The sequence below is a fragment of the Candidatus Pelagibacter sp. PS_16 genome (assembly GCF_059417965.1).
Genome location: NZ_CM182074.1, coordinates 1,144,315 through 1,259,657, shown reverse-complemented (window position 1 = coordinate 1,259,657; position 115,343 = coordinate 1,144,315). Strand labels below are relative to the sequence as shown.

General features: G+C 30.5%; 125 protein-coding genes and 1 tRNA gene (2 of these 126 only partly in view). 86 read left to right on the top strand and 40 right to left on the bottom strand.

Going from position 1 to position 115,343, the window contains the following annotated elements; translation table 11 throughout:
* Together AC5SL0_RS06660 and AC5SL0_RS06655 are read left to right on the top strand one after the other, a co-directional pair.
* Positions 1–128, top strand: the 3' portion of a protein-coding gene (locus AC5SL0_RS06660; RefSeq protein ID WP_494618179.1) for a Smr/MutS family protein. 391 nt of this gene lie to the left of the window's left edge; the window shows 128 of its 519 coding nt (coding positions 392–519); the start codon falls outside the window, past its left edge; the stop codon is at positions 126–128.
* Positions 129–438: 310 nt separating this feature from the next.
* On the top strand, positions 439–1,293 hold the full coding sequence (locus AC5SL0_RS06655; protein ID WP_494618178.1) for a sulfotransferase domain-containing protein: 855 nt from the start codon (positions 439–441) through the stop codon (positions 1,291–1,293).
* A gap of 3 nt (positions 1,294–1,296) precedes the next feature.
* Here AC5SL0_RS06655 and hslU read toward each other — a convergent pair whose 3' ends face one another.
* On the bottom strand, positions 1,297–2,664 hold the full coding sequence (hslU, locus tag AC5SL0_RS06650; RefSeq protein WP_494618177.1) for an ATP-dependent protease ATPase subunit HslU: 1,368 nt from the start codon (positions 2,662–2,664) through the stop codon (positions 1,297–1,299).
* Positions 2,664–3,179 (bottom strand): ATP-dependent protease subunit HslV, encoded by a 516-nt coding sequence (hslV, locus tag AC5SL0_RS06645; protein ID WP_006997574.1) that lies wholly within the window; start codon positions 3,177–3,179, stop codon positions 2,664–2,666. The genes hslU and hslV overlap by 1 nt, the downstream gene beginning before the upstream one ends.
* 91 nt (positions 3,180–3,270) lie before the next feature.
* Between hslV and hisB the strand changes: the two genes are divergently transcribed.
* From hisB to AC5SL0_RS06610, 7 genes are read left to right on the top strand one after another with little or no spacing between them, the layout of a single operon-like run.
* A complete protein-coding gene (hisB, locus tag AC5SL0_RS06640; RefSeq protein WP_018413686.1) occupies positions 3,271–3,861 on the top strand; it encodes an imidazoleglycerol-phosphate dehydratase HisB in 591 nt (196 codons plus the stop codon).
* A 5-nt stretch (positions 3,862–3,866) separates the two neighbouring features.
* On the top strand, positions 3,867–4,493 hold the full coding sequence (gene hisH, locus AC5SL0_RS06635; RefSeq protein WP_494618175.1) for an imidazole glycerol phosphate synthase subunit HisH: 627 nt from the start codon (positions 3,867–3,869) through the stop codon (positions 4,491–4,493).
* 2 nt (positions 4,494–4,495) lie between these two features.
* Entirely contained in the window at positions 4,496–5,215 is a 720-nt protein-coding gene (hisA, locus tag AC5SL0_RS06630) for a 1-(5-phosphoribosyl)-5-[(5-phosphoribosylamino)methylideneamino]imidazole-4-carboxamide isomerase (protein ID WP_494618173.1), read from the top strand.
* Positions 5,208–5,963, top strand: coding sequence for an imidazole glycerol phosphate synthase subunit HisF (gene hisF / locus AC5SL0_RS06625; protein WP_494618172.1), 756 nt, complete (start codon positions 5,208–5,210; stop codon positions 5,961–5,963). Before hisA ends, hisF begins: the two co-directional genes overlap by 8 nt.
* A gap of 2 nt (positions 5,964–5,965) precedes the next feature.
* Positions 5,966–6,271, top strand: coding sequence for a phosphoribosyl-ATP diphosphatase (gene hisE, locus AC5SL0_RS06620; RefSeq protein WP_018413682.1), 306 nt, complete (start codon positions 5,966–5,968; stop codon positions 6,269–6,271).
* Positions 6,271–6,636 (top strand): HIT domain-containing protein, encoded by a 366-nt coding sequence (locus AC5SL0_RS06615; RefSeq protein WP_494618170.1) that lies wholly within the window; start codon positions 6,271–6,273, stop codon positions 6,634–6,636. The genes hisE and AC5SL0_RS06615 overlap by 1 nt, the downstream gene beginning before the upstream one ends.
* On the top strand, positions 6,633–7,136 hold the full coding sequence (locus AC5SL0_RS06610) for a GNAT family N-acetyltransferase (RefSeq protein WP_494618169.1): 504 nt from the start codon (positions 6,633–6,635) through the stop codon (positions 7,134–7,136). The genes AC5SL0_RS06615 and AC5SL0_RS06610 overlap by 4 nt, the downstream gene beginning before the upstream one ends.
* Here AC5SL0_RS06610 and AC5SL0_RS06605 read toward each other — a convergent pair whose 3' ends face one another.
* Positions 7,137–7,691 carry a LolA family protein gene (locus AC5SL0_RS06605; protein ID WP_494618168.1) on the bottom strand — a complete coding sequence of 185 codons (555 nt, stop codon included), beginning with the start codon at positions 7,689–7,691 and terminating at the stop codon, positions 7,137–7,139.
* Complete coding sequence (locus AC5SL0_RS06600; protein ID WP_494618167.1) at positions 7,691–9,781, bottom strand: FtsK/SpoIIIE family DNA translocase; 2,091 nt, start codon at positions 9,779–9,781, stop codon at positions 7,691–7,693. Before AC5SL0_RS06600 ends, AC5SL0_RS06605 begins: the two co-directional genes overlap by 1 nt.
* A 64-nt stretch (positions 9,782–9,845) precedes the next feature.
* On the opposite strand from AC5SL0_RS06600, the gene AC5SL0_RS06595 reads away from it, so the two are divergent.
* Positions 9,846–10,940 carry an FAD-dependent monooxygenase gene (locus AC5SL0_RS06595; RefSeq protein ID WP_230454316.1) on the top strand — a complete coding sequence of 365 codons (1,095 nt, stop codon included), beginning with the start codon at positions 9,846–9,848 and terminating at the stop codon, positions 10,938–10,940.
* Between the two features lie 2 nt (positions 10,941–10,942).
* On the opposite strand, the gene AC5SL0_RS06590 is transcribed toward AC5SL0_RS06595, so the two are convergent.
* A complete protein-coding gene (locus tag AC5SL0_RS06590; protein ID WP_006997585.1) occupies positions 10,943–11,584 on the bottom strand; it encodes an LON peptidase substrate-binding domain-containing protein in 642 nt (213 codons plus the stop codon).
* A 97-nt stretch (positions 11,585–11,681) separates the two neighbouring features.
* Here AC5SL0_RS06590 and AC5SL0_RS06585 point away from each other — a divergent pair.
* A tRNA-Gly gene (locus tag AC5SL0_RS06585) sits at positions 11,682–11,756 on the top strand.
* 22 nt (positions 11,757–11,778) lie between these two features.
* On the top strand, positions 11,779–12,123 hold the full coding sequence (locus AC5SL0_RS06580) for a 4a-hydroxytetrahydrobiopterin dehydratase (protein WP_006997586.1): 345 nt from the start codon (positions 11,779–11,781) through the stop codon (positions 12,121–12,123).
* Here the strand turns inward: AC5SL0_RS06580 and purH are convergent.
* From purH to AC5SL0_RS06550, 6 genes are all read right to left on the bottom strand, one after another.
* Positions 12,113–13,669, bottom strand: a complete 1,557-nt coding sequence (purH, locus tag AC5SL0_RS06575) for a bifunctional phosphoribosylaminoimidazolecarboxamide formyltransferase/IMP cyclohydrolase (protein WP_494618165.1) — start codon at positions 13,667–13,669, stop codon at positions 12,113–12,115. The two genes, AC5SL0_RS06580 and purH, sit on opposite strands and share 11 nt — an antisense overlap.
* The gene (locus AC5SL0_RS06570; RefSeq protein WP_494618164.1) at positions 13,648–15,258 is read right to left on the bottom strand and encodes a heparinase II/III family protein; all 1,611 of its coding nucleotides are present in this window, start codon (positions 15,256–15,258) and stop codon (positions 13,648–13,650) included. The genes purH and AC5SL0_RS06570 overlap by 22 nt, the downstream gene beginning before the upstream one ends.
* 4 nt (positions 15,259–15,262) lie before the next feature.
* The gene (rpe, locus tag AC5SL0_RS06565; protein WP_018413669.1) at positions 15,263–15,922 is read right to left on the bottom strand and encodes a ribulose-phosphate 3-epimerase; all 660 of its coding nucleotides are present in this window, start codon (positions 15,920–15,922) and stop codon (positions 15,263–15,265) included.
* Positions 15,923–15,950: 28 nt separating this feature from the next.
* On the bottom strand, positions 15,951–16,307 hold the full coding sequence (locus AC5SL0_RS06560; RefSeq protein WP_018413668.1) for a hypothetical protein: 357 nt from the start codon (positions 16,305–16,307) through the stop codon (positions 15,951–15,953).
* A gap of 75 nt (positions 16,308–16,382) precedes the next feature.
* On the bottom strand, positions 16,383–18,191 hold the full coding sequence (locus AC5SL0_RS06555) for a sodium:solute symporter family protein (RefSeq protein ID WP_494618163.1): 1,809 nt from the start codon (positions 18,189–18,191) through the stop codon (positions 16,383–16,385).
* The gene (locus AC5SL0_RS06550; RefSeq protein ID WP_018413666.1) at positions 18,191–18,451 is read right to left on the bottom strand and encodes a DUF4212 domain-containing protein; all 261 of its coding nucleotides are present in this window, start codon (positions 18,449–18,451) and stop codon (positions 18,191–18,193) included. The genes AC5SL0_RS06555 and AC5SL0_RS06550 overlap by 1 nt, the downstream gene beginning before the upstream one ends.
* Positions 18,452–18,586: 135 nt before the next feature.
* Between AC5SL0_RS06550 and AC5SL0_RS06545 the strand changes: the two genes are divergently transcribed.
* Entirely contained in the window at positions 18,587–19,210 is a 624-nt protein-coding gene (locus AC5SL0_RS06545; protein WP_018413665.1) for a hypothetical protein, read from the top strand.
* Here AC5SL0_RS06545 and acs read toward each other — a convergent pair.
* Together acs and AC5SL0_RS06535 are read right to left on the bottom strand one after the other, a co-directional pair.
* Positions 19,207–21,252 (bottom strand): acetate--CoA ligase, encoded by a 2,046-nt coding sequence (gene acs / locus AC5SL0_RS06540; protein WP_494618162.1) that lies wholly within the window; start codon positions 21,250–21,252, stop codon positions 19,207–19,209. The genes AC5SL0_RS06545 and acs overlap by 4 nt on opposite strands.
* 13 nt (positions 21,253–21,265) lie before the next feature.
* Positions 21,266–21,679, bottom strand: a complete 414-nt coding sequence (locus tag AC5SL0_RS06535) for an EVE domain-containing protein (protein ID WP_018413663.1) — start codon at positions 21,677–21,679, stop codon at positions 21,266–21,268.
* Positions 21,680–21,818: 139 nt separating this feature from the next.
* On the opposite strand from AC5SL0_RS06535, the gene AC5SL0_RS06530 reads away from it, so the two are divergent.
* From AC5SL0_RS06530 to AC5SL0_RS06520, 3 genes are all read left to right on the top strand, one after another.
* The gene (locus AC5SL0_RS06530; protein WP_494618161.1) at positions 21,819–23,576 is read left to right on the top strand and encodes a site-specific DNA-methyltransferase; all 1,758 of its coding nucleotides are present in this window, start codon (positions 21,819–21,821) and stop codon (positions 23,574–23,576) included.
* A gap of 1 nt (position 23,577) precedes the next feature.
* Entirely contained in the window at positions 23,578–24,948 is a 1,371-nt protein-coding gene (locus AC5SL0_RS06525) for a DEAD/DEAH box helicase (RefSeq protein ID WP_494618159.1), read from the top strand.
* A gap of 152 nt (positions 24,949–25,100) precedes the next feature.
* On the top strand, positions 25,101–25,790 hold the full coding sequence (locus tag AC5SL0_RS06520; RefSeq protein WP_494618158.1) for a hypothetical protein: 690 nt from the start codon (positions 25,101–25,103) through the stop codon (positions 25,788–25,790).
* Between the two features lie 154 nt (positions 25,791–25,944).
* Here AC5SL0_RS06520 and tsaD read toward each other — a convergent pair whose 3' ends face one another.
* Positions 25,945–27,018 (bottom strand): tRNA (adenosine(37)-N6)-threonylcarbamoyltransferase complex transferase subunit TsaD, encoded by a 1,074-nt coding sequence (tsaD, locus tag AC5SL0_RS06515; protein WP_018413662.1) that lies wholly within the window; start codon positions 27,016–27,018, stop codon positions 25,945–25,947.
* A gap of 59 nt (positions 27,019–27,077) precedes the next feature.
* On the opposite strand from tsaD, the gene hemC reads away from it, so the two are divergent.
* The 6 genes from hemC to AC5SL0_RS06485 all read left to right on the top strand — a co-directional run bounded on the left by hemC (position 27,078) and on the right by AC5SL0_RS06485 (position 31,997).
* Positions 27,078–28,001 (top strand): hydroxymethylbilane synthase, encoded by a 924-nt coding sequence (gene hemC, locus AC5SL0_RS06510; protein WP_020168925.1) that lies wholly within the window; start codon positions 27,078–27,080, stop codon positions 27,999–28,001.
* A 1-nt stretch (position 28,002) separates the two neighbouring features.
* Positions 28,003–28,701 (top strand): uroporphyrinogen-III synthase, encoded by a 699-nt coding sequence (locus AC5SL0_RS06505; protein ID WP_494618157.1) that lies wholly within the window; start codon positions 28,003–28,005, stop codon positions 28,699–28,701.
* Between the two features lie 2 nt (positions 28,702–28,703).
* Positions 28,704–29,789 (top strand): mechanosensitive ion channel family protein, encoded by a 1,086-nt coding sequence (locus AC5SL0_RS06500; RefSeq protein ID WP_006997600.1) that lies wholly within the window; start codon positions 28,704–28,706, stop codon positions 29,787–29,789.
* Positions 29,786–30,076, top strand: a complete 291-nt coding sequence (locus AC5SL0_RS06495; RefSeq protein WP_006997601.1) for a YggT family protein — start codon at positions 29,786–29,788, stop codon at positions 30,074–30,076. Before AC5SL0_RS06500 ends, AC5SL0_RS06495 begins: the two co-directional genes overlap by 4 nt.
* An 8-nt stretch (positions 30,077–30,084) precedes the next feature.
* Positions 30,085–30,930 carry a bifunctional 5,10-methylenetetrahydrofolate dehydrogenase/5,10-methenyltetrahydrofolate cyclohydrolase gene (locus AC5SL0_RS06490; protein WP_011281620.1) on the top strand — a complete coding sequence of 282 codons (846 nt, stop codon included), beginning with the start codon at positions 30,085–30,087 and terminating at the stop codon, positions 30,928–30,930.
* Between the two features lie 74 nt (positions 30,931–31,004).
* Positions 31,005–31,997, top strand: coding sequence for an MBL fold metallo-hydrolase (locus AC5SL0_RS06485; protein ID WP_494618155.1), 993 nt, complete (start codon positions 31,005–31,007; stop codon positions 31,995–31,997).
* Positions 31,998–31,999: 2 nt separating this feature from the next.
* Here AC5SL0_RS06485 and AC5SL0_RS06480 read toward each other — a convergent pair whose 3' ends face one another.
* Complete coding sequence (locus tag AC5SL0_RS06480) at positions 32,000–33,091, bottom strand: PQQ-dependent sugar dehydrogenase (protein ID WP_494618154.1); 1,092 nt, start codon at positions 33,089–33,091, stop codon at positions 32,000–32,002.
* Positions 33,066–33,776 (bottom strand): SDR family NAD(P)-dependent oxidoreductase, encoded by a 711-nt coding sequence (locus AC5SL0_RS06475; RefSeq protein ID WP_011281617.1) that lies wholly within the window; start codon positions 33,774–33,776, stop codon positions 33,066–33,068. Before AC5SL0_RS06475 ends, AC5SL0_RS06480 begins: the two co-directional genes overlap by 26 nt.
* 27 nt (positions 33,777–33,803) lie before the next feature.
* Here AC5SL0_RS06475 and AC5SL0_RS06470 point away from each other — a divergent pair, with 27 nt between their 5' ends.
* From AC5SL0_RS06470 to AC5SL0_RS06445, 6 genes are read left to right on the top strand one after another with little or no spacing between them, the layout of a single operon-like run.
* On the top strand, positions 33,804–35,294 hold the full coding sequence (locus tag AC5SL0_RS06470) for a cryptochrome/photolyase family protein (RefSeq protein ID WP_494618153.1): 1,491 nt from the start codon (positions 33,804–33,806) through the stop codon (positions 35,292–35,294).
* Positions 35,294–35,416, top strand: coding sequence for a DUF2256 domain-containing protein (locus tag AC5SL0_RS06465; protein ID WP_018413654.1), 123 nt, complete (start codon positions 35,294–35,296; stop codon positions 35,414–35,416). The genes AC5SL0_RS06470 and AC5SL0_RS06465 overlap by 1 nt, the downstream gene beginning before the upstream one ends.
* Positions 35,413–35,826, top strand: coding sequence for a YqaA family protein (locus AC5SL0_RS06460; RefSeq protein WP_020168920.1), 414 nt, complete (start codon positions 35,413–35,415; stop codon positions 35,824–35,826). The genes AC5SL0_RS06465 and AC5SL0_RS06460 overlap by 4 nt, the downstream gene beginning before the upstream one ends.
* 41 nt (positions 35,827–35,867) lie before the next feature.
* Positions 35,868–36,476, top strand: a complete 609-nt coding sequence (locus AC5SL0_RS06455; RefSeq protein ID WP_011281614.1) for a MarC family protein — start codon at positions 35,868–35,870, stop codon at positions 36,474–36,476.
* A gap of 43 nt (positions 36,477–36,519) precedes the next feature.
* A complete protein-coding gene (locus AC5SL0_RS06450; protein WP_494618152.1) occupies positions 36,520–37,239 on the top strand; it encodes a type 1 glutamine amidotransferase in 720 nt (239 codons plus the stop codon).
* Positions 37,236–37,457 carry a hypothetical protein gene (locus tag AC5SL0_RS06445; RefSeq protein WP_011281612.1) on the top strand — a complete coding sequence of 74 codons (222 nt, stop codon included), beginning with the start codon at positions 37,236–37,238 and terminating at the stop codon, positions 37,455–37,457. The genes AC5SL0_RS06450 and AC5SL0_RS06445 overlap by 4 nt, the downstream gene beginning before the upstream one ends.
* Here the strand turns inward: AC5SL0_RS06445 and AC5SL0_RS06440 are convergent.
* The 7 genes from AC5SL0_RS06440 to AC5SL0_RS06410 are packed head-to-tail and all read right to left on the bottom strand — an operon-like array spanning position 37,454 to position 42,846.
* On the bottom strand, positions 37,454–38,596 hold the full coding sequence (locus tag AC5SL0_RS06440; protein WP_271616705.1) for an FAD-binding domain-containing protein: 1,143 nt from the start codon (positions 38,594–38,596) through the stop codon (positions 37,454–37,456). The genes AC5SL0_RS06445 and AC5SL0_RS06440 overlap by 4 nt on opposite strands.
* A gap of 6 nt (positions 38,597–38,602) precedes the next feature.
* Entirely contained in the window at positions 38,603–38,983 is a 381-nt protein-coding gene (locus AC5SL0_RS06435; RefSeq protein WP_011281610.1) for a phosphate-starvation-inducible PsiE family protein, read from the bottom strand.
* On the bottom strand, positions 38,983–39,441 hold the full coding sequence (locus tag AC5SL0_RS06430) for a membrane protein (protein WP_011281609.1): 459 nt from the start codon (positions 39,439–39,441) through the stop codon (positions 38,983–38,985). The genes AC5SL0_RS06435 and AC5SL0_RS06430 overlap by 1 nt, the downstream gene beginning before the upstream one ends.
* Before the next feature lie 56 nt (positions 39,442–39,497).
* Positions 39,498–40,115: a DsbA family oxidoreductase gene (locus AC5SL0_RS06425; RefSeq protein WP_271623086.1), complete on the bottom strand. Its 618-nt coding sequence runs from the start codon at positions 40,113–40,115 to the stop codon at positions 39,498–39,500.
* A 4-nt stretch (positions 40,116–40,119) separates the two neighbouring features.
* Positions 40,120–41,307, bottom strand: a complete 1,188-nt coding sequence (locus AC5SL0_RS06420; RefSeq protein WP_018413648.1) for an argininosuccinate synthase — start codon at positions 41,305–41,307, stop codon at positions 40,120–40,122.
* Between the two features lie 4 nt (positions 41,308–41,311).
* The gene (locus tag AC5SL0_RS06415) at positions 41,312–41,818 is read right to left on the bottom strand and encodes an invasion associated locus B family protein (RefSeq protein ID WP_011281606.1); all 507 of its coding nucleotides are present in this window, start codon (positions 41,816–41,818) and stop codon (positions 41,312–41,314) included.
* Positions 41,809–42,846, bottom strand: a complete 1,038-nt coding sequence (locus AC5SL0_RS06410; protein WP_011281605.1) for an aldo/keto reductase — start codon at positions 42,844–42,846, stop codon at positions 41,809–41,811. Before AC5SL0_RS06410 ends, AC5SL0_RS06415 begins: the two co-directional genes overlap by 10 nt.
* Before the next feature lie 60 nt (positions 42,847–42,906).
* Between AC5SL0_RS06410 and AC5SL0_RS06405 the strand changes: the two genes are divergently transcribed.
* On the top strand, positions 42,907–43,668 hold the full coding sequence (locus AC5SL0_RS06405) for a Bax inhibitor-1/YccA family protein (RefSeq protein ID WP_018413646.1): 762 nt from the start codon (positions 42,907–42,909) through the stop codon (positions 43,666–43,668).
* Positions 43,669–43,673: 5 nt separating this feature from the next.
* On the opposite strand, the gene AC5SL0_RS06400 is transcribed toward AC5SL0_RS06405, so the two are convergent.
* The gene (locus tag AC5SL0_RS06400; RefSeq protein ID WP_011281603.1) at positions 43,674–44,018 is read right to left on the bottom strand and encodes a DUF2794 domain-containing protein; all 345 of its coding nucleotides are present in this window, start codon (positions 44,016–44,018) and stop codon (positions 43,674–43,676) included.
* Entirely contained in the window at positions 44,011–44,562 is a 552-nt protein-coding gene (locus tag AC5SL0_RS06395) for a septation protein A (RefSeq protein ID WP_020168912.1), read from the bottom strand. The genes AC5SL0_RS06400 and AC5SL0_RS06395 overlap by 8 nt, the downstream gene beginning before the upstream one ends.
* 78 nt (positions 44,563–44,640) lie before the next feature.
* Here AC5SL0_RS06395 and hspQ point away from each other — a divergent pair, with 78 nt between their 5' ends.
* The 15 genes from hspQ to AC5SL0_RS06320 all read left to right on the top strand — a co-directional run bounded on the left by hspQ (position 44,641) and on the right by AC5SL0_RS06320 (position 58,412).
* Positions 44,641–44,961 (top strand): heat shock protein HspQ, encoded by a 321-nt coding sequence (hspQ, locus tag AC5SL0_RS06390; RefSeq protein ID WP_006997624.1) that lies wholly within the window; start codon positions 44,641–44,643, stop codon positions 44,959–44,961.
* Positions 44,962–45,143: 182 nt separating this feature from the next.
* Positions 45,144–45,854: a heme ABC transporter permease CcmC gene (gene ccmC / locus AC5SL0_RS06385; RefSeq protein WP_271626513.1), complete on the top strand. Its 711-nt coding sequence runs from the start codon at positions 45,144–45,146 to the stop codon at positions 45,852–45,854.
* On the top strand, positions 45,851–46,078 hold the full coding sequence (locus tag AC5SL0_RS06380) for a heme exporter protein CcmD (protein ID WP_011281601.1): 228 nt from the start codon (positions 45,851–45,853) through the stop codon (positions 46,076–46,078). Before ccmC ends, AC5SL0_RS06380 begins: the two co-directional genes overlap by 4 nt.
* A gap of 10 nt (positions 46,079–46,088) precedes the next feature.
* Complete coding sequence (ccmE, locus tag AC5SL0_RS06375; protein ID WP_011281600.1) at positions 46,089–46,508, top strand: cytochrome c maturation protein CcmE; 420 nt, start codon at positions 46,089–46,091, stop codon at positions 46,506–46,508.
* A 1-nt stretch (position 46,509) separates the two neighbouring features.
* Positions 46,510–48,387, top strand: a complete 1,878-nt coding sequence (locus AC5SL0_RS06370) for a heme lyase CcmF/NrfE family subunit (protein WP_494618151.1) — start codon at positions 46,510–46,512, stop codon at positions 48,385–48,387.
* Positions 48,384–48,905 carry a DsbE family thiol:disulfide interchange protein gene (locus tag AC5SL0_RS06365; RefSeq protein ID WP_494587289.1) on the top strand — a complete coding sequence of 174 codons (522 nt, stop codon included), beginning with the start codon at positions 48,384–48,386 and terminating at the stop codon, positions 48,903–48,905. The genes AC5SL0_RS06370 and AC5SL0_RS06365 overlap by 4 nt, the downstream gene beginning before the upstream one ends.
* Entirely contained in the window at positions 48,902–49,264 is a 363-nt protein-coding gene (locus AC5SL0_RS06360) for a cytochrome c-type biogenesis protein (RefSeq protein WP_494618150.1), read from the top strand. Before AC5SL0_RS06365 ends, AC5SL0_RS06360 begins: the two co-directional genes overlap by 4 nt.
* Positions 49,265–49,280: 16 nt before the next feature.
* Complete coding sequence (locus AC5SL0_RS06355; RefSeq protein ID WP_494618149.1) at positions 49,281–49,790, top strand: acyloxyacyl hydrolase; 510 nt, start codon at positions 49,281–49,283, stop codon at positions 49,788–49,790.
* Between the two features lie 8 nt (positions 49,791–49,798).
* Positions 49,799–50,950, top strand: a complete 1,152-nt coding sequence (locus tag AC5SL0_RS06350) for an alpha-hydroxy acid oxidase (protein ID WP_494618148.1) — start codon at positions 49,799–49,801, stop codon at positions 50,948–50,950.
* Positions 50,951–51,023: 73 nt separating this feature from the next.
* Positions 51,024–52,187 (top strand): pyridoxal phosphate-dependent aminotransferase, encoded by a 1,164-nt coding sequence (locus tag AC5SL0_RS06345; RefSeq protein ID WP_494618147.1) that lies wholly within the window; start codon positions 51,024–51,026, stop codon positions 52,185–52,187.
* A 5-nt stretch (positions 52,188–52,192) separates the two neighbouring features.
* Positions 52,193–53,689, top strand: coding sequence for an FAD-linked oxidase C-terminal domain-containing protein (locus AC5SL0_RS06340; protein ID WP_494618146.1), 1,497 nt, complete (start codon positions 52,193–52,195; stop codon positions 53,687–53,689).
* Positions 53,655–54,923, top strand: a complete 1,269-nt coding sequence (locus AC5SL0_RS06335) for an FAD-binding protein (RefSeq protein ID WP_494618145.1) — start codon at positions 53,655–53,657, stop codon at positions 54,921–54,923. The genes AC5SL0_RS06340 and AC5SL0_RS06335 overlap by 35 nt, the downstream gene beginning before the upstream one ends.
* A complete protein-coding gene (gene glcF / locus AC5SL0_RS06330; RefSeq protein WP_494618144.1) occupies positions 54,923–56,218 on the top strand; it encodes a glycolate oxidase subunit GlcF in 1,296 nt (431 codons plus the stop codon). Before AC5SL0_RS06335 ends, glcF begins: the two co-directional genes overlap by 1 nt.
* A 2-nt stretch (positions 56,219–56,220) precedes the next feature.
* Entirely contained in the window at positions 56,221–57,174 is a 954-nt protein-coding gene (locus AC5SL0_RS06325; protein ID WP_271564564.1) for a 2-hydroxyacid dehydrogenase, read from the top strand.
* Positions 57,175–57,194: 20 nt separating this feature from the next.
* On the top strand, positions 57,195–58,412 hold the full coding sequence (locus AC5SL0_RS06320; protein ID WP_494618142.1) for an MFS transporter: 1,218 nt from the start codon (positions 57,195–57,197) through the stop codon (positions 58,410–58,412).
* Here AC5SL0_RS06320 and AC5SL0_RS06315 read toward each other — a convergent pair.
* Entirely contained in the window at positions 58,409–59,512 is a 1,104-nt protein-coding gene (locus AC5SL0_RS06315; protein WP_494618141.1) for a GAF domain-containing protein, read from the bottom strand. The two genes, AC5SL0_RS06320 and AC5SL0_RS06315, sit on opposite strands and share 4 nt — an antisense overlap.
* 157 nt (positions 59,513–59,669) lie before the next feature.
* Here AC5SL0_RS06315 and AC5SL0_RS06310 point away from each other — a divergent pair, with 157 nt between their 5' ends.
* From AC5SL0_RS06310 to AC5SL0_RS06250, 13 genes are all read left to right on the top strand, one after another.
* Positions 59,670–60,731 (top strand): NAD(P)-dependent alcohol dehydrogenase, encoded by a 1,062-nt coding sequence (locus tag AC5SL0_RS06310; RefSeq protein WP_494618140.1) that lies wholly within the window; start codon positions 59,670–59,672, stop codon positions 60,729–60,731.
* Positions 60,732–60,752: 21 nt separating this feature from the next.
* Positions 60,753–62,288 (top strand): type 2 periplasmic-binding domain-containing protein, encoded by a 1,536-nt coding sequence (locus AC5SL0_RS06305; RefSeq protein WP_271520219.1) that lies wholly within the window; start codon positions 60,753–60,755, stop codon positions 62,286–62,288.
* A 74-nt stretch (positions 62,289–62,362) separates the two neighbouring features.
* Positions 62,363–63,223, top strand: a complete 861-nt coding sequence (locus AC5SL0_RS06300; protein ID WP_494618139.1) for a carbohydrate ABC transporter permease — start codon at positions 62,363–62,365, stop codon at positions 63,221–63,223.
* Positions 63,224–63,225: 2 nt separating this feature from the next.
* Entirely contained in the window at positions 63,226–64,074 is an 849-nt protein-coding gene (locus tag AC5SL0_RS06295; RefSeq protein ID WP_168606993.1) for a carbohydrate ABC transporter permease, read from the top strand.
* Positions 64,074–65,153 carry an ABC transporter ATP-binding protein gene (locus AC5SL0_RS06290; protein WP_494577967.1) on the top strand — a complete coding sequence of 360 codons (1,080 nt, stop codon included), beginning with the start codon at positions 64,074–64,076 and terminating at the stop codon, positions 65,151–65,153. Before AC5SL0_RS06295 ends, AC5SL0_RS06290 begins: the two co-directional genes overlap by 1 nt.
* Positions 65,146–66,219, top strand: coding sequence for an ABC transporter ATP-binding protein (locus AC5SL0_RS06285; protein ID WP_494577965.1), 1,074 nt, complete (start codon positions 65,146–65,148; stop codon positions 66,217–66,219). The genes AC5SL0_RS06290 and AC5SL0_RS06285 overlap by 8 nt, the downstream gene beginning before the upstream one ends.
* Positions 66,220–66,346: 127 nt before the next feature.
* Entirely contained in the window at positions 66,347–67,504 is a 1,158-nt protein-coding gene (locus AC5SL0_RS06280) for a TRAP transporter substrate-binding protein (RefSeq protein ID WP_494576746.1), read from the top strand.
* Between the two features lie 92 nt (positions 67,505–67,596).
* A complete protein-coding gene (locus tag AC5SL0_RS06275) occupies positions 67,597–68,181 on the top strand; it encodes a TRAP transporter small permease subunit (RefSeq protein WP_494578795.1) in 585 nt (194 codons plus the stop codon).
* Positions 68,171–69,532 carry a TRAP transporter large permease gene (locus AC5SL0_RS06270; protein WP_027306877.1) on the top strand — a complete coding sequence of 454 codons (1,362 nt, stop codon included), beginning with the start codon at positions 68,171–68,173 and terminating at the stop codon, positions 69,530–69,532. Before AC5SL0_RS06275 ends, AC5SL0_RS06270 begins: the two co-directional genes overlap by 11 nt.
* Positions 69,533–69,542: 10 nt before the next feature.
* Positions 69,543–70,880: an amidase gene (locus tag AC5SL0_RS06265; protein ID WP_494617085.1), complete on the top strand. Its 1,338-nt coding sequence runs from the start codon at positions 69,543–69,545 to the stop codon at positions 70,878–70,880.
* Complete coding sequence (locus AC5SL0_RS06260) at positions 70,870–71,049, top strand: hypothetical protein (RefSeq protein WP_011281579.1); 180 nt, start codon at positions 70,870–70,872, stop codon at positions 71,047–71,049. Before AC5SL0_RS06265 ends, AC5SL0_RS06260 begins: the two co-directional genes overlap by 11 nt.
* A 12-nt stretch (positions 71,050–71,061) precedes the next feature.
* The gene (locus AC5SL0_RS06255; protein ID WP_011281578.1) at positions 71,062–71,955 is read left to right on the top strand and encodes a DMT family transporter; all 894 of its coding nucleotides are present in this window, start codon (positions 71,062–71,064) and stop codon (positions 71,953–71,955) included.
* Between the two features lie 58 nt (positions 71,956–72,013).
* On the top strand, positions 72,014–72,577 hold the full coding sequence (locus tag AC5SL0_RS06250) for a hypothetical protein (protein ID WP_006997650.1): 564 nt from the start codon (positions 72,014–72,016) through the stop codon (positions 72,575–72,577).
* Here AC5SL0_RS06250 and ftsY read toward each other — a convergent pair.
* Positions 72,570–73,487 carry a signal recognition particle-docking protein FtsY gene (gene ftsY, locus AC5SL0_RS06245; RefSeq protein ID WP_271616582.1) on the bottom strand — a complete coding sequence of 306 codons (918 nt, stop codon included), beginning with the start codon at positions 73,485–73,487 and terminating at the stop codon, positions 72,570–72,572. The two genes, AC5SL0_RS06250 and ftsY, sit on opposite strands and share 8 nt — an antisense overlap.
* On the bottom strand, positions 73,487–74,311 hold the full coding sequence (dapF, locus tag AC5SL0_RS06240) for a diaminopimelate epimerase (RefSeq protein ID WP_494618138.1): 825 nt from the start codon (positions 74,309–74,311) through the stop codon (positions 73,487–73,489). The genes ftsY and dapF overlap by 1 nt, the downstream gene beginning before the upstream one ends.
* Positions 74,312–74,470: 159 nt before the next feature.
* Here dapF and ffh point away from each other — a divergent pair, with 159 nt between their 5' ends.
* From ffh to atpC, 29 genes are all read left to right on the top strand, one after another.
* Positions 74,471–75,829 (top strand): signal recognition particle protein, encoded by a 1,359-nt coding sequence (gene ffh / locus AC5SL0_RS06235; protein WP_018413628.1) that lies wholly within the window; start codon positions 74,471–74,473, stop codon positions 75,827–75,829.
* 14 nt (positions 75,830–75,843) lie between these two features.
* A complete protein-coding gene (gene rpsP / locus AC5SL0_RS06230; protein WP_271580143.1) occupies positions 75,844–76,329 on the top strand; it encodes a 30S ribosomal protein S16 in 486 nt (161 codons plus the stop codon).
* 8 nt (positions 76,330–76,337) lie between these two features.
* Positions 76,338–77,024 carry a tRNA (guanosine(37)-N1)-methyltransferase TrmD gene (trmD, locus tag AC5SL0_RS06225; RefSeq protein ID WP_011281574.1) on the top strand — a complete coding sequence of 229 codons (687 nt, stop codon included), beginning with the start codon at positions 76,338–76,340 and terminating at the stop codon, positions 77,022–77,024.
* 16 nt (positions 77,025–77,040) lie between these two features.
* A complete protein-coding gene (gene rplS / locus AC5SL0_RS06220) occupies positions 77,041–77,565 on the top strand; it encodes a 50S ribosomal protein L19 (protein WP_494618137.1) in 525 nt (174 codons plus the stop codon).
* Between the two features lie 11 nt (positions 77,566–77,576).
* Positions 77,577–78,980, top strand: a complete 1,404-nt coding sequence (gene leuC, locus AC5SL0_RS06215) for a 3-isopropylmalate dehydratase large subunit (RefSeq protein ID WP_271626824.1) — start codon at positions 77,577–77,579, stop codon at positions 78,978–78,980.
* A gap of 1 nt (position 78,981) precedes the next feature.
* Positions 78,982–79,593: a 3-isopropylmalate dehydratase small subunit gene (gene leuD / locus AC5SL0_RS06210; RefSeq protein WP_011281572.1), complete on the top strand. Its 612-nt coding sequence runs from the start codon at positions 78,982–78,984 to the stop codon at positions 79,591–79,593.
* On the top strand, positions 79,580–80,686 hold the full coding sequence (leuB, locus tag AC5SL0_RS06205; protein ID WP_006997659.1) for a 3-isopropylmalate dehydrogenase: 1,107 nt from the start codon (positions 79,580–79,582) through the stop codon (positions 80,684–80,686). Before leuD ends, leuB begins: the two co-directional genes overlap by 14 nt.
* Before the next feature lie 26 nt (positions 80,687–80,712).
* Positions 80,713–82,476, top strand: a complete 1,764-nt coding sequence (locus AC5SL0_RS06200; RefSeq protein WP_018413623.1) for an acyl-CoA dehydrogenase C-terminal domain-containing protein — start codon at positions 80,713–80,715, stop codon at positions 82,474–82,476.
* A gap of 1 nt (position 82,477) precedes the next feature.
* Positions 82,478–84,106, top strand: coding sequence for an acyl-CoA synthetase (locus tag AC5SL0_RS06195; protein ID WP_271499539.1), 1,629 nt, complete (start codon positions 82,478–82,480; stop codon positions 84,104–84,106).
* Positions 84,103–84,879, top strand: coding sequence for an alpha/beta fold hydrolase (locus AC5SL0_RS06190; protein WP_494573985.1), 777 nt, complete (start codon positions 84,103–84,105; stop codon positions 84,877–84,879). The genes AC5SL0_RS06195 and AC5SL0_RS06190 overlap by 4 nt, the downstream gene beginning before the upstream one ends.
* The gene (locus AC5SL0_RS06185) at positions 84,876–85,985 is read left to right on the top strand and encodes a dimethylsulfoniopropionate demethylase (protein ID WP_494618136.1); all 1,110 of its coding nucleotides are present in this window, start codon (positions 84,876–84,878) and stop codon (positions 85,983–85,985) included. The genes AC5SL0_RS06190 and AC5SL0_RS06185 overlap by 4 nt, the downstream gene beginning before the upstream one ends.
* Positions 85,986–86,005: 20 nt before the next feature.
* Complete coding sequence (locus AC5SL0_RS06180) at positions 86,006–87,007, top strand: aspartate-semialdehyde dehydrogenase (protein ID WP_018413621.1); 1,002 nt, start codon at positions 86,006–86,008, stop codon at positions 87,005–87,007.
* Positions 87,000–87,383: a succinate dehydrogenase, cytochrome b556 subunit gene (gene sdhC, locus AC5SL0_RS06175; protein WP_011281568.1), complete on the top strand. Its 384-nt coding sequence runs from the start codon at positions 87,000–87,002 to the stop codon at positions 87,381–87,383. Before AC5SL0_RS06180 ends, sdhC begins: the two co-directional genes overlap by 8 nt.
* 1 nt (position 87,384) lies before the next feature.
* Positions 87,385–87,711 carry a succinate dehydrogenase, hydrophobic membrane anchor protein gene (sdhD, locus tag AC5SL0_RS06170; RefSeq protein ID WP_018413620.1) on the top strand — a complete coding sequence of 109 codons (327 nt, stop codon included), beginning with the start codon at positions 87,385–87,387 and terminating at the stop codon, positions 87,709–87,711.
* Positions 87,711–89,483, top strand: a complete 1,773-nt coding sequence (gene sdhA, locus AC5SL0_RS06165; RefSeq protein WP_494576722.1) for a succinate dehydrogenase flavoprotein subunit — start codon at positions 87,711–87,713, stop codon at positions 89,481–89,483. Before sdhD ends, sdhA begins: the two co-directional genes overlap by 1 nt.
* On the top strand, positions 89,483–90,256 hold the full coding sequence (locus AC5SL0_RS06160) for a succinate dehydrogenase iron-sulfur subunit (protein WP_011281565.1): 774 nt from the start codon (positions 89,483–89,485) through the stop codon (positions 90,254–90,256). Before sdhA ends, AC5SL0_RS06160 begins: the two co-directional genes overlap by 1 nt.
* Before the next feature lie 24 nt (positions 90,257–90,280).
* Positions 90,281–91,774, top strand: coding sequence for a CoA-acylating methylmalonate-semialdehyde dehydrogenase (locus AC5SL0_RS06155; RefSeq protein WP_011281564.1), 1,494 nt, complete (start codon positions 90,281–90,283; stop codon positions 91,772–91,774).
* 8 nt (positions 91,775–91,782) lie between these two features.
* Positions 91,783–92,745 (top strand): malate dehydrogenase, encoded by a 963-nt coding sequence (gene mdh, locus AC5SL0_RS06150; RefSeq protein WP_494618135.1) that lies wholly within the window; start codon positions 91,783–91,785, stop codon positions 92,743–92,745.
* A complete protein-coding gene (sucC, locus tag AC5SL0_RS06145) occupies positions 92,745–93,905 on the top strand; it encodes an ADP-forming succinate--CoA ligase subunit beta (protein ID WP_494618134.1) in 1,161 nt (386 codons plus the stop codon). Before mdh ends, sucC begins: the two co-directional genes overlap by 1 nt.
* A 1-nt stretch (position 93,906) precedes the next feature.
* Positions 93,907–94,782 (top strand): succinate--CoA ligase subunit alpha, encoded by an 876-nt coding sequence (sucD, locus tag AC5SL0_RS06140; RefSeq protein WP_494618133.1) that lies wholly within the window; start codon positions 93,907–93,909, stop codon positions 94,780–94,782.
* Between the two features lie 34 nt (positions 94,783–94,816).
* A complete protein-coding gene (locus AC5SL0_RS06135) occupies positions 94,817–97,720 on the top strand; it encodes a 2-oxoglutarate dehydrogenase E1 component (protein ID WP_494618132.1) in 2,904 nt (967 codons plus the stop codon).
* 2 nt (positions 97,721–97,722) lie between these two features.
* Entirely contained in the window at positions 97,723–99,000 is a 1,278-nt protein-coding gene (odhB, locus tag AC5SL0_RS06130) for a 2-oxoglutarate dehydrogenase complex dihydrolipoyllysine-residue succinyltransferase (protein WP_011281559.1), read from the top strand.
* Positions 99,001–100,401, top strand: a complete 1,401-nt coding sequence (lpdA, locus tag AC5SL0_RS06125) for a dihydrolipoyl dehydrogenase (RefSeq protein ID WP_494618131.1) — start codon at positions 99,001–99,003, stop codon at positions 100,399–100,401. It abuts the gene before it with no gap.
* A gap of 22 nt (positions 100,402–100,423) precedes the next feature.
* Positions 100,424–102,379 carry a replication restart helicase PriA gene (priA, locus tag AC5SL0_RS06120; protein WP_494618130.1) on the top strand — a complete coding sequence of 652 codons (1,956 nt, stop codon included), beginning with the start codon at positions 100,424–100,426 and terminating at the stop codon, positions 102,377–102,379.
* A 110-nt stretch (positions 102,380–102,489) separates the two neighbouring features.
* Positions 102,490–103,047 carry an ATP synthase F1 subunit delta gene (atpH, locus tag AC5SL0_RS06115; RefSeq protein WP_011281556.1) on the top strand — a complete coding sequence of 186 codons (558 nt, stop codon included), beginning with the start codon at positions 102,490–102,492 and terminating at the stop codon, positions 103,045–103,047.
* The gene (atpA, locus tag AC5SL0_RS06110) at positions 103,048–104,583 is read left to right on the top strand and encodes a F0F1 ATP synthase subunit alpha (protein ID WP_494618129.1); all 1,536 of its coding nucleotides are present in this window, start codon (positions 103,048–103,050) and stop codon (positions 104,581–104,583) included.
* Positions 104,584–104,586: 3 nt separating this feature from the next.
* Positions 104,587–105,462: a F0F1 ATP synthase subunit gamma gene (locus AC5SL0_RS06105; protein ID WP_271579986.1), complete on the top strand. Its 876-nt coding sequence runs from the start codon at positions 104,587–104,589 to the stop codon at positions 105,460–105,462.
* 2 nt (positions 105,463–105,464) lie between these two features.
* Positions 105,465–106,883, top strand: a complete 1,419-nt coding sequence (gene atpD / locus AC5SL0_RS06100; RefSeq protein ID WP_006997680.1) for a F0F1 ATP synthase subunit beta — start codon at positions 105,465–105,467, stop codon at positions 106,881–106,883.
* Positions 106,883–107,275: an ATP synthase F1 subunit epsilon gene (gene atpC / locus AC5SL0_RS06095; protein ID WP_018413613.1), complete on the top strand. Its 393-nt coding sequence runs from the start codon at positions 106,883–106,885 to the stop codon at positions 107,273–107,275. The genes atpD and atpC overlap by 1 nt, the downstream gene beginning before the upstream one ends.
* Here atpC and AC5SL0_RS06090 read toward each other — a convergent pair.
* The 12 genes from AC5SL0_RS06090 to metX all read right to left on the bottom strand — a co-directional run.
* Positions 107,268–107,744, bottom strand: a complete 477-nt coding sequence (locus AC5SL0_RS06090; protein ID WP_020168880.1) for an RNA pyrophosphohydrolase — start codon at positions 107,742–107,744, stop codon at positions 107,268–107,270. The genes atpC and AC5SL0_RS06090 overlap by 8 nt on opposite strands.
* On the bottom strand, positions 107,745–108,884 hold the full coding sequence (locus AC5SL0_RS06085) for a S41 family peptidase (protein ID WP_271579987.1): 1,140 nt from the start codon (positions 108,882–108,884) through the stop codon (positions 107,745–107,747).
* Entirely contained in the window at positions 108,881–109,231 is a 351-nt protein-coding gene (gene rsfS / locus AC5SL0_RS06080) for a ribosome silencing factor (protein ID WP_006997684.1), read from the bottom strand. Before rsfS ends, AC5SL0_RS06085 begins: the two co-directional genes overlap by 4 nt.
* A 17-nt stretch (positions 109,232–109,248) precedes the next feature.
* Complete coding sequence (gene nadD, locus AC5SL0_RS06075) at positions 109,249–109,791, bottom strand: nicotinate (nicotinamide) nucleotide adenylyltransferase (protein ID WP_494573976.1); 543 nt, start codon at positions 109,789–109,791, stop codon at positions 109,249–109,251.
* On the bottom strand, positions 109,772–111,022 hold the full coding sequence (locus AC5SL0_RS06070) for a glutamate-5-semialdehyde dehydrogenase (protein ID WP_494618127.1): 1,251 nt from the start codon (positions 111,020–111,022) through the stop codon (positions 109,772–109,774). Before AC5SL0_RS06070 ends, nadD begins: the two co-directional genes overlap by 20 nt.
* A 1-nt stretch (position 111,023) precedes the next feature.
* Positions 111,024–112,130, bottom strand: coding sequence for a glutamate 5-kinase (gene proB / locus AC5SL0_RS06065; RefSeq protein WP_271626392.1), 1,107 nt, complete (start codon positions 112,128–112,130; stop codon positions 111,024–111,026).
* The gene (cgtA, locus tag AC5SL0_RS06060) at positions 112,120–113,103 is read right to left on the bottom strand and encodes an Obg family GTPase CgtA (protein WP_027306898.1); all 984 of its coding nucleotides are present in this window, start codon (positions 113,101–113,103) and stop codon (positions 112,120–112,122) included. Before cgtA ends, proB begins: the two co-directional genes overlap by 11 nt.
* A gap of 30 nt (positions 113,104–113,133) precedes the next feature.
* Complete coding sequence (gene rpmA / locus AC5SL0_RS06055) at positions 113,134–113,388, bottom strand: 50S ribosomal protein L27 (RefSeq protein ID WP_006997689.1); 255 nt, start codon at positions 113,386–113,388, stop codon at positions 113,134–113,136.
* Between the two features lie 12 nt (positions 113,389–113,400).
* A complete protein-coding gene (rplU, locus tag AC5SL0_RS06050; RefSeq protein ID WP_006997690.1) occupies positions 113,401–113,805 on the bottom strand; it encodes a 50S ribosomal protein L21 in 405 nt (134 codons plus the stop codon).
* 65 nt (positions 113,806–113,870) lie between these two features.
* Positions 113,871–114,590 (bottom strand): hydroxyacylglutathione hydrolase, encoded by a 720-nt coding sequence (gene gloB, locus AC5SL0_RS06045; protein WP_018413607.1) that lies wholly within the window; start codon positions 114,588–114,590, stop codon positions 113,871–113,873.
* Positions 114,591–115,187, bottom strand: a complete 597-nt coding sequence (metW, locus tag AC5SL0_RS06040; RefSeq protein ID WP_018413606.1) for a methionine biosynthesis protein MetW — start codon at positions 115,185–115,187, stop codon at positions 114,591–114,593.
* 2 nt (positions 115,188–115,189) lie between these two features.
* A protein-coding gene (metX, locus tag AC5SL0_RS06035; RefSeq protein WP_018413605.1) for a homoserine O-acetyltransferase MetX crosses the window boundary here: on the bottom strand, positions 115,190–115,343 show its 3' portion. 965 nt of this gene lie beyond the right edge of the window; 154 of the gene's 1,119 nt are visible here — the last part of the coding sequence; its start codon lies beyond the right edge, outside the window — the gene reads right to left on this strand; it ends in the stop codon at positions 115,190–115,192.

Sequence of the window (115,343 nt, the reverse complement as noted above, 5' to 3'; positions counted from 1 at the left end):
TTCCTGAATTTATCGAAAAAAATAAAAGTTTAACCCAATTTATTATTGAAACAACAGATGCTAAAATTGAAGATGGTGGTAGTGGAGCCTTTTATATCTATCTTAAAAATAAAAATAAATTTAAGTAGCCACTTAAGAAATGAATATAATCAAGCGAAAATTAAATATTTTAAAAAAAAGAAAGATTGATAAAAAATAGACAACTTTTTAGTTGTATAAAAGTTGCTGAATTAGTTGAACTTAAATCATGCAACATAACAGATGACCCGGTTCGCCCAGAACTTGATGTAATATTTAGAAAAAGTTACGGAAGAAAAATTTTTGGTATAAAATATAAAAAAGAAATATGAGCAATCATGTGCTTTGGTTTTATCTGGGTTATTTATATCTTTTGGTTTTACACATTAATAAATTTACGATAATAATTTGTTTATACTCATGTTTATTTGGTTAGCATCATATCCCAAAAGTGGAAACACTTTAGTCAGATCATTACTCGCATCTTATTTTTTCTCTAAGGATGGAATTTATAATTTTAGTTTAATAAAAAATATTAAACAATTTCCTAATATTAAATTATTTGAAGATTTGGGCATTGATATAAGAAATGAAAAAGAAGTAATTGCTAATTATGTTAGGGTGCAACAATCATTTAATAAAAGAGAATCTATACAGTTTTTAAAAACTCACAGTTATCTTTTTAATATTGAAAATAATGCTTTTACAGATTTAAATAATACTCTAGGAGTAATTTATATTGTAAGAGATCCTAGAAATGTTGTAACCTCGTTAGCTAATCATAAAGCATTAACAACTGATGATGCAACAGATGTTCTTACTAATTCATGGTGTGTAGAAGGAAATTTAAACAGTTTTAATTACACAGAGAGAACTACACTTTACACTGGTACATGGGCAAGCAATTACAAAAGCTGGCGGTCTTTCAAGTCTCAGGGAAAATATTTACTAATTAAATATGAGGATCTTATACACAAGAAGGAAGAAATATTTTTAAAAATTTTAAAGTTTATACATAGGCTAAACAAAAAAAATTTTGAGTTAGATAAGGTTAAATTTAAAAATGTAATAGATTCAACTTCTTTTGAAAGAATGAAGACTTTAGAAAAGGAAGTTGGATTTAATGAGAGTAAGGTTGATAAAAAGACAGGAAAAAAAATAAATTTTTTTAATTTAGGAGAAAAAAATGATTGGAAAAAAATGATCGCTCCAAACATTAAAGAAAAAATAGAAAATAGTTTTAAAGTAGAGATGAAAGAGTTGGGATATTTATAGCTTTTAGAGAATAAATTTAGATAAATCTGTGTCCTTAACAAGTTCATCTAGATTGTGTTTTACATAATCAGAGTCTATTATTATTTTTTCACCCGCTCTATCTGTTGCTGTAAAACTAATATCATCTAATATTCTTTCGATAATAGTATGAAGTCTTCTAGCACCAATATTTTCTACAGTGTTATTAACTTCTGAAGCCATATTGGCAATCGCATCGATACCATCATCAGAAAATTCTAGCTTAACGTTTTCTGTTTTTAAAAGAGCAACATATTGTTTTATCAAACTATAGTCTGGTTCTTTAAGAATTCTTTTAAAGTCATCACTGGTTAAAGCTTCAAGTTCAACTCTTATTGGAAGTCTACCTTGTAACTCTGGAAGTAAGTCTGAAGGTTTAGCAAGCTGGAAGGCTCCAGATGCAATAAATAAGATATGATCAGTTTTAATTGTACCGTACTTCGTACTTACTGTTGTTCCCTCAATTAAAGGAAGCAAATCCCTCTGTACTCCTTCTCTAGAAACATCCCCACCAGATCTATCCGTTCTTCCTGAAATTTTATCTATTTCATCTAAAAAAACTATCCCATTATTTTCTGTTGAATCTTTTGCTGATTTTATAATTTTATCTTCTTCTATTAGCTTGTCAGCTTCATCATTAATTAAAATTTCATGAGATTCTTTGACAGTCATTTTCTTCTTTTTCTGTTTATTCCCAACAGATTTTCCAATCATCTCGCCAATATTTATCATTCCAATGTTTGCTCCAGGCATTCCAGGAATTTCAAATGCAGCTTGAGAGCCACTATTATTTACTTCAATTTCAATTTCATTGTCATCTAAATCACCATCTCTTAATCTTTTTCTAAAACTTTCTCTAGTAGCAAGGCTTGCTTTATTTCCAACTAGAGCATCCAAAACTTTTTCTTCTGCTAATTTTTGTGCCTTCGTATGAACTTCTTTTCTTTTTTTTACTTTCTCCATTGCAATTGCAATTTCAAGAAGATCTCTTATGATTTGTTCAACATCTCTTCCAACATATCCAACTTCAGTAAATCTTGTAGCCTCCACCTTTACAAAAGGAGCTTCAGCTAACTTAGATAGTCTTCTAGAAATTTCTGTTTTACCAACTCCAGTTGGCCCAATCATTAAAATATTTTTAGGTAAAACTTCATTCTTCATTTCACCCTTTAAAGCTTGTCTTCTCCACCTATTTCTTAAAGCAATAGCCACTGCCTTTTTAGCTTTATTTTGTCCAACAACATATCTGTCTAATTCAGAAACTATTTCTCTAGGTGATAAAGAACTGACTAAAGAGTTATCTTTCTTTTCAGTTTTTTCTTTTGGAAAAGGTGTAACGTTTGTGTCTTCCATTAAATTTTTTCAATTTTAATATTATTATTAGTGAATACACAAATTTCAGATGCAACTTGAATTGCTTTTTTTGCTACTTCTTCAGCGCTTAAATCTGTATCTAATAAAACTTTAGCAGCAGCCAAAGCATAATTTCCACCCGATCCTATACCTATGGCATCACCCTCTGGTTCTAACACATCACCAGTTCCTGAGATTATAAAGCTATTCTCTTTATCGCCAATAGCCATTAAAGCTTCAAGTCTTCTCAAGTATTTGTCTGTTCTCCAGTCTTTTGCTAACTCGACAGCTGCTCTTGGAAGATTACCAGCATGTTTTTCAAGTTTTGCTTCTAGTCTTTCAAACAAAGTTAAAGCATCTGCAGTTGATCCAGCAAATCCAGCTATTACATTTCTTTTTTCAATTTTTCTAACTTTTGCAGCAGTGCTTTTTATAACAGTATTGCCCATACTAACTTGCCCGTCTCCAGCAACCACTACTTCATTGTTTTTTCTAATAAGCACTATTGTAGTCATAGATTATAAATGGATATTAATTTTTATTCTTCAAGTAGTAGATTGCAAATATTGATATAGTTAATTAATCCCTATATACATATTATATATTATGAGCAGAATTGGAAAAGTTTCCAGAAAAACAAAAGAAACCAGTATTAGTGTTGAAGTTAATATTGATGGCAAAGGTCAATATAAAATTGATACTGGAATAGGTTTTTTAGATCATATGCTCGAACAATTATCAAAGCATTCACTGATTGATTTAAAAGTTAAAGCAAAAGGAGATACTCATATAGATCTTCACCACACAACAGAAGATACTGGAATTGCTATAGGTGAGGCTTTAAAAAAAGCATTGAAAGATTTTAAAGGAATTAAGAGATACGCTCATGCAATGATTCCAATGGATGAAACATTAACAAGAGTTGCAATTGATGTTTCAAATAGACCTTATTTAATATGGAAAGTTAAATTAAAAGTAGAAAGACTTGGAGAGATGGACACAGAACTTTTTAAAGAATGGTTTCAAGCTTTCTCTCAATCAGCAGGAATAACTTTGCACATGGAAAATATTTATGGAGATAATAGTCATCATATAATTGAATCTTGTTATAAGGCTCTAGCAAGGTCATTAAGAACAGCTTTAGAAATAGACCCTAGAAATAAGAAGAGCATTCCATCAACTAAAGGCTCATTATAAGTTTAATGAATGTCACAATTGTTGATTATAATTCAGGAAATATCAGCTCTGTAATAAATTCCTTTAAAGAAGTCGCTAAAGATAAAGTTAATATTGAAGTAACATCAGACTTAAACAAGATTAGATCAAGTGACAAGGTAGTTTTACCGGGACAGGGGTCGTTTAAGAGCTGCGTTGATGCATTAAATGCTATAAATGGCCTTGTAGAGACACTAAATGAGTTTACAGTTACTAATAAAAAACCTCTTCTTGGAATTTGTGTTGGTTTACAGATGTTCGCAGATCTTGGTTATGAAGAAACTGAAACAAAAGGACTTGGTTGGATTTCAGGAAAAGTATCAAAAATTGATAATCAAAATAATAAATTTAAACTTCCACACATTGGTTGGAATGAAATTAACATTATCAAAGATAGTAAAATTTTTAAGAACATAGAAAATAAATCACACATGTATTTTGTGCACAGCTACGAATTTATTCCAGATGATAAAAGTGTAATTTCAGCAACAACAGATTATTCATCAAATATTGTATGTTCAGTTGAAAGAGAAAATATCTTTGGAACTCAGTTTCACCCTGAAAAGAGTGATAAATTAGGACTTAAAATTATAGAAAATTTTTTAAATTTATAAATATGAAAATATTTCCAGCTATAGATATTAAGGACAAAAAATGTGTAAGATTAATTAAAGGGGACTTTAATAATAAAACTGAATATGAAATATCACCAGTTGATCAAGCTGGTAAATACAAAGATCATGGCTTTAAAAATTTACACATTGTTGATTTAGATGGCGCCTTAACGGGAGAGACAGTTAACCTGGATATTATTAAAGAAATAGTTCATAAATTTGATTTAAAAATTGAAGTAGGTGGAGGCGTTAGAAGCATTGATAGTATTGAAAAATACATAGATGCAGGAGTTGAAAAAGTTATTTTAGGAAGCGCAGCTATAAAAGATAAAAATTTTTTAAAAGAAGCATGTCAAAAATTTCCAAACAAAATTGCCTTAGGTCTAGATGCTAAAGATGGATATTTGTCAGTCTCAGGATGGAAGGAAAATTCTAATCAATTGACTTTAGATTTTTTAAAAGAAGTAAATGATTATGGTGCAAGCAGATTAATCTATACAGACATAAATAGAGATGGCACTAAACAAAGTCCTAATTTTGAAGAAACAACCAATGTTGCAAATGTATCTAATTGCCCGGTAATTATTTCAGGTGGGGTGTCTTCAATTGATGACATTAAAAAAGCAAAAGGTTTAAAAAATATTGAAGGAATAATAGTTGGTAAAGCTATTTATGATGGTGATATTAAATTGGAAGAATTAGTAAAAGAATTAGATGCTTAAAAATAGAATTATACCCTGTTTAGATGTTAAAAATGGGAGAGTTGTTAAAGGAATTAACTTTGTAGATTTAAAGGATGCTGGTGATCCAGTTGAGCAAGCTAAAATTTATAGTGATGGTGGTGCTGACGAGATTTGTTTTTTAGACATTACTGCTTCCAATGAAAATAGAGACACAATATATGATGTGGTTGAAAGAACGTCTAAAAAATGTTTTGTGCCGTTAACGGTTGGGGGTGGGGTTAGAGGAGTTGAAGATATTAATAAATTATTAAATTGTGGTGCAGATAAAGTTTCAATCAATACTGCGGCAGTTCAAAACCCTGAAATGATAATTGAAAGTTCAAAAAAATTTGGATCACAGTGCATTGTTGTTGCAATAGATGCTAAAAAAAATGGTAATAAATGGGAAGTTTTTACTCATGGTGGAAGAAATAACTCAAATATAGATGCAATAGAATTTGCAAAAAAAATGGAAGATAATGGTGCAGGAGAATTATTAGTTACTTCTATGGATAGAGATGGCACTCAAATTGGTTATGATAATGATTTAATGTTTAAAATATCTTCAACGGTTAACATACCCATAATTGCATCAGGTGGAGTAGGTGACCTGGATCACCTTGTGGATGGTATTAGGCTTGGCAATGCTAGCGCTGTACTAGCAGCTTCAATCTTTCATTACGGAACACATTCAATTAATGAAGCTAAACAATATTTGAATTCAAAAGGAATTCCCGTTAGGATTTAGAGATGTCAGAAAATTTATTAAATTTAGTAAATACAATTAGAGACAGAAAAAATAAGGATGAAGATAAGTCTTATACTTCATCATTATTATCAGGTGGCCTGTCAAAATGTATAGATAAAATGGAAGAAGAATTTGATGAACTAAAAGAGGCCCTAAATGATAAATCTAATATAGTTCATGAAGCAGCAGATACAATATATCATATATTAGTTACACTTGAGGCAGCCGATATTAAGTTTGAAGACGTCTTAAAAGAGTTGGAAGACAGAAAAAAACAATCTGGTATTGAAGAAAAGAATAATAGATAATGAGTTACGACAAAAATAATATTTTTGCAAAAATTTTGAGAAAAGAAATTCCTTGTAAAAAAATATTTGAAAATGAACATGTTCTTTCTTTTCATGATATAAGTCCTCAAAAAAAAATACATGCATTAGTTGTTCCAAAAGGTGAGTACATTGATTTAGATGATTTTAATGCTAGAGCTTCAGATCAAGAGATCGTTGCGTTAAGTAAAGCTATTACAGAAGTTTCGAAAATATTAAATATTTCAACAGACACGGGTAAAGGTTATAGAGCTTTAACAAATTTGAGTGAAGATGGCGGTCAAGAGGTTCCACATTTACACTTCCATTTATTTGGAGGAGAAAAAGTTGGAAAAATGGTTGAGTGACAGAAAAAATTTTCCGAAATTATTTAGAGATAAGATCTCTAGAAGAATTAAAAGAAGTTAAGAGGCCTGCAGAGAATTACTCCGTGGAGCTTGTAGAACCAAAAGACTTTCAATTAAATAAATTTTTTTACAAATCTATTGGTAAGAATTGTCAATGGGTTGATAGACTTATTTGGACAGACTTAAAATGGACAGATTATATTTCTAATGACCAGTTATTTACATACATTCTTAAAGATAAAGGTGAAATAGCTGGCTATTTTGAACTCTTATTTAATAAACAAAGCAAAGAAGCTGAAATTGCTTATTTTGGAATTTTAGAAGAATATTTTGGAAAAAAATTAGGAGGATATTTATTAAGTGAAGCAATTAAGTGCTCATTTAATATGGGTGGTGTAAGAGTTTGGCTTCACACTTGTTCTCTCGATCACAAAAATGCGTTAAAAAATTACCTAGCTAGAGGTATGAAAAATTTTAAGTCTGAAACCTTAATTAGATGATTAATTATTTTCAGGTAATTTAAAAATATTTCCATCTATCTCTTGGTTTTTTTTGATAGAAGAAATAAATGTTATTGATAAATTTTGATAAATATCTTCAGTTTGCCATCCAATTAAATTTAAATCTTTCTTATCAAAAAAAATATTAATTTCATTATTATTCTCAAAAATTTTAAAATTTAAATACTTATTGTCAATATCCCTTGGCTCCAGTTTTTCTATCTTAGAAATTAGATATTCTTTATCTAGTAAAAATTCTAAAGGAGTTTTGTTAAGTGGGTAACGATAATAGCTTCCCTTGTTACTGGTTTTAATAACTAAAGATTTTCCATTTGATACTAAATTCTTTTTATTAGGATTAATGTAATCACAAAAAATTTTTTTAGGATATTCAATGATACATTTTCCATCTTCACTTTTATCATTAATTGTTTGTATAAAATTGAAACTTAAATTATTTGTAAGTTTCATTTGCGAAATTATTTTATCTTTTGGTGATGAGTTGGCTGGAAGGTAAAAACTAAATAAAAATAAAATGATTATTACTTTACGCATTAAAGCACATCTCTTTTACCAACATGATTAGCTTTACTCACAACCCCGTCAGCTTCCATCATATCAATAATTCTTGCAGCTCTATTATACCCTATTTGTAATTTTCTTTGTAAAAACGAGGTAGATGCTTTGCCCTCAGATCTAATAATATCAAGTGCAGCCTGGTACAACTCATCTTTATCCCCTGAGCCAGAAGCTTCTCCACTCAATTCTTTCTCATCAGCAAAATTTAAGATTTCATCTATATAATCTGGCTCTGCTTGACTTCTTAAATAATTATTAACTTTTTCAATTTCAGTTTCAGATACAAATGGAGCATGAATTCTAACGATCCTATTTGCTGAAGACATATAAAGCATATCTCCCTTGCCAAGTAGTTGCTCTGCACCTTGTTCTCCTAAAATTGTTCTACTATCTATTTTTGAGGTTACCTGAAAAGATATTCTGGTTGGAAAATTTGCTTTAATAGTTCCTGTAATAACATCAACACTTGGTCTTTGTGTGGCCATTATAATGTGAATTCCAGCAGCTCTTGCCATTTGTGATAATTTTTGAATATAATTTTCTATTTCTTTACCAGCAACAAGCATTAGGTCAGACATTTCATCTACTACAACAACAATATAGGGCATAGCCAAAGTATGCTTAGCATTATAGCCATCAATATTACGAACTCCTTCTTTGGTCATAAGTCGGTATCTATTTTCCATCTCTTTAACAACCCAACCTAAGACAGAAGCAGCTTTTTTTGCCTCAGTAATGACGGGACATAATAAGTGAGGTATGCCTTCGTAGGTTGATAGTTCAAGCATTTTAGGATCGATTAGTATGAACTTACATTTGTCTGGCGTGTGCCTGTAGAGTAAAGACAAGATAATAGTATTTATACAAACAGATTTACCTGATCCAGTGGTTCCAGCAATTAATAAATGAGGCATAGAAGCTAAGTCTCCAACAATAGGAACACCAGAAATGTTCTTACCAAGTGCAATTGGTAATCGAATATCTTTTCTATTAAAATCAGAGTTAGAGAGTATTTCACTTAAATAAACATTCTCACGACTAGAATTTGGAAGCTCTATACCGATGGTGCTACGTCCAGGAATAGTAGCAATTCTTGCAGATTCAGAGCTAGTATTTCGAGCAATATCATCTGAGAGATTGATAATTTTTGATACTTTAACACCTGCTGCTGGCTCAAATTCATTTAGTGTTACTACAGGGCCATGACTAACCTTCTTTATATCCCCACTAACTCCAAAATCTAACAAGATTTTTTCTAAAAATTCACTATCAATATAATCTTCATCTTTTAGTTTTTCCCTATCTTTTTGTGTTGGGATTTTAAGTAAGTCGATAGTAGGTAGTTTGAAGCGAATTTTTTTACTAGGAGATTTACTTTCACTTTTTATAAAAGGCAAATCTTCTTGAATTAAATTTGTAATTTCTTCTTGTGGTATAAATTCACTAATTATCTCATTTTCATTAGTATAATTTTTTTCTTTTTTTATAAAGATTAATTTAAAAAGTTTTTTTATTAATTTATAAAAATAAATAACTTTAAAATGGATACTAATTAAAAATAAAATTAAAATAATTAAAATTAAAAAGTAATAAGAAATTTGAGAATTAATATTAATTAAAGAAGTTAAAAAAGTTGTTTCTAAATATTTTCCAATAAAACCACCATTTCCATTAATATAAAGGTTGAAGGCAGCAGGGTAAAAAAAAGAAAAAAATAGAGAACCAAATGAAGAATAAAGAACTGAATAAAAAATACTTTCAAATATCAAAAAAATTTTCTTATTCAGAACTATATTTATGCCAGAAAATATGAGCGTAAATGGAATTAATAAAGAAATGAGTCCAAAGGTTTGAAAAAAAAGATCAGCTGTGTAACTTCCATTAAAACCAAGCAAATTTTTAATTTCTGTATTATCTGGGAAAATAAAATTAGGGTCATCGGGAGAAAAAGTTGCAAGGGAAACCAACAAAAGAAGACCAATTATAACAAAAGCAATTCCAGCAGTTTCTATAATTCTGTTTATACCGAAATTAATTGTATTGTTGGCTAATTTTTTAAATTCCATAAATAAATGAGTCTAATTAATCACTTTGTATCATCTAATTTTTATTGTTAAAATTAAAATTATTATGAATGTTTGTATTATTGGTGAAGGTCTAACTGCTCTATCTTTAGCTAAAAGCCTTATAAATAAAAAAATAAATGTTCATTATTATTATAAGAGTAAAAATAGTAATTTTTCCTCCAATAGAACAATAGGAATATCCAAAAGTAATTTTGAATTTTTCAAAGAAAAAATTTTTCAAATTTCAAAAAATAATTACTGGAAAATAAATAGAATAGAAATTTATACTGATAAAATTGATACAGAAAATTTATTAAAATTTGAAAATGATAAAAATGATCTATTTTATATTATAAAAAATGATGAGCTTCTAAAATCGTTAAATAGTAACCTTATTAAAAATAAATTTTTTAAAAAAATAATATTAAGCAAAAATATAAATGAGGAGTTTTTAAATAAAAAAGGATATGATTTAATAATAAATTGTGATGCAAATAATTTTTTAGCGAAAAAGTACTTTACAAAAAAAATTAGTAAAAATTATTATAATCTTGCTTATACCACTATTTTAAAACATAAAAAAATAGAGAATAATACAGCAACTCAAATTTTTACAAAGCAAGGTCCAATTGCATTTTTACCAATCTCTAGCACCGAAACATCTGTAGTATACTCAATGGATATTAAGAATAAAAAATTTGATAATAGCGATGTAATAGATTTAATTAATAAAAATAACCCCAAATATCTAATTAACAAAATTGATAAATTAAATAGTTTTGAGTTGAGTTCTTCAAATTTAAGAAACTATTATCATAAAAATATCTTAGCTTTTGGAGACATGCTTCACAGAGTGCACCCATTAGCAGGACAGGGATTTAATATGACAATACGAGATCTTAGAATTCTAACTAAAATTATTGAAGACAAAATTGAATTGGGTATGCAATTAGATTCACAAATATTTGATGAATTTGAAAAAAAAACGAAGGATAAAAACTTTGTTTTTTCTAAAGCCATAGACTTAATTTATGAATCATTCAATTTAGATAAAAAAGTTCAAAATAAAAGCTTTAGCAAAATTATTAAAAACATTGGAAAAAATAAAAATCTAAATAATTATTTTATTAAACTAGCTGATGTAGGAATAAATTTTTAAGTCTACTGAATAGTTGTATTGTGAAAATCATCAAAACTGTAAGTACTCAGTATTTCAGAAATTTTATCTTTTCTTGCTTCTAAATTCTTACTTTCTAATAAAATTTGTTTCTCTTCTAGTGAAAAAGGAGATGCCATTGCTAGAGCATTTATCGTTTCATTCAAATCTTGTTTCTCTAAAGATTTCCAATTTATAATATATCCTTTTTTTTCAAATAATAATTTTAAATCTTTAAATATTGGCTCTAGATCAGAAAGTTTTAATTTCTTTTTTTCAGAAGTTAAATCTAGCTCAAAATTATCATAAGTAGTTTCGCAAATACGATAAGGTTTTGAACTTTTAATTTCTTTAGTTACTTCAAACCGCGTTATACCATTTAGATCAATCATATATCTGCCATCTGATGTATCTTTAAAATTGGTTATTTTACCTAAACAGCCAACCTTATGAAGACCAGGGATTGAACTATCATCATTATTTTTTGGTTGAATCAAACCAATCATCTTGTTTGTTTTCATACTATCATTAATCATTTCAATATATCTTGGTTCAAATATATTTAATGGAACTGTTGTATGAGGAAATATAATAAAGTTACTTAATGGAAATACAGGGATAGTTTTTGGTAAATCTTGTTTTTTCATTCTTTCTTTTAGCAAATTTTTGAAAATCTATATACCAATGAAACACTTTATTATTGATTGAACTAAAAAAACCATCTATTTATAGTGTCTTTTATAAGCGGGTCTAGCTCATTGGTAGAGCGAATCGTTGCCAACGATTAGGTAGAGGGTTCGATTCCCTTGACCCGCTCCAAAATTTTAAAACATATTAATCAATGAGTGATTTACTTAATAAAAAATGTGTACCATGTGAGGGTGGAATTTTACCTTTTGATATTAGTGAAATTCATAAATATCAAAAAAAAGTTGATGGTTGGGATGTTAAAAAAAATACAAAAGAAATATATTTTTTAGAGAAAAATTTTATTTTTAAGAATTTTGTTAATAGTCAAAATTTTATAAATAAAGTTGGTGAAATATCTGAAAATGAAAATCATCATCCAGATATTTCTTTTGGTTGGGGATATGCTAAAATTATAATTACTACTCATGCTATTGAAGGATTGTCAGAAAATGATTTTATTTTAGCAGCAAAAATTGATCAAATTTTTAATGTCTAAAATGTCTTGTTTTAGAGAAAACTAAAATAGTACCAGTTTGGTTTGCAAATTTTATTATCTCCTTATCTCTAATTGATCCAGAAGGCTGTATTACAGCTGAAACTCCTGATTGTACTAATTTTTCAATACCATCAACAAATGGAAAAAATGCATCAGAGGCTGCCACAATATCTTCTTTTAAGTTTTGAAATTTATTCATTTTATCTATAGCAATTTGACAGCTATCAAGTCTACTAGGTTGCCCTGAGCCAATACCAACGGTTGCTTCTTGGCTTGCAAGAACAATTGCATTTGATTTTACATATCTACAAACATTAAATGCAAAAATTAAATTTTTTAATTGAGATTTATTTGGTATTAGTTTTGAAACAACTTTGAAATCTTTAGGTTCAAAAACTTTTAAATCCTCAGATTGTGTTAATATAGATTCATTCACAGAGCCAAATCTAATTAAATCTTTCATCATAAATTCTGATGCATCAATAATTCTTATATTTTTTTTCTTTTTTAAAATTTTTAAAGCATCAGCTTGAAAACCATTAGCAATGATAACCTCTAAGAAAATTTTATTAAGCTCCAATGCTAGAGTTTTATTTATTTTGAAATTACAAGAAACTATTCCTCCAAAAGCGCTAACTGGATCAGAAGCAAGAGCCAATTTATAACTTTTCAAACTATTTTTATTAATCGAAACACCACAAGGATTAGCGTGTTTAACTATAACGGTTCCAGAGTTTTTTGGTAAAGATTTTGATATTGTTAATGCAGAAAAAATATCATTATAATTATTATAACTTAACTGCTTACCATGAATTTGTTTAATATTAAGATTTTGAGTTTTAGAATAAATTGCAGCTTCTTGATGTGGATTTTCACCGTATCTTAATTTTTCAATTAAATTTCCATAAATAATTTTTTTTTTGGGAAAATTGTTTTTTTTAATTTTATTAAAATAGTTAGAAATTACAGCATCATAATAAGCTGTTTCAGAAAAGGCCTCTAAAGACATCTTTTCTCTAAATTCAATAGATGTTGATCCCTTATTATTTTCTAATTCATTAATTAAGGTTTCATATTGATCTGAGGATGTAATAACAGTAACATCGTTATAGTTTTTGGCAGCTGCCCTAACCATAGTGGGACCTCCAACATCAATATTCTCTATTATTTTTGAATGATTGGTTGTTTGATCTAAAGTTTTTTCAAAAGGATAAAAGTTAACAATAACAAGGTCAATTTCATCATATTGATTAGCTTTTAGTTCTTTAGTGTGAGATTTGTCGTTTCTTTTACTTAATATACCAGCATGAATTTTTGGGTGTAGCGTTTTAACTCTTCCACCAAGAATTTCTGGTGAACCAGTATACTCTGAAACTTCTTGGCATTTAAATTTAAGTTTCTTTATTTCTTTAAAGGTGCCTCCAGAGCTAATTAATTCAATTTTGTATTTCGCTAAAACTCTTAAAAGACTGCCTAAATCTTTTTTATCAGATACTGAAATAAGAGCTTTTTTTATTTTTTTCATTATAATTTTGTGATTTCCCATCTTATAGTTTGATTTTCTTCATTAGTCATTCCTGAAATAAATATATTTTGATTATTTGTAAAAGAATTTTTTTCTCCAAAATATAACCCTTCTTCAATATTTATCTTAGAATTTTCTGAGCTAAATTTCCAACCTTCTCCATCAAGATCAATAAGTATTGATTTTTCATCTTGAGTTTTCATTAATCGAATATTTGGCTCCAAATGAAATCTAATATCAAATTTTAAGTTTTTAATACCCTTGTTAGAAATAATTTTATCATGGCCAATGAATTTTAATTGTTCTGGGTAAAATTCTATTTCTCGATCATGAACAATACCAAGTGGTTTTGAATAGCCATCATGAGAAGCATTAATTTTCCAATAATTTTTTTCAAATACTACTTTTTTTTTTAATATTCTTAATTCTTGATTAATTTTAGATTTTTTACCTCTTACTTTGTTAAAATTACAAGAGGATTTATCATCTAAAATTAGTGTGCTATGGACTGCGCTTGACTTAGATATCTCATTTAATTGATGATCAATTTTTTGAAAATAACCACAATTACTAATTAATTTTTTATTATTTGATATAATCTCAAAAGATAAAGCACCAGCTTGATAATCTGAAGATAATTTTTTATTTGGGCTCGATCCAATATCCATTATTAAAGAATTTTTTTTATTATTAAGGACAACATAGCCACCCAGCTCATTATTTTGATTTTTAAAATTATATCCAAGTCTTTTTAAATAAAGGTCAAAATTATGGTTATTTGTTTTATGATTACCATTAAAGAGAAAATCTATTTTATTGTTTTGCCAAATAAAAGCGTAAGCCTGACCTAAATAATATATATTTTCATTTATAAAATCTGGTATTTCATTTTGAGATTCTTTGAACCATTCCCTAATTAATATAAAATATTTTAAGTAAAAACTTAACTGTCTAATATTCCTTGATTTTGGAAAGCCATCATTATCCAATGAATATTTGGCTAATTTTTTTACTAAACTTAACCCAATATTTAAATAATTATTATTTTGAGGGTACGATAGACCAGTTAAAATGATAGCTGCACAGCCTATAATTTTATTATCGATTAATTCAGAGACTTCAATTTCATTAATAAGGTGATTGATCTGCTTCTTTATAGTGCCGTTAAACTTGTCTTTATAATCTATATTGCCATCTTCATAGGTAAGCCTAGAATTTGAAATCCAAGCTATTATTCTTTTTCCAATTATATCAATTTTCCAATTTTTAGAGTTGTACCTGTCATTTGTATTAATCCATTGATTAATGACATTTTGAGTATCTTTTTTTGAAGATCTAAGATCTAGGCTAAATAGCCAAAAAAAACTGTTTAAATTTTGTTGGTCTTTTTCTTTTAAATTTGGATTATCCCAAATTTCATTTAACGAATAATTTTCTATGTTAATCTTTTTTTTATCATATTTTATAAGGCCATCTAACAAGCTAGGGCTTGGCTGATATTCTAGTAACTCAATAGAAGAGGGTGTAATTTTTTTATTATATAGATAGGAGTTTAAATAAAAGTGACGAATTTTTTTTTTAATAAGTCTAAATGAATTGTTTAAAATCATTATTCTAACTTGATTTTAAAAGGTCTATATTTTTTTTTATATCTCCATTGTTATTTTTAAATATAGTTGTCCCAGAAACTAAAATATTTGCTCCAGCTTCTATTGCTAGTTTATTATTGTCAAAATTAATCCCACCATCAATCTCGATATCAAAATCTATATTCTTTTGATCTCTTATTTTTTTTAATTCTTTAATTTTTTCTAAAACTTCTGGCATAAACTTTTGTCCTCCAAATCCAGGGTTTACACTCATAATTAGAACTAAATCTATCTCATTTAATAAGTCAGTTATTAAATTAATTTTACTTTCTGGATTTAAAGAAACCCCTACTTTTTTTCCTAAACTTTTAATATGGTCAATAGAGACTGCTAAATTTTCAGTTGCTTCTGGGTGTATAGTAATAATATCTGCACCTGCATCTGCATAATCTTTAATATACTTATGCACGGGTGAAATCATTAAATGAACATCAAATGGTAGTTTTGTGAATTTTCTTAATGATTTTATGATAGGTGGACCCATGGTTAAATTAGGAACAAAATGACCATCCATCACATCCACATGGATCATATCTGCACCACCTTCTTCAAGTCTTTTTATTTCATTTCCTAATTGACTAAAGTCAGCAGATAAAATTGAAGGGGATATTTGTATTTTTTTCATTGATTGCCAGCTCTACTAGTATCAATTTTTAAAATTTAATTGAATTAAATAATTGATAAATTTGTTTAGAAATTTCACTTTCTAGAGGAAATGATAACATTCCCATTACAGAATAACCTAAGACCCATGGCATAAAGTAAAATCTAATCATATAAAAAAACCAAGCAACATATAATGGAATCAGAGGTCCTATGATGAAAGAAGGGGTTATTGGCTTAAAAATTTTTATTAATGGATTGGTATATTTTACAAATATCTTCATAAAAAAAAATTCAGAATCTTCTTTTTGAAAAATATTCATCGCAACTCTTCCTATTAAAGTCCACATGATAACTCCAAGTAGATAATCTATAAAATAAACTAGAGGATGAAAGTTGGCAGACATTTAGAAATTTATATTTGAAAACTTATTGAATTAAAAGGGGCGAAATTAATCGCCCCTAGAATCAAGATTTAAGCTCTATTTACCAGTGACAGTTTTACCACTTGGTATACGAACTTCATCAACCATTTTTTGGATTGAAGCATCAGGTGCAGAAGTCATTAAACTTACTACCACCATTGATACACAACTAACAGCTGCTCCGAAGATACCAAATGTTAACTGAGTAAGTCCTAAGAACCCACTTCCACCATTTCTTACCCATACAAGGTACCAAATAGCAGAACCAAGACCTAAAACCATACCAGCAACTGCACCTTCTTTGTTAGCTCTCTTCCACCATACACCTAGTACAAGTGGGAAGAACAAACCAGACATCGCAAAGTCAAAAGCCCAGATAACTGAACCTAAAATACCTTGGATCTCCATTGCAGCAATAGTTGCTCCAGCAAAACCAATTACTACAAGTAATACCCTTGCAACAAGTAGTCTTTTTGCAGTCTCTGCTTTTGGATCAATCATTTTGTAATAAACATCATGAGAGATCGCATTAGCAATTGCTAGAATCAAACCATCAGCTGTTGACATGGCAGCAGCCATACCTCCAGCAGCAACCAGTCCTGAGATTACATAAGGTAATCCAGCTATTTCTGGTGTTGCTAACACAACCGCTTTACCACCCATGAAAAACTCGTTTAACTCAAGAGTTCCATTGCCGTTAAAGTCACTGATGAACATCAAGTTTGCTTGATTCCAGTTTTGGAACCAATCTATTGATTGAACTTCAGCAAATGATTTACCAATAATACCTGTTGGTAGTGTTGGATCGATCAACGATAGTTTAGATAGTGTTGCTAACATTGGTGCAGAAGAATACAGAAGGAAGATAAAGAATAACGACCAACCAACTGATTTTCTAGCTGCTTTAACGCTTGGAGTAGTAAAGTATCTCATCATCACGTGCGGTAATGAAGCTGTTCCCATCATCATCGCCAATGCTAATGAAATAAATGCCCAAGGCGTTGCATTTACTGCAGAGTGTGCTTTAGTTATTCCAGCTAACCCTTTAGGTACCGTTGCTAGATCAGCAGCAGAGTTTTTAACAAAACCAAACTGTTGTTCTAACTCACCAATTCTAGCTACTTCATCAGCTAACATAAAGTGAGGGAAGAAACCTGCACCCATTTTGTTACTGATCCAAAAAATTGGAAGCAAGTAAGCTATAATTAGTACGATATATTGTGCAACCTGTGTCCAAGTTACCGCTCTCATACCCCCTAACATTGAACAAAGTAAAATACTTATTAGTCCAATATATACAGCGTATTTAAAGTCGATATCTAGAGCAACAGATGCAATAGTACCTGTAGCGTTTATCTGTGCAGTCACATACGTAAATGAAGCAACAGTTAAAACTATTACCGCACATAGTCTCGCTAAATTACCACCGTATCTTGTACCTACAAAATCTGGAACTGTGTAACAGCCAAATTTTCTTAAGTATGGTGCTAATAAAGTTGCAACTAATATATAACCACCAGTCCAACCGACAAGTAGAGCCATATATCCATAGCCTTTGAAGTAAATACCACCTGCCATTGCAACGAATGAAGCACCAGACATCCAGTCTGCCGCCGTCGCCATTCCATTGAATACAGTGGGCACTTGTCTTCCAGCCACGTAATATGCGTCTGCTTGAGCTGTTCTTGATAGATAACCGATCAGTGCATAGATGAATATTGTAAAGGCTACAAAAGCAACACCTATTGCTTTAGCAGTCATACCCATCTGCTCACCAATTGCCATTAAGATTATGAAACCTATAAAACCTCCTGTATAGATTCCGTAAACTTTTGGCAAATTGTCTATAAATTTACCTTTAATCATTATTGATCTCCTTTTTCGTTGAAGCCGAATTCTTCATCGATTTTCTCTTGCCTATTAGCAAACCAGAAACATAAAATTACAAAAATTCCAAGAGATCCTTGACATGTAAACCAGTATGTCCATGGATAACCGAAAGGTCCTGTAACCTCATTCATTTCAGCTGCAAAAAGGAAGATGCCGATTGAGAAAACAAACCAAATAGCCAGTGTTACGAATAACAATGATCTAGTCTTTTCCCAGTGTTTTGTTGCGTTTGACATTTATACCTCTCTATTTTTAGTTATAACTACCCTAAACCATAACCATTCTGTAAGTTTTTAAAAGACTTAAAATTGTTCATATTAGGTGCTTATTTACCTACCTTTTTAAGGTATAATGAGCATATATGAATTTTTATGCAAAAATATAAACTCTCCTGGAAAGACATATCGTTTGATGATTTTAAAGTTTATTTGTTTGCCATGTTTAGGGCTTTTATTCCAAAGAAAAAAATTAAGAATTTAGATGAGCTTGAACACTTTATTCAAACAAAATCTGCTTGGGTAACACAAGTAACTTTATATAGTTATTTAAAAACCAGGATGGGAACAAGGTATGTTCTTCACTTTGATAATGATGTGTTCATGTCTTCCCTTAATATTGCCAAATGGAATATTTATTCTGTAGCCTTACAAGATTTGATGTTATTTACGTTTTCTTATTTAAAAGTTAACTTTAATTTTCAAAACGTTGACCAGTCTAAAGAGATTTTTTCTAAAATTTTAGATGATGAGATTTCTAATAAGATGCCACTTGATATTATTGAGGAAGCAAAAAAAACTTTTAATGAAAGACTTCAAAATATAAACTGGGAAATTTATTATAAAGATTTACCCTTTAATCCTAGTGCTTTGTCATTATACAAATGGGCACCAATAGCTGAAGAGCTTAAAACTTTAGATCGAAAAATCGTATTGAATTCTATGATATTGAAATGGGATATTATTAAAAAAGAATTTGAGAAATTAATAGAATTTTAAATATTTTTTCTATTATCCACCAAACTTTGCACAACACTTGGGTCTGCTAAAGTTGTTGTATCCCCTAATTGGTCATGTTCATTAGCTGCAATTTTTCTTAAAATTCTTCTCATAATTTTTCCAGACCTTGTTTTTGGAAGACCAGGTGAGAAATGAATAATGTCAGGTGTCGCTAGTGCACCGATTTGTTTTCTTACCCAAAGCTTTAAATCTCTTTCAAGATCTAAATCTGATTTCTCTCCAACATTTAGAGTTACATAACAATATAGGCCGTTACCTTTAATATCATGTGGATATCCAACCACAGCAGCTTCAGCAACTTTTGGATGAGCAACAAAAGCACTTTCTATCTCGGCAGTTCCAAGGTTATGACCAGAGACAATAATTACATCATCTACACGGCCAGTTATCCAGTAATAGCCATCATTGTCTCTTTTAGCACCATCACCTGTGAAATATTTTCCATCGAACTGAGAAAAATAAGTATCAATAAATCTTTGATGATCACCATAAACAGTTCTCATTTGACCAGGCCAAGATTGAGAAATGCACAATCTTCCTTCACCAGCTCCTTTGATTTCTTTACCATCTTTATCAACTATAGAGGGCTTAATTCCATAAAAGGGTTTACTTGCAGAACCAGGTTTTAAATTCATAGCTCCTGTTTGAGGGCTAATTAAAATTCCACCTGTCTCAGTTTGCCACCATGTATCAACAATTGGACATTTAGAATTTCCAACTGTTCTATAATACCACATCCAAGCTTCAGGATTAATGGGTTCACCAACAGTACCTAATAGTTTCAAAGATTTTCTTGAGGTTTTCTTAACAGGTTTATCACCCTCTCTCATTAAAGCTCTAATAGCAGTGGGCGCTGTATAAAAAATATTAACTTTATATTTATCAATGATTTCCCACCATCTTGAGCTGTCAGGGTAGGTTGGAATTCCTTCAAACATTATTGTTGTTGCACCATTAGCAAGTGGTCCATAAACAATATAACTGTGACCCGTTACCCAACCAATATCAGCTGTACACCAATAAACATCTTTTGGTTTATAGTTAAAAATATATTGATGGGTCATAGATGCATAAACCATATATCCACCTGTTGTATGTAAAACTCCTTTTGGTTTTCCAGTAGAACCAGATGTGTAGAGAATAAATAAAGGATCTTCTGCATTCATTTCCTCAGGCTCACATTTAGTTGACATATCTTTAATTAAATCGTCAAACCAAACATCTCTTCCTTTAACCCATTTAACTTTATTTCCAGTTCTTTTTACAACAATACATTTTTTGACATTAGGACAACTTCTTAAAGCCTCATCTGTAATTTGTTTTAGTGGAATAGTTTTTCCACCTCTAACCCCTTCATCAGCAGTTATTATGTATTCTGACTCACAGTCATTAACTCTGCCAGAAATAGAGTCTGCCGAAAAACCACCAAAAATAATAGAGTGAACCGCACCAATTCTAGCACAAGCAAGCATTGTTACTGCCAGTTCTGGAATCATAGTTAAATAAATCGTAACTCGATCACCTTTTTTAATTCCTAGTTTTCTTAAACCATTTGCAGCTTTAGAAACTTCATTATGTAATTGTTTGTACGAAATTTTTTTAGTATCTTTTGGATCATCACCCACCCAAATAATAGCGGTTTTATCTTTTTTATCTTTAAGGTGACGGTCTATACAATTGGCAGAAGCATTTAATGTGCCATCCTCATACCATTTAATTTTAACCTCTTTTTTACTGTATTTTATATTTTTAATCTTCTTGTATGGCTTAATCCAAGTAATTCTTTTCCCCTCATTCTTCCAAAAGTCATCATTTTTTTTAATCGAGTCTGAGTATTTTTTTTGATATTTCGCTTTATTTACTAGAGCACTTTTTATCCACTCAGGTTTAGTTTTTATGATTAATTCTTTTTCTTCTATTTTTTTTAAAACCTTTTTCTTAAAAGGCTTTACTTTTTTTTTAGCCTTAGTTTTTTTAGAAGTTTTTTTTTTTACTTTTGATAATGATTTTTTTTTAGGCATGAATTTTTTTTATTTAAATACTACTCATCTTATTTAAAATTTTCCAGCTTTTAGAGTCTATGGGCATAACAGATAATCTGCTTTGTCTAATAAGTGATAAATGGCTAAGAGACTTGGTTTTTTTAACCTCTTCTAGAGTTACACTTTTCTTTAATTTTTCTTTAAACTTTACTTGAACAGCTACAAATCGTCCATCTTTGTCAGTTTTATCTAAAAAAGCTTCTTTAATAACCTCAACTATACCAACAATTTCTTTGCCTATATTTGAGTGATAAAAAAAACAAAGGTCTCCTTTTTTCATTGCTCTTAAATTTTTTGCAGCTTGATAATTTCTTACTCCATCCCAAGGAGCACCTTTAGCACCAGCTTTTTTTTGCTGATCAATTGACCAAACATCAGGTTCTGATTTCATCAACCAATACTGCATCTAATTGTTTCTCCAGTGTTTACTTACTTTTTTAAACATAGTACTTTCATAATACGCCATTTTTAGAAAACAAGTACTATGCAAAGTCATATGCATTTTTAATGTTATATATAATTATAAAAAATAATAAATTAAATAAATGAGCAAAAATTTTGAATCTTTTTCTAAAGATGAATTAATAGAAGAATTAAAAAAAATTAAAAAAATTAAAAAATATGGATTAGTTTGGGAAGACAAAAATGAGATTATTGTAGAAAAATGTAGAACGGAAATTCCTGTTTTAGATGAAATTAAAAATAAAGAAATTTTTAATGATGCTTCTCAACCAACAAATTTATTAATAGAAGGTGACAATTATCATGCACTATCTGTATTAAATTATACTCATAAGGAAAAGGTTGATTTAATTTATATCGACCCACCTTATAACACTGGTAATAATGATTTTTTATATAATGACCAATTTATAGATAGAGAAGATTCCTATAAACACAGTAAGTGGATATCTTTTATAAATAAAAGATTAATTCTAGCTAAAGATTTATTAAAAAAAGATGGGTCAATTTTTGTTTCTATCGACGATATAGAGTTTCCTAGATTATTAATTTTAATGGAAGACATATTTGGAGAACAAAATGTAAAAACTATATGTATCAAGATGTCGGAGGCTACTGGTGTTAAAATGGCAAGTGTAATTAAGAATGGAAGAATACCAAAAATAAAGGAATATCTGATCATAGCAAAAAAAAATGGAATTAATAATATTAATTTAGATAAAATTGCTAAGACAAAATGGGATGGAGAATACAATGGTATCATCACAAATGTCTCAAAAAATGAAATTAATATAGTTAAAGAAATTAGAGATAATGAAAATAGATCAAAAAATGATGTAATAAAAATTGATAAAATTTTATCAAAATGGAAAACTAAAAGATTATCTGAGTATTATAAAAAAGAAAAAATAGATAAAAATATACAAGATGATTTTAACTATAAAAATGCATGGAGAATTATTAGAACTGTTGCAACTTCTGACGGGGCAAAAAAAATTGCTGATATAAAAAGAAAAAAAGTTAAAGGTGATTTTTTTTCAGTTATAACTCCTCAAAAAAAGCTTTATTTAATGCTTAAAGAATACAATAAAGAGGGAGATCAACCTCGTATAAAGATCCTACTGGCAGATGATTATTTAACCCAACACCCTGGAGACATTTGGTTAGACATTAAAACAACAGGTTTAGGAGACGAAGGAGGTGTAAATTTTAAAAATGGAAAAAAACCCTTAAAGCTTCTGGAGAAAATTATTTTAACAAATAAAAAAAAAGATTTAACGATATTAGATTTTTTTGCAGGATCTGGAACTACTGCAGAGGCTGTCATAAAGTTAAATTCTCAAGACAATGGTTTGAGAAAATTTATTTTAAACACTTATAATGATGAAAAAGAAAATGGTAAAATTATTGATGAATATTGTTATCCAAGAATAATCAATTCTATTAAAAAATATAAAACAAGAAATAAAATTCTACCTAATCTAAAATATTATAAAACTAGTTTTATTGAAAATAAAAATTCAGATAGAAATAAAAAAATAATTTCAAAAAAGATTGATGAAATTATTTGTATTAAAGAAAATACTTTTAAAAAAGTTTTTTTTAGTAATGAATATAAAATTTTTAAAAATCAAAATTATAACACAGCTATTATTTATAACCCCGAGTCAATAACAGCTATAATTAATAAGATAAAAGAAAATAATGAAAAGTATAAAGCATATATATTTTCTTTAAATGAAGATACCTATGAAGATGAGTTTATTGATGTTATAGATAGAGTAGAATTATTTTGTATTCCAGACTCAATAATGAAAATATATAAAAAAATATTTCAGTAAAATGTTTTTAAAAGACTTTCAAAATTCAGCAATAAAAAAAATGTTAGAGAGGTCTAGTGAACTATTGGATCAAGATGATCTAAGAAAAATTGTTTTAGATGCTCCTACAGGTTCTGGAAAAACAATAATGATGGCTGAGATATTGAAACAAATATCAATTCTTAATAAAGAGAAATATGAAATCTCATTTATTTGGACTGCCCCAAGAAGTCTTCATTATCAAAGTCTTTTAAAATTAAATCAATATTATAAAAAGTGTAATACTTTAAGTTGTTCAGAGTTTTCTGATTTAACTAAAAATGAAATAATACAAAATGAAATTTTGTTTTTAAACTGGGAAAGTATAAATAAAAAAAATAATTTAATTGTAAAAGAAAATGAAAAAAATTTTTATCTAGATAAAATTATTGAAAATACAAAAAAGAAAGACAGAAAACTGATATTAATTATTGATGAGTCACATCATCATGCCTCTAGTGCAATTTCTAAAGAGTTAATTAAGGATTTAAATCCAGATTTATGCATTGAGGTTTCAGCCACTCCAGTCATTGAAAACCCAGACGATATTGTAAAAGTTCATTTAAAAGATGTTATTCAATCAGGAATGATCAAGAAAACAGTTAAACTCAACCCAAATTTTTCTAATTTATTTAAAAATAAAAAGTTTAATAGCCCACTATCAAAAGAGACTAATGAAATTGTATTAACGAGTGCTCTAAAAAAATATTTTCAGATGCAAGAATTATATAAAAAAAATAAAATAAAAATTAATCCTCTTTTATTAATTCAATTACCAGACAGGAAAATGGGTAATTCTGAAGATCAAATGAAAAATAAAATTATCGATATTTTAAAAAAAAATTTTGATATAACTTTAGAAAATAGAAAACTAGCTATTTATCTCTCTAACGAAAAAATAAATCTAGCAAACATTTCAAAAAATGAAAATGAAACTCAGGTTCTAATATTTAAACAAGCCATTGCTTTAGGTTGGGATTGTCCTAGAGCACAGATTTTAGTTTTATTTAGAGAGTGGAAGAGTCTTACATTTTCAGTTCAGACTGTAGGAAGAATTATGAGAATGCCAGAGCCTTTAAAGGGTCACTATAATTCAGATTTGCTTAACCATAGTTATATTTATACAAATCTTCAGAATATAGAAATTAATGAAGACCTAGGAAAATCCTACCTTTCTTTTTTTACAAGCAAAAGATTTAGTAATTATAAAAAAATATCCTTAGATTCATTTAGTATTATAAGACAACGGGAAAAAACAAGATTGGACTCTTCATTTATTAAATTATTTTTAAATGAAGCTAATAACTATAATCTAAAAAAAAAATTAAAACAAATAATAAAAAAGTTTCCTTAAATTTTATCACAGATTTTGAAAATAAAGTAATTGATGAATTAAATAATAAAAAAATAAAAAGTAATTTTAAATTTAATCTAGAAAATGAAAATGATTTACAGCACTTATTTGATTATTTTATTATTGATAGTTTAAAGCCTTTTTTTCCAGAGTTGAGATCACAAGAAAGACTAAAGAGATCTATATATAATTTTTTTGATAAAATTTTAAATATAAATTATGAAACATCTTTCCATGAAACACTTAAAATATTACTTAGTGAAGAAAATAAAATTCATTTTAAAACAGTGATTGATAATACTAAAGAAAGATATATTAAAATTAATAACAATAAAGAGGCTCAAGTTAAAGAAACTAAAGGTTGGGAATTACCAGTTGAAATTAATCTTTCAAATAATACTTCAATTTTTAATGTTAAAAAATGTTCCCACAAACCATTTTATTATGATTTTAAATTTAAAACTGAAGAAAATTTCATTAATTATTTAGAGTGCTCAAATAAAATTGAATGGTGGTTTAAAAATGGGACATCAGAACTTAGTTCTTTCGCAATACCATATGCAGATAATGATCAAATAAAATTATTTTATATTGATTTCATTGTTAAATTGAAAAATGGCAAAATAGGTTTATTTGATACTAAAAGTGGTGATACCATAAGAGATAGTAAAGCTAAAATTGATGGTTTATTTTCATATCTAAATAACAGAAAAACATTAATAGGTGGTATCGTTACAAATACAGATCAAAGAAACTACAGTGATAGATGGGTCTTTTTTGATAAAAAAAGTAAGAGTTTAGTTGAAAATAAATTTTCAAACTGGAGCAACATTCCTTTTTAAGCTTCAAATCGTACTATGCGATGTCATATGCATTTATATTTATTAATTGGTTTAAATTATGGTTTTTAGTCAGAAATGTAATGAAAAGGTTAGAGGGAGTCAGTAGAATCTTATCGGAGTATCACAAGCTTTGGTTTCATTAACCAATACTGCATTACAATTTTACTCCAGCACCCTTCAAAAAAGCAGCATCTGCATCTAGAGGCCACCTAGGTTTTGCAGGACTATCTAATTCACTAAACTGTTTTAACTTAAATTTTTCTAATCCAACCATTGCAATCATTGCTGCATTATCTCCACACAAATTAATAGGTGGAAATATTGCTTCAAATTCCTCTTCTTTGCAAAGATTAGTTAGAACTTCTCTAATTCTCTTGTTTGCAGCAACACCACCCGCAACTACAAATTTATTTTTATTTGTTGTGTTCATTTTTTTGAATTCTTCAAAAGCAATTTTACTTTTCTTATATAGTATTTCTTCAATTGTTTTTTGAAAAGATGCTGCAAGATCATATTTTTCTTGTTCAGTTTTTATTTGTTTTGATATTTTTAAAACAGCAGTCTTTAAACCTGCAAATGATAAATTACATCCTCCTTTATGAAAAATTGGCTTTGGTAGTTCATATTTATTAGGATCACCTTTTTTTGCGTATATTTCAATTTGGGGACCACCAGGAAATTCTATTCCTAATAATTTTGCCGTTTTATCAAATGCTTCACCTACAGCATCATCAATAGTTGTCCCTAATCTTTTATAATTTCCTAAGCCTTGCACACTTAAAAACTGAGTGTGACCTCCAGAGATTAAAAGTAATAAATAAGGATAATTTAATTCAGAATTTAGTTTTGGGCTTAATGCATGTCCTTCTAAATGATTAACAGCTATAAAAGGTTTGTTTAGCGAGGAGGCCATTGCTTTTCCAAAACTTAAACCAACAGACAGACAGACCATAAGACCAGGTCCTGCAGTTGCTGCTATTGCATCTAGATCTTCCATTTTTACTCCACTTTTATCAAATGCTTTTTTTGTGATTAAATCTATTTTTTCCATATGGGATCTTGCGGCAAGTTCTGGCACAACACCACCAAACTCTTTATGAACATCTACCTGACTTGAAACAATACTTGATAAAATTGTTGGCATACCTTGCTCATTTTCAGTTATGATAGAGGCTGCTGTTTCATCACAGCTTGATTCAATTCCTAAAATTATGGGTTTTTTATTCATTAAATTAGTTTTTATTAATAATACATTCTCAATATAAGTATGAAGTATAAAGCAATTAAATGAAAAATAGAAAAATTATTATAGGCTCTAGAGGAAGCAAATTAGCACTAATCTATGCAGAAAAGGCCAGAGAAAAAATTCTCAAACATTCAAAAGATTTTGGAATTGAAGAAGTAATAATTAAAGAAATTGTAACTAAAGGTGATCAAGTTCAAGACAAAAGATTATCGGAAGTAGGGGGTAAGGGACTTTTCTCAAAAACTATAGAGGTTGAATTATTAGAAAAAAAAATAGATATAGCAGTACATGCATTAAAAGATATGCCTTCTGAAGAAACTAAAGGATTATTAACAGATTGTTTTTTAGAAAGAAATGATCCAAGAGAAATTTTAATCAGCAAAGACAATAAACATCTAAAAGATTTAGCATCAAATTCAATTATTGGAACATCCTCATATAGAAGAGAATTTCAGATTAAAAAAATAAGAGAGGATCTTTATTGTAAATTAATTAGAGGAAACGTTGATACAAGAATAAGAAAACTTAATGAAAACTTATATGATGCAATTATCTTATCTTATGCCGGAATCGATTCTTTAGGATTAAATCAAAATATCTCTCAAACTTTTTCTACTTCAGAAATTATACCTTGTGCAGGACAAGGAGTTATTGCCTTGCAGTGTAGAGATAACGATGAAGGTTTAATTGAATTATTAAAACAAGTTGATCATCAATCAACACATAGTTCAATAAAAGCTGAAAGAAACGTCTTAAAAGTTTTAGAAGGAGATTGTGAAACAGCAGTAGGAGTATTTGCAAACATTGAGGGGAACAAAATTAATCTTGAGGTAGAGCTTTTTTCACTAGACGGCAGTAAAAGATTTTATTTAAAATCATCTGAAAGTGTAGATAAAGCAGAAGAATTGGGAATAGAGATGGGAAAAACTCTTAAAAAGATGTCTAATAATTCTTACAAAAAATAATATGCATATTTTATTTACAAGACCTCTAGAAGATTGTCATGAAATGATATTAAAATTTCAATCATTGGGTCATGAAATATCTCATTTACCTTTAATTAATATTGAAGGTTTAAAATACGAAGCACCAAACTATTCGGAGTTTAAAGCAATTATTTTTACCAGTACTAATGCTGTTAAATTTTTGGACATTAAGAACATTGATAAAAAATTAAAATGCTTTTGTGTTGGAAGTGTTACTGAAAAAAAAGCTAGAAGTGTTGGTTTTCAAAATGTTTTTGCAGCTGAAGGAAATGTTGGTAATCTTAAGGAATTAATCTTACAAAATTTTAAACCTTCTGATGGAAAGCTAATTTATATAAGTGGAGAAATAATCTCTAGTGATTTGGACAAAGAGCTTATTTCGAGTGGGTATACGATAGAACGATTAATTAATTACAGAGCTAACCCAATTGAAAAATACGATGAAAGCTTTATCGAAAAATTAAAATTAAAAATGCCTGAAATTACTTACATTTATTCGCAAAATAGTGCGATTAATTTTTTAAAAGTAATTAAAAATTATCAGCTAGAAACCTTATGGATGAATACTAATTTAATGTGCATTGGAGAAAAAACCTCTTCAATTCTTAATGAAATAAAGTGGAAAAAAATTTTTCTTTTTAACCCTGGAGAAGAGGAATTTTTGCTATATAAAATTTAGCTATGGACATTTTTAACAATTTTAGTGACTTATTTTTTTCAGTTTGGTCAAAGGGAATTCACGGTATTGATATTTTTCAAATATTAATTGGAATTGGGATTTTTTTTATTTTTTTAATTTTTAGAGGAATTATCAGTAAAGTAATTATTAAAAGATTAGAAAGTATCTCTAAAAGAACAACCAATAAACTAGATGACACTTTCGTCCATGCAATGGTTGGGCCAGCAAGATTTCTTCCCATTGTTTTAGGTTTTTTTATTGCAAGTTATTACATGTCTTTTGGAGAAGATGGCAAAGTTGCTATTGATACAATTAATAGAACTTTAATAACTATTTTTATTTTTTGGGTGATACATCAAATTGTTGAACCCATCTCTTATATTTTAAGTGGTTTAGATAAAATGTTAACTAGAGAGTTAATTGGCTGGATTATTAAATCATTAAAAATTTTGATTTTCATTCTAGGTTTAGCGGCTGTTCTTGAACTTTGGGGAATAAAAATTGGACCAATTATTGCTGGACTGGGTTTATTTGGTGTTGCAGTTGCTTTAGGTGCGCAAGACTTATTTAAAAATTTAATATCAGGAATTTTAGTTTTAGTTGAAAAAAGATTTAAAATTGGGGATTGGATTTTAGTTGAAGGAACAATTGAAGGTATTGTTGAAAAAATTGGATTTAGATCAACAGTGATTAGAAAATTTGATAAATCTTTAGCAATAATTCCAAACTTTCAATTTGCTGAAAACTCAGTAGTTAATATTAGTGAAACAACCAATTGGAGAATAAGATGGTCCATTACTCTTCAATACGATACCACTGTTGCACAGTTAAAAAAAGTAAGAGAAGAAATAGAAAACTATATTAATAAAAGCGAGGACTTTAGCCAAAGTGTTGGTGTTGCGGTAAGAATTGAAAAGTTTTCTGATAGCTCAATAGATTTATTAGTTAGATGTTTTACGGCCAGCAACAGTTGGAGCGACTCTCTTTTAGTTAAAGAAAGATTAGCGATTGCAATTAAAGAAATAGTAGAAGGAAACAAAGCTTCATTTGCATTCCCAAGTCAGTCAATTTATATCGAGAAAAAATGATAGCAATTTTTTATTTGGTTCTTCAAATATTAAAGCTCTATTCTTATGTGGTAATTGCAAATGTAGTTATCAGCTGGCTTGTTGCATTTAATGTTTTAAATACTCAAAATAGATTTGTTTATTCTATTTTAGAGGTGACTTATCGATTAACAAATCCTGCACTTAATAAAATAAGAAGTTTTTTACCTAATTTAGGATCAATAGATATTTCACCAGTTATATTACTTTTATTGATTTGGTTTATAGAAATGTGTATGAAGTTGTACATTGCGCCAATGATTTTTTAGAGGAACACATGATCTTAATAGATGGGAAAAAAATAGCAGCTGAACTTAGAGAGCAATTAAGACAAGAGGTCGTAGAGCTAAAAGCTAAACACAATAAAATTCCTGGGCTTACAGTTATTTTAATTGGAGAAATGGCCCCTAGTCAAATTTATGTTCGTATGAAAGAGAAAGCTGCGAATGAAGTAGGGTTAAAATCTGAAGTAATTAGATACCCTGAAGCTGTGGAAGAAAAAACAGTATTAGATAAAATTGAGGAATTAAATAAAGATGAAAGTATTTCAGGAATTTTAGTTCAACTACCTTTACCAAAACATATCGATAAGCAAAAAGTTATTGAAACTATTTTACCAGGAAAAGATGTTGATGGGTTTCACCCAATGAATGTTGGAAATCTTTCTTCAGGTTACGAAAGTTCAGTTCCTTGTACTCCTTTAGGATGTTATTTAATGATTAAAAAAATTGAACCAAATTTGAGTGGAAAAAAAGCTGTTATGATTGGTAGATCAAATTTAAACGGTAAACCAATGGCGCAGTTACTTTTAAAAGAAAATTGCACAGTAACAATTACTCATTCAAAGACTAAAGATTTAAAAGCAGAATGCTTGGAGGCAGATATTATAGTTGCTGCTGTTGGCATTCCAGAGCTTGTGAAAGCGGACTGGGTTAAAAAAGATGCAATTGTAATAGATGTTGGGATTAATAAAACTGAAAACGGTATTGTCGGTGACGTTGCATTCGAAGAAGTTTCAAAAGTTGCAAGAGCTTTAACACCTGTTCCAGGTGGAGTAGGGCCAATGACTATTGCCTGCTTGTTAAAAAATACTATTGAGTGTTTTAAAAGATCTCAAAAATAAAAATATCATTATAGGTGGCAAAATTTATAATTTTTATATTTATAATTATTGCATATAACTCATCACTAATTGCTATGGAAAAAAAACCTTATCATCATTTACCAGATGGAACTTTTAGAAATCCAGAAGGATCACCTGTTAGAACTAGTCAAGCGAAGTTTTCTTACACACAATTCATTAAATTGAAAAAGAAAATAGACATGACGGTCCCTAAAGAACACGTTGTTGATAAAGAAAAAGTTTTATCTGATTTAGAAAAGTATAAAAATGAAGATTATATTGCATGGATTGGTCATGCTACTTACTTAATTAAACTTGGAGATACAACAATTATAACTGACCCAGTATTTTCAAAAAATGCGGGACCTTTAATTTTTGGCCCAGACAGATTTACTGAGCCTGCCTTAAATTTAAATGAAATTCCAAAGACAGATTTATTGTTATTAACACATAATCATTATGATCATCAAGATATGGGCACCATTAGAAAATATCCGTTTAAGAATACAAAAGTTTTGGCCCCACTAAATCTTGGAAAATACTTTACAAAAAATAAATTTAAAGATGTAAATGAAATGGATTGGTATGAGGAAATTCAGGTTAATGATGATCTGAAAGTAACATTACTCCCAGCTGTCCATTGGTCGAAGAGAAGCCTTACAGATATGAACAAAACACTCTGGGGCAATTTCTTAATTGAATATAAAGGTAAAAAAATCTTATTTGCTTGCGATACTGGCTATGGAAATATTTACAAAGAATTAGGTGAAAAATATGGTCCAATTGATTTAACAATGATTAATATTGGAGCTTATGACTTTAAGCCTATGTTTGATAAATCGATTTATCACACAACACCAGAAGAAGCTTTAAACGTAGCACAAGATTTAAGAAGTAAAAAGGTTATGGGAACACACTGGGGAACTTTTGTTTTATCGCTAGAACCTATTATGGAACCACCAGCAAGATTTAAAGCTAGTGCTGAGGAGTATGGTTTTAAAAAAGATGATGCTATAATCTTTAAAATTGGAGAGATAAATTCATTAAAAAATATATTATCTAATTAAAATTATTTTTTTTCCATTAACCATAAAGCATTTTCACTTAAGAAAAATATTTTACCATTAGACGGATGAACTTGAATATCTCTTATTCTTCCAACATTATCTTTAAATATAACATTTTCTTTCACATTAGTTGGATCATTAAATATTAGTTTTCTTAAAGATCGATCTTTTAAAGAAGTAACTAGCGCATGCCCATTCCACTCTTTAAACTCATTTCCTTTGTAAATTGTAATAGCACTTGTAGCTATGGAAGGTACCCAATATTGAATTGCTTTAGTAAAACCTGGCTTCCATTTTGGGCCAATAGGAATTCCAGAATAATTTTTTCCACCCCAGCCTAAAATTTTCCATCCATAATTTTCTCCTTTTTTTGCCTCTCCAAACCAATCACCACCTCTTGCTCCATGATTACTTAAATATATTTTTCCATCATAATCAGAGAGTGTTAAACCTTGTGGATTACGAACACCTATTTGATAGATTTCAGGCAACCAATCTGGTTTATCAATAAACTTTGGGTTATCTTTGGGAATACGACCATCAGTATGAATTCTAATAATACTACCAGGATGTTTTGTGGGATCTTGGGCAATCATACCTTGGCCTCTTTCACCAGCTGATGCATAAATATAATTATCTTTAATCGCTAATCTTGAACCAAAATGATAACCAGAATCTATAGGAGGGTTTGCTTGAAAAATATTTTTAAAATTTAATTCTTGTTTGTTTAATTGTGCTTTTGCAATTGATGTGCTTGTTTTTAAATTTCCCCTATCTTCTGAATAAGAAATCCACAGAGCATTATCTTGATGAATAATATCTAATAACCCACCTTGGCCGACTTCTAAAAAATTAAGATTATGTTTAATCTCTGTAACTTCTTTTGAAATAATATTAACAATTTTAATTTTTCCACTTTTTTCAGTAATAATGATTTCATCATTGTTAATAAAGGATGATCCCCAAGGTTCATCTAACTCTATAATTTTAGTGAATGTATAATTATTGGAATAGCTTTTTGAAGCAAATAAAAGAAAAAAAATTACTAATAAAAAATATTTTTTCACTTTAAGAAAGTTTTGATCTACCACCATCAACAGCTATTATCTGTCCAGTAATCCAAGAACTCTCTTCAGTAATTAAAAATTTTGCAAGCGCTGCAGAATCTTTTCCTTCACCCAATCTTTTAAGAGGATGAGCTTTAGCAATTCCTTCTGCAATTGCAGGATTTTTTAACATTGGTTCTGCAATTTTAGATTTTGATAAACTGGGTGCAATACAATTCACTCTAATATGTGGAGCAAACTCAGCAGCTAGTGTAACAGTTAGCCCCTCAACTGCAGCTTTAGCAGAAGCAATAATTGTGTGATTAGTAAAACCTCTTTGAGCAGCAACAGTTGAAAATAAAACAACTGAGCCTTTGTTCTTTTTTAAACTTTCTTGAAATCCTTTTATTGCTTCAATAGCTGAATAAAGGTTTAGTTTCATACATTTATTCATATCTGCTTCTGTAACCATCCTTAATGGTTTTAAATCAATAGATCCCACACAGTAAGCGATACCCTTAATTTCACTAATGTCTGATTTTACTTTTTCTATAAATCCTTCTTCTAAAACGTCAGCAACCGTATAAGTGCAGCCTAATTTTTCTGCAATAGTTTTAACTTCATTTTCATTTCTTGCTATTAGATGAATATCATTTCCTGAATTTTTCAATTGTTCAGCTAAGCTGGAACCCACAGAACCTGTCGCACCAAAAATAAGATATTTTTCTGACATATAATTTTTATTTAGTTATATTTAACTATGAAATTGTTTTTTATACTTGGCAATCAATTATTTCCATTAAAATACGTAGACCGCTTCAAAAAGGACCACTCTTTTTACATGGCAGAAGACTATGAACTATGTACTTATGAAAAGCATCATAAGCAAAAGATACTGCTATTTCTCTCTTCTATGAGGTCTTATGCAGATATGCTTAGAGCAAATAAATACAAACTTGAATATTCTAAAATTGAGGACAAAGGTTTTAAAGATACTTATTTTAAAAAATTAAAAATTATCATTAATCAAAAAAAAATTACTGAAATTTCAAGTTTTGAGGTTGAGGATAAATTTTTTGAAAAGAAAATTTATCAATTTTTAAAAAAAGAAAAAATAAACTGGAATATTATTAAAACTCCAATGTTTTTAAACTCAAGAGATGAGTTTAAAAATTATTTAGTAAAATCAAAAAAACCTTTTATGGCAACATTTTACAAAGAAGTTCGTAAAAAATCTGGAATATTAATGGGAGCAGATGGAAATCCTATTGGGGGTAAATGGAGTTTTGATGAAGATAACAGAAATAAATTACCAAAAGATATATCAATACCAAAATTTCCAAAAATTAACGAAACTAATCATACTAAAAAATTAAAACCAATTATTGAAAAATTATTTAAAGATCATCCTGGTAGCACAAATGATTTTTGGTTAGCAACAGAATACAATGATGTGGTCAAACTTTTAGATTTTTTTATTAAAGAAAAATCAAATTTATTTGGCGATTATGAAGATGCTGTTAATCAAAAAGACAATATTTTATTTCATAGCGCATTAAGCCCGTACATTAATTTAGGATTGATAACCCCTGAAATTATCATTCAAAAAATTTTAGAATTTCATAAAAAACACAAAATTAGAATGAACTCACTTGAAGGTTTTATTCGTCAAATAATAGGCTGGAGAGAGTTCATGCGTGGAATTTATCAAGGTTACTCTGATGAAATGGAAACAAAAAATTTTTTCAACCATGAAAGAAAAATGAAAAAGTCTTGGTATGAAGGCACAACAGGTTTGCCTCCATTGGATCATGCAATTAAAAATGCCGTTAATCATGGCTGGTCTCACCATATTGAAAGATTGATGATTTTATCAAATATAATGAACCTTTGTGAGGTGAAACCAACAATTGTTTATAAGTGGTTTATGGAAATGTTTGTAGATTCTTCTGATTGGGTGATGGTTCCTAATGTTTATGGAATGGGCTTATTTAGTGATGGAGGTATTTTTGCAACGAAACCATACATTTGTGGATCAAGTTATTTTATGAAAATGATGGATTTTAAAAAAGGGGAATGGTGTAATACGATGGATGGTCTTTATTGGAGGTTTATAGATAAAAATAGAAAATTTTTTTTAAAGAACCCTAGATTGTCTATGATGGTTTATGTTTTTGATAAAATGAAAGATGAAAGAAAGAAAATGATTTTATCTGAAGCTGATAAATTTATTAAACAAAATACTATTTAATGAAAAAAGAAAATTTACCTTCAAAAGTTTGTCCCGTTTGTAAAAGACCTTTTGTTTGGCGTAAGAAATGGAAGCTTAATTGGGATAAGGTAAAGTATTGCTCCAAAAAGTGCTCTAAGTGATTTACTTATCTTTATTTGCTATATCTTTTTTAGCTGCAACAATTTTACCATTTTCATCTGAGCTGACATTGGCAGGATTAATTGCAACATCAAATTTTGATAATTTATTATTGTTAATTGTTGCTAGTTTTGGGAATATTTTGGGATCAGTTGTTAACTGGGTCTTGGGATTTTATTCAAGAAATCTTAGTACAAAAAAGTGGTTTCCGTTTAAAGACAAACAAATAGAAAACTCTTCAAAATGGTTTAATAAATTTGGTAAATGGTCATTATTATTTGCTTGGGTTCCAATAATAGGTGATCCACTGACTTTAGTTGCAGGCTTATTAAGAGTTAGATTTTTAGATTTTATTATTTTAGTGGCAATTGGAAAAGTAAGTAGGTACGTCTTAATTTATTATTTGTTTTAATATTTGCTGAATTTATCTGGTTAACTATGCTAGAAAAGTGAATGCTTGAAATATTTATTCAAACTTTCTTTTTATATTTTATTGTTATTGATCCACTAGGAAATACACCTTTATTCTTGGCAGTAACTCAAAATATGAGCAGCCAACAAAGAGTTAAAACTGCATTGAGTGCAACAATAATTGCATCAATCATATTGCTATTCTTTGCATTTCTTGGAAGCACTTTATTAAATTATTTGAATATATCTTTTCCAGCATTTACAATTGGTGGAGGCATCATTTTATTAATAATTTCCATGGAAATGTTGTTTGATAAAAGACAACAACGAAAAGAAGATGACATTGATTTTAATTCTGAAAATGTAAGTGTATTTCCTTTAGCAACACCCATTATAGCAGGACCAGCTGCAATCACATCTGTTATTGTTTCTGTTTCAGATATGGGAAGTAATTTTACAAACCAATCTGTTGGAATGATTGCTTTAGCTTCAGTTTTGCTTTTAACTTTTATATTTTTTTTTACTGCTTCAAAATTTTCTCAGATAATAAATAAAAAAGTTATTAGTGTAATTTCAAGAGTAATAGCAATTATTCTAGTTGGATTAAGTGTTCAGTATATTTTAGATGGAATAAAAACCTTTCTAGCTTAAAATATTGTTCAGTAGACTATTTTAAAATACTATAAATATAGAAATGAACATAATTGTCTTACAGCACATAAAGATTGAAGACCCAGGGTATATCAAAGATTTAATGTTAGCTGATGGTTTTAACTTAACCACCATAGAACTGGATGAAGGTGAAAAAATTCCAAGCGATCTGAGAAAATTTGATGGAATGTTTTGTATGGGTGGTCCAATGGATACTTTTATGGAACAAGAACATCCATGGCTAATTGAAGAAAAAAAAGCAATTAAAGAATTTGTTGTTAATTTAAAAAAACCTTATTTAGGTTTTTGTCTTGGGTGCCAGTTATTAGGCGAGGTAATAGGTGGTAAGGTAGTTAAATCAAATCCAGCAGAAATTGGAATAATGGATATAAATTTTACTAAAGAAAAAAATAAAGATATTTTATTTTCAAAATTTCCAGATCAAATTAAAAGTTTGCAGTGGCATTCATATGAAGTGCAAGGAATAGAAAATAATAAGGATGTAACTTTACTAGCATCATCTCCTATTACTAAATATCAAATTTTCAAATACCAAAATCACGCATATGCAATTCAATTTCATATAGAAATTAAAGACACAACAGTTAATGAGTGGGGGTGTGTGCCTGAATATAAAAAAGCTCTTGAAAGTCAATTAGGTGAGGGAGCTTTAGATAAATTTGATCAAGCTGCAAAAAATAATATGCCTGATATGAATAATTATTCTAAGATACTTTATGAGAATTTTAAAAGGCTATTATGAATAATAAATTTTTTGAATGGGCAGGGGTTATTACGGCAATCCTTTATTCTATGTTTGTAGCCTTAAACATTGGAATAGAGTTTTTAGGATTTTGTTTGTTACTGTTGTCTGCCATTTTAATTGGTATCTGGGCATATAGAGGAGGTCACAAGGGAATACTTGTGTTGCAATTTTTTTATGCAACAGCAGGTATAATCGGAATGATACGTTGGTTTTAATTAAAATTAGCAATAATTTTTGGAATATAATTTTTAAAATTAAAAAAACCCTTATTACAATATTGCCAAGAAAACTGATCCAACTTTCTATATAAAAATTTTATATTTTTTAATTGATTATTTTGAATAAAATTTAAATTTTCACCAACGGTTGGATAAAGCGCATAAACTTCTTCGGTAATATTTTTTAAATCATTAATGTTAATAGTTTCACAATTTATTGATTTTTGTTTCAATCTTATTTTATGATCCTCTAAAAGATTTGCTTTAAATTTCAACACCTTTTCACTTAATTTGATAGTTCTATCTGTATTATTTGAGACTAACAAAATTTTTTTAAACTTATGTTCTTTAAAATCAGACAATTCAAATGTCATATTATTTTCAAATATTAATAAAGTTTTATCTTCCAAAATCTCAGAATTTTTAAAGCTTTTGTTAATAACAGAATATATCTTATCATTGGATATAGGTTTGGCATTTTCATTTAGTTTTATGTTTTTAAATCTATTATTTGTAAATTTATTTATATTCCATTCACTTACGAGGTAATGCTTGCCTTGAGTTTGAATGCCAGCAACCCATCTCCAACCAAGGGTATTTGATGCAGCATCCCCATCATATAGATGTTGCATAAAAAACTCAGCCCCCAACTGCCATGGTAATTCTAGTGTAAAAATCCAAATGCTAGCAAACCACATTCTTGTGTGGTTATGAAGATAATTGCTTTCTTTAAGTTCAATTACCCATTGATTAAAACAATCTACATTTGTTTTTCCTTCAATTGCATCCAAATAACTTTGATTGTTTTTAAATTCTTTTTTAATTTTATCTAATTCTATTAAGTAATCTGACCAAACATCAGGTCTTAATTCTAGCCAACCTTTCCAATAAACACGCCAAAGAACTTCCTGAATAAATTTTTCATTTTTTGCAAATGAAAACTTTTTAAGAGATTTATTAATTACTTCTAATTCATTAATTATTCCGTGAGTTATATAGGGGGATAAACAAGAAACATTAGATCTATTACTAGGCCCAAAATCAAAATTTCTTAGTTTTGAATAATCTGAAAGATTTTGTTCAACAAAAGTATTTAATTTATCAACGGCTTTAGCCCTTGAAGCTTCAAAAATCATTTTAAACTATTTAGATTTTCTTTTCTTTAGACCCAATTTATCACTGTGTCTTAATCTTAAAATAACTATTGCAGATGCAATTAGAACTATAGCTATAGCTTCATAGACTAATGCTGATGGATCCATTTCTTTTCCTTGTAATATAATAAATCGTGCGAGAGCAGTGATGGCAATTAAAAGAGGTAAAGTTATACTGATTGATTGTTGATTCCAAAAAACACGAACCATTGCTAAGACCTCTAAATAAAGAAACATTAAAAGTAAATCTGCTAGCATTACAGATTGATTTAGAAACATATTATTAATTTCCATACCAACAGCAATTACAGTGCTCACTAAAATAATGCACATTAGTGCAAGCTGTAAAATTTTTGCTATTTTATCCATTACTTATCTTTACTAAATGGTAGCCATTTTTCAAACACTGATTTTACTGGTCCATCATATGGAATTGAATAAGAGCTAGGGTTTGGACTTGTTAAAATTTCTATTCCCTTAGAAAATACAAAGATGAATACAATTACAAAAACAATAACCATAATCTTAAATGGATCAAAGTTTTTAGTTTTGAATACACTGCTAGATTGCGCCTCTGCTTTATGAAAATGTTTGAATGTCATATAAACTGCAAATATCAATCCAATATGAGCAACGTATAAACCGGCCCAACCAAATGCAAAAGTTGTATAAGAAAATATGTATAAACTAAAAACAGTTGTCCAAACGAAACTAAGAACTAATAAAATTTGCAATCTAACAGATCTTGGTAAAGACCTTAGATCATTTTTGCTATCATCAAATAAAATGTTAGCGGCATCTTTCATCCAATTTTTTAGTGCTTCCATATAGCTAGAATAGATATTTATATGTTAAAGGCAAAGGATAAAGTGTCCTTTAATTTTTAGCTTAAATTGGACTTTATTACACTTTCTAAATTTGCAGAGCTTTGGGCGCCTGAAATAAAATCTGTTCCTATTTCAAAGAAGGGTACTCCATTAATTTCTTTCTCTCTTGCGACTGAAATATATGAATTAACTTCTTCAATATTTTTTAAATTAAAAAAATTATTGATTACATCTCCATTAATATTAAATTCTTTGCCAATATTAATTAAGATTTCTTTATCTCCAATATCAAGACCTTCAATAAAGTATGATTGATATATTTTTTCTTTAATTTCGTTGTGTACATTAGATTGTTCGGCTAATTTTATTAATAAGTGAGAAAATACAGTATTGGGTGTTTTCTTTATCTTATCTAGATTAAAATTAAGATTTTCTTTATTCGCTTCTTCTGTCATTCGATCATACATTGGTTGAGCAAACTCTTTTCCACCAAACTTTATTTCTAAGTACTTGTTTCTTTCAATTCCTTCTTTGGGCATGTCAGTATTTAGTTGAAATGGAACATGCTCTATCTCAAACTTAGTCTCAGGAAAATTTTTTAATGCTTTATTTAATCTTGTCTGACCAATAAAACACCACCCACAAATTGTGTCAGCAAATACTTTTATTTTCATTAATTTATGAACGAAGCTTTTGTTTATGAAAGTTAATAAATCTTTCTACATTTGATTTATTAAAGGTTTTATTTTCTTCAAAAGAAACTTTTTTCATTGAGTAAGCATTACTTTTTGTCTGTCTAGACATTATGGTGATATTACCTTTGTATAATTTAAGCTTAACAGAGCCATTAACTTTATTCTTTTTAAGATCGACAATTTTTTGAAGTTTAAATCTTGCTTTTGAGTACCAGTAACCATTGTAAATAAGTTCAGCATATTTAGGCATAATTTCATCTTTTTTATGCATAGTTTCTTTGTCCAAAGTAACAGACTCAATTGCTCTGTGCGCTGACATTAAAAGTGTTCCACCAGGTGTTTCATAAACACCCCTAGATTTAATCCCAATAAATCTGTTTTCAACTAAATCAACTCTACCTATTCCATTTTTGCCGGCAACATTATTAAGTTTTTCTAACAAATTTCCAGGCGATAGTTTTTTACCATTAACAGTTATGGGGTCTCCATTTTTAAATCCTATAGTTACAAATGAAGCTTTGTTAGGTGCTTTTTCAGGAGATACTGTTCTTTGAAAAAGAAACTCAGGAGCTGAATTTTTTGGGTTTTCTAAAACCTTACCCTCAGTTGATGTGTGGTATAAATTATCATCAATAGAGAAAGGAGGAGCACCTTTTTTATCTGTTGGAATTGGAATATTGTTTTTTTTTGCATATTTAATTAAATCTGTTCTAGAGTTTAATTTCCATATTCTCCATGGTGCAATAATTTTTACTTTTGGACCAAAGTAATGATATCCTAATTCAAATCTCACTTGATCATTTCCTTTGCCAGTTGAACCATGAGAAACTGCATAAGCTCCAAATTTTTTAGCGGCAGCAATTTGACGTTTTGCAATTAAAGGTCTTGCAATTGAAGTACCCAATAAATAAACACCTTCATAAATTGCATGCCCTCTAATCATTGGAAAGACATAGTCTTTTACAAATGTATCTTTTAAATCTTCAATAATGATATTTTTAACACCTAGTCTTTTGGCATTTTTTATAATTTTTTTTCTATCAATTTCTTGCCCAACATCTGCAGTATAACAAATAACTTCTGCATCATAATTTTCTTGAAGCCATTTTAAAATAATAGAAGTGTCTAGTCCGCCAGAATATGCGAGTACAATTTTCTTTTTAGATTTCATTTAATTAACTGCAGCTAGTTTTTGCAGCATTATAGGCTTTCGTAAATCCTAACAATGAATAATGGTCTATAGTTTGAGAGCCTTTTTGATTATGACCAGTGATCATAATTCTTGATCCTTTCTTCATGGTCTTAATCATTTTGTTTTCAAGTTTGTTATCAGCAATCCAAGCAAAACCTTCTTGAGCAATATCAAATTTGTATTTAGATTTACCTGAAGTAGCTATAATTGAGTTTTGATTATTAAATTCATAGCCACCAGTAACGCTTATTTCATCATTTATTTTTTCGGCAGGTCTAAATGAAACAAACATTCTTGCTTCTCTAGGGTTAGATTTTGGGGCCTGCAACACAGGAACTGATTGAGCAAAACAAACTTTACCGGTTTGTTCAGTTATAATAATTGTTTCCCAGTCTTTAAATTTACCAACTTTTTTTACTTCTTGTGAATTTACGCTAACAGCAAATAAGCTTACAAGAATTAGAATTATAAAATTTTTAATTATGGACATGGGTTAGGGTAAATTTTTTGTACTTCATTTATTTCTTTAATTACGTCTTCACTTAAATCTATACCTATACTTTCTATATTAGTTTTCAACTGTTCCATTGTCGTTGCACCAATGATAACCGATGTTACAAACGGCTGAATTTCTAAAAATTTTAAAGACATTTGAGCTAAATCCAGATTGTGTTTCTTTGATATTTCATAATATAATTCAATAGCTTTTTCAGCATTTTGATTATTATATCTAGACCAAAAATCACCATCTCTTTCCATTCTAGAATTTTTTGGCAATTGTTTATTTCTGTATTTTCCAGATAAATAACCACACGCGAGAGGAGAGTAAGCTAGCAATCCGGCTTGCTCCCTAATAGACATTTCTGCAAGTCCAATTTCATAAGTTCTATTTAATAAATTATAAGGATTTTGAACTGAAAGCATTCTTGGTAAATTTTTATCTTTTGAAAGCTCTAAATATTTAGATAATCCCCACGGTGTTTCATTCGATACACCAACGTATTTAATTTTTCCTTGATCAATAAATTTTTTTAAATTTCCTAGAATATCTTCAAACCTAGTCCACTCATTGCTATCATCATGTTCATAACCTAGTTTGCCAAAAAAATTTGTTTTTCTTTCTGGCCAATGTAATTGGTACAAATCAATACAATCCGTTTTTAATCTTTTTAAACTTCCTTCAAGTGCTTCTGTAATATTCTTTTCTCCAAATTGATTTCCACCACCTCTTACATACTCTCTCATTGGGCCACAAACTTTTGAAGCTAAAATTACTTTGTCTCTCTTTTTTGTTTTTTCAAACCAATTACCAATAATAGTCTCAGTATGACCAAACGTTTCTTGTCTTGGTGGAACAGAATAAATTTCCGCAGTGTCCCAAAAGTTTACACCCTGATCTAAAGCATAATCCATCTGCTCAAAACCTTCATTTTGGGTATTTTGTTCACCCCAAGTCATAGTACCGAGACAAATAGTGCTTACTTTTAAATCTGTATTTCCTAATTTTTTATAATTCATAATTATTTAATCTTATTAAGACATCTTGAAATAATAGTAAAAGGCTATTATATATGTGTCATGGAATTCAATAAGCAAAACATATTAAATAAAGTAAAAGAAGCTCAGCAATCAACAGTAGTAATGGATGAGGGCTTAAGAGCCTACATGCTAAAAGTCTACAACTACATGGCTTCTGGTATTTTGTTAACAGGACTTATATCTTTAATATTTTTCAAACTATCTGTAGTAACAGATGCTAATGGATCAATTACAGCATTAACAAGCTTAGGAAATACAATATTTCTTTCAGGTTTTAAATGGATTGTAATGCTTGCTCCACTTGGAGTAGTTTTTTACATGAGTGCTAGAATTAATAAAATGACAGCTTCAACTGCTCAAACAACTTTTTGGGTTTTTGCGTCTTTAATGGGGTTATCACTATCCTCAATATTCTTAGTTTATACTGGAGCGAGTATCACTAGAGTATTCTTTATTACCTCTATTACTTTTGGTGCAATGAGTTTGTATGGTTACACAACTAAAAGAGATCTTACAAAATTAGGATCATTTTTAATGATGGGCTTAATTGGAATTATTGTTGCATCAGTTGTTAACATGTTCTTAAAATCTTCAATGATGGATTTTGTAATCTCAATTCTAGGTGTTTTAATTTTTGTAGGTCTTACTGCTTATGACACTCAAAAAATTAAAAACATGTATGTATCAAGCGATACGGGTGAGTTGATGGGTAAAAAAGCTGTAATGGGTGCTTTAACTCTTTACCTAGACTTTATAAATTTGTTTATAATGTTGTTAAGATTATTTGGTCAAAGACGATAGTCTTTTTATTTCTTAAGGTTCTTCCAATTAGTATTTTTAAGTAAAATTTCTAGATCAAAGGAATTTTTTAAAACTTTCCCATTAGAATCTGTAATTAAATACTTTAAATTTTTATTGCTAGGTTTAAAGTTTTTACAAATTTTATACAAAGCATTCTCTGCTGCATTTTTAAAGACACTAAAACTAACCTGCCTGTTAGAAATGTTTAGACCATAGTCTTTCCATGATCCTTCAGAGACCATTTTTGCATATAGATCTAAAATGATTTTAAGTTCATTTTTTTCAAAAAATTGTCTTTCTTCTATTTGTTTGTGAGGATTATTTACAACTAGCTTTAAGTTTCTATTCATCAAGCTTGTATTTATTAATCAATGATATTTGAAATGCTGTAAAGACAAGGGTTATTGGTAACATGCCCCATACCTTAAAATTAACCCAAAACTCTTCTGTTTGCGTTCTCCAGACACATTCATTAAGGATTGCAAGGAAGAAGAAAAAGTACATCCATCTTTTGTTTAATAATTCCCAACCCATATCAGTTAGAGCAATTGATTTACCCATAATTTTTTTAAGGACAGGTTCTTTTGTAAAATATTTTCCAAAATATAAAGCAAGGGCAAATAAAATATTAATGATCGTTGGTTTTACATAGATAAAAACTGGATCATTAAAATAAATTGTTAGACCCCCAAAAAATGTAATTAAGATACCACTTATTAATGGCATCATAGGTATTTTTTTTTCAAAAAACCAAACAACTGCTAGTGCAATTAATGTTGCAACTATGAGTGGAGGAATCGCAACTGCTAGGTTCTTATCATTATTATAATAATAATAAAAAAAAATGGCTAAAGGCCCAAAGTCTGTTGCAAATTTAAGAAAAGATTTATTCACTTGACAGATATTAACATAATAAAAAAAATATAAATGTTTTTTATTGATTTTTATTTTTAAACCCCCATATTAATAACAATGGCAATTCAAAAAGCAAAATTTTCAATAGGAGACATTGTAAAACATAAGCACTTTGAGTTCAGAGGTGTAATTTATGATGTTGATTTCGAATTTAATAATTCTGAAGAATGGTATCAATCTATTCCAAAGAATGTTCGTCCTAGAAAAGATCAGCCTTTTTATCATTTGTTAGCTGAAAATGATGAAATTACATATGAAGCATATGTTTCAGAACAAAATCTATTAATGGACGATTCAGAAGATCCAATTAAACATCCTTTAATTGAAGAGATTTTTTCTGGTAAAAGAGGCTCTAGCTACTTTAAGCCCTCTAATTAATTCTTTTTTCAAACACAATTAATTCAAATCTTCGACATATATAGTTGCTATCTATATTCATGTTCTGATCAAGAGTGTTAAATAACGTTTTTATCATTATTGACTCCCTCTGCATTCTTGATCAGGATGATCTTCCATAAAAAAAATTAAATTATCTTTTTTTTAATATATATAATTTAAGAATGTTTAAATATTTTGAACCTAATAAAATTTTTGCAATAACCTCTAAAGCACCAAAGTACGTTCTATTTTTATTTATTATTGTCCTAACAATTGGTTTATCAGAAGCGCTTATACTTTCACCTGAGGATTATAAACAAAGTGATGCAGTAAGAATTATGTATGTTCATGTGCCAGCTGCATGGATATCACTTGGAATATTTACAAGTTTAGCTTTTTTGTCTGTTGGAAGTTTTGTTTTTAAAAATAAAAATTTTGCATTAATTGCTAAAAGTTTAGCACCTTCTGGATTCATCTTTAATATTATAGCATTAGTTACAGGATCAATTTGGGGAAAACCAACTTGGGGTACTTGGTGGGCTTGGGATGCAAGAATAACTTCTATGTTAATTTTAGCCTTGTTTTATGGAATGTATTTATTAGCTTGGAGAATTTATGAGGACAAAGAACAAGTAATAAAAGTTACATCTTTGATTGCAATTTTAGGAGTGGTAAATGTTCCCATCATTAAATTTTCTGTAGACTGGTGGAACACGTTACATCAACCAGCTTCAATTAATATTTTATCAACCAACACAGCAATTCACCCATCAATGTTAGTCCCATTGGGCATTATGACTGCGGCATTTGCCCTTTTTTCATTACTCATTTTTTTGATGAAATATAATACCGAACTGATAAAAGTTAAAAATAAAGGATTAGATAGATTATGATAAATGAAATAATTTCAATGAATGGATATGGAGCTTACGTTTGGTCAGCTTTTTCATTTACATTGATTAGTTTTACAGCCCTGTACTTTGTAACTAAATTACAACTTTCAAAAGAGCAAAAAAGATTTGCTTCTAAATTTGGTTCTCTAAATGTTGAGAAAGCTAGAGCTGCAAGATCACAAAATATTAATAGAGAAATATTATCCAATACATCAAATATTTAACTAATAAACCATGTATGGTAAAAAGGTTAAATTACGATTTATATTCTTAGCTTTAATCTTAGCCTCAGTAATTTTAACAGTTTTTTTAGTTTTACAATCATTAAAAGAAAACGTTGTATATTTTCAGTCTCCGTCTGAAATAAAATCTTTAATAGAATTAAATAAAAAAAAAATAAGAGTGGGTGGGATGGTTAAAGAACAATCGATTTTTATAGATTCTGATAAAGTTAATTTTGTCATTACTGACTTTAAAAATGAAATTAATATTGTCTATACAGGGGCAGTCCCTAATTTATTTGCTGAAGGAAAAGGAGTGGTTGCTGAAGGTTTTTTAAAAGATAAGAATTATTTTACAGCTACTAAAATTTTAGCAAAACATGATGAAAATTATATGCCCCCAGAAGTTAAAGAAGCCTTAGGAGATAAATAAATTGCTAGCTAATCAGATAGGTTATTATTCTTTAATTTTAGGGTTGTTACTTTCGGTATTGCTTTGTGGAGTTTCAATTAAAGACTTCAATAAAACTAATAAGCAGATTAACCAAAATATATTATCTCTATCATTTCTACAGTTAGTTTTTGTAATTGTGAGTTTTTTGAGCTTGATTGTATCTTTTATAAACTCAGACTTTAGTAATGAGACTGTTTTTAATAATTCTCACACAACCAAACCATTATTCTATAAAATCTCAGGAACTTGGGGAAACCATGAAGGAAGTTTGTTATTATGGTTATTAGTATTAACTTTATTTATTTTTTTGTTTTTAATTAAATCAAGAGAGCAGCCTAAAAAATATAGAATTTTAACTTTATTATTTCAGCAAATAATAATTATCGGGTTTTTCTTATTTGTATTAATGACATCTAATCCTTTTAATTATTTATTTCCAATTCCTAATGAAGGCCTTGGTCTTAACCCAATTTTACAAGATCCAGCATTAGCAATTCATCCCCCAATTTTATATTTAGGTTATGTTGGCACCTCTATAATATTTTCATCATCTCTTGCTGCAGTTACACAAAATTATGTCACCAAAGAATGGGGGCAGCATATTAAAAAATGGGTTTTAGTTTCTTGGATTTTTCTAACTATTGGAATTATGCTTGGATCAATTTGGGCATATTACGAACTAGGATGGGGAGGTTTTTGGTTTTGGGACCCAGTTGAAAATGTTTCTTTAATGCCATGGCTAACACTAACTGCATTATTGCATTGCATTGTAGTGTTAGAAAGAAGAGCATCACTAACATCTTGGGCCGTTGTACTGTCCATCACAACATTCACCCTAAGTATGTGTGGAACTTTTTTAGTAAGATCAGGAATATTAAATTCTGTACATACATTTGCTAATGATCCTGCAAGAGGTATTTTTATATTAATATTTTTATTTGCACTAATTGTCTTATCGTTAGGAATATTTTTTATATTTCACAAAGAAAATAATAAAAGCTCAAATAATTTTTTTTGGCTTAGTAGAGAAACTTCCATCTTAATAAACAATTGGTTTATGATGTATTTTTTAGCTGTTGTTTTAATAGGTACGGTATATCCAATTTTTCTAGATGTAATATCTAGTGAAAAAATATCAGTTGGGCCTCCTTTTTATCAAAAATTAATTGTTCCTTTTTTAATACCATTTCTATTATTTATGTCTCTTGGACCAAGACTTAAATGGATTAAATCAAAAATTGAAAATAAGAACTTACTTATTATCACATTTATAATTTCGGTAATGTTAACCTTTTTTATTATAAAAAATTTAACTGCTGACTTACTTTTTTATACAGTTTTAATTTCAGCTGCTTTTTTTCTTTTCTTTGCCACTTTAAAAGAATTATTTATTAAAAAATTTAATAATATCTCTCAAACTGTTTCACACTTTGGTTTTAGTTTATTAATATTAAGTATTCTATTTAATAGTATTTTATCCTCAGAAATTATAACCAACATAAAAATTGGTGAAAGATATGATTATAATAAAGGTGAAATTTTTTTTAAAAAGATAGAAGAAAGAAATGAAAGTAATTTTAACTCCATCATTGCCTCTTTTGAAATAAAAGACAAAAATGGCAAAACTATAGAATTAAAACCTGAGATTAGAATTTATAATCAGCCTATAATTATTACTAGTGAAGCAGATATAAGAACAACACTATTAGAGGACAAGTTTTTAGTAATGAATCTTGTAAAGGGTAATGAATATTTTAATATTAGATATCAAGTAAAACCATTTATGGTTTGGATATGGATATCAGTTTTATTGTTAAGTCTTGGTGGATTAATGAGTTTATTTAAAAGAGAGATATGAAAAATAAGTTTAGCTTATTTGTTATAGTTATTTTTTTAAGCTTTTGTTTTGTTATTTTTTATAAAGGATTAAATACTCCAAATAACTACACACCCAAGGTTAATGAAAAAAAAAATATCCCAACCTTTAAAGCAAAAGACTTTTATTCAAATAATTATGTAAATTCAGATAACATTTTTGAAGAGAACACCTTTTATATTGTAAATATTTGGGCTTCCTGGTGTGTACCTTGTAGAACAGAACACCCCTTATTAATGCAACTAAGTAAAAACCAATCAATTAAACTAATTGGATTAAATTATAGAGACAATTTTAATAATGCAAAAAAATTTATTAATGACCTTGGCAATCCATATTCAAGAATTTTAATTGATAAAGATGGAACTCTAGGAGTTGAATTTGGAGCTTATGGAGTTCCAGAAACTTTTTTAATAGATAAAAATAAAGATATAATCAAAAAATTTGTTGGTCCAATCAATCAAGAAATTGTTAGTGAAATTAAATTAATTATTAAATGAAAGTATTAAAAATATTTATAATCCTATTTGTAGTTGCAAACTTTTCAGAGTTAAAATCAGCTGAAACAAATGATATTTTAAAGAATAAAATTTTAAAGAATGTTCGTTGTTTAATTTGTCAAGGTCAGTCAGTATACGATTCTGAATCAGAGTTTGCTTCTAGCATCAAATTAATTGTTGATAGAAAAATTAATGAAGGATTAAAAGAAAAACAAATATATCAATTTTTAAGAGAAAAATATGGTGACTGGGTAATTTTTGACCCCCAATTAAACAAAAACACATATGTTTTATGGTTATTACCATTATTGTTATTTTTGTTTGGTGGTGCAATAATATATAACAATAATATTAAATAAAAATAACAAAATTTAAATGAAACATTACAAGTTGATATCAAGATTTATTTTTATCATTTTCTTCAGCCTATTATCTTCAGTTGTTTATGCTGAAGAAAATAGTTCTAAATTTAATGTTTATTCTGGAATGTTTGATTTCAGTGATACTGGTAAAAAATCAACATTAATTGGATTTCAACATCAAAATGAGGATTTAAATAGAGATACTTTTTTAGGTAATATTTCTCCCATAACAGGTGCATTAGTGACTGCAGACTCTGCTGCATATATTTATACAGGTGTTCAGGCACAATATAAGCTAGGTAAAATTAATTTTACACCAAGCTTTGCACCAGGATTATACAGTAAGGGTGATGGTAAAGATCTTGGTCATTTTCTAGAATTTAAAAGTGAATTACAAATTTCAGTAGACTTTGTTAGTAATAGTCAACTTGGTTTTTCTTATAATCATCTTTCTAATGCAAGCTTAGGAACAAAAAATCCTGGTGTAAATAGTTATATGTTTAACTTTTTTAAAACATTTTAACTTAATTAATGAACCTAAAAGACTGCTATAATTTTAATGACTTTAGAAAGTTAGCAAAAAAACGATTACCTTCTCCAATTTTTCACTACATTGATGGTGGTGCAGATGATGAAAAAACCTTAAAAAGAAATACAGATTCTTTTGATGATTGTGATTTAATTCCAAATATTCTTGCTAGTGTTGGTAAACCAGATCTTTCAACAACTGTTTTTGGAAAAAAAATTGATATGCCAATTTTTCTTTCACCAACTGCAATGCAAAGACTTTACCATCATGAAGGTGACAAAGCCTCAGCAAGAGCCGCTGAAAAATTTGGAACCTTTTATAGTATGTCTACAATGGCTAACAATACTATTGAAGAGGTTGCTGATATTTCAAATGGACCAAAATTATTTCAATTATATGTTCATAAAGATCAATCAATTACCGATGACTTAATAGATAGATGTCGAGTGTCTGGTTTTAATGGTATGTGTCTAACAGTTGATACATTAGTTGCTGGAAATAGAGAAAGAGATCACAGAACTGGTTTTACTACTCCTCCAAAATTGACACTTCAAAGCTTAATGAGTTTTGCTATGCGACCTGAATGGGTATTTAATTATTTTACTCATAAAAAATTTGAATTATCCAACGTTAAAAATAAAACAGATAAAGGAACCAATATTTCAAAATCAGTTATCGAATATATCAATGAACAATATGATCCAGCCATGAATTGGAAGGATGCAGAATATTGTGTAAAAAGATGGAACGGCCCATTTGCTCTTAAAGGTGTAATGTCGGTTGAAGATGCAAAAAGAGCAATAGATATTGGCTGTACAGCAATAATGATTTCAAATCATGGGGGTAGACAATTAGATGGTTCAAGATCACCCTTTGACCAAGTTAATGCAATTAGAGAGGCTGTTGGTGATAAATTAGAGATTATTTTAGATGGCGGTGTAAGACGTGGAACTCATGTTTTAAAAGCTTTAGCAGCTGGTGCAACGGCATGCAGTTTTGGAAAAATGTTTTTATTTGCTTTAAGTGCTGGGGGTCAACCAGGTGTGGAACGTCTATTGCAAAACATGCATGATGAAATTAATAGAAATATGGTATTAATGGGTTGTAAGACTTTAAGAGAATTAGATATGTCAAAATTAATTTATAGAAAATAGTTTTTACTTATCAAAATTATATATAAAAAAAATAAATTAAATTATAGAATATTGATATTAGAATTAAATTATTATGAAATTAGCAAAAAATTTACAAAGACTAGGAACTGAATCTGCATTTAGTGTTTTAGCTGAAGCAAAAAAATTAGAAGCACAAGGCAAACCAATGATCCACTTAGGTTTAGGTCAGCCTGATTTTAAGACACCCCAACACGTAGTAGATGCTGCAAAAAAAGCATTAGATGAGGGTCATCATGGATATGTTTTATCAAACGGAATTTTAGAGTGCAGACAAGCTGTTACTAGAAAAATTAAAAAACTTTATAATAAGGATATTGACCCTGAAAGAGTATTGATAATGCCAGGTGGGAAACCAACAATGTATTATGCGATACAATGTTTTGGTGAACCTGGTGCAGAAATTATACATCCAACACCAGCATTCCCAATATATGAATCAATGATTAATTATACAGGCTCAACTGCAGTGCCTTATGACTTAACAGAAGATAAAGATTTAAAATTTGATCCAGAAAAAATTCTATCTTTAATTACAGATAAAACTAGATTGTTAATATTAATTAACCCTAATAATCCAACGGGAAGTTTTGTTGAAAAATCTGCAATAGATGTTTTAGCAGAAGGGTTAAAAAAACATCCTCATGTAGTAATCCTAAGCGATGAAATATATAGTAGACAAATTTATGATGGAAAAGAAATGCCAACATTTTTTAATTACCCTGATCTGCAAGATAGATTAATTGTTTTAGATGGTTGGAGCAAAGCTTACGCCATGACAGGTTGGAGAATGGGATGGAGTGTGTGGCCAGAAGAATTAATACCACATGTAAACAGACTAATTATTAATAGTGTTTCATGTGTTAATGCTCCGTCACAATTTGCAGGAATTGCAGCTTTAGATGGACCAGATGATGCAATCCATGAAATGATGGTAAAATTCGATCAAAGAAGGAAATTGATTCACGAAGGTTTAAATAGTTTACCAGGTGTGGAATGCAGTTTACCAGGAGGAGCCTTTTATGCATTTCCTAAAGTTATTGGAACAGGAATGAATGGTTCAGAATTTGCAAAAAAATGTATGCATGAAGCAGGAGTAGCAATAGTTCCAGGAACAGCTTTTGGTAAAACTTGCCAAGATTACGTAAGATTTAGCTATGCAGCTTCACAAGACAACATATCTAACGCATTGGAAAACATCAAAAAAATGCTAGGCTAAGACTAATGAGTGAATTAGTTCTGCCAAAGATTGACAAAGCAACGATCAATAAAAAAGAATATATTTTTAAAAATCTTGCCAAAATTATCAATCCAGAAAATGTTTTAAGTCATGCAGATGATATTAAACCATATGAAACTGATGCATTAGCAGCTTACACGCAAACACCACTCGCTGTTGTGATGCCAGAAAACACTGAAGAAGTAAGTAACATTTTAAAGTTTTGTCACAAAGAAAATATTAAAGTTGTACCAAGAGGTGCTGGCACTGGTCTTTCAGGGGGAGCTCTACCTTTAAATGATGCAATTTTATTAAGTCTTGGAAAATTTAACAAAATTATAGAAATTGATTTTGAAAATAAATGTGTAGTAACCCAACCTGGTGTAACAAACTTAGGAATAACACATGCCGTACAACATAAAAATTTTTACTATGCACCAGACCCATCAAGTCAACTTGCATGCTCAATAGGGGGTAATGTTGCTGAAAATTCTGGAGGCGTCCATTCTCTAAAATATGGAACAACAACTAATAATATTTTAGGTGTTGAAATGGTAATGATGGATGGAACAGTTTGTAGAGTTGGTGGAAAAACTCTTGATCAAGAAGGGTATGATCTAATGGGATTAATTTGTGGTTCAGAAGGATTATTAGGAGTGATTACTGAAGTGACAGTAAAAATTTTAAAAAACCCTCAAGTAGTTAAAGCAGCGCTAATAGGCTTTCCAACAATTGAAGAAGGTGGAAACGCAGCATCAGAAATAATTTCAAGTGGAATTGTTCCAGCAGGTATGGAAATAATGGATAAAGCTTTGATAGAAGCAACAGATAATTTTAGTAAAGCAGGATATCCAAGAGATGCGGAACTTTTATTAATTGTAGAATTAGATGGAACCGAATCTGAGGTAGATGAATTATTAAAACAGGTGAGAGGTATTTGTGAAAAAAATAATTGCTCAAGTTTAAAATTAAGTAAAAATGAAAAAGAAAGACTATCATTTTGGGCGGGAAGGAAAGCAGCATTTCCAGCATGTGGAGCTATGGCACCAGATTATTATTGTATGGACGGATCCATACCAAGAGGAAAACTTGCGGAAGCTTTACTTGAAATAAAAAGACTTTCTGAAAAATATGAGTTGCCAGTAGCAAATTGTTTTCATGCAGGAGATGGAAATTTACATCCATTAATAATGTTTGATGGAAGTGATAAAGAGCAATTAAGAAAAACAGAAGAATTTGGAGCTGAAATACTAAAGACGTGTGTGAGATTAGGTGGAGTGATCACTGGAGAGCATGGAGTTGGAGTTGAAAAAAGAGAACTGATGTGTGAGATGTTTAATAATACAGATATTCAACAACAATTAGATATTAAAAAATCGCTAGATGAAAAAAATTTACTAAACCCTGGAAAAGTTTATCCAATATTAAGAAAATGTGCAGAGGAAGGAAGGGTACATGTCCACAGAAATGAAGAAAAATTCCCAGATCTTCCAAGATTCTAATAATACTTATTATCCAGAAGATGAACTTCAAGTTTCAAATATAGTTCAAGAGCTTTATAAAAAAAACCAACCAACAGAAATAATTGGTACAGGTTCAAAAAATTTTATTGGTAACAACATTCAATCTGCAAAAAAACTATCTATGTCTAAGTTGTCAGGTGTAATTGAGTATTTGCCTGAAGAACTATATATTAAGGTTAAAGCTAACACGCCATTAGAGTTAGTTGAAAAGGAGTTAGAAAAAAACAATCAAGAACTAGCTTTTGAGCCTATTGATTTTGGATTTATTGAAAATGGAAAATCAAATAAGGGCACCATTGCAGGCCATTTAGCTTGTAACTTTGCTGGCTCTCGAAGATTTAAAGTAGGAAGTTTAAGAGATCACATATTAGGTTTTAGAGGTGTGAATGGTAAAGGAGATATAATTAAATCAGGTGGGACAGTTGTAAAAAATGTTACAGGTTATGACCTATCAAAACTAGTAACAGGATCTTTTGGAACTTTAGTTGCTTTAACTGAAATAACATTAAAGGTTCTACCTAAAAAAAAATTATCTAATACAATTACTATACATACTGATGATAAAAAATTAGTTAAAAATTTATTTGATAAGATATCTAGTTCAAGTAGCGAAGTCTCTGGAGCTGTTTATATTCCTGAAGAACCCAAAGATGAAAATTATGACCAAAACAAAGAGATGGTCTTTAAATTTAATGACTTAAAATACAAAGGTTCATTTTTAGCAATAAGAATAGAAGGAGATAAAATTTCAATAGATGAAAAATTAAAAGCTTTAACAAATGAACTGGAGCTTAGTAAGCTGAATACAACAGTTTTAGATGTTCATCAATCAACACCTTTTTGGAAAAAAATAAATAATCTTGAAATATTCAAATCAACAAAGAATAACCTTTTAAGAGTAGTAGTGCCTCCTTCGAAAGGCCCTAAGTTGATGCAATTCTTAGGTAATAAGTATAAATATTACATTGATTGGTGTGGCTCATTATATTGGATAGAGGTTCAATCAAAAAAGAACTCTAAGGTTAGCGATATTAAAAAATTGACCAAAGAATTAGGTGGTTATTTAACTATCATAAAGACATCGGATGAATATGATTACGAAGAAACAATTTTTACAGTAGACGATACAAGACTTTTAATATCAGAAAAGATCAAAAAAAGTTTTGATCCTAAAAGAATTTTTAATCCTGGAAAAATGTATAGAGGAATTTAATGCAAACAAACTTTACTGAAAAACAATTAAAAGACAGTGACAATGCTGCAACAGAAAAAATTTTTAAAAAGTGTGTTCATTGTGGTTTTTGTAATGCAACTTGTCCAACCCATCAAATATTTGGTGACGAATTAGATGGACCGCGAGGAAGAATTTATTTGATTAAAGATATGTTGGAAAATCAAAAAAAGCCAACAGCAAAAACTGTAAAACATATAGATAGATGTTTGTCTTGCTATAGCTGCATGACCACTTGTCCTGCTGGAGTAAATTATATGCACATCATTGATCATGGTAAAAAATATATTGAAAAAAACTATGAAAGATCTTTTTTTGATAGAACAATTAGAAATTTTTTATCAGTAGTGTTACCAAATACAGGATACTTCAGATTAGCAAGTTATATGGTTAAATTAGCTAAACCTTTTCAATTTTTAATGCCATTAAAAATAAAAGATATGATGAATTTGATGCCGACAAGTTTTCCAAAAAAAACAATAAAACAAAAAGAAACTTATTCCGCAACTGGTAAAAATAAAATTGCAAGAGTTGCTCTTTTAACTGGATGTGTTCAAAAAGAAATTTCTCCTCAAATTAATGAGGCAACAATCAGACTTTTAAATAGACATGGAGTTGAAGTAGTTGTGCCTAAAAAGATCAGATGTTGTGGATCATTAAATCATCATTTGGGAAAAGAAGATGACGCGCACCAAGATTTTAGAAATAATATTAATACTTGGTATGACGAACATCAAAAAGGAAATTTAGACGCTATTTTATCAAATACTTCTGGCTGTGGAACTACCATGAAAGACTATGGTTTCATTTTTAAAGATGATGAAGAAATGAAAAAGAAAGCAAAAGTGATTTCTGATTTAACAAAAGATGTTTCTGAATATTTAGATACTAATTTAAAATTAAATTTTAAAGTAAAAGATAAGAAGTACAAAATTGCTTATCATTCTGCATGTTCAATGCAACATGGACAAAAAGTACACAGTCAACCCATGTCATTACTTTCAAAAACAAATAATGAAATTATGGAAATTCCAGAAGGCCACATCTGTTGTGGATCTGCTGGAACTTATAATATTTTGCAAACTGAAATTGCTAAAGAACTATTAAGTAAAAAAGTAAAAAATATTGAAAGTTTGAAACCAGATTTTATATCAACTGGAAATATTGGTTGTATTACTCAAATTTCTAATGGAACGAAAACTCCAATTTTACATACCATTGAGATATTAGATTGGTATACTGGTGGCCCAAAACCAAAAATATTACAAAAAAACTAACTATGAAAAAAATTCTAATTACACGAAGATTGTTAAAAGAATCTGAAGACAAAGCTTCAAAAATATTTGATGCAAAATTTAATGGCAATGATGAATTATATTCTCAATCAAAGCTTATCGAATTAAGTGAAGGTCATGATGCAATATTAACTTCTTTAACTGATAAAATGGATGAAGAGACCATAAACAAACTTCCAGACAGTATTAAGGTAATTTCTAATTTTGCAGTTGGATTTGGGAACATTGATTTAGAAGCAGCAAAAAAAAGAGGAATAGCTGTAACTAATACACCAGAAGTTTTATCTGATGCCACAGCTGAGATTGGAATTTTATTAATTCTTGGAGCATGTAGAAGAGTTCCAGAGGGCATTCAGGCTGCAAAAGAAAGTAGCTGGAAATGGTCTGCAGATTATTTGATAGGAAAGCAGTTAACTGGTACGAGGCTTGGAATTTTAGGAATGGGGAGAATAGGTCAAAAGATTGCAAAAATTGCAAAATCTTTAGGAATGATTATTCACTATCACAACAGATCAAAATTAAGTGACGAAAAAGAACAAGGTGCCATTTATCATGATAGCATTAAAAGTCTTTTTGGAGTTTCAGATGTATTGTCAATTTGTTGCCCCGCAACAAAAGAAACAGAAAATTTAATTAATAAAGAAACATTAGAATATTTTCCAACAGGTGCGGTTATAACAAATGTAGCTCGTGGAGACATTGTTGAAGATGAAGCTTTAATAGATGCATTAAATAGAAGAAAAATCTATGCAGCAGGACTTGATGTTTATAAGGGTGAGCCAAATTTAAATCCAGGCTATCTGAAGATTAAAAGTGTTTTTATTTTGCCTCACCTTGGAAGTGCCACTAAGCACACAAGAATTGCTATGGCCAATCTAGCCATAGACAATATTGATGAGTTTTTCAAAACAGGAAATTGCAAAAATAAAGTAAATTAATTTCTTTATAATTTTTAATTATGAATAAAGTTATTTTACCAAAACAAAAAGCAATAACTATATTTTTAGTATTTGCTCTTGGTTATTATATCTCTAATTTACTAAGAGCAATCACGGCAACTATTTCACCTAATCTTATATCAGAGTTTGATTTATCAGCTGGTGACTTAGGACTTTTGGGAGGTGGATATTTTTTAGGCTTTGCTGCTGTTCAAATTCCATTAGGTTATTTATTAGATAATAAGGGACCAAAAAAAATAGTATCATATTTTTTACTTATAGCTGTATTGGGTATGATTTCATTTTCTTTATCAGAAAATTTTATTACTCTTTTAATATCAAGAATTTTAATTGGAATAGGCGTAGGTGCTTGTTTGATGGGGCCACTTACTGCATATAGAATTTGGTATCAAGACGAAACACAGCAAAGAGCAAATTCATGGATGTTAATGGTGGGCGCAATTGGAATGCTCTCTTCTAGTTTGCCTGTACAATTTTTTTTACCAATAATTGGATGGAGAATGATATTTATCACTTTAGCTCTATTAACCATATTTTGTATTATCTTAATTATTTTTTTTATACCTAATTGGAATAAAGCAAATATTCAAAGTAACTCAAATGATAATGGTTCTTTAAAAGAAATTTGGAACAATAGTTTTTTTAAAAGCTTAGTTCCAATGGGATTTTTTAATTATGGCGGATTGTTTGCTATTCAGACACTTTGGGCAGGACCATGGATGATTAAAGTTTCAGGATATACACCCGAACAAAGTGCAAATGGTCTTTTCTTAATTTATTTTTCTCTCTTAATATCATTCCTATCTTGGGGCTATTTAGTTCCTAAAATTTCAAAAAATGTTTCAGATGCGATAAGATTATTGAAGTTTGGTGCACCGTTAAATTTAATTGTTCTAACTTTTATAATTTATCTTGGACCTAAAGCAGGAGCATATCACTGGGCTTTTTTTGCTGTAAGTTCTGTTTTTTTATCCTTAACCCAACCAGCAGTAGGTATGGCTTTTTCACTTTCAAATGCAGGAAAAGCACTAACATCATTTAACTTACTTTTATTTGTTGGTGCTTTTGTACTTCAGTGGGTAATCGGAATTTTGATAGATTATTCTATGAGTTTAGGATTTTCAGAGATTATTGGTTTCAAAGTTGCAATGATGTTTTTTTTAATTACTTCTTTTTTTTCTTACTTATTTTTTCTAATTAAAAATTATAAGAACTAGCTATTATTTATATGTTTATAAATAGTTGTTCGAGAAACACCCAATTTACGTGATACAGAGCTTATATTAGCATTATTTAGATAAGCATTTCTGATTAAAATACATCTATCTTTTTTAAATTTAGAATCTCTGCAAAAATTACATGCCTGTATTTCTTTTTCAGATTCGCTTCTGCTATTTTTGTAGGAAGTATTTTTTTTAAAATTTTGAACTTTAATTATAAATACCGAAGAACCCATATGGTCTGTAATTTTTATAATTTTATTTTGTAATAAATCACCAGCAATTGAAGAAAATGATGAAGAAAAAATATTATTAAAAGATTCATTTTTTAGAGTTTTTAAACCATGCAACATAATTCTTGCATTTGAGTTTGTTCCAATTATTAAACCATCCCCATTAATAGCTAAAAGACCAACACTATTAGTTGTTAGGTATTCTTGTCGTGGATGAAAAGATAAAATCATTTCATTGCTAAAATGATTTAAAAATAATTTCGTTTCTATACTTTTTGTTGCAAGTTTAACAAGGGCAAGAGTGTGTTGTTCTCTTGAGTGAGCATCTGTTGATGCATCAATTATGCCTATTGTCCTTCCATCATAATTTAATATTGGACTCGCAAAACAAGATAATTTTCCATGTGAATCAAAAAAGTGTTCTTTACCAGAAACGATAGCAGATTTATTTAAAGTAACTACTTGACCCAATCCGTTGGTTCCTCCAAATTCTTCTCTCCAAATTGATCCAGGTATTACAACTCTTCCTACACTACTTTTAAGAGAAGTTTTGTCATAAATTGTATCTAAAACATTACCTTTGTTGTCTGAATAGGCTACCATAAAATTTGTTCCTGCAATTTGTGAATAAAGAAGTTCTAACTCAGGATTAACAAGGTTTCTTACAATGTCATTTTTATCTCTCAATTCACTTAATTCTCTTGAAGATAAAACATTTAATTCAGGTTTCCCCGATGGATCCAAGTCATTTTGAATACATCTTTTCCAACTATCAGTAACATCTTTAGGGACTTCCGTTGATAGCATTCCTCTTTCTTTAGCTAGAGAATTTAACTCTTGATCAATTGATCTTAAATTTACCATTTAAAATCTTAAACATTAATTTTATGTAATTCAACAATTAACCACAGGTTGTATTTGTAAACTTTATGAACATAATTTTAATCTGAGACACTTATATAAAGGTTTTTATTTAAGTAGGTTTTGAAATTAGAAAATTAAAAAAGAAAGCAAAAATATTATGAAAGCACAAGTTTTACACAAATATAACCCTAAAATGGATGAAAAGGTTTGGGTTACAGAGCAAGAAATGCCAGATCCAAAATTAGAAAAATCATCAGATGTTATTGTCAAAATTGGTGCTGCTGGAGTTTGCAGAACTGATTTACATATTATCGAAGGTGTGTGGGAACATATTCAAGATCCTAAAGGAGATTTATTACCCATGGTTATGGGTCATGAAAATGCAGGTTGGGTTGAAGAAGTAGGTAAAGATGTTGTTGGATTTAAAAAAGGTGACCCAGTAATTTTGCACCCAATTATTTCAGGAACAGATGGAACTTGTTTAAGCTGCCGTAGAGGCTTGGATCAGCATGCTGAAGAGGGAGCATTTCCTGGTTTAAATATTAAAGAAGGTGGGTATGCAGAATTACTTAAAACAAGTGTTCGTAATTTAATTAAACTGCCTACAATTTTAGCACCAAAAGATGTAGCACCCTTTTCTGATGCTGGACTAACTGCTTATAGAGTTGTTAAAAAAGCTACTAGACATTTATTACCAGGTCAAACATGTATAATTATTGGTGCTGGTGGACTTGGCCATATTGCAATTCAATGTTTAAAAGCAATGTGTGCTGCAAATATTATTATTGTTGAAAAATCTGCTGAAGCCTTAAAACATGCAATGTCACTTGGTGGTGATGAGGGGGTTTTAATTGATGGAAATGAAGTTGAAAGAGTTCTAGAGCTTACCAAAGGTAAAGGTGGCGAGGCTGTAATCGATTTTGTTGGTGAAAAAGGATCCACTGCAATGGGTATTAAAATGACAGCAGGAAGTGGATACTATTATATCGTTGGCTATGGTGAAGAAATCAGAGTTCTAGCTGTCGATGTAATTATTTCAGAAAAAACAATTGTTGGAAATTTAGTGGGAACGTGGTCTGAGTTATATGAACTGATGGAGTTAGCTAACAAAGGGTTAGTTACGCTTTCTATGCAAGAGTATAAATTAGGCGATGCTAATAAAGCGCTTCATGATCTTAACGAAGGTAAAGTTAAGGGAAGAGCCGTTTTAGTTCCATAATAATAAATAAAGGAGAGAGTAATGAAAATAATAAAAACTTGCCTAAGTGCTATGATATCAGGAATTCTGATATTTAGTCCAGCTTATGCAGATAAGTGGAGTGATCAATTTCCACATATCAAAGCAACAGGAGATATTTCTGGTGACTGTTCTTATGAAGAGATTTCAAAAAAGAACTACAAAGGAAAAACTCTAAAAATAAATACGCACGCAGTTCCAGTAATTGGACAGCCTACAGCTCTTCATGCTGAACAGTTTGCAAAACTAACAGGCGCAACAGTTGATGTAACACATACACCTGCAGGTGATTTGTATGCAAAAGCTATGGTTCCTTTTAAAGCTGGTCAAGCTCCATACGATATCGTATTTGGCTTTTCTAACTTTATAAATGACTGGAGACAATATTTAGCACCAGTTCCAAAAAAATACATGAACACAAAAGAGATGAAAGACGTTACAAAATCTCATGTGGGTGTTTCTTCTTGGGATGGAACTATGTACCAATATCCAGTTGATGGAGACAGACATTATCTAAAATACAGAAAAGACGTAATAGATAATCCTGAAATGCAAAAAAAATACAAAGCAGACACTGGTAAAGAGTTAAAAGTTCCTACAACTTGGAAAGAATATGGCGAAATGGCCAAATACTTTAACGGTTGGGACTGGGATGGAGATGGAGAAAAAGAATACGGTTCAGCTGAAGTTATGAAAAAAGACGACTTAATGTTTGCAGCTTTTTTCAGTAGATCAGTGGCGTATGCTAAAAACCCTAGAACTCCAGGTGGTTTCTTTTTTGATTTAGAAACTATGAAACCAAATGTTAACAATCCAGGGTTTGTTGAAGCTTTAACTGACTGGGTAGAAGCTACTAAGTATGTTCCTCCAGGAGGAATTAACTTTGGACTAGGTGATGAAATTGGATCATTTGGTGGTGGACAAACTCTATTTAGTTTTTCATGGGATGATGCTTTTATTGCAGCGATGCAAGATGACAGTCCTATTAAAAATAAAGTAGGTACAGCTCCCCTTCCAGGCGCAGATAAAGTTTGGAACAGAGTATCTGGAAAATGGGATAACAAATATAACCAAGCACCGTACATCGTATGGGGTTGGGCAGTAGGTGTTGCTAAGAAAAGTAAAGTACAAGAGATGGCGTTTGACTATCTATGTTTCTTTTCTAACGGAGCAAACCACCAAGCTGACTTAGCTATTGGTAACTTTGGAGTAAATCCATTTAAAAACTCTGATTTTGATCCAAAACTTTACACAGAGACTATGGGTTGGGATAAAGAGATTGCGGAATCATACACTAAAACACTTAAAGACATGGAAAAAAGTAAAAATAGAGTTTTCCCTTTAAGAGTTCGTGGTGTGTTTGAATTCACTAGTGCAGTTGCAACTGGAACTTCTAAGGCTTTAGCTGGTCAGCTATCTCCTCAAGAAGCTTTAGATGAAGTTGCTAAAGAGTGGGAAGCAATTGTCAAAAGAGTTGGTAAATCAGCAGTACAAGAAGATTATGCTGTTGGTGTCAAAATGGAAGACAACAAGTTATAAAAATAAATTTATATGGCCACTTTTAATTAAGTGGCCATATACTCATACTTACAATACAATCAAAATTCAAAGTCATGAACTTTAAACATAAATACGTTTTTTTATTTCCTGGTTTATTTGTTCTTATAGGTATCTTAATTTTCCCAATAATATTTGTAGTTCGTTTAAGTTTATCAGGCTGGAATAGTTACAATGGTTTAAATTTTATAGGTCTTGAAAACTATGTAAGATTATTTACAGATGACCCACGATTTTGGGAGTCATTTTTTAGACTAAGTTTTCTATCAGTTACAACTGTTGTTCTTCAATATGTAATTGGTTTTGCATTAGCACACATGGTTTGGAAAGATATTAAGTTTCAAAGATTTTTTAGAGTACTTTTCTTAATTCCAATGATGACAACTCCAGTTATTATGACTGTTATTTGGAGAACTTTTTTTCATGAATCTCTAGGTCCAGTGAATGATATTCTAGGTAATTTTGGATTCGCTCCAAAATGGCTCACAGATCCTACTTTAGCAAAATTTACAGTTATTATTGTTGAAGTTTGGCAATGGACACCATTTATGTTTTTACTATTGTTAGCAGGCCTTTTATCACTTCCAAAGGAACCCTTTTTAGCGGCTGCAATTGATGGAGCTAGCCCAATTAGAAAATTTATTTATGTAACATTTCCATTAATGGCACCAATTTCTATTGGGGCAATAATTATTAGGTTAATTGAGGCTTCAAAAATAATGGATACTGTTTATGTGTTAACCTCAGGTGGACCTGGGACATCAACTGAAACATCAAGTTTCTATATTTTTATTAAAGGCTTGAGAGAGTTTCAAATGGGCTATGCGGCCTCCATGTCATTCACTTATCTAATAATAATGATCATAAGTTTAACTGTTATAGCAAAAGTATTAACCAAATTATTACTCAAAGATTAGATATGGGAAAATTATACACATTTTTAAAATATTTTTTTATAACTATTTGGACAGTATTTGTGGTGGCGCCTTTTCTTTGGGCACTTACAACTTCTTTCAAAGATTTTAATTCAGTTAATGGAGGTGTTACTTATATTCCATGGGTTGATTTTGAACCAAACCTAGAAGGTTGGAGAGTTTTAATTAAATCACCAGCACAAGGAGGAGTAGATATCGTTGAGCCGTATTTTAATAGCTTGTTTGTAACGTGTACTGCAAGTTTAATTAGTATAATACTTGGAACATTATCTGCCTATGCTCTCTCAAGATATACTTTTAAAGCAGGTCCAATAAAAAATAACGACATTACTTTCTTTTTTATTTCTCAAAGAATTATGCCACCAATTGTTTTATCAATACCTTTCTTCTTATTTTTAGGAGCGGTCAATTTATTAGATAGTCTAATTGGGCTGATAGTTGTTTATATCGTTTTGTTAATGCCTATAGCAGTTTGGATTATGGTTGATTTCTTTAATAAGGTACCGAGAGAAATAGATGAAACAGCATTAATAGATGGATGTAATCCTTACCAAGCATTTTTTAAAGTTGTATTACCAAATTCAATACCAGGTTTAATTGTTGCTGGAATGTTTTGTATAATATTTGGATGGATCGATTTCTTCTTTGCATTTATTCTAACTTTTACTGAAGTACAATTATTACCAGTTAAAATAGTTGCCTTAAATTCTTCAATTACACCATGGTGGAGTTTATCTGCTTCAGCATTAGTTTCTGTTGCACCATTAATTGTAGTTGCATTTATTGTTGAAAGATATTTGTCAAAAGGAAATTTGTCTGGAGCAATTAAATAATGAATTTAGTTGGAGAAAATTTATCATACAAATTAACTGAAGAGCTACAGTTAAGAAAAATCTCTTTTAACTTTGAAAAGGGAAAATTATATACGATTTTAGGAAGAACACTTTCTGGGAAAACGACCTTATTAAAAACAATAGCTGGACTACTTATGCCAGATAGTGGAACAATTAAATTTGAAGGTAAGAATTTTTTAGAGATACCAGTATGGGAAAGAAATATTGCTATGGTTTATCAGCAATTCATTAACTACCCTCACTTAAATGTTTTTGAAAATATAGCCTTTCCATTAAAACAGAGAGGTTTAGATTCTCAAAAGATTAATGATGAAGTTTTTAATTCTTTAAAATTAGTAGGATTAGAAGGCTATGAAAAAAGAAAAATTCAAGAATTATCAGGTGGTCAACAACAAAGAGTTTCAGTTGCAAGATCACTGGTAAAAAATGCTAAAATTTTATTATTAGATGAACCATTAGTTAATTTAGATTACAAGTTAAGAGAGCAGTTGCGTGAAGAGTTTAAAAACATATTCATTAATGGCCTATCAGAAGAGAGTATTGTAGTTTTTTCAACAACGGATCCTAGAGAAGCAATGGAACTTAATGGTGAAGTCATTGTTCTTGATGAGGGTAGAGTGCTCCAAGTGGGCGCTGCAAAAGAAATATTTGAAAACCCTAAAAATCTAAAGGTTGCAGCTATTTCAAATGACCCACCAATGAACATTTTAAAAGCTGACATAGATTCTAATAAAATAAAATTTGAAGATATTGAAATAGATATTCCACATCATCTATCTAAAATAAAAGATAAAAATTTTAATTTTGGTATAAGAGCATCAGATGTTGAATTAAATGATAATGGGTTTGAGTTTGAAGTAGAGCTTGCAGAAATTAGTGGTTCAGAAACTTTACTCCATCTTACTAGAGGAAATGCAAAAATTATAACCAGTATAGAAAAAGTTATGGATTTTAAAATCCACGATAAAGTTAAAATTAATTTTAGATCAAACAAAGCTTACGCATTTGATGAAACTGGAAATTTAGCTTCATCTCCATTTGGAGGTAGTAGTGTCTAAAATTAATTTAAATAAGATATCCCATTCATATAATCCAAACGATGCTAACCCAACTTATGCACTAAACCCTTTTTCAATGACTTGGGAAGATGGAAAGAGATATGCAATTTTAGGCCCATCTGGATGCGGTAAAACAACAATGTTAAATATTGTATCAGGCCTAGTAAGGCCTTCATCTGGCAAAATATTATTTGACGACAAAGATGTTACAGATCTTAAAACCGAAAGTAGAAATATTGCTCAAGTTTTTCAATTTCCAGTGATCTACAATACTATGACAGTATATGATAATTTAGCTTTTCCACTTAGATGTAGAGATTTTTCTAAAGAAATAGTTGAGGAAAGAGTTAATTCTGTTGCAGAAACATTAAATTTAAAATCTTTCTTAAATTTGCCTGCTAGAAAACTTACTGCCGATCAAAAACAATTAATTTCTCTTGGTAGAGGACTTGTAAGAGAAGATGTAGCAGCAGTTTTAATGGACGAGCCATTAACAGTTATAGATCCTGATTTAAAATTTAAATTAAGAAGAAATCTTAAAGAAATAAATGAGCAATATAAAACAACTTTAGTTTATGTAACCCATGATCAAAATGAAGCGATGACTTTTGCAGATAATATAATAGTTATGAGTGAAGGTGAAGTGGTTCAAACAGGAACTCCCAAAGAATTGTTTGAAAGACCAAATACTACTTTTGTTGGATACTTTATAGGATCTCCTGCAATGAATTTATTTGAAACAGAAGTATCATCTAATAATAGTGTTAAAATTAATGATACTTTAATTAAAACAACAACAGATCTAACAAAGTTAAAAAATAAAAATGTTAAATTGGGAATAAGATCCGAATATATAAAATTAGCAGAAAAACAAAAAGACAATGTGTTATCTGCAAAGGTGGATAAAGTAGAAGATCTTGGAAATTATAAACTTCTAACGGCTAAAGCTGGAAATCTTACAATCAAATCTAAAATCAATAGAGAAACTGAAGTACCTTCAGACAGTATAAGCTTACATATTCCTGCTGAAAGATGTTGTGTATATGAAGATGAAAAATTGATTTAAATTTAGCATTATTTTTCTATCTCAGATTGTAAAATGATATTAAAGCGTCATTTTCTCCCTAGACTCCTAAGCTCAATTATAATTAAGTTCACATTGTTAATTAACAAATACTAATAGAGGAGAAATAATGATTAAAGATAAAAAATCCTTGAAGGCTACAACACCTTCAAGACGTAAGTTCTTTAAAGCAGCAGCAGTTACAGGTGCAGCAGCAGCAACAGCTGTAGCAATGCCTAATATTGCAACTGCAGACGGACACGTTACACTAAAGATGCAAGCTGCTTGGCCTTCAGGCGCAAACATCTTTTTTGAAATGGCGCAAGACTACTGTAACATGGTTAGCGATATGTCAGGTGGATCACTTAAAATTGATCTTCAGCCTGTAAACGCAATCGTTAAAACTTCAGAAATCGGAGCAGCGGTAAGTGATGGAATCGTTGATATGGGTCACTGGGTGACTGCATATTGGTACGGTAAAAACGCTGCAGCTTCACTTTTTGGAACTGGTCCTTCATACGGAATGTCATCTCAAGAAGTTATGGGATGGATGGAGTATGGTGGAGGAAGAAAACTATATGAAGAAGCAGTAGCTAGTGTTGGATTTAACTACACAGGTTTCTTTCATATGCCTATGCCAGCACAACCTTTTGGTTGGTTCAAAAAGAACGTAACTAAAGTATCTGATGTTAAAGGTATGAAGTATAGAACAGTTGGTCTAGCGACTAATGTTTTAACTGCTATGGGAATGGTCGTAAGACAATTACCAGGTGGTGAGATTCAACCAGCAATGAAAACTGGTTTGATTGATGCTGCTGAGTTTAACAACCCAACATCAGACTCACAGTTTGGAATGCAAGATGTCTCTAAACACTATCACTTAGGAAGTTTCCACCAATCTCAAGAGATGTTTGAAATTCCTATGAACACGAAGAGACTGAACAGCCTTTCACCTGCTCATCAAGCTATCTTAAAAAACGCTGCTTATGCTGCGAATACGGATAACTACTTCAAAGCGCTTGTTAGATATTCTGACAGTTTAGCTGATTTGATGAACACACATAAGGTTAACGTTTACCAAACGTCTGATGCCATTTTAGCTGAACAGTTAAAAGGTTGGGATAAAATTGTTGGAGAATTCTCTGCAAAAGATGCATTCTTCAAGAAGGTAATCGACTCTCAAAAAGCATATGCTAAGAAAGTAATGAAGTACTTGCTGATGAATCAGCCTAATTACAAACTAGCTTATGAAAATGAGTTTGGTCCAATTGGAAAAGTTAAAATCTAATTAACTTTTTAATATTTTAAAAAGGGGGTCTCGGCCCCCTTTTTTTTATAGTACAGTTTTTAACAAAATTAGAGTATCCTATTTAAACCATGATGAGAGCCTACATAAAATTAGCTGACACTTTAAGCACTTCAATAGGTAAGGCTTTTTCTTGGTGTATTGTTATCTTGATGGGTGGAACTTGTTATGAAGTTATGATGGCCTACGTATTTAATAAGCCAACACTTTGGAATTTTGACTTTAGTATGCAGATGTACGGCGCAATATTGATGATGTCAGGCGCTTATTGTTTAGCAACAGAATCTCATGTTAGAGGGGATGTAATTTACAGATTATTTAAACCAAGAACACAAGGTTGGATTGATTTAGTGCTTTATTTTATCTTCTTTTTCCCAGGAGTAATAGCCTTAGCATTTTATGGGTATGAATATGCAGCACTTGCTTGGAAGATAAAAGAAACTAGTTGGAGTAGCCCAGCCCAAATTAATATTTATATGGTAAAATCTTTAATACCAGCTGCGGGAGTTTTTTTGGTTATTCAGGGAATTGCTGAAGTGTTTAGAGCAATTATTTGTATTAAAACTGGACATTGGCCAGCAAGAATGGTTGTTGCAGAAGAAACAGAACAAATCTTAATGAGAACAGCACAAGACGAGGATCAAAAAGATGTTATTTAGTCTAACAAACCCAGAAGTCGCCATCTTAATGATGGGGCTGTTTTTATTTGCAGTGCTATTAGGTTTTCCAATTGCCTTCACCTTGATGGCAATGGGAATAGGTTTTGGATATTATGCTTATTACGATCCTGCTTTAATGGATCACATATTTGATAATAGGATATTTTCATTATTTGTAAAAAATACATACACCGTTATGGACAATAACGTGCTCACCGCCGTCCCGCTATTTTTATTTATGGGATATTTAGTTGAAAGAGCCGGAATTGTATCAAAATTATTTTTTGCAATAAGACTTGCGGCTCACAGATTGCCAGCTTCAATGGCAGTAGCTGCTCTAATAACGTGTACTTTATTTTCAACAGCAACTGGAATTATTGGTGCTGTTGTAACCCTAATGGGTCTCCTTGCTTGGCCTGCGATGGTTAAAGCAGGATATGATAAAAAATTTGCTTCAGGAGTAATTTGTGCGGGTGGATGTTTGGGTATTTTAATACCACCTAGTATTATGTTAATTGTTTATTCGGTAATAGCTCAGCTATCTCCTTTGAGATTATTTGCTGCAGCAATTTTTCCAGGACTTTTACTTGCAGGACTTTATATAGCTTATGCAGTAGGTAGAGCTTGGCTCCAACCATCAATTGCACCTAAGCCAAGAGCAGAAGATATTCCGCCAAGAGCTGAAATTTTAAAAGAAGTATTAGTTTCTTTCGTCCCTCTTTTTGGATTAATTATGTTGGTTCTTGGAACAATCTTAGCAGGTATTGCAACGCCAGCAGAGGCAGCAGCAGCAGGAGCGTTTGGTGCTATATTGTTATCTTGGTTTTACAAAACACTTAAATGGCAAAGCTTTAAAGAGTCTGTTTTTCTAACAGCAAAAACTACAGCAATGATTATGTGGTTATTTATTGGTTCTTGGACTTTTTCTTCTGTATTTTCTTATTTAGGTGGTCATGAAATTTTTGAACATTTTTTTACATCAATTGAAATATCAACATGGCAATTTTTAATTATTACTCAAGTAATAATTTTTCTTTTAGGATGGCCATTAGAATGGACTGAAATTTTAATTATATTTGTTCCAATATTTTTACCCCTACTTGAAGTATTTAATGTTAATCCATATTTCTTTGCAATGTTAATTGCCTTAAATTTACAAACATCATTTTTAACGCCTCCTATGGCAATGTCAGCCTATTACTTAAAGGGCGTTCAAAAGAAGAATGTTGAATTGATGGAAATATTTGCAGGAATTATGCCGTTCCTAGGAATAGTAATATTTGCTATGTTTCTTATGTATATGTTTCCAGGTATTGCTTTGTGGCTGCCAGAAACATTATTTGCAAACTAGATAATTTTAAATGCTAAATATATTTACTCTAACAACTAATAAATTGGTTGATCACCTAAAATCGGGTCAGATTTCATCTGTGGAAGTTTGTAATCAATATATTGAGAGAATTGAAAAATTTGAAAAAGATGTAAAGGCGTGGGAATATTTTGATAAAAAAAAGCTTTTAGAAAAAGCGGCGGAGGCAGATGAATACAGAAAATCAGGAAAACCACTGGGATCTTTGCACGGCCTACCAATTGCAGTTAAAGATATAATAGGTACTTTTGAAATGCCTACTGAATGTGGCTCTCCTGTTAGAAAAAAAATGCCAAGCTCACAAGATTCTGAAGTTGTTAATCTACTTAAGATTGAGGGAGCAATAGTAATGGGAAAAACTGTAACTACTGAACTTGCATATTTTCACCCAGGCAAAACTACTAACCCACATGATAATTCAAGAACACCTGGGGGGTCATCAAGTGGTTCTGCAGCAGCTATAGCAGCACATATGGCGCCACTATCAATTGGATCACAAACTAATGGCTCAATTATTAGACCTGCTTCCTACTGTGGAGTTGTTGGTTATAAGCCATCTTATGGATTGATTTCACGAAGTGGTGTGATGAGACAATCTGATAAATTAGATCACATCGGAGTATTTGGAAAAACAGTAGAAGATGTTGCTCTGTTTGCAAAATCATTAATTAAAAAAGATTTATACGATTCATCAACTATTCATTATGCGGCAGATGAAATGTTAAATGTTTGTAAAAAAGGACCACTATATGAGCCTAAATTTATTTTTTATAAAACTAAAAACTGGAAAAATATTGATAAAGAATCACAAAAATCTTTTGAGTTCTTTTTAAAAACTTTTAAAAAAAATATTGAAGTATTTGATACCCCTTCTTATTTTGATGATATTCCAAAATATCATAAAATAATTCATGAAACAGATATGGCAAATAATTTTCAAGGTTATTATAAAAAATCTAAAAAACACCTTTCTAAAGAAATGGTTAGTGCAATTGAAAGAGGCTTAAAGTATTCAGCCAAAGAATATGCTGAAGCGATAGATTTTATGAAGAGAAGTTATGAATCTTATAAAGAAGTTTTTGAAGATTATCATGGAGTGTTAACTCCATCATCAGCAGGGGTTGCACCGAAGGGTCTTAAGAGTACTGGAAGTCCAGAATTTTGCACTGTTTGGACTTATATGGGTCTACCATCTATTTCATTACCTTTACTTGTTGGAGAAAATAATTTACCATTAGGTATACAGCTAATTGGAGACAAGCTAGATGATTTAAGATTTCTAGGTGTAGCCAACTGGCTAGAAAAAAATTGTAAAAAATATGCTAAATAAAATAACAACTCTAATCGGGTCAGGCCTTGCAACATTATTTCTTATTGGCCTTGCAACAACTTTAACTAGATCTTCGATGATAGGATTTTGGGATATATTGCCAGTGTTTATTTTAATGGCAGTAGCAATTTTTATGATGTTCTACGAAGCTTTTTTCGACAAGAATTAAATCTTCTTTTAAGTGAATAATTCTAAAAATAGCTATTTACCTTTCTTATTATTATTTATTCAACCAATTTTTATGGCTAGCAACTTAATCGTTGCAAGAGGTGGGGTTGAGTATGTTCCTCCAATATCTTTAGCTTTTTGGAGATGGACTGCAGTTTTTTTAATATTACTACCATTCACCTACAGTTCTTTAAAAAAAAATTTTAAGTTTGTAAAACAAGAATATAAAAGAATATTTTTCATTGGATCGATGGGTTGTGGAGTTTGTGGAGCTTTTCCATTTTTAGCTGGTCAAACAACAACGGTTACCAACATGGGAATTATATATTCCTCTTCTCCAATTTTTATAATCATAATCTCAAGTTTATTTTTTAAGGAAAAAATCAATCTTCTTAGGATTATTGGACTAGTTTCATGTTTAATAGGTGTTTTTGCCATTATTATTAAAGGTGATTTATCTTTATTAATTAGTCTTAAATTCACAATTGGTGACCTCTGGATGCTAGCTTCTGCAATAGGTTGGGCTCTTTATTCTATTTATCTATTTTATTGGAAAACTAATCTAAAAATTTTTGATAGATTTACTTTGATTGCATTTTTTGGAGTGGTTAGCTTGCTCCCATTTTATCTAATCGAAGAAGCTTTTTTTGTAAGAACTGTATTTAATTCTGATTTTTTTATGTGGGTTTTATTTGCAGCTATTTCACCGGGAATTATAGCTTTTACCTTGTATACAATGGCACAAAAAAAACTTGGGGCATCTATAACTGGATTTACTCTTTACATTTTTACAGTTTATAGTGCTATTTATGGAGTTTTATTCTTTAATGAGCAACTCGAGTATTATCATTATATAGGGACAGCCCTTGTTTTTGGTGGGGTATATATAGTTAAGAGAAAAGTTTAAATAAATTAAGCCACAATCTAAACAAATAATTTACAAATTTCATATTTATACAATAAGTATGAAAAAAATTGTTAGGACTTTATTTATTATAATCTTTGTAGCTAATTTTACTTATGCGGATGAAAAAGATTATTCTGCGGATAATTTTTTTCATATAGGTCAGATGAATTCACATGATGAAAATTTTAGTCTTTATTTTAAAACTAGAGAAAAACCTATTTTAGCACGAGGGGAAGAATCTAATTATATAACTGATTTTCCTCAGGATCTTTATATCTATAACTATAAAACAAAAACTTCACTTCCTCTAATTTCATACGAGTGGTTTCCTTCAAAGGCTAAATTTTTTTTAGAAGAGTATGATTTTCCAGTGTTCCCTGAAGATTTTGCTTATTATTTATTAAAAGATAATAATACATTAGTTATGATTAGTGCTATTAAAAATATTAATAAAAATTTTCAATTCGATATTACTAATAAAAAGTTAAATCAATATCCTTCTAGTGGAAAATTTGAATTTATAATTTCATCGATCGCAAAAAACTGTGGTCACTCACAATTAAAAGAAAATTATAAATGTAATTATTATAAACCTTTAATTTCGAATAATTTAATCAATTAATTTGAGTAAATGCTTCTGCAAATTTTTCTGCATTAAAAATTTGTAAATCATCCTCTTTTTCACCAAGTCCAAGAGCAATTATTGGAAGCTTATATTTTTTAGCAAGGGCTAATAAAATTCCTCCTTTTGCAGTACCATCTAATTTTGTCATTATCAAACCAGTAAGAGGTATAATTTTGTTAAACTCTTCAACTTGACTGATAACATTTTGGCCAGAGGTTGCGTCAAGCACTAGGATTACATCGTGAGGAGCATCTGGATCTATTTTTTTTGTTACATGGGCAATTTTTTTGTATTCTTCCATTAAATTTTTTTTATTTTGTAATCTCCCTGCCGTATCGATCAAAACATGGTTAAAATCGTTCTTTAATGCCTCTTCTATTGCCTTGTAGGCAACTGATGCCGGGTCGGATCCTTGAGTAGATTTTGTAATTTGCACATCAATTTTATTAGCCCAACTTTCTAATTGTTCTATAGCAGCTGCTCTAAACGTATCACAGGCAGAAAACATAACTTTATTACCATTAGATTTTAAAATTTTACCAACTTTTCCAATAGTTGTTGTTTTTCCAACCCCGTTAACTCCCGATACTAGGACTGCATTAAGTTTTTCTTTTTTATTAAAAAAATTCTCATTTTCCAAAGGTTTCATTAAAGTAACTATATAGTTTCTAAGAATCAAGTTTACCTCATTCATAATATCTTTTTTGGGGTCAATTTTTTCTTGAGCAATAATTTTTTTAATTTCTTCAGCTGCAACAAGACCAACATCTGATTGAATCAAATATTCTTCAATTTGATCTAATGTTTTGTCATCTATTTCTTTTTTTACAATTATATCTCTTAAACCAGATGTAAATGTAGAAGCACTTTTCTTAAAACCAATTTTAAATTTATCAAAAATTCCCATTACAACTTAATGTTGATATTTTTAATATCAGACACAGGTCCTTTCATATGAATGCTATTTCTTTCATCAATAGAAATTGTTAAACTACCTAATGCAAACTCTATATCTGTAGTTTTTTCTACCAGATTATTAATGTTAGCTGCAACAGCTGTTGCACAAGCTGCCGTCCCACAAGCCTTGGTAAGTCCAGCTCCTCTTTCCCAAACTTTTACTTTTATTAAATTTCTATTTATAACTTTGGCCAGGGTCACATTACATTTTTCAGGAAATAGAGGATGATTTTCAATTTTCGGACCAATATTTTTTAAGTCAAATGCTTCAATATCATCTACAAAAAAAATTATGTGCGGATTGCCAACATTTATGGCTATTCCACCAATATGTTTGGTAGTATTTCTATCTATAATTTCAATTTTTAAGTCTTGAGTATCTAGCTGCTTACTTAATGGAATCTCTTGCCAATTAACTTTTGGTATACCAATTTCAGTCTCGACTAAATTATTTCCTAAAATTTTTGATTTTAGTGAGCCAGAAGTTGTTAAGAGCGTTATTTCTTTTTTACCACTTTCTTTTGATAGAAGATCTGCCACACACCTAGTGCCATTTCCACAAGCACCAGATATGCTTCCATCTGAATTAAAAAATTCTATATTTGCATCTATTTCTTTATTTTTCTTAATTAGGATGAGTTGATCGCATCCAATAAAACTACGATCACATATCTTAATTATTTGATCTTTATCTAAATTAAAATCTTGGCTTCTTTGATCAATAATTACAAAATCATTGCCTAAACCATCCATTTTAAATGCTTTAATATCCATATACAGATATTTAACTTATTTATTGACTTTTTGAACCTCTATTATAGGTTGATTTCGTTTCCACAAAAACGTTAAATTTGTGGTGTCTTTGGAAACAAAGAGATCAACACTAGTCAGCGATATTCGCCCACTAGTGCGAAACTGCTGTGCGTAATAAATATGTTTGAAAACTTAACAAATAAATTCGAAGAAATTTTTTCTTCTTTAAAAAAAGCACCTTCACTTGACGAAAAGCAAGTAGATGAAGGTTTAAGGGCTATTAGGCAGGCCCTCTTAGAAGCTGATGTCTCTTTAGATGTAGCTAAAGATTTTATAACAAAAGTTAAACCTAAAGTATTAGGTCAAGAGATAATCAGATCAACTTCACCAGGAGATATGGTTGTTAAAATTGTTTATGATGAACTAGTAAGCCTTTTAGGCGAAAGCAACACAGATATTAATTTAAATGCAGTTCCGCCAGTTCCAATGATGCTAGTTGGTCTTCAAGGTTCTGGTAAAACTACAACAACAGCAAAATTAGCCAAATACTTAGAAAAAAATAAAAAGAAAAAGATAATGATGGTTAGCCTTGATGTTTACAGGCCTGCTGCCCAAGAACAATTAAGGTCTTTAGGAGAACAAAATAATATTTTAACACTCCCTATAATTGAAGGACAATTACCAGCAGACATTTGTAGAAGAGCAGTTAGTGCTGCAAGCTTAAATGGAGCAGAAATTATATTGTTTGATACAGCTGGTAGAACTCAAATTGACCTTCAGATGATGAGCGAAATTAAACAAATAGAGAATATAATCAATCCAACTGAAACATTTTTAGTTGCAGATTCTTTAACAGGGCAAGTTGCTGCAGAAGTTGCAAAAGAATTTAAAAATACGGTAAACTTAACAGGTATTGTTTTAACTAGAGCTGATGGTGATGCAAGAGGTGGTGCAGCTCTTAGTATGAAATATGTTTCTCAAGTACCAATTAAGTTTTTAGGGGTAGGAGAAAAAATAGAAAACTTAGAAGTTTTTCATCCAGATAGAATAGCAAATAGAATACTAGGAATGGGAGATATTGTTTCCCTTGTAGAAAAAGCAGCAGAAGATCTTGGTGAAGAAAATTTAAAAAAAGCTGAAGAAAATTTGAAAAAGGGACAATTTTCTATGGAGGACTATCTATCCCAACTAAGACAAATGAAAAAAATGGGTGGTATAGAAGGAATAATGTCATTTATGCCAGGTGTTTCAAAGATGAAGTCACAGATGGATGCTGCGGGAATTGATGAAAGTATTATTACTCAAAACGAAGCAATAATTTTGTCTATGACCAAAAAAGAAAGAGGGAATCCTAAAATCATAGATGGTTCTAGGAAAAAAAGAATTGCTAATGGCTCTGGAACAGATGCGGCCACTATCAATAAATTGCTTAAGCAATTTAAAATGATGTCTGAAATGATGAAGAAGATGTCAAAAGGAAACCTGAAGGGTATGTCTGATAAAGGAATACCTCCAGAGCTACTAAATCAACTTAAATAAAAAAAGGAAAAAAAATGATAAAAATAAGACTATCAAGAGGTGGAACAAAGAAAAGACCAGTATATAAAGTAGTTATAGCTGACAGTCGTCGTGCAAGAGATGGAAGATTTATTGAGAAGGTAGGATTTTTTAATCCACTTTTACCAAAAGATAAAAAAGAAAGAGTAGGACTAGAAGCAGAAAGAATTAAATATTGGTTAGGTCAAGGTGCTCAACCAACTACTAGAGTTGCAAGAATTTTAGGTGAAAATGGTATTATAGCAATGCCTGCAAACGGTAGTAATCCAAGTAAAGCTATTCCTAAAAAAGAAAGAAAAAAAGAAGGAGACGAAGCAGCACCAGCAGCAGCTCCTAAAGCAGAAGCAGCACCAGCAGCAGAAGCTCCAAAGGAAGAAGCTCCTAAAGCAGAAGCAGCACCAGCAGCAGAAGCTCCAAAGGAAGAAGCTCCTAAAGCAGAAGCAGCACCAGCAGCAGAAGCTCCAAAGGAAGAAGCTAAATAGTTGGATTCATGTGGCAAGCTCAGATATTCACACTCTATCCTGATTTTTTTCCTGGCCCTTTAAATAAAGGGCTATATGGAAAAGCTTTAACAAATAAAATTTGGGATTTAAAAGTTGTAAATTTTAGAGAGGCTGCTGAGGACAAACATAAAACAGTAGACGACACCCCTTTTGGAGGTGGATCTGGAATGCTGTTGAAAGCTGACATTTTAGCAAAATCTCTTGATGAAAATAAAAAAGAAGGAGAAAGAATTTTTTATTTATCACCAAAAGGAAAAAAGCTTGATCAGAAATTAGCACTAGAACTGTCTAAAGAAAAATCTATTAGTTTAATTTGTGGTCATTTTGAAGGTGTCGATGAAAGGTTGTTATCTACAAGGAATATAGAAGAACTTAGCATAGGAGATTTTATTTTATCTGGAGGTGAAACAGCAGCATTTGTTGTACTAGATAGTGTTCTAAGATTGCTTCCAGGTGTCTTAGGAAATGAACAATCAAAGAATGATGAGAGTTTTGAGAACGGACTTTTGGAGTATCCTCAATACACAAAACCTCAAATTTGGGAGGAAAAAAGCGTTCCAGAAGTGCTATTATCAGGAGATCACAACAAAATTAAAGACTGGCGTTTATCACAATCAGAGGCTATAACACGCGTCCGAAGACCAGATTTATGGGAAAAATATAAGAAAAATTAATTTGATAAATACTAATATGAAAACAATTGAAGAAATAAATCAACTAAACGTTAAAAAAATACTATCTGAGAAGAAAATCCCAGATTTTTTTCCAGGAGATGTAATAAAAGTTGGTGTTAGAATTACAGAGGGTAAAAAAGATAGAATTCAATATTTTGAAGGTGTGTGTATAGCTAGAAAAAATAGAGATATAAATTCTTCATTCACAGTTAGAAAAATTTCATTTGGTGAAGGTGTTGAAAGAACATTTCCACTATATGGTACTGTTATAGATACAATTACAGTTATCCGTCATGGTAAAGTTAGAAGAGCAAAATTATATTACCTAAGAGACAGAACAGGTAAATCAGCTAGAATTGCAGAAAAAATTAGAAAAAAAATTGGTATAGAAGTTGATGTTAAACCAGAAATGGTAACAGAAGAAACTTTAGCACCAGTAGCTGCAGAAGCAGAAAAACAAACAGAAGTTCAAGCAGAACCTGTAAAAAAAGCAGAAGTTCAAGCAGAACCAAAAATAGAAAAATCAGAAGAAAAAAAATAATTTTTTTTTCAATGCCTTTAACTCTTTACGATAAAATTTGGAATGATCATTTAGTAGATCAACAAGATGATGGTACAGCACTATTATTTGTTGATCGACATTTAGTACATGAAGTAACAAGCCCACAAGCTTTTGAAGGATTAAGAAACTCTAATAGAAAAGTTAGACAACCTGGCTTAACACTAGCAGTTGCAGACCATAATGTTCCAACTACTGATAGATCTAAAGGAATAGCGGATGCAGAGTCTAAGATTCAAGTAGATACCTTAGAAAGCAATTGTAAGGAATTTGGAGTTCAATATTTAGGAATGAATGACAAGAGACAAGGAATTGTTCACATAATTGGTCCAGAACAAGGTTTTACACAACCTGGTACAGTAATTGTTTGTGGAGATAGCCACACAGCAACACATGGTGCATTTGGTGCTTTGGCATTTGGAATTGGGACCTCAGAAGTAGAACATGTTCTAGCAACACAAACATTAGTTCAAAAAAAAGCAAAAAATTTTAGAATCAATGTTAACGGAAAACTTCCTATTGGAGTTACCTCTAAAGATGTAATCTTACAAATTATAGGAAATATTGGAACTGCAGGAGGAACAGGATCAGTTATTGAGTATGCCGGCAGTCTAATTTCATCCTTAAGCGTAGAGCAACGAATGACTATTTGCAATATGACTATTGAAGGAGGAGCAAGAGCAGGGTTAATTGCTCCTGATGAAAAAATATTTAAATATTTAAAGGGTAAACCGATGTCTCCAAAAAATGAAAATTGGGATAAGGCTATGAAATATTGGGAAAGTTTAAAAACTGATGATGGAGCTAAATTTGATAAAGAAATCAACTTAGTTGCAGAAGATATTTTACCGATGATTACTTGGGGAACCTCTCCACAAGATGTAATCACTATAGATGGCAAAGTTCCAAATCCTAAAAATGAACAAGATGAAGATAAAAAGAACTCTTTAGAAAGATCATTAAATTATATGGGCTTAAAAGCTGATACACTAGCTACAGATATTAAGATTGATAAGGTTTTCATAGGAAGTTGCACAAATGGTAGAATTGAAGATTTAAGGGAAGCTGCCAAAATATTAAAAGATAAAAAGAAAGCGTCTCATGTTCAGGCAATGGTTGTTCCGGGCTCAGGTTTGGTTAAAGAACAAGCAGAGCAGGAAGGTTTAGATAAAATATTTATAGCTTCAGGTTTTGAATGGAGAGAGCCTGGCTGTTCTATGTGTCTTGCAATGAATGCTGATAAATTAAAACCAGGAGAAAGATGCGCCTCAACTTCAAACAGAAACTTTGAAGGAAGACAAGGTAGAGGTGGAAGAACACATTTAGTAAGTCCTGGAATGGCAGCTGCAGCTGCAATTTCTGGAAACTTAGATGATGTTAGAAAGTATCAAAACTAAAATGCAAAAATTTAATTCACTTACTAGTATCCCAGCATATTTACCAATAGTAAATATTGATACAGATATGATTATTCCAAAACAATTTCTTAAAACGATTAAAAGAACAGGGTTAGGAAAAAACTTATTTTTTGAAATGAGATACGATGATAATGGAAATGAAATTAAAGATTTTATTCTAAATCAAAAACCTCACAATCAATCAAAAATATTAATCGCAGGAAAAAATTTTGGCTGTGGCTCATCAAGAGAACATGCACCTTGGGCACTTCTAGATTTTGGAATAACATGTGTGATAAGCTCTAGTTATGCCGATATTTTTTACAGCAACTGCTTCAAAAATGGAATTTTACCAATTACTCTGCCAGAAGAAAAAATAAAAGAATTATCAGAGTATTCAAAAAGAAAAGAAGAAATTTCAATAGACTTAAATGAAGAAAAAATAATTTTTGGAAATAGTGAAATCAAGTTTGATATTGATCCTTTTAAGAAAAAATGTTTGTTAGAAGGACTTGATGATATTGCACTATCGTTAGCCAAAAAAGAAAAAATTATAACTTTTGAAGAAAATCTAAAGAATAATAAACCATGGATATTTAATGATAAAAATTAAAAAAAGAAAAATTTTACTTTTACCAGGCGATGGTATTGGACCCGAGGTTATTCAAGAAGTTAAAAAAGTTATTTTATGGTTGAATTCAAATAAATCTCTAGATTTTGAAATTGATGAAGATTTAGCTGGAGGTTGTTCTTATGACAAGCATGGGACACCAATCACGGATGAAGTTTTTTACAAAGCTCTAGAAAGTGAATTTGTTATGTTAGGTGCAGTTGGTGGACCAAAATGGGATAACTTAGAGTTTTCAAAAAAGCCTGAAAGAGCCTTATTAAAATTAAGAAAAGAATTAAAACTATTTGCAAATTTAAGACCTGCAATTTGTTTTGAACAATTAGTTGATGCCTCAACCTTAAAACCAGAAATCGTGTCTGGATTAGATATTATGATAGTTAGAGAATTAACAGGTGGAATTTATTTTGGTGAACCAAGAGGAATTAAGCCGATAGAAAATGGTGAAAGAAAAGGGATTAATACCCATTCCTACACAACTAGCGAAATAGTTAGAGTTGCAAAAGTAGCTTTTGATTTAGCAAGAAAGAGATCAAATAGAGTTACTTCATGTGAAAAGTCAAATGTAATGGAAGCAGGACAACTTTGGAAAGAAGAAGTTCAAGAACTACACGACAAAGAATATAAAGATGTAGAATTAAGTCATATGCTTGCTGATAATTGTGCAATGCAATTATTAAAAAACCCAAAGCAGTTTGATGTAATAGTTACGGACAATTTATTTGGAGACATGCTTTCCGATCAAGCCTCAATGTTAACGGGATCTCTAGGTTTATTACCATCTGCTTCTTTAGGTGCAAAAAATAAAGATGGAGAAATGAGAGCTATGTATGAGCCTATTCATGGTTCTGCACCGGATATTGCTGGAAAAGAAATTGCAAACCCAATAGCCTCAATTTTAAGTTTTGCAATGGCTTTAAGATACTCTTTAGATTTAGATAGTGAAGCTGATGCTTTAGAAAAAGCTGTGCAAGATGTCTTAAATGATGGTCTTAGAACAAAAGATATTCTTTCTCAGGGAAAAAAAGAAGTATCAACATCAGCTATGGGTGATGCAATCATTTCAAAATTGCAATAATTAAATAATTATTCTAGAGTTCTGGAATGCCAAATTATACTGCTCCAGTCGAAGACATGATGTTTCTTTTTGATAAATTAAGAAATAATAAAAATTATAATGATCTGGAAAAGTATAAAGAGGTTAATTCAGAATTAGTAAAAGATATTTTAGAAGAAGCAGCCAAGATTAATCAAAACTTAATATTACCATTAGCAAAATCAGGTGATGAAAATCCAACAGTTCTAGAGAATGGTGTGGTTAGAACACCGCCAGGCTACAAAGAAGCTTATTCTAAATATATAGAAGATGGTTGGACTTCACTTTCTTGTGATCCAAAATATGGAGGACAAGGAATGCCAAAAACAGTAAGTGCTTTTTTTGACGAAATGTTATCATCTGCAAGTTTATCATTTAAACTTTATAGTGAGTTAAGTATTGGTGCATATAATTGTATTTCTCATCACGCTACAGATGAAATAAAAGAAAAATACCTTCCAAAAATGGTTGAAGGAAAATGGAGTGGTACGATGTGCCTTACTGAACCAGTTTGTGGAACTGATTTAGGTCTTCTAAAAACTAAAGCTATTGAACAATCTGATGGAACTTTTAAGTTAAGTGGACAGAAAATTTTTATTACATCAGGTGATCAAGATTTAACTGAAAATATTATCCACTTAGTTATTGCAAGAGCAGCTGACTCACCAGCAGGCACAAAAGGAATAAGTTTATTCTTAGTACCTAAATTTTTAGTAAATGAAGATGGATCTATTGGAGCTAGAAATGGAGTTTCTACAGGGTCTATAGAAAGTAAAATGGGAATCAAAGGTTCTGCTACATGTGTATTAAATTTTGATGATGCAACTGGTTATATGATCGGATTGAAGAATAAAGGCTTAAACGCAATGTTTACTATGATGAATTTAGAGAGAATTGTTGTAGGAATCCAAGGCTTGGGGATTTCTGAAATTGCCTATCAAAACTCTTTGAGTTACGCAAAAGAACGAAAACAAGGAAAAACAAATAATACAAAATCAACTAATGGAGCAGATTTTATAATTGAACATGCAGATATTAGAAAATCTTTGCTTAATATGAAATCTATTATTGAAGGCGAAAGAGCTTTATGTTTTTGGCTGTCTCAACAAACAGAAGTTAGCCTTTATCACCCAGATGAAAAAATTAAACAAGAAGCTTCAGATCTTGTGTCGTTAATGACACCTGTGGTTAAAACGATGTTTAGTGATATGGGAATGGAAATAACCAGTGAGGCTATGCAGGTTCATGGTGGTTATGGCTATACGAAAGATCAAGGTATAGAACAGTTGTATAGAGATAATAGAATCACCCCAATTTATGAAGGAACAAATTCTATCCAAGCAGCTGATTTAGTTTTTAGAAAATTGGTAAATAAAAATGGTGATATAATTGACAAATATTTGGAACTGATCAAGAATGATTGCAGTACTGAAAATGAAAAATTAAAACCTTTTATAAAAGAATTAAAAACGCATCTAGAGGTATTATCTACTTTTACTGATTGGATTAAAGAAAAAGTGCAAAACTCAAAAGACGATGCAAGCGCAGCATGCAATGACTATTTAAAAGCATTGGGGTTTGTGTCCATAGCACATGCGTGGATAAAAGTTTTAGAGGTAAGTTTTAAAGATTATGAACAAAACAAAGACTTTTATGAAGATAAAATACAGACTGCAAATTTTTATTTTAAAAGAGTTTTACCAAGAGCCGAAAGTCATTTTAAAACAGCCACATCAGGAAGTGACTATATAATGAATTTTAAATTTAGTTAATATGAGTCATTACGATACAAATTTAGATAAAAATGAGGCTAATTATGTTCCTCTTTCTCCTTTAACATTCTTAGAAAGAACTAAAGATATATATCCAAATTATGAAGCCTTAGTTTATGAAAGTAGGTCGTATACTTGGGAAGAAGTTTATAAAAGATGTGTTAAGTTTGCTAGCGCATTAGATAAATTGGGTGTGAAAACTGGAGATACAGTTTCTATAATGGCTTTCAATACACCAGAAATTTTTGAAGCACATTATTCAATACCGATGGTGGGGGCAGTAATTAATGCAATCAACACAAGACTAGACCCCAATACTATAAGTTATATTTTACAACATAGCGATGCAAAGGTTTTAATTGTAGATAGACAATTTCATGATGTAATTGAGAAGGCTTTAAAAAATGTTAAAAATAAAATTACAATTATTGATATTGACGACCAGGACATAGACACAAGTTCTTTTAAAAAAATAGGTGAACTTGAATATGAAAGTTTCTTAAACACAGGTAATGAAAATTATGAATGGAAAAAACCAAAAGATGAATGGGAAGCGATTTCATTAGGGTATACGTCAGGAACTACTGGAAACCCAAAAGGAGTAGTTTATCATCACAGAGGGTCATATTTGATGGCAACAGGTAGTGTTACAGCTTGGAATATGCCTAACAAATTAAATTTTTTATGTGTTGTCCCAATGTTTCATTGCAATGGTTGGTGTTATCCTTGGACATTAGCAATGCTGCACGCAAGAGTAATTTGTTTAAGAAATATTGATGTTAAAAAGATGTTTGAACTAATTGATAAATATGAAGTAACACATTTTGGTGGAGCTCCAATAGTTTTAAATATGATTGTTAATGCTCCTAAGGAAGATCAAAAAGCCTTAAAAAGAAAAGTCAACGTTTTAACTGCAGGTGCACCTCCACCAAGTATTATTTTTGAAAAAATGGAAAATCTTGGCTTTGAGGTTATGCATGTTTATGGATTAACAGAAACTTATGGTCATATGTTGCAGTGTGCGTGGAATGATGATTGGAATTCTTTAGAAAAAGATAAAAAGAATGAAATCAAAGCAAGGCAAGGTGTACGTTACCCAAACACAGAGGGCGCTATTGTAATGGATCCAGAAACAATGAAGCCAGTACCCAAAGATGGAAAGACTATGGGTGAAATTATGATTAGAGGGAATATTGTAATGAAAGGATATTACAAGGATAAAGAAGCAACAGATAAGTCAATGGCAGGTGGATGGTTTCATTCAGGAGATTTAGCTGTGACCCATCCTGATGGATATATAAAAATTCAAGATAGATCTAAAGATATCATTATTTCTGGAGGAGAAAATATTTCTTCAATAGAAATTGAAAATGCAATTGCAAAACACCCTTCAGTTTCTTTAGCAGCTGTAGTTGCTAAACCAGATGAAAAATGGGGAGAAACACCTTGTGCTTTTGTTGAATTAATTAAAGATAAGCCAGCAACAGAAAAAGAAATAATAGATTTTTGTAGAGAAACATTGGCAGGATTTAAACTTCCTAAGAGTGTTATTTTTTGTGATTTACCAAAAACTTCAACAGGAAAAATTCAAAAATTTGAACTTAGAAAGAAAGTTAAGGAATTAAGTTGATCTTTCAAGTAGACAACAAAAAAGTCTTTGCATCAGATTCAGGCCAAGGTATTGATAAAAAAAAATCCACAATAGTTTTGCTGCATGGAAGTGGTCTCTCACATATTGTTTGGTCCTTAACAGAACAGTATTTATCAAATCAAAATTATAATGTTTTAGCAATAGATTTACCTGGACATGGAAATTCTGAAGGTGATTGTTTAAAATCAATAGAAGAAATTTCAGATTGGTTAGAAAAAGTTTTTAAAAAACTTAATGTTTCTGAATTAACAATAATAGGTCATTCCCAAGGGTGTTTGGAAGCATTGGAATATTCATTAAGGTATTCTAAAAGAGTTAAAAATTTAATATTTATAGGTGGTTCTTACAGAATGCCTGTTAATCAAGATTTAATTGATCTTGCTGAAAATGGAGATGATAAAGCAGTTCAGTTAATGATGAAATGGAGCTATGAGAATTATAAAAAATTCATTGGAGGTAATCCTGTAGAAAAAATTATTAATTCTCCAAGAAATATTAGAGAAGTTTTAGCCATCGATCTTATAGCTTGTAATAATTATAAAAATGGATCTGAGGCTTTGAAGTCAATCAAGTGTCCCACATTATTTATCTTTGGTGAGCTAGATAAGATGGTCAATATTGAAAAAGGTAAGAAATTTGCAGAGCTCGTTCTTAATTCAAAAACTCATATAATAAAAGATTGTGGACACATGATTATGTTTGAAAAAACTTTTGAAATGAGAGAAAAGATCTCTGAATTTTTAAAAAAATGAAAAATTTTTCAATAGCAAAATCAAGAAGATTAAGAAGTACTCCTTATACCTCAAGAATAGAGAAGCAAGGAGTTACAGCATACACAATATATAATCATATGTTGTTACCTGCTGCATTTGGATCAATAGAGAATAGCTACAAACATTTAAAAGAACATGTTCAGATATGGGATGTCGCTGCAGAAAGACAAGTAGAAATATCAGGAAAAGACTCGGCAGAGTTAGTACAATTGATGACATGTCGGGATCTATCAAAATCTAAAATAGGCAGATGTTATTATTGTCCAATAATAGATGAAAATGGAAATTTAGTTAATGACCCAGTTGTTTTAAAACTTGATGAAAATAAATGGTGGATATCAATAGCAGATTCAGATGTAATCTTTTTTGCCAAAGGCTTAGCATCAGGACACAAATTTGATGTTAAAATTGTAGAACCAGTAGTTGATATTATGGCAATACAAGGTCCAAAATCCTTTGCGTTAATGGAAAAAGTTTTTGGAAAAAAAATTACTGAGCTAAAATTCTTTGGGTTTGATTATTTTGATTTTGAAGGCACAAAGCACCTTATAGCTAGATCAGGATGGTCTAAACAAGGAGGATATGAAGTATACGTTGAAAACACACATTCAGGACAAAAATTGTATGACCATCTTTTTGAAGTTGGAAAAGAATTTAATGTAGGGCCAGGATGTCCGAATTTAATAGAGAGAATTGAGAGTGCACTGTTATCTTATGGTAATGATTTTGATAATAACGACAATCCATTTGAATGTGGTTTTGATCAATATGTTAGCTTAGATAGTGATATAAATTTTTTAGGAAAAGAAAAATTGAAAGAAATAAAATTAAAAGGACCCCAAAAAAAATTAAGGGGAGTTAAAATTGATATAAAAGAAATTAGTCTTATGGGATCAAAAAACATATATGATGAAAATAATAATGTGATTGGTGAATTAAGATCGGCTTGTTATTCACCTCATTTTCAAAAGGTTATAGGCATAGCAATGATCAAGAAATCCCACTGGGAAGCATCTCAAGGCTTTAAAATTCAAATAAACGATAATACCATTAATGGAAACGTTTGTGATTTACCCTTCATCTAGTATAAAAGTAAAATAATATCATGAATATAGCAATTGTAGGAGCCTCAGGTAATGTTGGAAGAAAAATGCTCGAAGTATTAGAGCAGAAAAAAATTTCAATAGACCAATTATTTTTAGTTGCCTCTTCAAGGAGTGCTGGTCAAAAAGTAAATTTTAATGGTAAGGAGCATGAGATTTTTAACTTAGAGACTTATGATTTCTCAAAAGCTGAAATTACCTTTTTTGCAGCTGGTGGAAAAATATCAGAAAAATATGCAGAAAAAGCAGCAAAACATACTACAGTAATTGATAATTCTAGCTTTTTCAGAATGGATCAAGATGTACCTTTAATTGTTCCACAAGTGAATCCAGAAGCAATTAATGTTTTAAAAAAAAATATTATTGCTAATCCAAACTGTTCTACAGCACAATTGGTAATAGCTCTAAAACCCTTACATGATGAATTTAATATAAAAAGAGTAGTTATATCAACTTATCAATCTGTATCTGGTGGTGGTAAAGCATCAATGGATGAATTGATTGAACAAACTAAATTATCATTAGATAAAAAGAAAATAAATTCTAAAAATTTTACTAAACAAATTGCATTTAATGCAATTCCTCACATAGATGTTTTTGCAGATGATGGTTACACAAAAGAAGAATTAAAGATGGTTAACGAAACAAAAAAGATTTTAGATGACAAAATTGAGCTAACTGCAACATGCGTAAGAATTCCAGTGCTAGTTTCTCATGCTGAATCTGTAAATATTGAATTTGAAAAACCATTTAGCTTACAAACAATACACTCTTTATTAGATAGTGCAGAGGGATGTGAGGTGTATGATAAAAGAGAAGATGGAGGCTACATTACTCCTTTAGAGGCAGAAGGTAAAAATGAAACTTATATTTCTAGGATTAGAGAAGATAAAACAAAAAAAAATACACTCAATATGTGGATAGTATCAGATAATTTATTAAGAGGTGCTGCACTGAATGCAGTAGAAATAGCTGAGCTTTTAATTAGGAAGAATAATGGATAATAACAACCCTTTATCACCACACATTCAAATTTATAGATGGCACATATCTTCTTTGGTTTCTATTTCTCATAGGATTACAGGAATAGTTAATATATTTGCAATAACAGTAATTTGTTTGTGGATATTTTCTTTGTTGTTAGGAGAATCTAGCTACGATCTAACAAAATTATTTTTGCAATCTATTTTTGGAAAATTTATTATTATTTGTTTAACTTGGTCTTTTAGCTTTCAGGTATTGAGTGAAATAAGACATTTAGTAATGGATCTTGGTTATGGTTTTGAACTAAAGACCACAAAGATTACAGGTTTATTTGTAATTTTTGGATCTATTTTTTTTACAATTCTATTTTATCTATTAGGAAGGAATTTTATTTAAAATGAACTCTGTAACAAAAAAATGGCTGTTCATGAAAATTAGTTCAGTAATTTTAGTACCTTTAATGATTTGGTTTATTCTAAATTTAGTTTCAATTTTTGATAAAGATTATATTGAGGTTGTTAATTTCTTTACCACTCAACCATCTAAAATTTTAGTTTCTTTAACACTAGTATTTGCTTACTTTTTTTCTGCCCTAAGTATTAGCGAAGTATTTGAAGATTATATTCAGAATGAAAAAATCAAAAATGCCGCAAACAAAGTACTTAATATTTTTGCTATAATAATGCCAATTATAACAATAACTGTAATATTGAATTTAAACTAATGAGCTCATATAAAATAATAGACCACGAATACGATGTCATCGTACTTGGTGCCGGAGGATCAGGTCTAAGAGCTGCTGTTGGTTTAAGTGAAGCTGGTTTAAAGACAGCCTGCATTTCAAAAGTATTTCCAACAAGAAGTCATACCTCAGCTGCTCAAGGAGGAATTTCTGCATCTTTAGGGAATATGGGTGAAGATGATTGGCGTTGGCATATGTATGATACTGTTAAAGGTGCTGACTGGTTAGGTGACCAAGATAGTATTGAGTATCTTTGTAAAGAAGCTCCAGCTGCTGTTATAGAGTTAGAAAAATATGGAGTTCCATTTAGCAGAACTGATGATGGCAAAATTTACCAAAGACCTTTTGGTGGAATGACAAAAAATTATGGTAATGGAATTGTTCAAAGAACATGTGCAGCTGCAGATAGAACTGGACACGCAATACTTCATACTCTTTATGGACAAGCTTTAAAACATAACACTGAATTTTTTATTGAATATTTTGCTTTAGATTTATTAATGAAGGATGGTGAATGCAAAGGTCTTATTGCTTGGAATTTAAATGATGGAACAATTCATAGATTTAGAGCGCACAGCACAATAATTGCAACAGGGGGTTACGGAAAAGCTTATTATTCTGCAACTTCAGCACACACTTGTACTGGAGATGGAAATGCAATGGTTTTAAGAGCAGGCTTACCATTACAAGATATGGAATTTGTACAATTTCACCCAACAGGAATTTATGGGCACGGAACTTTAATTTCTGAAGGTGTTAGAGGTGAAGGTGGATATTTAGTTAATTCAAAAGGTGAAAGATTTATGGAGCGTTACGCACCAAAAGCTAAAGACTTAGCATCTAGAGATGTAGTAAGTAGATCAATGTCAATTGAGATTAACGAAGGAAGAGGTGTGGGTAAAGAACAGGATCATGTTCATTTACACTTAAGTCATTTAGACAAAAATATTATTGAAAGTAGACTTCCAGGAATAACGGAAGCAGCAAGATTATTTGCAAATGTTGATGTAACTAAGGAGCCAATACCAGTAGTGCCCACCGTTCATTATAATATGGGAGGTATCCCAACAAACTATAAAGCTGAAGTATTAACAGGAAATGATTCTGAAACAGTTCCAGGATTAATGGCAATTGGTGAGGCTGCCTGTGTTTCTGTTCATGGAGCAAATAGATTAGGATCTAATTCTTTAATTGACCTAGTTGTATTTGGAAGAGCTGCAGCCAAGAGAGCTGCAGAACTTGTAAAACCAGGAACTCCACACGAGGATATAGGAGAGACTGAAACAGAAAAATGTTTAGAAAGATTTGATAAATTAAGAAACTCTAATGGTGAAAATAGTACTGCAGAACTTAGACTTTCAATGCAAAAAACTATGCAATCAAAGTGTGCTGTTTTTAGAACAGAAAAAACGCTTAAAGAAGGTGTTGATAATATTAGAAAAGCATATGATGGAATGGAATCAATTTCTGTAAAAGATAAGTCACTTGTTTTCAATACTGATTTAGTGGAAACATTGGAATTTGATAATTTGATAAGACAAGCAATTACAACAGTGGATTCTGCTTATAATAGACAAGAGAGTAGAGGTGCGCATGCAAGAGAAGATTTCCCAAAAAGAGATGATGAAAAATTTATGCAACACACTATTGCTTGGTGCAATGGAAAAGATTCAAAAATTGGATATAGACCAGTTACCAAAACAACTTTAACAAATGAAGTTCAATACTTTCCACCTCAAGAAAGAGTTTACTAGTGGTTCAAATAAATTTACCTAAAAATTCAGAAGTTCAAAAAGGTAACTATTACCAAGATAAGACTGGGTCAAAAAATATTAGAAAAGTAAATGTTTACAGATGGGATCCCTCAAATGGAGAAAACCCAAGAGTAGATACCTATGAAGTGGATATGGATAATTGTCCTTCAAAAGTATTAGATATTTTAAATAAAATTAAAAACGAAATTGACCCATCATTAGCTTATCGTAGATCGTGTGCACATGGAGTTTGTGGATCTTGTGCAATGAATATGGATGGTAAAAATGGTTTAGCATGTACAAAACCTCATTCAGAAATTGAAGGTGATATAAATATTTATCCATTACCTCATTTAAAAGTTAAAAAAGATTTAATTGGTGATTTAAGTGGATTATACAAACAGTATGAATCAATCGAGCCATGGCTAAAAACAAATACAAAAGTTGAAACCACTGAGATATTACAAACTAAAGAAGATAGAGTAAAATTAGACGGTGCATATGAATGTATCATGTGTGCATGCTGCTCAACATCTTGTCCAAGTTATTGGTGGAATGGTGATAAATATTTAGGTCCTGCAGTTTTACTTCAGGCTTATAGATGGATAGTTGATAGTAGAGATGATGAAAAAAAAGAGAGATTAAAAAAAGTAGCTGATGAGCTTAAACTTTATAGATGTCATACTATTATGAATTGTACTAATGCTTGTCCAAAGGGATTAAATCCAGCAAAAGCTATAGCTGAATTGAAAAAAATGCTTGCAACAAGCTAATTACCCCTTTAAATAACACCATTCATGAATTTATTAGAACATTTTGTTGGCGGAAAGCTAATTTCAGGCTCTTCTGACAGAAAAAGTAAAGTTTTTAATCCAGCAACTGGTGAACAAGAGTCTGAGGTAAGATTAGCCAGTAAAACTGATCTAGATAAAGCTGTAGAAGTAGCTCAAAAAGCTTTTGAAACTTGGTCTTTAAAACCTTCACTTCAAAGAGCAAGGGTAATGTTTAAATTTAAAGAGTTAATAGAAAAAAATGCCGATGAACTTACAAAGTTAATAGTTTCAGAGCATGGGAAAGTTTATGAAGATGCCAAAGGTTCTTTAACAAGAGGACTAGAAGTTGTTGAATTTGCGTGTGGTATTCCACATTTACTTAAAGGAGAATTTTCAGAAAATGTAGGAACAAATGTAGATAGTTGGTCTATGCGACAACCACTTGGAGTTGTTGCTGGAATTACACCTTTTAATTTTCCTGCAATGGTGCCAATGTGGATGTTTCCTATTGCTATTGCATGTGGAAATACATTTATTTTAAAACCGTCAGAAAAAGATCCATCTTGCCCACTAAGATTAGCAGAATTGCTAACAGAAGCAGGACTACCAGATGGTGTTTTTAATGTTGTTAATGGAGATAAAGAAGCTGTTGATGCGATTTTAACAAACAAAGATGTCAAAGCTGTAAGCTTTGTAGGCTCAACACCAATTGCAAAATATATTTATGAAAACTCTGCAAAAAATGAAAAAAGGGTTCAAGCTTTAGGTGGTGCAAAAAATCATTTAGTTGTAATGCCTGACTGTGACCTTGATGGTGCGGTAAATGGATTAATGGGTGCTGCATATGGGTCTGCAGGAGAGAGATGTATGGCACAATCAGTAGCAGTAGCTGTAGGAGATATAGGTGATGAGCTAGTTGCTCGTTTATCAAAAAAAGCTGAAGCATTAAAAGTAGGACCTGGTATGGATAAAACATCTGAGATGGGTCCACTAGTTACCAAAGAACATTTAGAAAAAGTAAAAAGTTATGTTGATCTTGGAGTTGAAGAAGGTGCTAAATTAGTTGTTGATGGAAGAAATATAAAACTTCAAGGATATGAAAATGGTTTTTTTATAGGGGGTTGTTTATTTGATCACGTTAAAAAGGATATGAGAATTTATAAAGAAGAAATATTTGGACCCGTTTTATCAGTCATAAGAGTTAAAACTTTTGAAGAAGCAACAAAATTAATTAACGACCATGAGTATGGTAATGGAGTAAGCATTTACACAAGAGATGGTGATGCTGGAAGAACGTTTGCTAGTAAAATTCAAGTTGGTATGGTTGGAATTAATGTTCCAATACCTGTACCAATGGCATTCCATAGTTTTGGTGGATGGAAAAGATCATTATTTGGAGATAGTGCGATGCACGGAGCTGAAGGAATTAAATTTTATACAAAGCTTAAAACAGTAACATCAAGATGGCCTTCTGGAATAAGATCTAATGCAGAATTCGTCATGCCAACAATGAAATAAGGAGAAAAATGAAAAAAATATCTTTAATAGGAGCAGGTCAAATTGGGGGCACTCTTGCTCACTTAATAGGAACCAAAGAAGTAGCTGATGAGGTGGTACTTTTTGATGTTGCAAGTGGGATAGCTAAAGGAAAAGCTTTAGATATAGCACAATCTTCTTCTGTTGATGGTTTTAATGTGAAATTTTCAGGTACAGACAATTATGAAGATATAAAAGACTCAGATGTAATAATAATTACTGCAGGAGTTCCAAGAAAACCAGGAATGAGCAGAGATGATTTATTGGGCATTAATCTAAAAATTATTAAACAAGTAGCAGAGGGCATTAAAAAAAATGCACCCAATGCATTTGTAATATGCATTACAAATCCACTAGACGTTATGGTGATGGCCTTTCAAAAATTTTCAGGCTTACCAGCAAATAAAGTAGTTGGAATGGCAGGAATTTTGGACAGCTCAAGATTTAAATTATTTTTATCCCTAGAGCTTAATGTTCCGGTAAAAGAAATTGAAGCAATGGTTATGGGAGGTCATGGAGACACAATGGTTCCCCTACCAAGATTCACAAAAGTTTCAGGTAAACCATTATTAGACTTAGTTAAAGAAGGAAAAATATCTCCAGAAAGGTTAGAAGAAATTAATCAAAGAACTAGAGATGGAGGAGCTGAGATTGTTAAATATCTAGAAAAAGGTTCTGCATTTTATGCACCAGCAGCTTCAGGTGTACAAATGGCAGAAGCATATTTAAAAGATGAAAAAAAATTACTTCCATGTGCAGTTCATTTAAATGGTGAATATGGAGTTAGTAATATTTATGCTGGTGTACCAGTAATAATTGGTAAAGATGGTGTTGAAAAAATAGAGCAAATAGATTTAGATGAAAAAGAAAAAAAAGAATTTATGCACTCTATAGATGCTGTGAAAGCATTATGGGAAGCTGCATCTAAAATAGATCCAGATCTTTCTAAATAATGAATATTCACGAACACCAGGCCAAGCAAATTTTAAAAAAATATGGAGCGATAGTTCCTGAAGGAGTTTTTGCTTTTACAGTCGATGAGTTGATTGAAAAAGCAAAATCATTAAAAACAGAAAAATTTGTTTTAAAAGCACAAATTCATGCTGGTGGACGAGGTAAAGCTGGAGGTGTAAAAATTTTAAACACAATTGATGAATTAAGTGTTGCTGCAAAAGAATTGCTTGGAAAAACACTCGTAACACATCAAACTGGCCCAGCAGGAAGAGAAGTAAAAAGATTATATGTAGAAGAGTCCTCTAATATTGATAAAGAATTTTATTTATCTTGTTTAGTAGATAGAGCAAGTTCAAAAATAGTATTTATATCCAGCGATCAAGGTGGAATGGACATTGAAGAAGTTGCAGAAAAAACTCCAGAAAAAATTATAACAACTAAAATAGATATTACTGATGAAATTTCTGATGCTGACTGTGAAAAAATAATTGCAATTTATGCTTTAGCAGATGATGCAAAAAAACAAGCAATAGCGCTGATAAAATCAGTATATAAAATGTTTTTAGGCACAGACGCCAACATGGTTGAAGTTAACCCACTAATATTAACTAAAGAAAAAAAAATAATTTGTTTAGATGCAAAAGTTAATTTTGACTCTAATGCTTTATTTAGACATCCTGAAATAATCGAGCTTAGGGATTTAAATGAAGAAGATCCTGCAGAAATAGATGCGAGTAAACACGATCTTGCTTACATAAAGCTAGATGGAAGCATTGGCTGCATGGTCAATGGAGCAGGTCTTGCAATGGCAACAATGGATATAATTAAATTATATGGTGAAGAGCCAGCAAACTTTTTAGATGTTGGAGGAGGAGCTTCAAAAGAAAAAGTTTCAGCTGCTCTTAAGATTATTCTTTCGGACAAAAATGTTAAAGGCATACTAATAAACATTTTTGGGGGAATTATGAGATGTGATGTACTTGCTCAAGGCGTTGTTGATGCTGCCAAAGAAATAAATATAAGTGTTCCATTAGTAGTTAGACTTGCAGGAACAAACTTTAAAGAAGGAAAAGAAATTTTAGATAATTCAGGATTAAAATTAATTTCAGCAGAAAATTTGGATGATGCTGCAAAAAAAATAGTTAAGGCTATAAAATAGAATGTCAGTTTTGATTAATAAAAATACAAAAGTTATATGCCAAGGTTTTACAGGTACACATGGAACTTTTCATTCAGAACAAGCATTAAAATATGGAACTAATCTTGTGGGTGGAGTTACTCCAAAAAAGGGAGGACAAAAACATCTTGACCGTCCAGTATTTAATACTGTAGCTGAAGCAAAACAAGAAGTTGGCGCTGATGCAACTATGATTTATGTGCCAGCAAAATTTGCAGCAGCAGCTATTATAGAAGCAATTGATGCATCAATTGAGCTTATAGTTTGTATTACCGAAGGTGTACCAATTCAAGATATGCTCCGTGTAAAACAAAAGCTAAATAATTCAAAAAGCAGATTGATAGGACCTAATTGTCCAGGAATAATTACTCCTGATGAATGTAAGATTGGGATTATGCCTGGAAATATTCACAAGAAAGGTTCTGTTGGAATTGTTTCAAGATCTGGAACTTTAACCTATGAGGCAGTTGCACAAACAACTGAAAATGGATTAGGACAATCTACTTGTATAGGAATTGGTGGAGATCCGATAAATGGAACAAACTTTATTGATTGTTTAGATTTATTTTTAAATGATGCTGAGACGGAATCTATTCTTATGATTGGTGAAATTGGCGGTTCTGCTGAAGAAGAAGCAGCTGAATTTGTTAAAAACCATAAAATAAAAAAACCTATGGTTGGATTTGTTGCTGGAATAACAGCACCTCCAGGAAGAACAATGGGTCATGCAGGAGCTATTATTTCAGGTGGTAAGGGCGGAGCAGAGGATAAGATAAAAAAGATGGAAGAATGTGGAATTACAATTGCAAAATCACCATCAGAACTTGGCAAATCATTATTTAATAAATTATCTAATTGAAAATTATTTATCTGATATTATATCAATAGAATAGATGTCATCATCAAAAAATCTCGAATTCGAAAAAACTTCATTTCTTAGTAAGTCTAACAGTGCATTTATAGAGCAAATGTATTTAAAGTTTATAAATAAAGACAAAGATCTTCCTGAAAGTTGGCAAAATTATTTTGAGGGTATGAGTGAAGATTTAAGTATGATTGCCAAAGAAATTAATGGTCCATCATGGAGTATAAAAAAAAAAATTGATATTGATGAAGTTGAAAAAAGGACTGAAGAAGGCGAAAAAAAACTTTCTAATGAAGGCAACATTGCAAAAGTTAATTCAAAAGATTTAGTCAAAAGCAATATTAACTCAATTAGAGCTGTTGCATTAATTAGAGCATATAGACAAAGAGGACATTTACTAGCTAAGCTTGATCCTCTAGGAATGATGGAAACAGAATATCTAGATGAACTTCATCCTGAGCATTATGGATTTAAAAAAGAAAATTATGATGAGAAAATTTACTTAGATGGTGTAATTAATAAAGAACACTCTACTATAAAAGAAATATTAAATTTCCTAAATAAAACTTACTGTGGTCCAATTGGTTATGAATATATGCATATATCAAACCCAACAGAAAGAAAATGGCTTAGAGATAGAATTGAGCAAGATGAGAACTCTCTTCAATTTACAAAAAATGGTAAAGAAGCTATTTTAATGAAACTAATTCAAGCAGAAGGTTTTGAAAAATTTTTACATAAAAAATATGTGGGAACAAAAAGATTTGGTTTAGATGGGGGAGAAGGTTTAATACCTGCGCTAGAACAAATAATTAAAATTGGTGGGCAAGCTGAAGTTAAAGAAGTCAAAATTGGTATGTCTCATCGAGGAAGACTCAATGTATTAGCAAATGTATTACAAAAATCTTACAAAAGAATATTTAATGAATTTGCAGGAGATGTTCAAACATCAGGGGAAGAAGGTGCAGGAGATGTAAAATACCATCTAGGAGCATCATCAAATAGAGAGTTTGATGGCAATTCTGTGCATGTTAGTCTTACAGATAACCCTTCACATTTAGAGGCAGTCAATCCTGTGGTACTTGGACAAACTCGAGCAAAACAATTTTTTCACAAAGATAAAGAAAGAAATAAAGTTATACCAATTCTGATACATGGAGATGCAGCCTTTGCTGGACAAGGAGTGGTGGCTGAATGTTTTGCCATGTCTGGTTTACCAGGCCATAACACAGGTGGAACAATTCATATTATTGTTAATAATCAAATAGGCTTTACTACAAGCCCAAGATTTGCAAGGTCATCACCATATCCATCTGATGTTGCAAAAATGGTAGACGCTCCAATACTTCATGTGAATGGAGATGATCCAGAAGCAGTTGTTTATGCAACAAGGATTGCAACAGAATTTAGATTAAAATTTAATAGAGACGTAGTGGTTGATTTAATCTGTTATAGAAGATTCGGACATAATGAAGGAGACGAACCTTCTTTTACACAGCCATTGATGTATAAAAAGATTAGGTCTCACCCCACACCAGTTGAGCTGTATGGGAAAAAATTAGTAAATGAAAATACACTTTCAGAAAGTGAGTTAAGTAAATTTAAAACAGATTTTAAAAATTTGCTTGATGATCAATATAAAAATGCAAAAGACTATAAACCAAAAATAGAATGGTATGAGGGAACATGGTCAAGATATAAACCAGAAAAAGGAAAAGATAAAAGAGGTGTAAGTGGCTATGATCAACAAAAACTTTTAGAAATTTCTGAAAAAATTAATGCAACTCCAGAAAAATTAAAATTACATAAAACTATTGTTAAAATTTTAGACGCTAGGAAAGCATCGGTATCTAATGGAAAAGGTATTGACTGGTCAACCGCTGAAGCACTAGCATTTGGATCATTGTTAGAAGAAGGTTATCCAGTAAGATTAGTTGGACAAGATTCTGGTAGAGGAACATTTAGTCAAAGACATTCAGTTTTGAGGAATCAAGAAGACAACTCTAGATATATACCTTTAAATAATATTTCAAAAAATCAAATGAGATACGAAATAGTTGATAGTTTTTTATCAGAATTAGCAGTTTTAGGTTTTGAGTATGGATATAGTTTAGTTGAACCTAATACTTTAACTATTTGGGAAGCACAATTTGGAGATTTTGCAAATGGAGCACAAGTAGTTATTGATCAGTTTATTGCATCAGGAGAAAGAAAATGGACTAGAGCATCTGGGCTAGTAATGCTTTTACCTCATGGATATGAAGGCCAAGGACCAGAACACTCTTCAGCAAGACTAGAAAGATTTTTACAACTATGCGCAAATGATAACTTACAAGTATTGAATTGCACAACACCTGCAAATTATTACCATGCTTTGAGACGTCAAATGCATAGAGAGTTTAGAAAACCTCTAATAATTATGACACCAAAATCTTTGTTAAGAAATAAATATTGTGTTTCCAATATAGAAGACTTTAATAAAGATACTTTTTTTCACAGAATCTTATGGGATCACGCACTAGATGAAGAAAATGGATTTATAAAATTAAAAGAAAGCTCAAAAATAAAAAAAGTAATTTTATGTTCAGGAAAAGTTTATTTTGATCTACTAGAAGCGAGAGAAAAACTTAAAAAAGACGATGTAGTGTTGTACAGAGTTGAACAACTTTATCCTTTTCCAGTTAAAAGTTTAGTTAGAGAAATCAAAAAGTATGCAAAAAATGCTAAATTTTATTGGTGCCAGGAAGAACCAAAAAATATGGGAGCATGGTTTTCTGTAAGAGATTATATACAATGGACATTAGAAACTATTAACGCTAATAATAAGGAAATTTCTTATATAGGAAGAAGTCCAGACGCGTCTCCAGCTACAGGGTTTGCAAAAAGACATATTTCACAACAGCAAGAAATTATTAACAAGGTTTTTGAATAAAAATGAGTGAAAAAATTTTAGTACCAGTTCTTGGAGAAAGCATTACTGAAGCGACAGTTGCTAAGTGGCTTAAGAAAGAAGGCGATACAGTGGTAGCTGATGAGGCAATTGTAGAATTAGAGACAGATAAAGTTAATTTAGAAGTACCATCTCCAATTGATGGGGTTTTGTCTGAAATAAATTCTAAAGATGGAGAAACAGTCGAAGTAGGTGCTCTTCTTGGTATGATAAGTCAAAATGGAGCTCAACCATCTGAAAAAAAAATAATTACAAAAATTGAACCTAAGAAAACAGAAAATAATGTAGTTAATTTAGAAATTAAAAAAGAAGCTCCTAAAGTTCTTAAAGAACCTGAAGAGGAAGAGCCATTGGTATTAACCAATGAGGTTAAAGAGGAGAAAACTAATTCTTCAAATAATAATAATGAAATACTTTCACCAGCAGTAAGAAAAATTGTAGTTGAAAATAAAATTGATTTAAAAAAAGTTAGTGGCTCTGGTAAAGAGGGTAGAGTTCTTAAAGGTGACCTAATTAGTATGATGGGAGAGAACCCTCAACCATCAGAAAGAAAAATTAAATATGGTCAAGAAGAGAGAATTAAAATGTCTAGGCTTAGACAAACAATTGCAAAAAGATTAAAACAAGCACAAGAAAATGCAGCATTATTAACAACTTTCAATGAAGTTGATATGACTGGCATAATGGAAATGAGAAAAGAGAACCAGGAAGACTTCCAAAGCAGGTACGGAATTAAATTAGGGTTCATGTCATTTTTTGTAAAAGCATGTGTTGCTGCACTAAAAATGTATCCATCAGTTAATGCTGAAATTGATGGAGATGAAATTATTTATAAAAATTATTATAATATGAGTTTTGCAGTAGGAACTGAAAAAGGATTAGTAGTACCAGTATTAAGGGATGCAGATCAATTGTCATTTGCTGATATTGAAAAAAATATCAAAACTATTTCTGAAAAAGCGAGAGATGGAAAAATAACCATAGAAGACCTTCAGGGTGGAACTTTTACAATTAGTAATGGTGGAGTGTATGGTTCAATGTTATCTACTCCAATATTAAACTTACCTCAATCTGGTGTATTAGGTATGCATAATATAGTCGAAAGACCAATGGTAGTTGATGGTGAGATTAAAATTAGACCTATTATGTATCTTGCCTTATCTTATGATCACAGAATTATAGATGGAAAAGAGTCAGTATCATTCTTAAAAATGGTTAAAGAAAATTTAGAGGATCCAAGAAGGTTATTTTTAAATATTTAAATGTCAGATAAATTTCAAGCAGTAGTAATAGGTGGTGGTCCAGGAGGCTATGTGTGTGCGATAAGATTAGCACAATTAGGACTTAAAACTGCATGTATAGAATCAAGAGGTTCATTAGGTGGAACCTGTTTAAATGTAGGGTGCATACCTTCTAAAAATTTATTAAATATTTCTGAAAATTATCATAAGGCACAAAATTTTTCTAAACTTGGCATAGAAGTGGGTGAGGTAAAACTTAATCTTCAAAAAATGATGCAAAATAAGGATAAAGCAGTAACAATTTTGACTAAAGGTGTAGAATTTTTATTTAAGAAAAATAAAGTCACTTACTTTAAGGGTACAGGAAGCTTTAAATCTGCAAATAAAATTTCAATATTAGATGATCAAAAAAAAGAAACTATAATTGAAACAGATAAAACAGTTATTAGCACCGGGTCAGTTCCAGTTGCATTACCAGGTATTGAATTTGATGAAAAAATAATTGTATCTTCAACAGGAGCATTAACTTTAGAAACTGTGCCAAAAAAAATGGTTGTAGTTGGTGGTGGTTATATAGGGTTGGAGATGGGATCTGTTTGGTCTAGATTAGGTGCTGAGGTTCATGTGGTTGAATTTTTAGAGCATATTACTCCTGGTATGGATAGAGAAATATCTACAGAGTTTATGAAAATATTAAAGAAACAAGGAATTAATTTTCATATGCAGACAAAAGTAGAAGGAATTAAAAAAAATGCTAATGGTGTTATAGTTTCAACATCAGATAAAGATGGAAAAAAAGCAGATTTTGATTGTGATGTAGTTCTTATATCTGTTGGTAGAAAACCTAATACAACTAACTTAAATTTAGAAGCAATTGGTGTTGAATTAGATGAAAAGAAAAGAATTAAAACTGACAAAACATTTCAAACAAATGTTGAGAATGTATATGCTATTGGAGATGTAATTGATGGACCGATGCTTGCTCACAAAGCTGAGGACGAAGGTATTGCAGTTGCAGAAAATATTGCAGGACAATCAGGACATGTTAATTATGATATTATTCCTGGAGTTGTTTATACAACACCAGAGGTTGCTTCAATTGGGAAAACAGAAGAACAATTAAAAGAAGCAAATACTAAATATAAAATTGGTAAATTTTCATTTATGGCAAATTCAAGAGCTAAAGCAATTGATGAAGCAGAAGGTTTTGTGAAAATCTTAGCTGATGAAAAAACAGATAGAGTTTTAGGAGCACATATTATTGGACCTCATGCAGGTGAATTAATTGGAGAAATTGGAGTAGCAATGGAGTTTGGTGCTAGCGCTGAGGATATTGCAAGAACGTGTCATGCGCATCCAACATTCTCAGAAGCTGTAAAAGAAGCAGCTTTATCAGTAGATAAAAGAGCAATACACTCTTAAAGTATTTTCATATTATAAAAATATGAAAGTACCGATTCTTATACCAAATATTTTTAATCATCCATTTACCTATAATTCAGATTTAAATTTAAAAGTTGGAGACTACGTGGCAGTGCCTTTTGGAAAGTCAGAGGTGACTGGAGTTGTATGGGATGATTTTGAAAAAAAAACAAACAAAAATTTTGCTATTAAAAAAGTTTTAAGAAAATTAGATGTTCCACCCTTAAAGAAAAATACAATTAAATTCTTAAATTGGTTTTCTGAATACAATATGACCCCTAAAGGTATGGCATTAAAATTGTTATTATTAAGTAGTGGCGCCATAGAAAAGTTACCAATTGAAGCTTATGAGCCATTCAAAATTGATATCAAAGAAAATGAAATAAAACTTTCTAAAGAGCAAAAAAATTCATTAAAAAAAATGAATGTATTAAATCAAAAATTTAGAGTTCATGTTTTACAAGGTACTACAGGCTCAGGTAAAACAATGGTCTATTTTGAAGCTTTAAAAGAGATAATTAATAAGGGTTTTCAAGGATTAATTCTATTACCAGAAATCGGATTAACAGGACAATTTCAAAATAAATTTATAGAATTTTTTGGTTTCAAGCCTGCTGTGTGGCACTCAGGTATTACAAAAAAAAATAAAGAAATTATTTGGAGTGGAATAGCAAATGATAAAATTAAAGTTGTAATTGGTGCTCGATCTTCATTATTTTTACCTTTTAAAAAACTAGGATTAATCATTGTTGATGAAGAACATGATCAATCTTATAAGCAAGATGAGAGAGTAACTTATAACGCAAGAGATATGGCAATTTCTAGAGCATCCTTTGAAAATATTCCAATCAATTTAATAACAGCCGTACCCTCTATTGAAACTTATGACAATATTAAAAAAGGCAAATATAGTTTATCAAAACTTGATCAAAGATATTTAAATGCATCTTTACCAAAATATGAAATAATTAATCTAAATAATTCCAAACTCGAATCTCAATCTTGGATAGCTAAAGAAACAATCGAGAAAGTAAAATTTCATCTTGAAAAAAAAGATCAAGTATTATTTTTTTTAAATAGAAGAGGATTTTCACCCCATGTTTTATGTAAAAAATGTTTTACTAGTTATTCATGTCCAAATTGTTCAATAAATTTAGTTTATCACAAAAACAAACAAAATTTATTATGTCACTACTGTGGATACAAAACTTTACTAAATAGGGACTGCTCAAAAGAAGGAAAATGTGATTTTATTTTTAGTGGGCCTGGAGTTGAAAGGATATCAGAAGAAGTAAAAAAAATTTTTCCCACCAAGGAAACAACTATATTTTCTAGCGATACAATGAATAAAAAAAGTTCAGCAGATGTTTTAGAAAAAATTATAGATAATAAAATTCAAATTTTAATTGGAACTCAATTAATTTCTAAAGGATTTCACTTTCCAAGTTTAAATTGTATTGTTGTTGTTGATATCGATTTATCATCACAAGGTCACGACCTAAGAGGTGCTGAAAAGAATTTACAATTATATCATCAACTTTCAGGTAGAGCAGGAAGAACAGGAAAGCCAGCAACTGTTTATTTTCAAACTTATAATTTAGATACCAAAATGATAACAGACATTACCAATAAAGATCCTGATATTTTTTTAGATAAAGAACTTGAAATTAGAAGGGAAAATAACCTTCCACCGTTTCAAAGATTTATTGCCTTAATAATTACCGGTAATAATGAAAGAGAACTTGAAAAAGAGGCTTATAAATTTAAAAGTTTTATAGAAAGTGCTGTTGATGGTAGAGTGCTTGGTCCTGTAAATGCACCTATATTTAGATTAAAAAGAAGGTTTAGAGTAAGACTTTTGATCAGGGGTCGAAAATCTCTCAAGGTTCAAAATTCCCTTTCAAAAGTCATTGAAAAATTCAAATTTCCAGCTGGAATGAAACTAACGGTTGATGTTGACCCAATAAACTTCAATTAACAAAGAAAAAACAAGACTTTTAGACAATGTGTGACTTGAAGAGCTAGGAGTCATATGTTAATTAAAACGAAATTTTAATAAATCTTCTAATATTTATAAGGAACAATAAATTGAGCAAAAATAAAGGTTTTTCTGAAACATCAGCAGGTAGATATTCCCTGGCACTTTATGAATTAGCTGTAGAAGCTAATAATTTAAATGAGATCGAGGTTCATTCTGCTTCAATTATCAATTTAATTACTTCAAGTGAAGATTTTAAATCTTTAATCAAGGATCCAACGAATAACAAAGAAGACCAATTAAATGCTCTAAGTAAAATTTCAGAACAATATAAATTGAATGAATTATTAACTAAATTTTTAAGCTTTCTAATATCTAAAAGAAGATTCTTTTATGTGGATAAAATTCTAAAAAGCTTTGTTGAGACATGTTCAGTCAAAAGAGGTGAATTAAAAGCAGAATTAACTTCTGCAAAAGATCTTACTGAAAATGAAATTAACAATATAAAAGAAGAATTGACTAAAAACTTTAGTTCAAAAATAAAATTAAACTACAAACACGATGCAAGTTTAATTGGGGGTTTGATTGTGCAAGTCGGAAGCACAATGGTGGACACTTCCATTAAAAATAAATTACAACAAATCGAAAATAGGATGATAGAGGCATAAATGGATATAAACCCATCAGAAGTAACAAAGATATTAAAAGAGCAAATTAAAAAATTTGGCGATAAAGCAGAAGTGACTGAGGTTGGTCAAGTTTTGTCAGTAGGAGATGGTATTGCTAGAGTGTACGGATTAGACAATGTTCAAGCTGGAGAGATGGTAGAATTTTCTGATGGATCAAAAGGAATGGCTCTAAACTTAGAAAGTGAAAATGTTGGAGTTGTAATTTTCGGAGACGATAGAAAAATTAAAGAAGGTGACGTTGTTAAAAGAACAGGAAGTATTGTAGATACACCTGTTGGAAAAGAATTATTAGGAAGAGTTGTTGATGGATTAGGAAATCCAATTGATGGCAAAGGTGCTTTAGATAAAGCAACTAAAAGAAGTAGAGTTGAAGTAAAAGCTCCTGGAATTATTCCAAGACAATCTGTTAGTGAACCAATGCAAACAGGCTTAAAATCAATTGACAGTCTAGTTCCAGTTGGAAGAGGACAGCGTGAATTAATTATTGGGGATAGACAAACTGGAAAAACTGCAGTTGCTATCGATGCGATCATTAACCAGAAAAAAATAAATGAGTCTGGTGATGAGAAGCAAAAACTTTATTGTATCTATGTTGCTATAGGTCAAAAAAGATCTACCGTTAGACAAATTCAAAAAACTTTAGAAGAAGCTGGTGCAATGGAATATACAACAATTGTTGCTGCTACTGCTTCAGACGCAGCGCCGCTTCAGTTTTTAGCACCATATACAGGCTGTACTATGGGTGAATACTATAGAGATAATGGTATGCATGCATTAATCATTTATGACGATTTATCTAAACAGGCTGTAGCTTATAGACAAATGTCACTTTTATTAAGAAGACCGCCAGGAAGAGAAGCTTATCCGGGAGATGTATTTTATTTACACAGCAGATTACTTGAGAGAGCAGCCAAGCTTAGTGATGAGCATGGTGGAGGTTCGTTAACCGCTCTTCCTATAATTGAAACGCAAGGTGGAGACGTATCTGCTTTTATTCCAACTAACGTTATTTCAATTACGGATGGTCAAATATTTCTTGAAACAGAATTATTTAACCAAGGAATTAGACCAGCGATTAACGTAGGTCTATCAGTTTCTAGAGTTGGATCTGCAGCACAAACAAAAGCAATGAAAAAAGTTTCTGGTTCAATGAAGCTAGAGCTTGCTCAATATAGAGAGATGGCTGCCTTTGCACAATTTGGATCTGATTTAGATGCATCTACACAAAAACTTTTAAATAGAGGTTCAAAACTAACTGAACTTTTAAAACAAAAACAATATTCCCCTATGACAGTTGCTGAACAAGTAATTGCAGTTTTCTGTGGAGTTAAAGGTTATTTGGATGATGTGGAACTTAAAGATATTGCTGAGTTCGAATCTAAGATTATTGAAAAATGTAAATCTGAAAAACCAGAAATTTTAGAATCTGTTTTAAGTTCAGGTAAGCTTGAAGAAGATACTGAAAAATCATTAGTTGATACTATCATGGAACTTAAGAAGAACTTTAATTCTTAAAATATGGCAACACTAGACGACTTAAAAAAAAGAATAGCGAGTGTAAAGTCTACACAAAAAATTACCAAAGCCATGAAAATGGTTGCGGCCGCTAAACTTAGAAGAGCCCAGGAAAATGCTGAAAAGGGAAGACCTTATTCTGAAAAAATGAATAACATTATTCTTAATTTATCTAGTGGCATTTCTGATAAGGAAAATGCTCCTAAGCTTCTTTCAGGAACAGGAGAAGATAAAGTGCATTTATGTATTGTGTTAACATCTGATCGTGGTCTATGTGGTGGTTTTAATACAAATATTATTAAAAAAGCAAAAACATATTTTCAAAAAATATCTGATGAGGGAAAAACTTTAAAAATTATAACTGTTGGATCTAAAGGGTATGATCAATTAAAAAGAGTTTATAAGGATGATATCGTAGAGAGAATATCTTTTAAAGATTCAAAAACTATCAACTATCTAGATGCTGAAAAAGTTGGAAAAATGATAATTGAAAACTTTGAAAAAGAAGAATTTGATGTGTGTACAATTTTTTATAATAAATTTAAAAATGTAATCACTCAGATACCTCAAGAACAACAAATAATTCCTTTAAAAACATCTGAAGCAGAAGAAAATTCTTCTGAGGATAATTATGAATTTGAACCAGACGAAGATGAAATTTTAAGCAACTTATTGCCTAAAAACATATCTACTCAGATTTTTAAAGCGATGTTAGAAAATTCAGCTAGCGAACAGGGCTCAAGAATGAGTGCAATGGACAATGCAACCCGTAACGCAGGTGAAATGGTTGACAAGCTAACTATTGAGTATAATAGAAGTCGTCAAGCAGCTATTACAAAAGAACTAATTGAAATCATATCAGGAGCGGAAAGTTTATAATTATGAGCAAAGGAAAAATCACACAGATCATTGGAGCAGTAGTAGACGTAAAATTTGATGGAGAATTACCAGAAATTTTATCAGCATTAGAATGTAAAAATGGAGACAACAGATTAGTTTTAGAAGTTGCTCAGCACCTTGGTGAGTCAAGTGTTAGAACAATTGCAATGGATGCTACTGAAGGATTAAAAAGAGGAGACGAAGTAACCGCAACAGGTGCTCCTATACAAGTTCCAGTTGGTCCGGAAACTTTAGGAAGAATTATAAATGTAATAGGTGAACCCATCGATGAAAAGGGTGAAGTTAAAACAAAAGAAAAATGGCCAATTCATAGAGCCGCACCTGAATTTAGTGATCAGTCAACAGAGACAGAAATTCTAGTTACAGGAATTAAAGTAGTTGATCTATTAGCACCATACGCCAAAGGAGGAAAAATTGGTTTATTTGGAGGTGCGGGTGTTGGTAAGACAGTACTTATTATGGAATTAATTAACAACGTAGCAAAAGCTCATGGTGGATTTTCTGTGTTTGCTGGTGTTGGAGAAAGAACTAGAGAAGGAAATGACCTTTATCACGAAATGATAGATTCAGGCGTTATTAAGCCAGAAGGTCCAGGATCAAAAGCTGCACTAGTGTATGGTCAAATGAATGAACCTCCAGGAGCTAGAGCAAGAGTTGCCTTAACAGGTTTAACTGTGGCTGAATATTTTAGAGATCAAGAAGGACAAGACGTATTATTCTTTGTTGATAATATCTTTAGATTTACTCAAGCAGGTTCAGAAGTTTCTGCACTATTAGGAAGAATTCCTTCAGCAGTGGGATATCAGCCTACACTTGCAACTGACATGGGTAATCTTCAAGAAAGAATTACGACTACTAACAAGGGTTCTATTACATCTGTACAAGCGATTTATGTACCAGCAGATGATTTAACTGACCCGGCACCTGCTACATCTTTTGCTCACTTAGATGCAACAACTGTATTATCGAGACAGATAGCTGAAATTGGAATTTATCCAGCAGTTGATCCTCTAGATTCTACTTCTAGAATTTTAGATCCTAGAATAGTTGGTGATGAGCATTACAGAGTTGCAAGAGAAGTGCAAAAAATTCTTCAAACTTACAAATCTCTGCAAGATATTATTGCAATTTTAGGAATGGATGAATTATCTGAAGAAGATAAATTAACAGTAGCTAGAGCGCGTAAAATACAAAGATTTTTATCACAACCTTTCTTTGTTGCTGAAGTCTTTACTGGTTCTCCAGGAAAATTAGTAGATTTAGAATCTACAATTAAAGGTTTTGCTGCAATATGTAATGGTGAGTATGATCATTTACCAGAAGCTGCATTTTATATGGTGGGCACAATTGAAGAAGCTGTAGAAAAAGCAGAAAAAATGGCGAAAGATGCTGCTGCATAATGAGTGAAGAGTTCAAAATAGAAATTGTAAATCCAGAAAAATCTTTTCTTTCAAAAGAAGATGTAACAGAAGTTGTTGTACCTGCTTTTGAGGGAGAAATGGGGATTTTAAAGGACCATATCTCAATTATTTCATTTCTAAAGCCAGGGATTATTAAAATCTTTTCTAAATCAGGTGAGGATAATTACTATGTTGAGGATGGAATTGTTGAATTTAAGAATAATAATTTATCAGTTCTAACAAGTTCTATTTTTAATATTAAAGATATTGATAAAGATAAAATTAGTGAACTACTTGCTCAAGCAGAAGAAAATTCAAAAAATAGTGACATTACAGATCAAAATAAATACTTAGTTGATCAAAAAATTGATGTGCTAAAAACTCTTAATTAAGAATTTCTTTTACTTTTTCTTTAACATCTTTGTACACATGTAGCTTAAAGTCTACAACTAGGTCAGTTATATTTTCTAGATCAATCCATTTCCATTCACAAAATTCAGGGTGTTTAGTTTTAATATCAATCTCATTATCTTGTCCTAAAAATCTCATTATAAACCACTTTTGTTCCTGACCTCTATATTTACCTTTCCAAATTATACCTAGTAAGTTTTTTGGTAATTCATAAGAGATTAATCCATCACATTCTTTGATTAGTTCAACATTTTTTATACTAGTTTCTTCTTCTAGCTCTCTGTAAGCAGCAGTTAAATAGTCCTCACCCTTATCAACACCACCTTGGGGCATCTGCCAAAAATTTTTTTGATTATCAATCCTTTTTGCAACAAAAACTTTATTATCTTTGTTCAGGACAACAATTCCAACCCCACTTCTAAGAGGTAAATTCACTTTACTATCTGGCATTTATCCGTTGAATAGTTTTATTGCAAAATTCAATTGATTATCAGTTTCAGAGTTAAATTTAAAATCATCCGAACCTTCTGCAACTTCTATATCAGGTGTTACACCTACTTCAGAAATAGATTTTCCTGAAGGGAGATAATATTTTGCAATTGTTAATCTAATAGCACCTCTATTTTTCAAAGGGATTATTGATTGCACAGAACCTTTTCCATAACTATTTTCTCCAAGTATAATAGCTCTTTTATGATCTTTTAATGCACCAGCTACTATTTCCGATGCTGAAGCTGATCCATAGTTAATAAGTATAATTAGTGTTTTACCATTTGTTAGATCACCTTTTTTAGCAAACCATTTTCTATTCTCTGAAGCTTGTCGACTTCTTGTTGATACAATCTCACCATTTTCTAAAAAAAAGTCTGAAATTTTAATTGCCTGAGAAAGCAAGCCACCTGGGTTGTTTCTTAAATCTAAGATATAACCCTTTAGATCTTTGTTTTTATTTAATTTATTAATTTTTTCTTTAATTTGTTCACTGCTATTTTCGTTAAAGGAAGTTAATCTTATATAGCCAATGTTATTATCTATAAGTTCAGATTTTACAGACTGAACCTGAATAACTTCTCTCGTTATATTAAAAATTAATGCTTTTTTTACACCTCTTCTTCTAACTGTTATTTCAATACTCGATCCAACAGGTCCCCTCATTAGGTCTACTGCTTGCATTAATGTTTTGCCTTGGACCTGGGTATTATTAATTTTTACAATATAATCACCAGCTTTTAATCCTGCTTTTGATGCTGGAGTATTATCTATTGGTGATATTACCTTTACAACACCTGCTTCCATGCCAACTTCAATACCAAGCCCACCAAACTCTCCACTAGTTTCAGTTTGCATACCCTCAAAACTTTCAGGTGTCATATATGCGGAATAGGGATCAAGAGATTGCAATAAACCATTTATGGCTGAGTCCATACTTTTTGATTGATCAACTTCATCAACGTATTCTTTGCTAATTTTCTCAAGAACCTCACCAAACAAATCAATTTTTTTATATAAGTCGGTGTTTTCAGAAAAACTTTTTTGAAAAGTAAATAATAGTATTATAAAAAAAAGAAAAAATCTTTTAGTCAAAATCATATCATCACTTTTTCTTTAGGAATGATTTCTGACCATATTTTTTCTAATTCATAAAATTTTCTTTTATCAGGATGAAATATATGAACAATCAAATCTATACCATCAACTAATTTCCAATCACCACTTTCTTTTCCTTCAATCTTAGAATTTTTTATTCCATTGGTCTTTAATTTTTCTAGCACCATTTCAGATAAAGCCTGAATATGTCTAGAAGAAGTTCCGCTTGCTATAATCATATAGTCAGCCATTGAACTTTTATTTTTAAGATCTATTGAAATAATATCTAGGGCTTTATTAGAATCTAGGGTTTTTAGGATTAAATCTTTAAGGTCTATGTTTTTTTCCATTAATTTATTTAACCTTATCAAATTTTTCTTAATTGAGAAGATGAAATATTAACCTTTTTAAAATTAATAAAAGATAATCTATTTTTATTTACACCGTTATAGGTCACAGACTTTAGCGATTTAGCTTTATATCCCTGTCGATCAAACACAAGTAGATTGCATTTTTTTATAATGGATTTCCATTTATACCATTTATGAAAATTGATTAGATTGTCAGCACCCATAATAAAATAGATCTCAAATTTTTTATCTTTATTTAAGTAATTGATGAGGTCAATTGTTTTATTGGAGAGAACTTTTTCCTCATAAAATTTTACTTTAATAAAATCATTTTTACCAATAATTTTTTTTGCAAATTTTATTCTATTTTTTAAATTTGTTTTACTTGTGTTTTTAAATGGGTTTTGTTTGGTAATTGCCCATATAATATTTTTTAATTCTAATATTTTTTTAGCCTGTTTAGAAATTTCTAAATGACCTTTGTGAGCAGGATCAAAAGTTCCCCCCAAGATTCCAATTTTTGTTTTTTTTTGTTTTAAGTTATTTTCTAGTTTTACCATTACTAATAATTTCGTATTTGTATGAAACGAGCTGCCCTAATCCAACAGGTCCTCTTGGAGGCAAAGTATTTGTCGAAATGCCAACCTCACCACCAAAACCGAATTCACCACCATCAGCAAATTGAGTAGATGTGTTATGCATTGCTATTGAACTTTTAACATTTTTTAAGAATTTATTTGCAGTTTTTTTATTTTTAGTAATGATAGAGTCAGTATGCATAGTCCCATATTTATTAATATGGCTAATAGCGTCGTCACAATCTTTAACTGTTTTTACAGACACTGTTGATGATAAATATTCAGTAGACCAATCCTTTTCTTTTGCTGGATAAATCTTTCCCTTGTAATATTTTTTCAAAAAACGATCTCCATAAATTTTGCAGTTATTTTCTTCTAACTTTTTTAAAATTGGGTTACAGAATTTCTTAACAATTTTTTCATGCATCAAAATTGTTTCAGTAGCGCCACAAATACTAGTGTTTCTTAGCTTTGCATTATAGGTAACGTTTGTAGCCATCTTTAGATTGGCATTCTTATCAATAAAAGTATGACAAAGACCTTCCAAGTGACCGATAATAGGGACGTTAGAAAATTGTTGAACTCTTTTTACTAAATTTTTTCCACCACGAGGTATTATTACATCAATATAATCTTTCATTTTTGAAAGCATAAAGTCGACCATTTTTCTGTCTTTAGAGTCTATAAATTGAATAAAGTTTTCATTCACTCTAGTTTCCTTAAGCGACTTTCGAAATAGTTTTGCTAAAATTTTATTAGTATTTATAGCTTCAGAGCCACCCTTTAAAATTACAGGATTTCCAGATTTAAAGCATAAACTTGCAACATCGGCTGTAACGTTGGGTCTGCTTTCATAAACAACACCTATAACACCAATAGGTATAGACACTCTGCTAATTGTTAAACCATTTGGTCTGCTCCATTTTTCTAAAGTAGCATCAACAGGATCTTTCAATTTAGCAATTTTATTTATAGAATTTTTTATGCCTATTAACTTTTTTTCATCAATAGTTAATCTTTCTATCAGATTACTTTTTAGGCCCTTATTTAGAGCAAATAGAATATCTTTTTGATTAGCTTTAAATATAGATTTTTTTTCTTTGCCTAATAAGAAAGCATATTTTTTTAAAACTTTATTTTTAGTTTTTGAATTAACTTTATCAAGTGATGCCTTTCTTGCATTTTGACCTATTAATCTCATATATCTGCTCATTCTATACCTCTACTATATCATCTTTATGAATTACTTCTGATTTGGAAATATATCCTAGTAATTTTTCTATTTCTTTTGAGTGGTGACCCATTATTTTTTCTATTTCGTTAGATGAAAAAGAGCTAAGTCCTCTTGCACATTCATAATTATTTTTATCTAAAACTTTAATATGATCTCCTTTACTAAATCGCCCAGATACTTTTTTTATTCCTGCTGCTAATAAACTTTTACCATTTGAAAGTGCTTGTTTCGCACCATCATCAATAATCAGCACACCTTTAGGTGAAACAGAGCTGATAATCCATTTTTTTCTAGCATCTAATTTTGAAACCTTAGGTAAAAACCATGTACAATTATTCTCTTCAGTTATTTTTTTAATAGGTCGGTTTATTAAGCCATTTGCTATTACCATTTGGCATCCTGATAATTGACAGATCTTAGCAGCATCTATTTTAGTTTTCATGCCACCCGTTCCATGCTCACTAATACTTTTGGTCGCTATTTTTTCTATATCTTTATCTATATTTCTTATTTCTTTTATTAATTTTGCATTTTTATATATTTTTGGATTATGTGTATAAAGACCATCTACATCAGAAAGCAATATAAGGGAGTCTGCACCTGATATTTGTGCAACACGAGATGCTAATCTGTCATTATCACCATACTTAATCTCTGAAGTAGCGATAGTATCATTTTCATTTACTATTGGTACAAAGCCTAGTTTAAATAAATTGTCAAAAGTTCTTTTTGCGTTAAGGGCTCTTCTTCTTTGTTCAGTATCTTCTAGAGTGAGAAGAATTTGGGAAATATTAATTTTTAATTTAACAAATGTTTCTGAAAATAAATTCATTAGTTCAATTTGCCCAATAGAAGCAACAGCCTGACTTTTATCAATCTTAAGGTTTTTTTTGCTAATATTTAGTTTTTTGCAACCCATTGCTATTGCTCCGGAGCTTACAATAATAACTTTTTTATTCTGTTTTATTAATTCCTGAATATCTTTAGCAAATTCAGTGAGCCATTTTCTTCTTACTTTTTTTTTGTCATCTATTAATAAGGATGAACCAATCTTAATTACAATTATTTTAGAATCTTTAAGATACATAGGAGAGCAATTTAGCTTTAATTTTAGATATTGAGTCTTTTTCTAATGTTGAGAGTGTAACTACCTCAGAATCTTTATTTTTAGAAAAATTTTTTAAAATTTCTTTCACTTCTTCTTCTTCTAATAAGTCTGTCTTATTTAATACAATTATTTCTTTTTTTTCTAGTAAATCTTTACTGTAACTCCCCAATTCATTTCGAACTTGTTTATACGTATTTTCAAGGTCCTCATCAGTAATATCTATTAAATGCATTAAAGTTTTGCATCTTTCTATGTGTTTTAAAAATTGAATACCAAGACCTACACCCTCGTGCGCACCTTCAACCAATCCAGGAATATCAGCTAGAGTTATTTCTTTATCATCATAACTTGCAACACCAAGATTTGGATTTAATGTTGTAAATTTATAGTTAGCAATTTTAGGCATCGCATTTGTAATGGAAGCTAATAAGCTTGATTTACCTGCATTAGGTAGTCCAACAATACCAACATCAGCAATAGTTTTTAACTGAAGCCAGATTACATACTCTTCACCAGGCGCACCTTTAGTAAATTTTTTGGGAGCTCTATTAGTGGAACTTTTAAATCGAGTATTTCCTAGACCACCTTTGCCACCATTAGCTACAATAAATTCTTCACCTTCTTTTTTAAAATCATAAATTAAGGTTTTATTATCTTCTTCAAAAACTTGCGTACCTATTGGAACTTTTAAAATTAAATCTTCTCCACTGTGACCTGTACGATTTTGTCCAGAACCATTAACTCCTCTTCCTGCTTTATGATGTTGTTGAAATCTATAGTCGATAAGAGTATTTAAATTTCTTTCTGACCTAAGATATATGGTGCCACCTTTACCTCCATCGCCTCCATCAGGTCCGCCGTATTCAATAAATTTTTCTCTACGGAAGCTAGGAGATCCATGTCCTCCATTGCCTGCTTTTACATAAATTTTAACTTGATCTAGAAACTTCATAATACAACTCTTAGTTTTTTAGTTGTACTACTAATTGGGCTTTACTGAAACGAATGTTCTATCTGATTTACCCTTTTTGAAAACAACTTTTCCTTCAACAACAGAAAAAATTGAATGATCTTTACCCATCCCCACGTTTTCACCAGGAAAAATTTTTGTGCCTCTTTGTCTTACAATTATGTTTCCAGGAATTACTACTTCACCACCATACTTTTTAACGCCAAGTCTACGACCGGCACTATCTCGTCCGTTTCTCGATGATCCACCTGCTTTTTTTGTTGCCATAATTTACCTAATTTATTTGCTTGCTACTTCAGTCTCAACTTTTTCAACTTTTTTAGTTGGTTTTACCATTTTCTCAGCTTCTGATAAAACTTTACCATCTTTTGAAAAAATTTTGCTAATTCTAATTAATGAGTACTGTTGTCTATGACCATTTTTTCTTCTTGAATTCTGTCTTCTTCTTTTTTTAAATATTAAAATAGTTCTATTTTTACCGTTTTCTACTAGGTCGGCTTCAACTTTTGCACCTTCAACTACTGGAGAACCAACTTCAATAGTTTTATCATCTCCATAAGCGAGGATTTCTTTAAATTCGATTTTAGTCTCAGGTTTAGAATCCTCTAATCTTTCAATTTTAAGGATTTCACCAGCTTTAACTTTGTACTGTTTTCCACCTGTTTGTATTATTGCGTATGACATTGTTTAATCTGTTTTTTATAATCAGCAATATAGTCTTGACCAAATTATAGTCAAGCGCGAATAAGCTAAAAATTGTCCTTTAAATCTCTCAATTTTGAAAAGTTTTCCTCTGTACCCGATCTAAGAAAAATATTGCACTCTAATTCTTCTTTAATCGTAGATGGAATAGTAGGTAGGTTTTTTTCTAATTTTTCATCTATAAGTTTAATCTTAACTTTAAGGCTTTCATTGTCTTGGTCATGAGCAATACAAAATTTAGAGTTTTGTTTGGTATACTCATGTCCACAATAGATCTTAGTTTTTTCTGGTAGAGCTTTTATTTTCATTAATGAATTATACATCTGTGAGTATGTTCCTTCAAAAATTTTACCACAACCAAGTGAAAAGAGGGTGTCTCCAGTAAAAACAGACTCTTCATTATAAAAATAAAAACATATATGGCCAAGGGTATGACCAGGTATATGAAATATTTTAGCCTGGAAATTTTCTTCGTGCCAAATGTCCTGATCACCAACAAGTATATCTATTTCTGGAATTCTATCTTTGTCTCCTTTGTATCCAATAACACTAGCTCCATATTTTTCTTTTAATTCTTTATTTCCCCCAACATGATCATAATGATGATGTGTATTTAATATATATTTTAAATGTATATTTTTATCTTCCAAATATTTGATAACAGGTTTTGCTTCACTAGGGTCAATCACACATGCAATATTTTTAGCTTTATCAATAATTAGATAAGAATAATTATCCTGTAGACAACGTATTATTTGAATTTCCATTTAACTTTCAATTAAAAAAATACCCAATTCTGCAGACAAATTTTTAGTATTTAGATTAAGTCTATTAATAGAAGATATCTTTTCGTTATGTAGAGCTAATGATTTATCTAATTTAATTTTTCTATTTTCACAAAAATTATAAAAATCTTTTATAGTACACATATGAAGGTTGGGAGTATTGTACCACTCATCAGGTAAATTTTTTGTAATTGGCATTGTTCCTTTAATTAATAGATGAAGTCTAACCTTCCAAAAACCAAAATTAGGTATTGTAACAATAGCTTTTTTGCCAACTCTTAATAGTTCTTTGATAACTATTTCAGGATTTAAAAATGCTTGTAATGTTTGACTTAAAATAACGAAATCAAAGGAACTGTCAGGAAATTGTAAAAGATCTTTTTCTGCATCACCTTCGATAACAGTTAGTCCTTTTGATAAACATTTTTGAACATTATCTTTTGAGATTTCTATTCCTCTTATGTCTATTTCTTTATTATACTTAAGATATTCCATTAATATGCCATCTCCACACCCCACATCTAAAACTCTAGTATTTTTTTCAATTAAATCGGAGATTATTTTAAATTCTTGTTTCATGTTTAGTTTTTAGAATAAGCTGTTTTAATATAGTCACCTAGAGTATTTAAAAATTTAGGAACTTTTAAAAGGAATGAATCGTGCCCTTTGTCAGATTCAATTTCAACAAATCCGACCTCAGCACCTATAGCATTTAAGGCTATAACAATTTCTTTA

What these genes read in the sequence shown, in the direction of transcription:
- AC5SL0_RS06525 (WP_494618159.1), top strand. Translation starts at nt 23,578, where the DNA reads ATGTTTTTAAAAGACTTTCAAAATTCAGCAATAAAAAAAATGTTAGAG.
- AC5SL0_RS06440 (WP_271616705.1), bottom strand. Translation starts at nt 38,596, where the DNA reads ATGATTTTTGAAGCTTCAAGGGCTAAAGCCGTTGATAAATTAAATACT.
- AC5SL0_RS06580 (WP_006997586.1), top strand. Translation starts at nt 11,779, where the DNA reads ATGAGTGATTTACTTAATAAAAAATGTGTACCATGTGAGGGTGGAATT.
- cgtA (WP_027306898.1), bottom strand. Translation starts at nt 113,103, where the DNA reads ATGAAGTTTCTAGATCAAGTTAAAATTTATGTAAAAGCAGGCAATGGA.
- AC5SL0_RS06595 (WP_230454316.1), top strand. Translation starts at nt 9,846, where the DNA reads ATGAATGTTTGTATTATTGGTGAAGGTCTAACTGCTCTATCTTTAGCT.
- AC5SL0_RS06090 (WP_020168880.1), bottom strand. Translation starts at nt 107,744, where the DNA reads ATGCCAGATAGTAAAGTGAATTTACCTCTTAGAAGTGGGGTTGGAATT.
- leuB (WP_006997659.1), top strand. Translation starts at nt 79,580, where the DNA reads ATGATAAAAATTAAAAAAAGAAAAATTTTACTTTTACCAGGCGATGGT.
- AC5SL0_RS06185 (WP_494618136.1), top strand. Translation starts at nt 84,876, where the DNA reads ATGAAAAATTTTTCAATAGCAAAATCAAGAAGATTAAGAAGTACTCCT.
- AC5SL0_RS06260 (WP_011281579.1), top strand. Translation starts at nt 70,870, where the DNA reads ATGCTAAATAAAATAACAACTCTAATCGGGTCAGGCCTTGCAACATTA.
- tsaD (WP_018413662.1), bottom strand. Translation starts at nt 27,018, where the DNA reads ATGAATAAAAAACCCATAATTTTAGGAATTGAATCAAGCTGTGATGAA.
- leuC (WP_271626824.1), top strand. Translation starts at nt 77,577, where the DNA reads ATGCCTTTAACTCTTTACGATAAAATTTGGAATGATCATTTAGTAGAT.
- AC5SL0_RS06300 (WP_494618139.1), top strand. Translation starts at nt 62,363, where the DNA reads ATGAACTTTAAACATAAATACGTTTTTTTATTTCCTGGTTTATTTGTT.
- AC5SL0_RS06325 (WP_271564564.1), top strand. Translation starts at nt 56,221, where the DNA reads ATGAAAAAAATTCTAATTACACGAAGATTGTTAAAAGAATCTGAAGAC.
- leuD (WP_011281572.1), top strand. Translation starts at nt 78,982, where the DNA reads ATGCAAAAATTTAATTCACTTACTAGTATCCCAGCATATTTACCAATA.
- AC5SL0_RS06500 (WP_006997600.1), top strand. Translation starts at nt 28,704, where the DNA reads ATGGACATTTTTAACAATTTTAGTGACTTATTTTTTTCAGTTTGGTCA.
- AC5SL0_RS06445 (WP_011281612.1), top strand. Translation starts at nt 37,236, where the DNA reads ATGAATAATAAATTTTTTGAATGGGCAGGGGTTATTACGGCAATCCTT.
- AC5SL0_RS06560 (WP_018413668.1), bottom strand. Translation starts at nt 16,307, where the DNA reads ATGTCTGCCAACTTTCATCCTCTAGTTTATTTTATAGATTATCTACTT.
- AC5SL0_RS06430 (WP_011281609.1), bottom strand. Translation starts at nt 39,441, where the DNA reads ATGGAAGCACTAAAAAATTGGATGAAAGATGCCGCTAACATTTTATTT.
- AC5SL0_RS06200 (WP_018413623.1), top strand. Translation starts at nt 80,713, where the DNA reads ATGCCAAATTATACTGCTCCAGTCGAAGACATGATGTTTCTTTTTGAT.
- AC5SL0_RS06195 (WP_271499539.1), top strand. Translation starts at nt 82,478, where the DNA reads ATGAGTCATTACGATACAAATTTAGATAAAAATGAGGCTAATTATGTT.
- AC5SL0_RS06355 (WP_494618149.1), top strand. Translation starts at nt 49,281, where the DNA reads ATGAAACATTACAAGTTGATATCAAGATTTATTTTTATCATTTTCTTC.
- AC5SL0_RS06505 (WP_494618157.1), top strand. Translation starts at nt 28,003, where the DNA reads ATGCATATTTTATTTACAAGACCTCTAGAAGATTGTCATGAAATGATA.
- AC5SL0_RS06405 (WP_018413646.1), top strand. Translation starts at nt 42,907, where the DNA reads ATGGAATTCAATAAGCAAAACATATTAAATAAAGTAAAAGAAGCTCAG.
- AC5SL0_RS06605 (WP_494618168.1), bottom strand. Translation starts at nt 7,691, where the DNA reads ATGCGTAAAGTAATAATCATTTTATTTTTATTTAGTTTTTACCTTCCA.
- ffh (WP_018413628.1), top strand. Translation starts at nt 74,471, where the DNA reads ATGTTTGAAAACTTAACAAATAAATTCGAAGAAATTTTTTCTTCTTTA.
- trmD (WP_011281574.1), top strand. Translation starts at nt 76,338, where the DNA reads ATGTGGCAAGCTCAGATATTCACACTCTATCCTGATTTTTTTCCTGGC.
- AC5SL0_RS06410 (WP_011281605.1), bottom strand. Translation starts at nt 42,846, where the DNA reads ATGAATTATAAAAAATTAGGAAATACAGATTTAAAAGTAAGCACTATT.
- odhB (WP_011281559.1), top strand. Translation starts at nt 97,723, where the DNA reads ATGAGTGAAAAAATTTTAGTACCAGTTCTTGGAGAAAGCATTACTGAA.
- AC5SL0_RS06085 (WP_271579987.1), bottom strand. Translation starts at nt 108,884, where the DNA reads ATGATTTTGACTAAAAGATTTTTTCTTTTTTTTATAATACTATTATTT.
- AC5SL0_RS06570 (WP_494618164.1), bottom strand. Translation starts at nt 15,258, where the DNA reads ATGATTTTAAACAATTCATTTAGACTTATTAAAAAAAAAATTCGTCAC.
- hisH (WP_494618175.1), top strand. Translation starts at nt 3,867, where the DNA reads ATGAATGTCACAATTGTTGATTATAATTCAGGAAATATCAGCTCTGTA.
- AC5SL0_RS06295 (WP_168606993.1), top strand. Translation starts at nt 63,226, where the DNA reads ATGGGAAAATTATACACATTTTTAAAATATTTTTTTATAACTATTTGG.
- AC5SL0_RS06070 (WP_494618127.1), bottom strand. Translation starts at nt 111,022, where the DNA reads ATGAGCAGATATATGAGATTAATAGGTCAAAATGCAAGAAAGGCATCA.
- AC5SL0_RS06315 (WP_494618141.1), bottom strand. Translation starts at nt 59,512, where the DNA reads ATGGTAAATTTAAGATCAATTGATCAAGAGTTAAATTCTCTAGCTAAA.
- AC5SL0_RS06425 (WP_271623086.1), bottom strand. Translation starts at nt 40,115, where the DNA reads ATGAAAATAAAAGTATTTGCTGACACAATTTGTGGGTGGTGTTTTATT.
- AC5SL0_RS06180 (WP_018413621.1), top strand. Translation starts at nt 86,006, where the DNA reads ATGAATATAGCAATTGTAGGAGCCTCAGGTAATGTTGGAAGAAAAATG.
- AC5SL0_RS06345 (WP_494618147.1), top strand. Translation starts at nt 51,024, where the DNA reads ATGAAATTAGCAAAAAATTTACAAAGACTAGGAACTGAATCTGCATTT.
- atpA (WP_494618129.1), top strand. Translation starts at nt 103,048, where the DNA reads ATGGATATAAACCCATCAGAAGTAACAAAGATATTAAAAGAGCAAATT.
- AC5SL0_RS06250 (WP_006997650.1), top strand. Translation starts at nt 72,014, where the DNA reads ATGAAAAAAATTGTTAGGACTTTATTTATTATAATCTTTGTAGCTAAT.
- ccmC (WP_271626513.1), top strand. Translation starts at nt 45,144, where the DNA reads ATGTTTAAATATTTTGAACCTAATAAAATTTTTGCAATAACCTCTAAA.
- ftsY (WP_271616582.1), bottom strand. Translation starts at nt 73,487, where the DNA reads ATGGGAATTTTTGATAAATTTAAAATTGGTTTTAAGAAAAGTGCTTCT.
- rpe (WP_018413669.1), bottom strand. Translation starts at nt 15,922, where the DNA reads ATGAAAAAAATACAAATATCCCCTTCAATTTTATCTGCTGACTTTAGT.
- hisB (WP_018413686.1), top strand. Translation starts at nt 3,271, where the DNA reads ATGAGCAGAATTGGAAAAGTTTCCAGAAAAACAAAAGAAACCAGTATT.
- glcF (WP_494618144.1), top strand. Translation starts at nt 54,923, where the DNA reads ATGCAAACAAACTTTACTGAAAAACAATTAAAAGACAGTGACAATGCT.
- AC5SL0_RS06655 (WP_494618178.1), top strand. Translation starts at nt 439, where the DNA reads ATGTTTATTTGGTTAGCATCATATCCCAAAAGTGGAAACACTTTAGTC.
- hisA (WP_494618173.1), top strand. Translation starts at nt 4,496, where the DNA reads ATGAAAATATTTCCAGCTATAGATATTAAGGACAAAAAATGTGTAAGA.
- sdhA (WP_494576722.1), top strand. Translation starts at nt 87,711, where the DNA reads ATGAGCTCATATAAAATAATAGACCACGAATACGATGTCATCGTACTT.
- AC5SL0_RS06485 (WP_494618155.1), top strand. Translation starts at nt 31,005, where the DNA reads ATGGAAAAAAAACCTTATCATCATTTACCAGATGGAACTTTTAGAAAT.
- AC5SL0_RS06420 (WP_018413648.1), bottom strand. Translation starts at nt 41,307, where the DNA reads ATGAAATCTAAAAAGAAAATTGTACTCGCATATTCTGGCGGACTAGAC.
- hisF (WP_494618172.1), top strand. Translation starts at nt 5,208, where the DNA reads ATGCTTAAAAATAGAATTATACCCTGTTTAGATGTTAAAAATGGGAGA.
- AC5SL0_RS06400 (WP_011281603.1), bottom strand. Translation starts at nt 44,018, where the DNA reads ATGAATAGAAACTTAAAGCTAGTTGTAAATAATCCTCACAAACAAATA.
- mdh (WP_494618135.1), top strand. Translation starts at nt 91,783, where the DNA reads ATGAAAAAAATATCTTTAATAGGAGCAGGTCAAATTGGGGGCACTCTT.
- AC5SL0_RS06305 (WP_271520219.1), top strand. Translation starts at nt 60,753, where the DNA reads ATGAAAATAATAAAAACTTGCCTAAGTGCTATGATATCAGGAATTCTG.
- AC5SL0_RS06155 (WP_011281564.1), top strand. Translation starts at nt 90,281, where the DNA reads ATGAATTTATTAGAACATTTTGTTGGCGGAAAGCTAATTTCAGGCTCT.
- sucC (WP_494618134.1), top strand. Translation starts at nt 92,745, where the DNA reads ATGAATATTCACGAACACCAGGCCAAGCAAATTTTAAAAAAATATGGA.
- dapF (WP_494618138.1), bottom strand. Translation starts at nt 74,311, where the DNA reads ATGGATATTAAAGCATTTAAAATGGATGGTTTAGGCAATGATTTTGTA.
- AC5SL0_RS06360 (WP_494618150.1), top strand. Translation starts at nt 48,902, where the DNA reads ATGAAAGTATTAAAAATATTTATAATCCTATTTGTAGTTGCAAACTTT.
- ccmE (WP_011281600.1), top strand. Translation starts at nt 46,089, where the DNA reads ATGTATGGTAAAAAGGTTAAATTACGATTTATATTCTTAGCTTTAATC.
- AC5SL0_RS06270 (WP_027306877.1), top strand. Translation starts at nt 68,171, where the DNA reads ATGTTATTTAGTCTAACAAACCCAGAAGTCGCCATCTTAATGATGGGG.
- priA (WP_494618130.1), top strand. Translation starts at nt 100,424, where the DNA reads ATGAAAGTACCGATTCTTATACCAAATATTTTTAATCATCCATTTACC.
- AC5SL0_RS06265 (WP_494617085.1), top strand. Translation starts at nt 69,543, where the DNA reads ATGCTAAATATATTTACTCTAACAACTAATAAATTGGTTGATCACCTA.
- AC5SL0_RS06465 (WP_018413654.1), top strand. Translation starts at nt 35,294, where the DNA reads ATGAAAAAAGAAAATTTACCTTCAAAAGTTTGTCCCGTTTGTAAAAGA.
- sdhC (WP_011281568.1), top strand. Translation starts at nt 87,000, where the DNA reads ATGGATAATAACAACCCTTTATCACCACACATTCAAATTTATAGATGG.
- AC5SL0_RS06475 (WP_011281617.1), bottom strand. Translation starts at nt 33,776, where the DNA reads ATGTCAGAAAAATATCTTATTTTTGGTGCGACAGGTTCTGTGGGTTCC.
- AC5SL0_RS06320 (WP_494618142.1), top strand. Translation starts at nt 57,195, where the DNA reads ATGAATAAAGTTATTTTACCAAAACAAAAAGCAATAACTATATTTTTA.
- sdhD (WP_018413620.1), top strand. Translation starts at nt 87,385, where the DNA reads ATGAACTCTGTAACAAAAAAATGGCTGTTCATGAAAATTAGTTCAGTA.
- rpsP (WP_271580143.1), top strand. Translation starts at nt 75,844, where the DNA reads ATGATAAAAATAAGACTATCAAGAGGTGGAACAAAGAAAAGACCAGTA.
- AC5SL0_RS06615 (WP_494618170.1), top strand. Translation starts at nt 6,271, where the DNA reads ATGAGTTACGACAAAAATAATATTTTTGCAAAAATTTTGAGAAAAGAA.
- hemC (WP_020168925.1), top strand. Translation starts at nt 27,078, where the DNA reads ATGAAAAATAGAAAAATTATTATAGGCTCTAGAGGAAGCAAATTAGCA.
- nadD (WP_494573976.1), bottom strand. Translation starts at nt 109,791, where the DNA reads ATGGTAAAACTAGAAAATAACTTAAAACAAAAAAAAACAAAAATTGGA.
- hslV (WP_006997574.1), bottom strand. Translation starts at nt 3,179, where the DNA reads ATGACTACAATAGTGCTTATTAGAAAAAACAATGAAGTAGTGGTTGCT.
- AC5SL0_RS06335 (WP_494618145.1), top strand. Translation starts at nt 53,655, where the DNA reads ATGAAGAAAAATTCCCAGATCTTCCAAGATTCTAATAATACTTATTAT.
- AC5SL0_RS06555 (WP_494618163.1), bottom strand. Translation starts at nt 18,191, where the DNA reads ATGATTAAAGGTAAATTTATAGACAATTTGCCAAAAGTTTACGGAATC.
- AC5SL0_RS06340 (WP_494618146.1), top strand. Translation starts at nt 52,193, where the DNA reads ATGAGTGAATTAGTTCTGCCAAAGATTGACAAAGCAACGATCAATAAA.
- rplU (WP_006997690.1), bottom strand. Translation starts at nt 113,805, where the DNA reads ATGTCATACGCAATAATACAAACAGGTGGAAAACAGTACAAAGTTAAA.
- proB (WP_271626392.1), bottom strand. Translation starts at nt 112,130, where the DNA reads ATGTATCTTAAAGATTCTAAAATAATTGTAATTAAGATTGGTTCATCC.
- AC5SL0_RS06365 (WP_494587289.1), top strand. Translation starts at nt 48,384, where the DNA reads ATGAAAAATAAGTTTAGCTTATTTGTTATAGTTATTTTTTTAAGCTTT.
- hslU (WP_494618177.1), bottom strand. Translation starts at nt 2,664, where the DNA reads ATGGAAGACACAAACGTTACACCTTTTCCAAAAGAAAAAACTGAAAAG.
- rsfS (WP_006997684.1), bottom strand. Translation starts at nt 109,231, where the DNA reads ATGGAAAAAAACATAGACCTTAAAGATTTAATCCTAAAAACCCTAGAT.
- rpmA (WP_006997689.1), bottom strand. Translation starts at nt 113,388, where the DNA reads ATGGCAACAAAAAAAGCAGGTGGATCATCGAGAAACGGACGAGATAGT.
- AC5SL0_RS06380 (WP_011281601.1), top strand. Translation starts at nt 45,851, where the DNA reads ATGATAAATGAAATAATTTCAATGAATGGATATGGAGCTTACGTTTGG.
- sucD (WP_494618133.1), top strand. Translation starts at nt 93,907, where the DNA reads ATGTCAGTTTTGATTAATAAAAATACAAAAGTTATATGCCAAGGTTTT.
- AC5SL0_RS06275 (WP_494578795.1), top strand. Translation starts at nt 67,597, where the DNA reads ATGAGAGCCTACATAAAATTAGCTGACACTTTAAGCACTTCAATAGGT.
- AC5SL0_RS06545 (WP_018413665.1), top strand. Translation starts at nt 18,587, where the DNA reads ATGCAAAAATATAAACTCTCCTGGAAAGACATATCGTTTGATGATTTT.
- metW (WP_018413606.1), bottom strand. Translation starts at nt 115,187, where the DNA reads ATGAAACAAGAATTTAAAATAATCTCCGATTTAATTGAAAAAAATACT.
- AC5SL0_RS06535 (WP_018413663.1), bottom strand. Translation starts at nt 21,679, where the DNA reads ATGCAGTATTGGTTGATGAAATCAGAACCTGATGTTTGGTCAATTGAT.
- lpdA (WP_494618131.1), top strand. Translation starts at nt 99,001, where the DNA reads ATGTCAGATAAATTTCAAGCAGTAGTAATAGGTGGTGGTCCAGGAGGC.
- gloB (WP_018413607.1), bottom strand. Translation starts at nt 114,590, where the DNA reads ATGGAAATTCAAATAATACGTTGTCTACAGGATAATTATTCTTATCTA.
- atpD (WP_006997680.1), top strand. Translation starts at nt 105,465, where the DNA reads ATGAGCAAAGGAAAAATCACACAGATCATTGGAGCAGTAGTAGACGTA.
- AC5SL0_RS06135 (WP_494618132.1), top strand. Translation starts at nt 94,817, where the DNA reads ATGTCATCATCAAAAAATCTCGAATTCGAAAAAACTTCATTTCTTAGT.
- hisE (WP_018413682.1), top strand. Translation starts at nt 5,966, where the DNA reads ATGTCAGAAAATTTATTAAATTTAGTAAATACAATTAGAGACAGAAAA.
- AC5SL0_RS06470 (WP_494618153.1), top strand. Translation starts at nt 33,804, where the DNA reads ATGAAATTGTTTTTTATACTTGGCAATCAATTATTTCCATTAAAATAC.
- AC5SL0_RS06530 (WP_494618161.1), top strand. Translation starts at nt 21,819, where the DNA reads ATGAGCAAAAATTTTGAATCTTTTTCTAAAGATGAATTAATAGAAGAA.
- acs (WP_494618162.1), bottom strand. Translation starts at nt 21,252, where the DNA reads ATGCCTAAAAAAAAATCATTATCAAAAGTAAAAAAAAAAACTTCTAAA.
- AC5SL0_RS06480 (WP_494618154.1), bottom strand. Translation starts at nt 33,091, where the DNA reads ATGGTGGTAGATCAAAACTTTCTTAAAGTGAAAAAATATTTTTTATTA.
- AC5SL0_RS06600 (WP_494618167.1), bottom strand. Translation starts at nt 9,781, where the DNA reads ATGGAATTTAAAAAATTAGCCAACAATACAATTAATTTCGGTATAAAC.
- AC5SL0_RS06455 (WP_011281614.1), top strand. Translation starts at nt 35,868, where the DNA reads ATGCTTGAAATATTTATTCAAACTTTCTTTTTATATTTTATTGTTATT.
- atpC (WP_018413613.1), top strand. Translation starts at nt 106,883, where the DNA reads ATGAGTGAAGAGTTCAAAATAGAAATTGTAAATCCAGAAAAATCTTTT.
- AC5SL0_RS06310 (WP_494618140.1), top strand. Translation starts at nt 59,670, where the DNA reads ATGAAAGCACAAGTTTTACACAAATATAACCCTAAAATGGATGAAAAG.
- AC5SL0_RS06450 (WP_494618152.1), top strand. Translation starts at nt 36,520, where the DNA reads ATGAACATAATTGTCTTACAGCACATAAAGATTGAAGACCCAGGGTAT.
- hspQ (WP_006997624.1), top strand. Translation starts at nt 44,641, where the DNA reads ATGGCAATTCAAAAAGCAAAATTTTCAATAGGAGACATTGTAAAACAT.
- AC5SL0_RS06435 (WP_011281610.1), bottom strand. Translation starts at nt 38,983, where the DNA reads ATGGATAAAATAGCAAAAATTTTACAGCTTGCACTAATGTGCATTATT.
- AC5SL0_RS06590 (WP_006997585.1), bottom strand. Translation starts at nt 11,584, where the DNA reads ATGAAAAAACAAGATTTACCAAAAACTATCCCTGTATTTCCATTAAGT.
- AC5SL0_RS06105 (WP_271579986.1), top strand. Translation starts at nt 104,587, where the DNA reads ATGGCAACACTAGACGACTTAAAAAAAAGAATAGCGAGTGTAAAGTCT.
- AC5SL0_RS06550 (WP_018413666.1), bottom strand. Translation starts at nt 18,451, where the DNA reads ATGTCAAACGCAACAAAACACTGGGAAAAGACTAGATCATTGTTATTC.
- AC5SL0_RS06280 (WP_494576746.1), top strand. Translation starts at nt 66,347, where the DNA reads ATGATTAAAGATAAAAAATCCTTGAAGGCTACAACACCTTCAAGACGT.
- AC5SL0_RS06350 (WP_494618148.1), top strand. Translation starts at nt 49,799, where the DNA reads ATGAACCTAAAAGACTGCTATAATTTTAATGACTTTAGAAAGTTAGCA.
- rplS (WP_494618137.1), top strand. Translation starts at nt 77,041, where the DNA reads ATGAAAACAATTGAAGAAATAAATCAACTAAACGTTAAAAAAATACTA.
- AC5SL0_RS06495 (WP_006997601.1), top strand. Translation starts at nt 29,786, where the DNA reads ATGATAGCAATTTTTTATTTGGTTCTTCAAATATTAAAGCTCTATTCT.
- AC5SL0_RS06415 (WP_011281606.1), bottom strand. Translation starts at nt 41,818, where the DNA reads ATGTCCATAATTAAAAATTTTATAATTCTAATTCTTGTAAGCTTATTT.
- AC5SL0_RS06290 (WP_494577967.1), top strand. Translation starts at nt 64,074, where the DNA reads ATGAATTTAGTTGGAGAAAATTTATCATACAAATTAACTGAAGAGCTA.
- purH (WP_494618165.1), bottom strand. Translation starts at nt 13,669, where the DNA reads ATGGGAAATCACAAAATTATAATGAAAAAAATAAAAAAAGCTCTTATT.
- AC5SL0_RS06490 (WP_011281620.1), top strand. Translation starts at nt 30,085, where the DNA reads ATGATCTTAATAGATGGGAAAAAAATAGCAGCTGAACTTAGAGAGCAA.